This window comes from Paraburkholderia sp. D15 (genome assembly GCF_029910215.1).
Classification (GTDB): domain Bacteria; phylum Pseudomonadota; class Gammaproteobacteria; order Burkholderiales; family Burkholderiaceae; genus Paraburkholderia.
On sequence record NZ_CP110395.1, the window covers coordinates 2,468,775 to 2,584,117 of the forward strand.

General features: G+C 63.0%; 102 protein-coding genes, 1 tRNA gene and 1 other RNA gene (2 of these 104 cut by a window edge). 46 read left to right on the forward strand and 58 right to left on the reverse strand.

Translation table 11 applies throughout. The features are described from left to right. The 6 genes from rlmD to surE form a co-directional block, all read right to left on the reverse strand. Positions 1 to 563, reverse strand: partial view of a 23S rRNA (uracil(1939)-C(5))-methyltransferase RlmD gene (gene rlmD, locus LFL96_RS10555; RefSeq protein WP_280995201.1) — the 5' portion only. Its footprint begins 856 nt before the window's first position; only the first 563 of its 1,419 coding nucleotides appear in the window; the start codon lies at positions 561 to 563; the stop codon falls past the left edge of the window. A 124-nt stretch (positions 564 to 687) separates the two neighbouring features. After that, a complete protein-coding gene (locus LFL96_RS10560) occupies positions 688 to 1,464 on the reverse strand; it encodes a 3'-5' exonuclease (RefSeq protein WP_280995202.1) in 777 nt (258 codons plus the stop codon). Between the two features lie 5 nt (positions 1,465 to 1,469). Next, positions 1,470 to 2,549, reverse strand: coding sequence for an RNA polymerase sigma factor RpoS (rpoS, locus tag LFL96_RS10565; protein WP_280995203.1), 1,080 nt, complete (start codon positions 2,547 to 2,549; stop codon positions 1,470 to 1,472). Between the two features lie 11 nt (positions 2,550 to 2,560). After that, positions 2,561 to 3,487, reverse strand: coding sequence for a peptidoglycan DD-metalloendopeptidase family protein (locus LFL96_RS10570; protein ID WP_280995204.1), 927 nt, complete (start codon positions 3,485 to 3,487; stop codon positions 2,561 to 2,563). A 5-nt stretch (positions 3,488 to 3,492) separates the two neighbouring features. Beyond that, positions 3,493 to 4,569, reverse strand: a complete 1,077-nt coding sequence (locus LFL96_RS10575; RefSeq protein ID WP_280995205.1) for a protein-L-isoaspartate(D-aspartate) O-methyltransferase — start codon at positions 4,567 to 4,569, stop codon at positions 3,493 to 3,495. Further along, positions 4,566 to 5,324: a 5'/3'-nucleotidase SurE gene (surE, locus tag LFL96_RS10580; protein ID WP_280995206.1), complete on the reverse strand. Its 759-nt coding sequence runs from the start codon at positions 5,322 to 5,324 to the stop codon at positions 4,566 to 4,568. Before surE ends, LFL96_RS10575 begins: the two co-directional genes overlap by 4 nt. 301 nt (positions 5,325 to 5,625) lie before the next feature. Here surE and LFL96_RS10585 point away from each other — a divergent pair, with 301 nt between their 5' ends. Then, the gene (locus tag LFL96_RS10585; protein WP_280995207.1) at positions 5,626 to 6,600 is read left to right on the forward strand and encodes an NADPH:quinone oxidoreductase family protein; all 975 of its coding nucleotides are present in this window, start codon (positions 5,626 to 5,628) and stop codon (positions 6,598 to 6,600) included. Positions 6,601 to 6,813: 213 nt separating this feature from the next. Here the strand turns inward: LFL96_RS10585 and LFL96_RS10590 are convergent, their stop codons facing one another. From LFL96_RS10590 to LFL96_RS10630, 9 genes are all read right to left on the reverse strand, one after another. After that, positions 6,814 to 7,638, reverse strand: coding sequence for an ABC transporter permease (locus LFL96_RS10590; RefSeq protein ID WP_280995208.1), 825 nt, complete (start codon positions 7,636 to 7,638; stop codon positions 6,814 to 6,816). Positions 7,639 to 7,661: 23 nt separating this feature from the next. Beyond that, complete coding sequence (locus LFL96_RS10595) at positions 7,662 to 8,474, reverse strand: ABC transporter ATP-binding protein (RefSeq protein ID WP_280995209.1); 813 nt, start codon at positions 8,472 to 8,474, stop codon at positions 7,662 to 7,664. Positions 8,475 to 8,596: 122 nt separating this feature from the next. Continuing rightward, positions 8,597 to 9,637 (reverse strand): ABC transporter substrate-binding protein, encoded by a 1,041-nt coding sequence (locus LFL96_RS10600; protein ID WP_280995210.1) that lies wholly within the window; start codon positions 9,635 to 9,637, stop codon positions 8,597 to 8,599. 60 nt (positions 9,638 to 9,697) lie between these two features. After that, entirely contained in the window at positions 9,698 to 10,993 is a 1,296-nt protein-coding gene (locus LFL96_RS10605) for a CaiB/BaiF CoA-transferase family protein (RefSeq protein WP_280995211.1), read from the reverse strand. A gap of 108 nt (positions 10,994 to 11,101) precedes the next feature. Beyond that, positions 11,102 to 11,698, reverse strand: coding sequence for a recombination mediator RecR (recR, locus tag LFL96_RS10610; RefSeq protein ID WP_280995212.1), 597 nt, complete (start codon positions 11,696 to 11,698; stop codon positions 11,102 to 11,104). Positions 11,699 to 12,050: 352 nt separating this feature from the next. Then, the gene (locus LFL96_RS10615; protein ID WP_006048866.1) at positions 12,051 to 12,377 is read right to left on the reverse strand and encodes a YbaB/EbfC family nucleoid-associated protein; all 327 of its coding nucleotides are present in this window, start codon (positions 12,375 to 12,377) and stop codon (positions 12,051 to 12,053) included. A gap of 122 nt (positions 12,378 to 12,499) precedes the next feature. Next, on the reverse strand, positions 12,500 to 15,328 hold the full coding sequence (gene dnaX, locus LFL96_RS10620; protein ID WP_280995213.1) for a DNA polymerase III subunit gamma/tau: 2,829 nt from the start codon (positions 15,326 to 15,328) through the stop codon (positions 12,500 to 12,502). Between the two features lie 247 nt (positions 15,329 to 15,575). Next, positions 15,576 to 15,674, reverse strand: an RNA gene (gene ffs, locus LFL96_RS10625) — signal recognition particle sRNA small type. A gap of 48 nt (positions 15,675 to 15,722) precedes the next feature. Continuing rightward, positions 15,723 to 15,911 carry a hypothetical protein gene (locus LFL96_RS10630; protein ID WP_280995214.1) on the reverse strand — a complete coding sequence of 63 codons (189 nt, stop codon included), beginning with the start codon at positions 15,909 to 15,911 and terminating at the stop codon, positions 15,723 to 15,725. Between the two features lie 253 nt (positions 15,912 to 16,164). Between LFL96_RS10630 and trxA the strand changes: the two genes are divergently transcribed. Together trxA and rho are read left to right on the forward strand one after the other, a co-directional pair. Beyond that, positions 16,165 to 16,491: a thioredoxin TrxA gene (gene trxA / locus LFL96_RS10635; RefSeq protein WP_280995215.1), complete on the forward strand. Its 327-nt coding sequence runs from the start codon at positions 16,165 to 16,167 to the stop codon at positions 16,489 to 16,491. Between the two features lie 239 nt (positions 16,492 to 16,730). Continuing rightward, positions 16,731 to 17,999 carry a transcription termination factor Rho gene (rho, locus tag LFL96_RS10640; protein WP_144113737.1) on the forward strand — a complete coding sequence of 423 codons (1,269 nt, stop codon included), beginning with the start codon at positions 16,731 to 16,733 and terminating at the stop codon, positions 17,997 to 17,999. 483 nt (positions 18,000 to 18,482) lie between these two features. Here the strand turns inward: rho and LFL96_RS10645 are convergent, their stop codons facing one another. Together LFL96_RS10645 and LFL96_RS10650 are read right to left on the reverse strand one after the other, a co-directional pair. After that, positions 18,483 to 21,404: an RHS repeat-associated core domain-containing protein gene (locus LFL96_RS10645; protein ID WP_280995216.1), complete on the reverse strand. Its 2,922-nt coding sequence runs from the start codon at positions 21,402 to 21,404 to the stop codon at positions 18,483 to 18,485. Positions 21,405 to 21,443: 39 nt separating this feature from the next. Continuing rightward, on the reverse strand, positions 21,444 to 25,808 hold the full coding sequence (locus LFL96_RS10650; protein WP_280995217.1) for a SpvB/TcaC N-terminal domain-containing protein: 4,365 nt from the start codon (positions 25,806 to 25,808) through the stop codon (positions 21,444 to 21,446). Between the two features lie 842 nt (positions 25,809 to 26,650). Between LFL96_RS10650 and LFL96_RS10655 the strand changes: the two genes are divergently transcribed. From LFL96_RS10655 to LFL96_RS10695, 9 genes are all read left to right on the forward strand, one after another. Further along, positions 26,651 to 30,385, forward strand: a complete 3,735-nt coding sequence (locus LFL96_RS10655) for a Tc toxin subunit A (RefSeq protein WP_280995218.1) — start codon at positions 26,651 to 26,653, stop codon at positions 30,383 to 30,385. A 63-nt stretch (positions 30,386 to 30,448) separates the two neighbouring features. Next, positions 30,449 to 34,990, forward strand: a complete 4,542-nt coding sequence (locus LFL96_RS10660; protein WP_280995219.1) for a neuraminidase-like domain-containing protein — start codon at positions 30,449 to 30,451, stop codon at positions 34,988 to 34,990. Positions 34,991 to 35,341: 351 nt separating this feature from the next. Next, entirely contained in the window at positions 35,342 to 36,310 is a 969-nt protein-coding gene (locus LFL96_RS10665; protein ID WP_280995220.1) for a LysR family transcriptional regulator, read from the forward strand. A gap of 149 nt (positions 36,311 to 36,459) precedes the next feature. Then, complete coding sequence (locus LFL96_RS10670) at positions 36,460 to 37,011, forward strand: MerR family transcriptional regulator (protein ID WP_280995221.1); 552 nt, start codon at positions 36,460 to 36,462, stop codon at positions 37,009 to 37,011. Then, positions 37,008 to 38,564, forward strand: coding sequence for an MFS transporter (locus tag LFL96_RS10675; RefSeq protein WP_280995222.1), 1,557 nt, complete (start codon positions 37,008 to 37,010; stop codon positions 38,562 to 38,564). The genes LFL96_RS10670 and LFL96_RS10675 overlap by 4 nt, the downstream gene beginning before the upstream one ends. Positions 38,565 to 38,579: 15 nt before the next feature. Further along, a complete protein-coding gene (locus LFL96_RS10680; protein WP_280995223.1) occupies positions 38,580 to 39,413 on the forward strand; it encodes a M90 family metallopeptidase in 834 nt (277 codons plus the stop codon). Positions 39,414 to 39,589: 176 nt separating this feature from the next. Continuing rightward, positions 39,590 to 39,856 (forward strand): type B 50S ribosomal protein L31, encoded by a 267-nt coding sequence (locus LFL96_RS10685; protein ID WP_042323790.1) that lies wholly within the window; start codon positions 39,590 to 39,592, stop codon positions 39,854 to 39,856. Between the two features lie 417 nt (positions 39,857 to 40,273). After that, positions 40,274 to 42,031: a glycosyltransferase family 39 protein gene (locus LFL96_RS10690; protein ID WP_280995224.1), complete on the forward strand. Its 1,758-nt coding sequence runs from the start codon at positions 40,274 to 40,276 to the stop codon at positions 42,029 to 42,031. A gap of 2 nt (positions 42,032 to 42,033) precedes the next feature. Further along, entirely contained in the window at positions 42,034 to 43,413 is a 1,380-nt protein-coding gene (locus LFL96_RS10695; protein WP_280995225.1) for an MATE family efflux transporter, read from the forward strand. A gap of 203 nt (positions 43,414 to 43,616) precedes the next feature. On the opposite strand, the gene LFL96_RS10700 is transcribed toward LFL96_RS10695, so the two are convergent. The 3 genes from LFL96_RS10700 to LFL96_RS10710 are packed head-to-tail and all read right to left on the reverse strand — an operon-like array spanning position 43,617 to position 44,896. Beyond that, positions 43,617 to 44,042, reverse strand: a complete 426-nt coding sequence (locus LFL96_RS10700) for a carboxymuconolactone decarboxylase family protein (RefSeq protein WP_280995226.1) — start codon at positions 44,040 to 44,042, stop codon at positions 43,617 to 43,619. Beyond that, the gene (locus LFL96_RS10705; protein WP_280995227.1) at positions 43,994 to 44,494 is read right to left on the reverse strand and encodes a MerR family transcriptional regulator; all 501 of its coding nucleotides are present in this window, start codon (positions 44,492 to 44,494) and stop codon (positions 43,994 to 43,996) included. The genes LFL96_RS10700 and LFL96_RS10705 overlap by 49 nt, the downstream gene beginning before the upstream one ends. A 54-nt stretch (positions 44,495 to 44,548) precedes the next feature. Next, entirely contained in the window at positions 44,549 to 44,896 is a 348-nt protein-coding gene (locus LFL96_RS10710) for a hypothetical protein (RefSeq protein WP_280995228.1), read from the reverse strand. On the opposite strand from LFL96_RS10710, the gene LFL96_RS10715 reads away from it, so the two are divergent. Both LFL96_RS10715 and LFL96_RS10720 read left to right on the forward strand, forming a co-directional pair. Beyond that, complete coding sequence (locus LFL96_RS10715) at positions 44,895 to 45,380, forward strand: helix-hairpin-helix domain-containing protein (RefSeq protein ID WP_280995229.1); 486 nt, start codon at positions 44,895 to 44,897, stop codon at positions 45,378 to 45,380. The two genes, LFL96_RS10710 and LFL96_RS10715, sit on opposite strands and share 2 nt — an antisense overlap. A 223-nt stretch (positions 45,381 to 45,603) precedes the next feature. Next, positions 45,604 to 46,032, forward strand: a complete 429-nt coding sequence (locus LFL96_RS10720; RefSeq protein ID WP_280995230.1) for a YidB family protein — start codon at positions 45,604 to 45,606, stop codon at positions 46,030 to 46,032. A 206-nt stretch (positions 46,033 to 46,238) separates the two neighbouring features. On the opposite strand, the gene clpB is transcribed toward LFL96_RS10720, so the two are convergent. Both clpB and LFL96_RS10730 read right to left on the reverse strand, forming a co-directional pair. Beyond that, the gene (gene clpB, locus LFL96_RS10725) at positions 46,239 to 48,836 is read right to left on the reverse strand and encodes an ATP-dependent chaperone ClpB (RefSeq protein ID WP_280995231.1); all 2,598 of its coding nucleotides are present in this window, start codon (positions 48,834 to 48,836) and stop codon (positions 46,239 to 46,241) included. A 119-nt stretch (positions 48,837 to 48,955) separates the two neighbouring features. Continuing rightward, positions 48,956 to 49,453, reverse strand: coding sequence for an Rrf2 family transcriptional regulator (locus LFL96_RS10730; protein WP_280995232.1), 498 nt, complete (start codon positions 49,451 to 49,453; stop codon positions 48,956 to 48,958). Positions 49,454 to 49,797: 344 nt separating this feature from the next. On the opposite strand from LFL96_RS10730, the gene LFL96_RS10735 reads away from it, so the two are divergent. Beyond that, positions 49,798 to 50,346 (forward strand): group III truncated hemoglobin, encoded by a 549-nt coding sequence (locus tag LFL96_RS10735; protein WP_280995233.1) that lies wholly within the window; start codon positions 49,798 to 49,800, stop codon positions 50,344 to 50,346. A gap of 70 nt (positions 50,347 to 50,416) precedes the next feature. Here LFL96_RS10735 and LFL96_RS10740 read toward each other — a convergent pair whose 3' ends face one another. From LFL96_RS10740 to LFL96_RS10765, 6 genes are all read right to left on the reverse strand, one after another. Next, on the reverse strand, positions 50,417 to 50,893 hold the full coding sequence (locus LFL96_RS10740; protein ID WP_280995234.1) for a molybdenum cofactor biosynthesis protein MoaE: 477 nt from the start codon (positions 50,891 to 50,893) through the stop codon (positions 50,417 to 50,419). 19 nt (positions 50,894 to 50,912) lie between these two features. Next, positions 50,913 to 51,170, reverse strand: a complete 258-nt coding sequence (gene moaD / locus LFL96_RS10745) for a molybdopterin converting factor subunit 1 (RefSeq protein WP_280995235.1) — start codon at positions 51,168 to 51,170, stop codon at positions 50,913 to 50,915. 25 nt (positions 51,171 to 51,195) lie between these two features. Next, complete coding sequence (locus LFL96_RS10750) at positions 51,196 to 52,626, reverse strand: molybdopterin molybdotransferase MoeA (protein WP_280995236.1); 1,431 nt, start codon at positions 52,624 to 52,626, stop codon at positions 51,196 to 51,198. 246 nt (positions 52,627 to 52,872) lie between these two features. Next, a complete protein-coding gene (gene thrC / locus LFL96_RS10755) occupies positions 52,873 to 54,324 on the reverse strand; it encodes a threonine synthase (RefSeq protein WP_280995237.1) in 1,452 nt (483 codons plus the stop codon). Between the two features lie 8 nt (positions 54,325 to 54,332). Continuing rightward, positions 54,333 to 55,664, reverse strand: coding sequence for a homoserine dehydrogenase (locus LFL96_RS10760; RefSeq protein WP_280995238.1), 1,332 nt, complete (start codon positions 55,662 to 55,664; stop codon positions 54,333 to 54,335). Between the two features lie 74 nt (positions 55,665 to 55,738). After that, on the reverse strand, positions 55,739 to 56,989 hold the full coding sequence (locus tag LFL96_RS10765) for a pyridoxal phosphate-dependent aminotransferase (protein ID WP_280995239.1): 1,251 nt from the start codon (positions 56,987 to 56,989) through the stop codon (positions 55,739 to 55,741). Between the two features lie 532 nt (positions 56,990 to 57,521). On the opposite strand from LFL96_RS10765, the gene LFL96_RS10770 reads away from it, so the two are divergent. The 12 genes from LFL96_RS10770 (at position 57,522) to LFL96_RS10825 (ending at position 70,901) form a co-directional block, all read left to right on the forward strand. Further along, positions 57,522 to 57,896 (forward strand): Mth938-like domain-containing protein, encoded by a 375-nt coding sequence (locus LFL96_RS10770; RefSeq protein ID WP_281000686.1) that lies wholly within the window; start codon positions 57,522 to 57,524, stop codon positions 57,894 to 57,896. A 266-nt stretch (positions 57,897 to 58,162) separates the two neighbouring features. Further along, positions 58,163 to 59,866 carry a glycosyltransferase family 39 protein gene (locus LFL96_RS10775; protein ID WP_280995240.1) on the forward strand — a complete coding sequence of 568 codons (1,704 nt, stop codon included), beginning with the start codon at positions 58,163 to 58,165 and terminating at the stop codon, positions 59,864 to 59,866. 25 nt (positions 59,867 to 59,891) lie between these two features. After that, entirely contained in the window at positions 59,892 to 60,263 is a 372-nt protein-coding gene (locus LFL96_RS10780) for an SMR family transporter (RefSeq protein ID WP_280995241.1), read from the forward strand. A gap of 215 nt (positions 60,264 to 60,478) precedes the next feature. Continuing rightward, positions 60,479 to 61,630, forward strand: a complete 1,152-nt coding sequence (locus LFL96_RS10785; protein WP_280995242.1) for a DegT/DnrJ/EryC1/StrS aminotransferase family protein — start codon at positions 60,479 to 60,481, stop codon at positions 61,628 to 61,630. A gap of 6 nt (positions 61,631 to 61,636) precedes the next feature. Further along, positions 61,637 to 62,680, forward strand: coding sequence for a glycosyltransferase (locus LFL96_RS10790; protein WP_280995243.1), 1,044 nt, complete (start codon positions 61,637 to 61,639; stop codon positions 62,678 to 62,680). Continuing rightward, positions 62,677 to 63,612 carry a formyltransferase gene (locus tag LFL96_RS10795; RefSeq protein WP_280995244.1) on the forward strand — a complete coding sequence of 312 codons (936 nt, stop codon included), beginning with the start codon at positions 62,677 to 62,679 and terminating at the stop codon, positions 63,610 to 63,612. The genes LFL96_RS10790 and LFL96_RS10795 overlap by 4 nt, the downstream gene beginning before the upstream one ends. Then, positions 63,609 to 64,655 carry a bifunctional UDP-4-keto-pentose/UDP-xylose synthase gene (locus tag LFL96_RS10800; protein ID WP_280995245.1) on the forward strand — a complete coding sequence of 349 codons (1,047 nt, stop codon included), beginning with the start codon at positions 63,609 to 63,611 and terminating at the stop codon, positions 64,653 to 64,655. The genes LFL96_RS10795 and LFL96_RS10800 overlap by 4 nt, the downstream gene beginning before the upstream one ends. Before the next feature lie 9 nt (positions 64,656 to 64,664). After that, complete coding sequence (locus tag LFL96_RS10805; RefSeq protein WP_280995246.1) at positions 64,665 to 65,558, forward strand: polysaccharide deacetylase family protein; 894 nt, start codon at positions 64,665 to 64,667, stop codon at positions 65,556 to 65,558. Between the two features lie 179 nt (positions 65,559 to 65,737). Then, a complete protein-coding gene (locus LFL96_RS10810; protein WP_280995247.1) occupies positions 65,738 to 66,199 on the forward strand; it encodes a peroxiredoxin in 462 nt (153 codons plus the stop codon). A 371-nt stretch (positions 66,200 to 66,570) separates the two neighbouring features. Next, positions 66,571 to 68,460 carry a PhoH family protein gene (locus LFL96_RS10815; protein ID WP_280995248.1) on the forward strand — a complete coding sequence of 630 codons (1,890 nt, stop codon included), beginning with the start codon at positions 66,571 to 66,573 and terminating at the stop codon, positions 68,458 to 68,460. Positions 68,461 to 68,662: 202 nt separating this feature from the next. Further along, positions 68,663 to 69,919: a C40 family peptidase gene (locus tag LFL96_RS10820; RefSeq protein ID WP_280995249.1), complete on the forward strand. Its 1,257-nt coding sequence runs from the start codon at positions 68,663 to 68,665 to the stop codon at positions 69,917 to 69,919. Positions 69,920 to 70,094: 175 nt separating this feature from the next. Next, a complete protein-coding gene (locus LFL96_RS10825) occupies positions 70,095 to 70,901 on the forward strand; it encodes an SDR family oxidoreductase (protein ID WP_280995250.1) in 807 nt (268 codons plus the stop codon). A 144-nt stretch (positions 70,902 to 71,045) separates the two neighbouring features. Here LFL96_RS10825 and LFL96_RS10830 read toward each other — a convergent pair whose 3' ends face one another. The 10 genes from LFL96_RS10830 to LFL96_RS10875 form a co-directional block, all read right to left on the reverse strand. After that, complete coding sequence (locus LFL96_RS10830) at positions 71,046 to 72,056, reverse strand: inorganic phosphate transporter (RefSeq protein ID WP_280995251.1); 1,011 nt, start codon at positions 72,054 to 72,056, stop codon at positions 71,046 to 71,048. Continuing rightward, positions 72,056 to 72,682, reverse strand: a complete 627-nt coding sequence (locus LFL96_RS10835) for a DUF47 domain-containing protein (protein WP_280995252.1) — start codon at positions 72,680 to 72,682, stop codon at positions 72,056 to 72,058. Before LFL96_RS10835 ends, LFL96_RS10830 begins: the two co-directional genes overlap by 1 nt. Positions 72,683 to 72,880: 198 nt before the next feature. Next, entirely contained in the window at positions 72,881 to 74,266 is a 1,386-nt protein-coding gene (locus tag LFL96_RS10840; RefSeq protein ID WP_280995253.1) for a replicative DNA helicase, read from the reverse strand. 191 nt (positions 74,267 to 74,457) lie between these two features. Then, positions 74,458 to 74,910 (reverse strand): 50S ribosomal protein L9, encoded by a 453-nt coding sequence (gene rplI, locus LFL96_RS10845; RefSeq protein WP_280995254.1) that lies wholly within the window; start codon positions 74,908 to 74,910, stop codon positions 74,458 to 74,460. Positions 74,911 to 74,937: 27 nt separating this feature from the next. Then, on the reverse strand, positions 74,938 to 75,213 hold the full coding sequence (gene rpsR, locus LFL96_RS10850; protein ID WP_280995255.1) for a 30S ribosomal protein S18: 276 nt from the start codon (positions 75,211 to 75,213) through the stop codon (positions 74,938 to 74,940). 2 nt (positions 75,214 to 75,215) lie between these two features. Further along, positions 75,216 to 75,515, reverse strand: a complete 300-nt coding sequence (gene priB, locus LFL96_RS10855) for a primosomal replication protein N (RefSeq protein ID WP_280995256.1) — start codon at positions 75,513 to 75,515, stop codon at positions 75,216 to 75,218. A 38-nt stretch (positions 75,516 to 75,553) separates the two neighbouring features. After that, positions 75,554 to 75,928 (reverse strand): 30S ribosomal protein S6, encoded by a 375-nt coding sequence (gene rpsF, locus LFL96_RS10860; protein WP_006048823.1) that lies wholly within the window; start codon positions 75,926 to 75,928, stop codon positions 75,554 to 75,556. 192 nt (positions 75,929 to 76,120) lie between these two features. Further along, a complete protein-coding gene (locus LFL96_RS10865) occupies positions 76,121 to 77,431 on the reverse strand; it encodes a zf-HC2 domain-containing protein (RefSeq protein ID WP_280995257.1) in 1,311 nt (436 codons plus the stop codon). Further along, positions 77,421 to 78,221, reverse strand: a complete 801-nt coding sequence (locus LFL96_RS10870) for an RNA polymerase sigma factor (protein WP_280995258.1) — start codon at positions 78,219 to 78,221, stop codon at positions 77,421 to 77,423. The genes LFL96_RS10865 and LFL96_RS10870 overlap by 11 nt, the downstream gene beginning before the upstream one ends. 325 nt (positions 78,222 to 78,546) lie before the next feature. Then, on the reverse strand, positions 78,547 to 79,461 hold the full coding sequence (locus LFL96_RS10875) for a LysR family transcriptional regulator (protein ID WP_280995259.1): 915 nt from the start codon (positions 79,459 to 79,461) through the stop codon (positions 78,547 to 78,549). Between the two features lie 171 nt (positions 79,462 to 79,632). Here LFL96_RS10875 and gcl point away from each other — a divergent pair, with 171 nt between their 5' ends. From gcl to LFL96_RS10895, 4 genes are all read left to right on the forward strand, one after another. Continuing rightward, the gene (gcl, locus tag LFL96_RS10880; protein ID WP_280995260.1) at positions 79,633 to 81,408 is read left to right on the forward strand and encodes a glyoxylate carboligase; all 1,776 of its coding nucleotides are present in this window, start codon (positions 79,633 to 79,635) and stop codon (positions 81,406 to 81,408) included. Between the two features lie 189 nt (positions 81,409 to 81,597). Beyond that, positions 81,598 to 82,407, forward strand: coding sequence for a hydroxypyruvate isomerase (gene hyi / locus LFL96_RS10885; RefSeq protein WP_280995261.1), 810 nt, complete (start codon positions 81,598 to 81,600; stop codon positions 82,405 to 82,407). Positions 82,408 to 82,489: 82 nt separating this feature from the next. After that, on the forward strand, positions 82,490 to 83,398 hold the full coding sequence (locus LFL96_RS10890) for a 2-hydroxy-3-oxopropionate reductase (RefSeq protein WP_280995262.1): 909 nt from the start codon (positions 82,490 to 82,492) through the stop codon (positions 83,396 to 83,398). Between the two features lie 562 nt (positions 83,399 to 83,960). Further along, the gene (locus LFL96_RS10895) at positions 83,961 to 84,365 is read left to right on the forward strand and encodes a DUF3597 domain-containing protein (protein ID WP_280995263.1); all 405 of its coding nucleotides are present in this window, start codon (positions 83,961 to 83,963) and stop codon (positions 84,363 to 84,365) included. 183 nt (positions 84,366 to 84,548) lie between these two features. On the opposite strand, the gene LFL96_RS10900 is transcribed toward LFL96_RS10895, so the two are convergent. The 6 genes from LFL96_RS10900 to LFL96_RS10925 all read right to left on the reverse strand — a co-directional run bounded on the left by LFL96_RS10900 (position 84,549) and on the right by LFL96_RS10925 (position 90,992). Continuing rightward, the gene (locus LFL96_RS10900; RefSeq protein ID WP_280995264.1) at positions 84,549 to 85,601 is read right to left on the reverse strand and encodes an asparaginase; all 1,053 of its coding nucleotides are present in this window, start codon (positions 85,599 to 85,601) and stop codon (positions 84,549 to 84,551) included. 131 nt (positions 85,602 to 85,732) lie between these two features. Continuing rightward, entirely contained in the window at positions 85,733 to 86,659 is a 927-nt protein-coding gene (locus tag LFL96_RS10905; protein WP_280995265.1) for a CysB family HTH-type transcriptional regulator, read from the reverse strand. 143 nt (positions 86,660 to 86,802) lie between these two features. Then, entirely contained in the window at positions 86,803 to 87,861 is a 1,059-nt protein-coding gene (locus LFL96_RS10910) for a sulfate ABC transporter ATP-binding protein (RefSeq protein WP_280995266.1), read from the reverse strand. Further along, a complete protein-coding gene (gene cysW / locus LFL96_RS10915; RefSeq protein WP_280995267.1) occupies positions 87,861 to 88,862 on the reverse strand; it encodes a sulfate ABC transporter permease subunit CysW in 1,002 nt (333 codons plus the stop codon). The genes LFL96_RS10910 and cysW overlap by 1 nt, the downstream gene beginning before the upstream one ends. After that, complete coding sequence (gene cysT / locus LFL96_RS10920) at positions 88,859 to 89,752, reverse strand: sulfate ABC transporter permease subunit CysT (protein WP_280995268.1); 894 nt, start codon at positions 89,750 to 89,752, stop codon at positions 88,859 to 88,861. Before cysT ends, cysW begins: the two co-directional genes overlap by 4 nt. Before the next feature lie 199 nt (positions 89,753 to 89,951). Further along, positions 89,952 to 90,992 carry a sulfate ABC transporter substrate-binding protein gene (locus LFL96_RS10925; protein WP_280995269.1) on the reverse strand — a complete coding sequence of 347 codons (1,041 nt, stop codon included), beginning with the start codon at positions 90,990 to 90,992 and terminating at the stop codon, positions 89,952 to 89,954. Positions 90,993 to 91,316: 324 nt separating this feature from the next. On the opposite strand from LFL96_RS10925, the gene lexA reads away from it, so the two are divergent. The 3 genes from lexA to LFL96_RS10940 all read left to right on the forward strand — a co-directional run bounded on the left by lexA (position 91,317) and on the right by LFL96_RS10940 (position 93,441). Next, on the forward strand, positions 91,317 to 91,967 hold the full coding sequence (gene lexA / locus LFL96_RS10930) for a transcriptional repressor LexA (RefSeq protein WP_280995270.1): 651 nt from the start codon (positions 91,317 to 91,319) through the stop codon (positions 91,965 to 91,967). Between the two features lie 267 nt (positions 91,968 to 92,234). Then, positions 92,235 to 92,579 carry a hypothetical protein gene (locus tag LFL96_RS10935; RefSeq protein WP_280995271.1) on the forward strand — a complete coding sequence of 115 codons (345 nt, stop codon included), beginning with the start codon at positions 92,235 to 92,237 and terminating at the stop codon, positions 92,577 to 92,579. Between the two features lie 196 nt (positions 92,580 to 92,775). After that, entirely contained in the window at positions 92,776 to 93,441 is a 666-nt protein-coding gene (locus tag LFL96_RS10940; RefSeq protein ID WP_280995272.1) for a DUF2939 domain-containing protein, read from the forward strand. Positions 93,442 to 93,464: 23 nt separating this feature from the next. Here LFL96_RS10940 and LFL96_RS10945 read toward each other — a convergent pair whose 3' ends face one another. Beyond that, positions 93,465 to 93,929 (reverse strand): universal stress protein, encoded by a 465-nt coding sequence (locus LFL96_RS10945; RefSeq protein ID WP_280995273.1) that lies wholly within the window; start codon positions 93,927 to 93,929, stop codon positions 93,465 to 93,467. 441 nt (positions 93,930 to 94,370) lie between these two features. Here LFL96_RS10945 and nodI point away from each other — a divergent pair, with 441 nt between their 5' ends. Continuing rightward, positions 94,371 to 95,285 (forward strand): nodulation factor ABC transporter ATP-binding protein NodI, encoded by a 915-nt coding sequence (gene nodI, locus LFL96_RS10950; protein WP_280995274.1) that lies wholly within the window; start codon positions 94,371 to 94,373, stop codon positions 95,283 to 95,285. Between the two features lie 84 nt (positions 95,286 to 95,369). After that, positions 95,370 to 96,209 (forward strand): ABC transporter permease, encoded by an 840-nt coding sequence (locus tag LFL96_RS10955; protein WP_281000688.1) that lies wholly within the window; start codon positions 95,370 to 95,372, stop codon positions 96,207 to 96,209. Between the two features lie 54 nt (positions 96,210 to 96,263). Here LFL96_RS10955 and LFL96_RS10960 read toward each other — a convergent pair whose 3' ends face one another. Together LFL96_RS10960 and LFL96_RS10965 are read right to left on the reverse strand one after the other, a co-directional pair. Continuing rightward, positions 96,264 to 96,686: a hypothetical protein gene (locus LFL96_RS10960; RefSeq protein WP_280995275.1), complete on the reverse strand. Its 423-nt coding sequence runs from the start codon at positions 96,684 to 96,686 to the stop codon at positions 96,264 to 96,266. Between the two features lie 290 nt (positions 96,687 to 96,976). After that, positions 96,977 to 97,942, reverse strand: coding sequence for a LysR family transcriptional regulator (locus LFL96_RS10965; protein ID WP_280995276.1), 966 nt, complete (start codon positions 97,940 to 97,942; stop codon positions 96,977 to 96,979). Positions 97,943 to 98,112: 170 nt separating this feature from the next. On the opposite strand from LFL96_RS10965, the gene LFL96_RS10970 reads away from it, so the two are divergent. Both LFL96_RS10970 and LFL96_RS10975 read left to right on the forward strand, forming a co-directional pair. After that, the gene (locus LFL96_RS10970) at positions 98,113 to 99,525 is read left to right on the forward strand and encodes a M20 family metallopeptidase (RefSeq protein ID WP_280995277.1); all 1,413 of its coding nucleotides are present in this window, start codon (positions 98,113 to 98,115) and stop codon (positions 99,523 to 99,525) included. Further along, a complete protein-coding gene (locus tag LFL96_RS10975) occupies positions 99,522 to 100,805 on the forward strand; it encodes an MFS transporter (RefSeq protein ID WP_280995278.1) in 1,284 nt (427 codons plus the stop codon). The genes LFL96_RS10970 and LFL96_RS10975 overlap by 4 nt, the downstream gene beginning before the upstream one ends. Before the next feature lie 155 nt (positions 100,806 to 100,960). Here LFL96_RS10975 and LFL96_RS10980 read toward each other — a convergent pair whose 3' ends face one another. Further along, positions 100,961 to 102,013, reverse strand: coding sequence for an NADP(H)-dependent aldo-keto reductase (locus LFL96_RS10980; RefSeq protein ID WP_280995279.1), 1,053 nt, complete (start codon positions 102,011 to 102,013; stop codon positions 100,961 to 100,963). Between the two features lie 138 nt (positions 102,014 to 102,151). Between LFL96_RS10980 and LFL96_RS10985 the strand changes: the two genes are divergently transcribed. Together LFL96_RS10985 and LFL96_RS10990 are read left to right on the forward strand one after the other, a co-directional pair. Next, positions 102,152 to 102,364, forward strand: coding sequence for a DUF3820 family protein (locus LFL96_RS10985; protein ID WP_280995280.1), 213 nt, complete (start codon positions 102,152 to 102,154; stop codon positions 102,362 to 102,364). A gap of 344 nt (positions 102,365 to 102,708) precedes the next feature. Continuing rightward, complete coding sequence (locus LFL96_RS10990; protein WP_280995281.1) at positions 102,709 to 102,951, forward strand: hypothetical protein; 243 nt, start codon at positions 102,709 to 102,711, stop codon at positions 102,949 to 102,951. Positions 102,952 to 103,010: 59 nt separating this feature from the next. Here LFL96_RS10990 and cysC read toward each other — a convergent pair whose 3' ends face one another. Then, a complete protein-coding gene (gene cysC / locus LFL96_RS10995) occupies positions 103,011 to 103,550 on the reverse strand; it encodes an adenylyl-sulfate kinase (protein WP_280995282.1) in 540 nt (179 codons plus the stop codon). After that, positions 103,547 to 105,292 (reverse strand): sulfotransferase, encoded by a 1,746-nt coding sequence (locus LFL96_RS11000; protein WP_280995283.1) that lies wholly within the window; start codon positions 105,290 to 105,292, stop codon positions 103,547 to 103,549. Before LFL96_RS11000 ends, cysC begins: the two co-directional genes overlap by 4 nt. Positions 105,293 to 105,640: 348 nt before the next feature. On the opposite strand from LFL96_RS11000, the gene LFL96_RS11005 reads away from it, so the two are divergent. The 3 genes from LFL96_RS11005 to LFL96_RS11015 all read left to right on the forward strand — a co-directional run bounded on the left by LFL96_RS11005 (position 105,641) and on the right by LFL96_RS11015 (position 107,341). Next, on the forward strand, positions 105,641 to 105,991 hold the full coding sequence (locus LFL96_RS11005; protein ID WP_280995284.1) for a hypothetical protein: 351 nt from the start codon (positions 105,641 to 105,643) through the stop codon (positions 105,989 to 105,991). Positions 105,992 to 106,211: 220 nt separating this feature from the next. After that, on the forward strand, positions 106,212 to 107,162 hold the full coding sequence (gene dusA, locus LFL96_RS11010; protein ID WP_281000690.1) for a tRNA dihydrouridine(20/20a) synthase DusA: 951 nt from the start codon (positions 106,212 to 106,214) through the stop codon (positions 107,160 to 107,162). A 103-nt stretch (positions 107,163 to 107,265) separates the two neighbouring features. Next, a tRNA-His gene (locus LFL96_RS11015) sits at positions 107,266 to 107,341 on the forward strand. Between the two features lie 214 nt (positions 107,342 to 107,555). On the opposite strand, the gene LFL96_RS11020 is transcribed toward LFL96_RS11015, so the two are convergent. Further along, positions 107,556 to 107,909, reverse strand: a complete 354-nt coding sequence (locus LFL96_RS11020; RefSeq protein WP_280995285.1) for a hypothetical protein — start codon at positions 107,907 to 107,909, stop codon at positions 107,556 to 107,558. A 331-nt stretch (positions 107,910 to 108,240) separates the two neighbouring features. On the opposite strand from LFL96_RS11020, the gene LFL96_RS11025 reads away from it, so the two are divergent. Beyond that, entirely contained in the window at positions 108,241 to 108,507 is a 267-nt protein-coding gene (locus tag LFL96_RS11025) for a hypothetical protein (protein ID WP_280995286.1), read from the forward strand. Positions 108,508 to 108,742: 235 nt separating this feature from the next. Here the strand turns inward: LFL96_RS11025 and LFL96_RS11030 are convergent, their stop codons facing one another. Together LFL96_RS11030 and LFL96_RS11035 are read right to left on the reverse strand one after the other, a co-directional pair. Next, complete coding sequence (locus LFL96_RS11030; RefSeq protein ID WP_280995287.1) at positions 108,743 to 108,985, reverse strand: hypothetical protein; 243 nt, start codon at positions 108,983 to 108,985, stop codon at positions 108,743 to 108,745. Positions 108,986 to 109,116: 131 nt separating this feature from the next. Beyond that, complete coding sequence (locus LFL96_RS11035) at positions 109,117 to 109,314, reverse strand: hypothetical protein (RefSeq protein WP_280995288.1); 198 nt, start codon at positions 109,312 to 109,314, stop codon at positions 109,117 to 109,119. Positions 109,315 to 109,489: 175 nt separating this feature from the next. Here LFL96_RS11035 and LFL96_RS11040 point away from each other — a divergent pair, with 175 nt between their 5' ends. Further along, entirely contained in the window at positions 109,490 to 109,768 is a 279-nt protein-coding gene (locus tag LFL96_RS11040; RefSeq protein ID WP_281000692.1) for a hypothetical protein, read from the forward strand. 163 nt (positions 109,769 to 109,931) lie between these two features. Here LFL96_RS11040 and LFL96_RS11045 read toward each other — a convergent pair whose 3' ends face one another. The 4 genes from LFL96_RS11045 to ssuD form a co-directional block, all read right to left on the reverse strand. Continuing rightward, entirely contained in the window at positions 109,932 to 110,147 is a 216-nt protein-coding gene (locus LFL96_RS11045; RefSeq protein WP_280995289.1) for a molybdopterin-binding protein, read from the reverse strand. Positions 110,148 to 110,261: 114 nt separating this feature from the next. After that, a complete protein-coding gene (locus LFL96_RS11050) occupies positions 110,262 to 111,311 on the reverse strand; it encodes an ATP-binding cassette domain-containing protein (RefSeq protein ID WP_280995290.1) in 1,050 nt (349 codons plus the stop codon). Then, positions 111,311 to 112,132, reverse strand: a complete 822-nt coding sequence (ssuC, locus tag LFL96_RS11055) for an aliphatic sulfonate ABC transporter permease SsuC (RefSeq protein WP_280995291.1) — start codon at positions 112,130 to 112,132, stop codon at positions 111,311 to 111,313. The genes LFL96_RS11050 and ssuC overlap by 1 nt, the downstream gene beginning before the upstream one ends. A gap of 89 nt (positions 112,133 to 112,221) precedes the next feature. After that, positions 112,222 to 113,382, reverse strand: coding sequence for an FMNH2-dependent alkanesulfonate monooxygenase (gene ssuD / locus LFL96_RS11060; protein ID WP_280995292.1), 1,161 nt, complete (start codon positions 113,380 to 113,382; stop codon positions 112,222 to 112,224). A gap of 566 nt (positions 113,383 to 113,948) precedes the next feature. On the opposite strand from ssuD, the gene LFL96_RS11065 reads away from it, so the two are divergent. Then, positions 113,949 to 114,374: a hypothetical protein gene (locus LFL96_RS11065; RefSeq protein WP_280995293.1), complete on the forward strand. Its 426-nt coding sequence runs from the start codon at positions 113,949 to 113,951 to the stop codon at positions 114,372 to 114,374. A gap of 10 nt (positions 114,375 to 114,384) precedes the next feature. On the opposite strand, the gene LFL96_RS11070 is transcribed toward LFL96_RS11065, so the two are convergent. Then, positions 114,385 to 115,343, reverse strand: the 3' portion of a protein-coding gene (locus LFL96_RS11070; protein ID WP_280995294.1) for an enoyl-CoA hydratase/isomerase family protein. It continues 172 nt past the right edge of the window; the window shows 959 of its 1,131 coding nt (coding positions 173-1,131); its start codon lies off the right edge, out of view; it ends in the stop codon at positions 114,385 to 114,387.

The window sequence follows — 115,343 nt, forward strand, 5'->3', positions numbered from 1 at the left end:
CAGGTTTTCATATCCGCGATGTAGCTGCTCTTCTTCTCATGGAAGCCGATGCGCATGCCGCCCTTTTCCGGCAGATACCGCACGGCCAGACGGGCGCGATAACGGTAGCCCCACGACGGTCCGTGGATCGGCCGGAACACCGTCTCCGGACGCAGCTTCGCGAGATGCTGCAGATTGTCCTCGAGCACGCGCTGTTTCACCGCGACCTGGGCGCGCACGTCCAGATGCTGCATCGAACAACCGCCGCAGATATCGAAATGCGCGCATTTCGGCTTGGTGCGGATCACGCTTTCGCGGAACACCTGGACCACTTCGGCCTGCTCGTATTTCGGTTTGCTGCGATGCGTCGAATAGCTGACGCGCTCGCCGGGCAATGCACCTTCGACGAAGATCACCTTGCCCGGCGTGCCGTCCTCACTCTCGGTACGGCCGACGCCGCGCGCTTCCATGTCGAGCGACACGATTTCGATAATCGGCTCATGGCCGGTGACGACGAGTGCGGGCGCCGGCGGCGGCGTCTTCTGGCGCTTCGGCGAGCGACGATGGGGGGCAGTTCGGGACACCTGCGACTTCCTGACAAACTTGGGGGAAAGGCGAGATTGTAGACGAAGCGCGGGCCGCGCCAGCGATTCCGGGACGTGGGTCGATGCGGGAAACGCGCGGCCAGCCGCGGAACGAACGAAACCGCTACTGCTCGAACGCCGCCAGATACTCGGCCCACTGGGGCGCGGTTTCCTGCGCGAGCGCGTTCTTCACCAGGTTGATCTCATCGGCGTATTCCTGCGCCGAAAACGCGCCGCGAATCAGCTGGAAGCGGCAATACAGCAGGTACGTGTTGACGACGTCGGTCTCGCAGTAATTACGGATTTCCTCGATCCGCCCTTCCTGATACGCATGCCATACCTGGCTGCCGTCCATGCCCATCTTGCCGGGAAAGCCGCACATCTTCGCGAGCGCGTCGAGCGGCGCATTGGCGCGCGCCTGATACATCGCGAGCACGTCCATCAGATCGGTATGGCGCGCGTGATAGCGGCTGATGTAGTTGTTCCACTTGAACTCGCGGTCGTCTTCGCCGAGATCCCAGAATCGATACGCCGGAATGCCGTTGACGAGCGCCCGGTAGTTCAGCACCGGCAGGTCGAAGCCGCCGCCGTTCCACGACACGAGTTGCGGCGTGTACTTCTCGATCACGCGATAGAAGGACTGCACCAGCGCGGCCTCGCCGTCTTCCGGCGTGCCGAGCGAGCGCACCCGGAAGCCGTTGTTGTCGCGAAACACGCAGGAAATGGCCGCGACACGTTGCAGATGGTGCGGCAGGAAATCGCCGCCGGTCTTCTCGCGGCGCGCGGCGAACGCGTGCTCGGCGACTTCGGCGTCGGTCAGCGTGGCGGGTAGATCTTCGAGGCGGCGAATGCCGGCGACATCGGGAATCGTCTCGATGTCGAAAACAAGAATCGGTGTCATCGGTGTTATAGAACGGCGTCCTTGCGAACACCGTTGGAGGCGAAGAAGCGCTTCAGCCGCACCAGCGCTTCCTGTTGGATCTGGCGCACACGCTCGCGCGTGAGGCCCATTTCGTCAGCCAGCTCTTCGAGCGTGGCGGGTTCGATGTGATTGAGGCCGAAGCGACGCTCGATCACATGCCGATGCTTGTCCGACAGCCGCGCGAGCCAGGCGCGCGTCAACGTTTCGAGTTCGCGATGCTGCACTTCGGCGTCCGGCGACTGACTCTGGTCGTCCGACAGCAGATCGAGCAGACTGCTCGCCGGATCGAGATCGAGCGGCGCATCCAGCGAGGCGGTGTGCTCGTTCAGCGCGAGGATATCGGTGACTTCGTCGGTCGTCTTGCCGGTCAGATAGGCGATGTCGTCGATGCTGGCATCGCGGCGTTCAGCCGCTTCGCCGGAGTTCATCGAATTCTTTTCCAGATGGCGTTTCGCGCGCAGCACCTGATTGAGTTCACGAATCACGTGAACCGGCAGACGCACCGTGCGCGCCTGGTTCATGATCGCGCGCTCGATGCTTTGACGGATCCACCACGTGGCATATGTCGAGAAACGGAAGCCGCGCGTGGGATCGAATTTCTCGATCGCGTGCATCAGGCCGAGATTGCCTTCCTCGATCAGATCGAGCAACGGCACGCCGCGATTCAGATAGCCCTTGGCGATGCTGACCACGAGCCGCAAATTGCGCTCGATCATCACCTGCCGCGCTTCGAACTCGCCGGCCTTCGCAAGACGCGAGTATTTCTGCTCTTCCTCGACGGTGAGCAGCGGCTTGACGCTAATGCGGTTCAGGTAATGCTGAATGGTGTCGGCCGTCAGCTCGGCTTGCAGCAGTGCGCGGAAATCGTCGGCGTCCGGCGCGGCTTCGCTCGCGCCTTCGCGAGCATCGCCCTCTTCCGCGCCACCCTGGCGATCGTCGAGTTCGCGTTCCTCGACGACTTCCTCTTCGACTTCCGAAGCGCCGCTATCGTCCACCGAAGCGGATCCAGCTTGGCTGATCTTCTCAGACTCGGCTTGCGACGGGCGGCGCTTCGATTTCGGCATGGTCGTATCGCTTATTGCGGCGGCAAATACTTCAGTGGGTCGACAGGTTTGCCCTGCCGGCGAACTTCGAAATGCAACATCACACGGTCGGAATCGCTATTGCCCATCTCAGCGATTTTCTGCCCCTTGGTCACCGCGTCACCCTCTTTTACCATCAAAGCACGGTTGTGTGCATACGCCGTGAGATAAGTTGCATCATGCTTGATGATAATGAGATTGCCGTAACCACGCAGCCCATTTCCGGCATAAACCACCCGGCCGTCCGCCGACGCCTTCACCGGGTCGCCCGACGCGCCGCCAATATTGACGCCCTTGTTGGTCGAGTCGTTGAAGGTGCCGAGCAGCGGGCCGCGCACCGGCCACGCGAAGCTCACGTTGCTGGCCGCCGCGCCCGAATCGCTGCCGGCGACCGGCGGCGCGACCGCCGCATTGTTCGCACCCGCGCCGTAGACCGGCGGCGTCGCCACGCCCGCCGCCGCACCCGCGACCGGCGGCGTGCTGCCGAGCGGCGCGCTTTGCACCGCACCACCGTTGCCGATCGGCGCGGTCGATACGCCCGGCGTCAGCGCCGCAGTGTTCGCACCCGGCGGCACCACGCGCAGCAGTTGATCGACTTCGATCTGGTTCGGGTTGGTCAGATTGTTCCACGCCGAAATATCGCGATAGTTCTGGCCGTTTTCGAGCGCGATGCGATACAGCGTGTCGCCCGGCTTCACACGGTAATAACCGGGCGGCGGCGGACCGAGCGGCACCGGCTGCGCGGCGGTTGCCGGCGTGCCGAGCACGCCGCCGCCGGAACGATCGACGACAGGCGCCTGATCGAGCCGCGTCGCGCAGGCCGTCATCAACAGGGACAGGGCGAGCACGCACACGCTACGCTGGGTGACGGTCATCGGGACATTCAGGCTGGTTCTTTGCATGGCGCGCAACATACTCATCGGTGTCAAATCACTCCGGATTTTAAGGGTACAAAGAAAACGCGATCAAGCCGCGACTCGCGCCATTGCGCGGGTCCGAGCCGCTCGACCAGAGTCAGCACCTGGTTCTGACCTTCCTGCGAGCCGACCGGCGCGACCAGGCGGCCGCCAATCGCGAGTTGTTCAAGCAGAGCCTGCGGTACGTCGAGGCCGGCCGCCGCGATCACGATCGCGTCGAACGGCGCCGCCGCCGGCAAGCCGAGCCGCCCATCGCCGTAATGCAGACGGATGTTCGGAATGCGCAGCGGACGCAAGTTTGTCTTCGCGCGTTCGGACAGCGGCTTGATGCGTTCGATCGAATACACCTCGCGCGCGACCTGGCTCAGCACCGCGGCCTGGTAGCCGCAGCCCGTGCCGATTTCGAGCACCGTGTTCAACGCGCGGCCGGCCGCCGCCAGTTCGATCATCCGCGCGACGACCGAAGGCTTCGAGATCGTCTGGTGATGACCGATGGGAAGCGCGGCATCTTCATAGGCCTGGGCGGCGAGGCCCGGGTCGACGAACATGTGGCGCGGCACCACCGACATCGCGTTCAACACGCGCTGATCGGTCACGCCGTTCGCACGCAGGCGTTCGACCATCCGTTCGCGAACCCGTTCCGAGGTCAATGCGAGGGCGCCGTTCAATGCGACGTTCGGCGCGACGTTCAGCGTCCCGGCACGCTCGCTCGCGCGCGCCGCCGGTTTTGCGGACGGCGACGGTTGCAGCGCAACACGGGTAGCCGTCGCCGACGCGACCGGTTTCGCCGACGGCGCGGCAACAGGTTTGGGCGGCGTGATGGCCTGGGGCTTGGCGTGAGCGCGGACCTGCGGCTTCGCCGGCGCTTTACCGGGCGCGCCGGGCGCACTGCCGGCGCCGGCCGTCGACGGCTTGACGGATGGTTTGCCGCCCGGCTTGGCCGACGACGGCTGACGCGCATTCAACGCCGCGCTCGCGGCCAGCGCCGCCGCGCGGACTTCGCCCGGACGCCCCTCGGGACGGCGCGGTTCGCGCACCAGGTCCTCGAGGCCGAGCGGAAAGCGCTTGGCGCGCTCGCTGGTCATGAATGACCGCTGCCGGCGCGCAGCCAGTCGCGAGCCGCGGGCAGCATCTGCGTGTGAGTCAGGTCGAGCTGCAACGGTGTGATCGACACGTGGCCATTGGCGACGGCGTGGAAGTCCGTACCCTCGCTCGCGTCGCGCGCGCTGCCCGACGGGCCGATCCAGTAGATCGGCTCGCCGCGCGGGTTGGTCTGGCGGATCACCGGCTGCGACGGATGCCGCTTGCCGAGACGCGTGATCTGCCAGCTCTTGAGTTGCCCGTACGGCAGATTCGGAATGTTGACGTTCAGGAGCGGATGGCCGGGCAACGGCTGCTCGAGATAATGCGCGACGATCTCGGCGGCGACGCGCACCGCGTCGTCGAGATGCACCCAGTCCTTGTCGACCAGCGAAAAGGCGATGGCCGGCACGCCGAACATGATGCCCTCGGTGGCGGCGGCGACCGTGCCCGAATACAGCGTGTCCTCGCCCATGTTCTGACCGTTGTTGATGCCCGAGACCACGAGATCGGGCGTATGGTCGAGCATGCCGGTCAGCGCGATGTGCACCGAGTCGGTGGGCGTGCCGTTCAGGTAGTAGAAACCGTTCGCCGAGCGCAGGACCGACAGCGGCCGCGACAGCGTCAGGGAGTTCGACGCGCCGCTGCAGTTCTGTTCGGGCGCCATCACGGTGACATCCGCGATCGGCTTGAGCGCTTCGTAAAGCGCGGCAAGGCCCGGCGCCAGGTAACCGTCGTCGTTGCTGAGTAGGATTCGCATGCGGCGATTGTAACCGAGGAAAGATGGCGCGCGAACGACAGCACCAGCCGCTTTCGCATGGCATGCGCGCACGTCGCGGCACGTGGACGGGCCTCACGCGCGGCGCCGGTTTCGAACGCCGCCGACGCATGCGCGCGACGATGAAAACGCACGGTCGTACGGATTGTTTTACACTCGATCCGCTTGCCTGAGCGCGATGGATACAGCCCCGGCGGATCGCCTGAAAAGCGATTCGACAGATCACGCACGGCAACAGCAGGAAAGCTCAACGCCACAAGCCCCTCATCGATACGGAGACACGATGCGCGCGATTCGCTGCAATCAATACGGCCCGCCGGAGAGCCTGGTCGTCGACAACCTCGCGGACCTCGAGGCGCCGCCCGGCCACGTGGTGATCGACGTCAAGGCCGCCGCCGTCAATTTTCCCGACGTGCTGATCATCGAGAACAAGTACCAGTTCAAACCGCCGTTGCCGTTCACGCCCGGCTCGGAAGTCGCCGGCGTGGTGCGCGCGGCCGGCGAAGGCGTCAGCCAGTTTCAGCCCGGCGCGCGCGTGGTCGCGTTCACGGGCCAGGGCGGCTTCGCCGAGCAGGCGCTGGCGCCGGCCGCCGCGTGCGTGCCGCTCGCCGACGGCGTGCCGTTCGACGTGGCCGCGGCCTTCACGCTCGCGTACGGCACCTCGCATCACGCGGTGGTGGATCGCGGCGCGCTGCAGGCCGGCGAAACGATGCTCGTGCTCGGCGCGGCCGGCGGCGTCGGTCTCGCCGCGGTCGAGATCGGCAAGGCACTGGGCGCGCGGGTGATCGCGGCGGCATCGAGCGACGAAAAGCTCGCGGTCTGCGTGAAGCATGGCGCGGACGCGACGATCAACTACGCGACCGAAGATCTGCGCGAGCGCATCAAGGCGCTGACCGACGGCAAGGGGCCGGACGTGATCTACGACCCGGTCGGCGGCGTGTATGCGGAGCCGGCGTTTCGCAGCATCGGCTGGCGCGGGCGCTATCTGGTGGTCGGCTTTGCCAACGGCGAGATTCCGAAGCTGCCGCTGAATCTGACGCTGCTCAAGGGCGCGAGCCTGGTCGGCGTGTTCTGGGGCGACTTTGCGAAGCGCGAGCCGCAGCGCAATCACGCCGCGTTCCAGCAGATGACGCAGTGGATCGGCGAAGGCAAGCTCAAGCCCTACGTGTCGGCGCGTTATGCGCTGGAGGACACCGGCCGCGCGCTGCGCGACATGGCCGAGCGGCGCGTGATCGGGAAGGTGGTGGTGACGCCGTAGCTTGGTGGTGCAGTGGGATCGGCCTGTTGCGATTGGCTCGTCGCACTCGACTCGCGCGGCAAACGCATGCTGACTACGCGACAAGCACACGGCAACCGCGCGACAACCACGCGACAGAACACGACGCAACCGCAATACATATCGAGCGACAAAAAACGGCGCGCGGTCTTCACACCGCGCGCCGTTTTTCGTCGCACATCGCTTTCGTCGCGCCTACAGTTTTTCCGTATCGCCGGACTTCGGTTGCCATTTCATCAGATGCCGTTCGCCGATGCCGACGATCGCATCCAGAATCAGCGCGAACGCAGTCAGCACCAGAATGCCGGCGAACACCGTATTGATATCGAAAGTGCCTTCGGCTTGCAGAATCAGATACCCGACGCCGCGCGCCGAGCCCAGATACTCGCCCACCACCGACCCGACGAACGCCAGTCCCACCGACGTATGCAGGCTGGAAAACACCCAGCTCATCGCGCTCGGCAGATACACGGCGCGCAGTAACTGCTTGCGGTTCGCGCCGAGCATGCGCGCGTTGGCGAGCACCACCGGGCTGACTTCCTTCACGCCCTGATACACGTTGAAGAACACGATAAAAAACACCAGCGTGACGCCGAGCGCCACCTTCGACCAGATGCCCAGTCCGAACCACACGCCGAAGATCGGCGCGAGGATCACGCGCGGCATCGAGTTGGCGGCCTTGATGTAAGGGTCGAACAGCGCGCTCGCGAGCGGCGACAGCGCCAGCCAGAGTCCGATGCCCAGACCGAGCGCGGTGCCGACCGCGAAGGCGAGCACCGTCTCGACCAGCGTGATCCACAGATGCAGATAGATCTCGCCGCCGGTGAACCACTCCCAGATCCGTTGCAGCACCTTCTGCGGCTCGCCGAAGAAAAACGCCGCCTTGTTCGGGTCGTCGAAATAGAACGGCGGCAGCAGCGTCGGGCTGGTCAGCACGTACCAGAGCACGAAGCACAGCACCAGCAGCAGCCATTGCCAGATCACCAGATTCGCCCGGTTCGGGCGCAACGTCTTCCACATGACTTGGTTCGCCTTGTTTGCCTTTAAACGGCGCTCAATTGCTGCTGGTACCCCTTCAGTACTTCATCGCGCAGCACGCTCCAGATCTGCGCATGCAATTCGACGAAGCGTGGATGCGCACGGATTTCAGCGACGTCGCGCGGCCGCGGCAGATCGATCGCGAACTCGCCGATCGGATGCGTGCCCGGCCCCGCCGACAGCACCACCACGCGATCCGACATCGCGATCGCTTCGTCGAGATCGTGCGTGATGAAGAGCACCGCCTTGCGTTTGGCGGCCCACAGGTCGAGCAATTCGTTTTCCATCAGCTGACGCGTCTGGATATCCAGCGCGGAAAACGGCTCGTCCATCAGGATGATGTCGGGATCGAGAATCAGCGTCTGCGCCATCGCGACGCGCTTGCGCATGCCGCCCGACAACTGGTGCGGATAGCGGTCGCCGAATCCGCCGAGGCCGACGCGCTTCAGCCATGCGTCCGCCTTGACGCGGGCTTCGGCCGCCGGCACGCCGTGAAACGCGAGGCCGGCCATCACGTTGTCGATGGCCGAACGCCACGGCATCAGCGCGTCCGCCTGGAACATGTAGCCGGCGCGCCGGTTGATGCCCTTGAGCGGTTCGCCGAACACGCTGACCGTGCCCGCCGACGGTGCCAGCAAGCCCGCGCCGACGTTCAGCAAGGTGGATTTGCCGCAGCCGGTCGGCCCGACCACCGAGACGAATTCGCCCGGCGCGATGCGCAACGTGGTGTCCTTGACGGCGGTGTAGCGCTGCGCGCGGTTCTCGCGCGCAGCGAACGTGCAGGTGATGTTCTCGAGCGCCAGGGCGGCAACGGTCATCGTTCGGCTCGTTGGATGGGAATCGGATGCTCGGATCTGGTGGGCGGCGCGAGCGGGGCGAGCGGCATGAGAGGCGTAGGAGGCGTAAGTGGCGTGCGCGGCCGCAGCCGCGCCGGGGCGTTTTACGCCTTGACCGTCGCCAGCGCCTTCTTCACGAAGTCGTTGGTCCACGTCTTCGACAGATCGATCGGTTTGCCCTGCACCGCCGGGTCGAACGCCTGCAAGGTTTTCAGCGACGTCGCCGGACCGTCGGCAGGCATCAGCCCATCGGGCGACAGCGCCTGCTTCACGTGCTGCCACGCATCCAGATAGACCGCGCGGTCGCCAAGCAGATACCCTTCCGGCACCGTGTTGATCAGTTCGCTGCCGGTCGCCGTCTGCAGCCATTTGAGCGCGCGCACCATCGCGTTGGTCAGCGCCTGCGTGGTGTTCGGATTCTTCGTGATGAAGCTTTGCGACGCGTACAGGCAGCCCGCCGGCATGTCGCCGCCGAACACGCTGCGCGTATCGGCCAGCGTGCGCGTATCCGACACGATGACAATGTCGCCGCTGCGTTCGAGCCGCGTCATCACCGGGTCGAGATTGGCGATCGCGTCGATCTGCCCCGACTGCAACGCGGCGATCGCACCCGCGCCCGCTCCCACGCCGATGAACGCGACGTCCTTCGCGGTCAAGCCGGCCTTGGCCAGCACGAAGCTCGCCATGATCGAGGTCGACGAACCCGGCGCGGTCACGCCGATTTTCTTGCCCTTCAGATCGGCGATCGACCGGTAGTTCGGTATCGCCTTCTTCGACACGGCCAGCACGATCTGCGGCGCGCGGCCCTGCAGCACGAACTCGCGGAACATCTGCTTCTGCGCCTGCAACAGCAACGTGTGCTCGAACGCGCCGGACACCACGTCCGCGCTGCCGCCCACGGCCGCCTTCAGCGCCTGCGAGCCGCCCGCGAAGTCGGAGATTTCGACGTCGAGCCCTTCGTCCTTGAAATAGTTGCGGCGCTCGGCAATGGTGAGCGGCAAGTAATAGAACAGGTTCTTGCCGCCGACCGCGATCGCCACTTTCGAGGTCTCAGGCTTGCCCTGCGCGAACGCCGACGGCGTCACGCCGAGCGAGGCGCCCGCGAGCGCGGCGGCGGTACCGGCGAGGAAGGATCTGCGCTGCATGGTCTTCGTCTCCAAACTTTTTGTTGTCCGGTCTTTTTCTTCTATTCGCGATGCGCGTGTTCAGACGATCTGTTGCGCATGCAACCGTGCGATTTCGTCTGCATCATAACCTAGCGTTTGCAGGACTTCATCGGTATGTTCACCCAGTTCGGGGCCAAGCCAGCGCGTTTCGCCGGGCGTGTCGGAGAGCTTCGGCGTGACCGCCGGCAGCGTGATTTCCTGGCCGTCCTGCCACTTGAAACGCTGGATCATCTGGCGCGCCATGAACTGCGGATCGGTGAACATATCCGCGACGCTATAGATGCGCCCGACCGGCACGTCGGCCGCGTTCAGCACGGCGAGCGCTTCGTCGATGGTGCGGCTGGCGAGCCACGCGGCGATCGCGCCGTCGATTTCCTGGGTGCGCGGCACGCGTCCGTCGTTGTGCGCGAGACCCGGATCGTCGGCGAGATCCTCGCGTTCGATCGCCACCATCAGGCGCTTGAAGATCGGATCGCTATTGCCGCCGATCACGATGCTGCCGTCGCGGCACGGATACGTGTTCGACGGCACGATGCCCGGCAGCGATGCGCCGGTGCGCTCGCGCACCATCCCATACACGCCGTACTCGGGCACCACGCTTTCCATCATGTTGAAGACGGCTTCGTACAGCGCGACGTCGACCACCTGCCCTTTGCCGCCGTTCACCTGCTTGTGATGCAGCGCCATCAATGCGCCGATCACACCGTGCAGCGCGGCGATCGAATCGCCGATCGAAATGCCGATGCGCGGCGGCGGCAAATCGGGATACCCGGTGATGTGGCGCAGACCGCCCATCGACTCGGCGATCGCGCCGAAACCGGGCCGGTCGCGATACGGGCCGGTCTGGCCGTAGCCGGACAGACGCACCATCACGAGTCCGGGGTTCTCGGCGGACAGCACGTCGTAACCGAGCCCAAGCTTCTCCAGCAAACCCGGCCGGAAATTCTCGACGACGATATCCGCCTCTTTCGCGAGACGCCGCACGATTTCCTTGCCCTCTTCGGCCTTCAGATTGATCGTGATGGACTTTTTATTGCGCGCCTGCACGGCCCACCACAGCGAGGTGCCGCCGACTTCCGGATACAGCTTGCGCCATTTGCGCAGCGGGTCGCCGCCCTTGGGGTCTTCGATCTTGATGACTTCGGCGCCGAACTCGCCGAGAAAGCGCGCGGCGAACGGGCCAGCGATCAGCGTGCCGAGTTCCAGTACCTTGACGCCGGCGAGCGGGCCGGCTGGCGCCTGGGGGGCGGTTGGGTCTTGCGCGGCGTGCGGGTTGTGCTGATCTTGCGGGTTCCCGGACGCGGCGCGCGCGCCTGAATCGGAAGTAGCGCTCATGTGTCTCCTGAATTCTGTATCTGACGACGCAGGCCGATGCGCACGGGGGATGCGATCGATACGCGATGAATCCAACGCCTACGCTACCCGCGCAACGCGGCCACCGCGTTACATCGTTCGACGATCCAGCATCGCGCGGGCGATCGTACCGGCGTCGACATATTCGAGTTCGCCGCCCACCGGCACGCCGCGCGCGAGCCGCGTGACCGACAGACCGCGCGCCTTGAGCGTCTGCCCAAGGTAATGCGCGGTGGCTTCGCCTTCGTTGGTGAAATTGGTGGCGAGCACGACTTCCTTGACGATGCCGTCCGACGCGCGCTTCACCAGCCGGTCGAAATGAATTTCCTTCGGGCCCACGCCGTCGAGCGGACTGAGCCGCCCCATCAGCACGAAATACAGGCCACGGTACGTGAGGGTCTGTTCGAGCATGATCTGGTCGGCCGGCGTCTCGACGACGCACAGCAGCGTGGGATCACGCTCTTCATCGAGGCAGACCTCGCAGATCTGCGCCTCGGTGAACGTGTTGCACTTTTCGCAATGCTGCAGATGCTCGGTCGCGAACAGCAGCGAGCGGCCGAGCTTTTCGGCGCCGTCGCGGTCGTGCTGCATCAGGTGATAGGCCATGCGTTGCGCGGACTTCGGCCCGACGCCGGGCAGCGCGCGCAGCGCTTCGACGAGCGCCGACAAGGCGGAGGGTTGTTTCATGCGGATCGGCGTCGAAGTGGATGGCCCGGCTGGGCGGATCGCGATGCGGTTTCTACCATGGCGGTGTGGGTTCGCCGCGCGAGACGCGCGCTACGTCTTGACGACGCGCCTCGAACGACGAACTCAGGCCCGTTCTGTTGTTGCGGGAACGCGCCGGGCGGGCACCGAGCCGCGCCCTGGCGCATCGGCTTCGGGCGCTTACGCGCTGTCGAGCACTTCAAACGTTTGATCGCTCGATTGATCGCTCGATTGATCGCTCAGCGCGCTCGCACGTCCCGCGCGTTGCCTGCTTCATGCCGCGACAGCATACGCCGCAGCAACGGGTTTATCCGCCCGATGGCGGCGCACTTCCTCAGAACGGCAGCTTGAAGCCCGGCGGCAACGGCAGGCCCGACGTCATGCCGCCCATCTTTTCCTGAGCGGTGGCTTCGGCTTTGCGCACGGCGTCGTTGAATGCAGCGGCGACGAGATCCTCGAGCATGTCCTTGTCGTCGGCGAGCAGGCTCGGGTCGATCGACACGCGGCGCACGTCGTTCTTGCAGGTCATCGTCACCTTCACGAGACCGGCGCCCGACTGGCCCTCGACTTCGATCTGAGCGAGCTGCTCCTGCATCTTCTTCATGTTTTCCTGCATCTGCTGGGCTTGTTTCATCAGCCCGGCGAGTTGACCTTTCATCATGGACATGCTCCTTCTTGACAGCGTGAAATTTGGAAATGGGCCGCGTTGCAGCGAATCAGGCGGCCGGTGGCGTGGGGTACGGCGAATCAGTGATCTGGCGACTCGATGCCTCGCGCGCAATCTCAATGGACCGGCGGCGCGGCGGCCGGGCCGGCGTCCGGCGTGAGCGGCCGGATCGAGCCGGGCACGATGCTCGCGCCGAATTCGCGGATCAGCGATTGCACGAACGGATCGGCGCCGATCTCGCGCTCCGCTTCCTGCTGACGTTGCGCGCGCGTCGCGGCGTCCTGCGCGGCGGCGGTGCGGCGCGCGGCGCCGACTTCGACCAGCACATCGACGGTGCGGCCGAGTCGTTCGGCGAGCGCGGCTTTCAGCTTGGCGACCTGCGAGGCTTCCGCGTATTGCGGCACCGGCACGTTCAGTTTAAGTGTGTTGCCTTCGAGCGCCATCAACTCGCTGTTGAACGCGAGCTGATAGGAAATGCCCTTGAGCGGCAGATCGACCGCCAGCGCCGGCCAGTCGCCGGTGAAGCCGATCGGGTCGAGCGGCACGGCGGGCGGCAGCGGACGCTTGTCGATCACCGGCGCCGGGGACGGTGCGGGCGCGGCGTTCATGCGCACGTCGTCCGGACCGCTGTCGAACACGGGCATGTAGCTGTCGTCTGGCGGACCGTAGTAGCCGTCGTCCGATGCCGGGAGAGGCATGTAGTCGTCGGGCGGCATGTCGTCCCACGGCGGGATCGACGAGCCGTTCTGCGGTTCGGCGCTGTTGCGCTGCGCCGGCGATGCGGTTCGGGCAGCGGGCGCGGCGGACGCTGCGTCCGGCTGCGGCGCGCGGCGTGGCGCGCCGGGTGTCGGCACAGGCACGACGACGCGCGGCGCGGCGGGTTTGGGCGCCGGTGCGGCGGCAGCCGCAGCGGACCGGCCGCGATCCGAGGACACTTTCAGGCCCGCGCTGCGTAGCACGTCGAGCGCGGCGCTGGCGCCGCCGGCGCGACGTGGCGCGGCTTCTGCCGGTACTGGCGAGGTCTGCCGTGCTGGCGGCTCCTGCTGCGCAACCGACGACGCCGCCTCTTCCGCGCGCGCGAATGCGGCGGCTGCCGGCGCGGTAGGCGGCGATGCGGGTTGCTCGTTGCTGACTTCGTCGATGCCGGCGATGGCGGCGATGTGCGCCGTAGTCGATGCGCTTTCGTTCGATGTCGCTGACGCTTCGCCGGCAACCGATTCCGATCCGGCAGGCGCGTCTTCCCACGGGGCTAACGGTGCGGGCGCGGTCCCGCCGGCTGCAGTGGATGCAGTTTCCGCGGGGACGACACTGGCCGTTTGTGCGGGAACGTCGGGGACTGATTCAGTTGCCGTTTCTGTTTCGGCGGTAGCGGTGGACGTGGTTTGCATCGCGGAAGCTGTATCCGCCACGGCGCCGTTCTCGATCACCGCCTGCATCACGGCCGATTTCGTTTCACTCGCACCGCTTCCAGGCTCGCCGGCGGCGCTTGCCGTTTCCACCACGACTTCCACGCGAGCGGAAACCGGAGTCGAATCGATAGCATGCGGTTGAGCATCCGTAGCGGCAGATGGTGCCTGACGAGGCGTGGGCTGCGCGTTTGCAACCACCGCTGCACGTTCATCATCGCGAGCGGACGCATCGGCGACGCCAGCGGAAACCACGCGCTGGTTTTCTCCGGCATCGCCGCGAACCTGCGGCGTCTCACGGACCACCGGACTCGCGACCGGCGCGGCCAGCGCCGAAGCCCCCGCCGCTCCTCGCTGTGCGGCAGCGACCGGCGCGCCGGCACGCTTCGCTCCACCCGCACCCGCGGCCCCCGGCGCGCGCGCCGAACCCACCGTGCCGCCCCCGCCGCCCGTCGGCGCCGGCTCGAACGCCAGCATGCGCAACAACGTCATCGTGAAGCCGGCGTATTCGTCGGGCGCGAGCCCCAGTTCGCTCCGGCCGATCGTCGCGATCTGATAGAACAACTGCACCTGCTCGGCGCTCAGCGTCTCCGCGAAACGGCGCAGGTCGCCCGCCTCCGGCCACTCGTCCAGCACCGACGAGGGCGCGAACTGCGCCCACGCGACCCGGTGCAGCAAGCTCGCCAGATCCTGCAGCGCCGTCGAGAACGACAGACTGCGCAGCGCCATCTCGTCGGCGACCGCGAGCACCGCCGCGCCGTCGCCATCCGCGAGCGCGTCGAGCAGACGGATCAGATAGCTTTGATCGAGCGCGCCGAGCATGCCGCGCACCGCTTCTTCATTGACCTGATTAGCCGAGTACGCGATGGCCTGGTCGGTCAGCGACAGCGCGTCGCGCATCGAACCGTCCGCCGCGCGCGCGAGCAGCCGCAGCGCCTGCGCTTCGTACGGCACCTTCTCTTCGCCGAGGATATGTTCGAGATGCGACACGATATGACCGGCCGGCATCTGCTTCAGATTGAACTGCAGGCAGCGCGACAGCACCGTGACCGGAATCTTCTGCGGGTCGGTGGTGGCGAGAATGAACTTGACGTGCGCGGGCGGTTCTTCCAACGTCTTCAGCATCGCATTGAAGGCGTGGTTGGTCAGCATGTGCACTTCGTCGATCATGTAGACCTTGAAGCGTGCGTCGACCGGCGCATAGACCGCGCGCTCCAGCAGCGCCGCCATTTCGTCGACGCCGCGGTTGCTCGCCGCATCCATCTCGACATAATCGACGAAACGTCCCTCGTCGATTTCACGGCACGCGCGACACACGCCGCACGGCGTGGAGGTCACACCGGTTTCGCAATTCAGCGCCTTGGCGAAGATGCGCGACAGCGTGGTTTTGCCGACACCGCGCGTACCGGTAAACAGATAGGCATGGTGCAGACGGCCGCCGTCGAGCGCGTGCGTGAGCGCGCGCACCACGTGCTCCTGTCCGACGAGCGAAGCGAAATCCTTCGGCCGCCATTTGCGTGCGAGAACTTGATAGGTCATCCGGAAATTGTATCAGTAACAATGCCGCGCAAAACCGATTCGAAGCGGCACGCAAACGCGCACCACCGCCCCATTGGAACGGACTAACGAACCGATAGAAAAAAATAGCCGGAGCAAGCGACTTCACACGACAGCGAGGCTGTGCGGCGAGGCGCGCAAACACGACGACATGCGTGCGCGATTCAAGGCGAACTCAGGGTAAAACAGGAGATGGGATTTGAAGCTGAGGTAAGGCAGAAAAAAGGAAGGTGACGAGCCCGACCCTCGGCACTGGTGGAAAACGGCTGTGGCTGCTTCGTTCCCGACCTGACCAGGTTGACCATCCCTCCATGCGAGGAGGCCCGTCACGAAATATTCTATCACTGCTTGGCCCGTCGTGCGACTGTTATTACGATCAAAGCGATATCGACGCGCCGAACTGCCTCGTCGCTTCGCGCACGACTTCGCTCGCCGCGCCACGTTGCTCCATATAGTCGACCACGAAAGTACGCCGCATCGACACGGCTTGAGTTCGCCGCGCGCGCCACCAGATAGGTGGTGTATCAGGCTGCGTGAAGGTCCGCGCAACAGGGTGGAAAGTCATCGGCAGTCATTGACCCCACTGCCGTTGATGACGACTATCGCCCCCGGCAACGCATAGCGAATTAAGCTAAACTGCCGTACGGATGACCCGCAAACGGGCGCTTTCCGCACACGCCAGCTTAAGCGGGTGATTTTTCAGGCGTGTGTCGGCATGGGTCCGGCGGCGGCAAAGAGAACGGAAGTTTCCCCTAGGTTTTGACGTATCGTGGCGAGCAATTTCAGGCGGGCCTCGAACCGATAGAGGTATTCATACAATGAGCGAAAACATCAAGCATATTAGCGACGCATCGTTTGAACAGGACGTCGTGAGATCCGATAAACCCGTGCTGCTCGATTTCTGGGCCGAATGGTGCGGTCCGTGCAAGATGATCGCGCCGATCCTCGACGAAGTCGCGAAGGATTATGCCGATCGCCTGCAAATCGCCAAGATCAACGTCGACGAACACCAATCGACGCCGGTCAAGTTCGGCGTGCGCGGTATCCCAACGCTGATCCTGTTCAAGAACGGTGTCGTTGCTGCGCAGAAAGTCGGCGCACTGTCGAAGTCGCAACTCACCGCGTTCCTCGACGGCAATCTGTAAAAGTTTGCGCATCGGCGCGCCGCGCGTCCCTCGCGACCCGCGCGCACGTTGAGTCGGGCGTGTTGTCAGTCGGCAACATGCCCGTCAAGAAAGATGCCATGGCCACGCACTGGCGGAAATTGGCGTGTGCTATGCTAGAATCCGCAAAACGTCGAAAAGACGTGTAAGTCCTTGAGCGGTTCCGCTCACTCTCCTCCCAGATTTCATTTCGTCGCACCTTCTTCCTGCGGGTTCTCCGTATGCATTTATCCGAGCTTAAGACTCTGCACGTGTCCGAATTGATCGAGATGGCCAATGGCCTCGAGATCGAAAGTGCGAACCGCCTGCGCAAGCAGGAATTGATGTTCGCCATTCTAAAAAAACGAGCCAAAACGGGCGACACGATCTTCGGCGACGGCACGCTCGAAGTGCTGCCGGACGGCTTCGGCTTCCTGCGCTCCCCGGAAACGTCGTACCTGGCGAGCACGGACGACATCTATATCAGCCCGTCGCAAATCCGCCGCTTCAACCTGCATACGGGCGACACGATCGAAGGTGAAGTGCGTACGCCGAAAGACGGCGAGCGCTATTTCGCGCTGGTGAAGGTGGACAAGGTCAACGGCCAGCCGCCGGAAGCCTCGAAGCACAAGATCATGTTCGAAAACCTGACGCCGCTGCACCCGAACAAGGTGCTGCTGCTCGAACGCGAAATGCGTGGCGAGGAAAACGTCACGGGCCGCATCATCGACATGATCGCGCCGATCGGCAAGGGCCAGCGCGGCCTGCTGGTGGCATCGCCGAAATCCGGCAAGACGGTGATGCTTCAGCACATCGCGCATGCGATCAAGCAGAACCATCCCGACGTCGTGCTGTTCGTGCTGCTGATCGACGAACGCCCGGAAGAAGTGACGGAAATGCAGCGTTCGGTGGCCGGCGAAGTGATCGCCTCCACGTTCGACGAACCGGCCGCGCGTCACGTGCAGGTCGCCGAAATGGTGATCGAAAAAGCCAAGCGCCTCGTCGAAATGAAGAACGACGTGGTCATTCTGCTCGACTCGATCACGCGTCTCGCGCGCGCCTACAACACCGTCGTGCCGGCTTCCGGCAAGGTGCTGACCGGCGGTGTGGACGCCAACGCGCTGCAACGCCCGAAGCGCTTCTTCGGCGCCGCGCGCAACATCGAGGAAGGCGGTTCGCTGACCATCATCGGCACCGCGCTGATCGAAACCGGCAGCCGCATGGACGACGTGATCTACGAAGAGTTCAAGGGCACCGGCAATATGGAAGTGCACTTGGAACGCCGCCTCGCCGAGAAACGCGTCTATCCGTCGATCAACCTGAACAAGTCCGGCACGCGCCGCGAAGAACTGCTGATCAAGCCCGAAGTGCTGCAAAAGATCTGGGTGTTGCGCAAGTTCATTCACGACATGGACGAAGTCGAGTCGATGGAATTCCTGCTCGACAAGATCCGCCAGACGAAGAGCAACTCCGAGTTCTTCGACATGATGCGTCGCGGCGGCAACAGCTAAGGTACGCCCCGCGTCCGCGTGCAGGCGCAATCCAGAGCACGCGCAGCCTACTGAAAAACTGCCCGCTATGATGCGGGCAGTTGAAATCATTTCGGAATACCGGCGCTCAAATCTGCGCCGGGCAGTTCCAGCCTGAAAGCCCCCATCTGCATCACGAGACAGGCGGTCACACAGACGGTCCGAATAAAGCGCTCGCGCATCGCGCCAGTTATTCGCCGTTGATCGAGTCAAACAGGTACATCAACCGGCACTTCGAGTCGATCTGCTCTCGCGCCAGTGACCAGAAAAAATCTGCCTCCGTCAAAGGGGATGTCGGCCACATCCGTCACCATTCATAGATGCAAGGTTTGCGCGTTAAGCGCAAGACAGCTGCAACTCTGGCGAAAGATTCAGAATCCAAAACTTCTCGCACGTGGCGTTTATAGCAAGGCTGCGCGCTGAAAATTCCGTGCATCCGAAACCACGATATTTTGTCGCCTGCTGTTACGGCATTGGTTTAGCCCGCTTAGCTTTCGACAATTCCAACCGAGTCCTCACTGCGACTATGTCGGCGTGCAGCTTACCCCGAAGACGAAACACTGTTGCCTCGTTAACCGTATCCCTACCGAGCCCCGGAATATGATGCGACCCCTTAACAAGTCCCAACGTATATTCGCCGATTGTTCCTGGCAGATGAATCGATGGATTTTCTTGCTTACTACTTGTTTCAAGTTGATCAAGAAAATCGTAGATTTTGCCCTCATAGTCGTCGGCAAAGCCTTCGATCTCGTCAACAAACTCCGACAATTTCGCAATTTTTTCGGAGTCCATAGTCCAGCCCGCTTGTGCATCAGCAACCAGCACACCTATGTCTACCGGATTAACCGGTAAAGCGTTATCAAGGAACGTTTTTTCGACAGCGTTAACCGCGTACTTGGCGGTGTTTTTCCCTAGACCTCCCCCCTCGAACGCTCCTAACCTGAGCGCATGATAAGCGTTGCTTTTGGCCGCCTCTAAATTTCTGCGCCCCTCGTCCACGCTGTAGTGAGGCTTAGATCGCCGAACTTTCGTATCGAGCTTTTTTGCGACCTCTTTCCCCACCAATCCACCTACTGCCCCCCCTATCGCCGTGCCGACTCCGGGGAAAATCAATGTGCCGAGTGCGCTACCCGCGGCAGCGCCCAACGTGCCGCCCCCAGCGGTAGCGGCCAGCGACGCCGCGTTCGCACCTACTGCTTTTCCCATTTTGGTTTTGGAGTTCGCTGCATCAAGAGCATTTTTCATTTTTTTCAACTCCAACCTGGCTTCGGACATATATTTATAATAACTACACGCTTCCTCCTTGGTTATCGGTGCATCGCCGGCTGGATCAAGATATTTAACTGGATTATTCGCAGCCATTCTGTATAAATTCGACCCATCTCTCATGCCGGCGGGGTCGGGATTGAGCCATCGGCACGTCCACGCCGAATAATATCTAAGTCCATAATAATAAAGACCCGTACCATCCATTTCCTTACCCGAATACCTAATCACTTTATATTTAACTTCGTTTTTGCTTGATGCGGACAATACTGCAGTCCCGCCGTATGGATAATATTCCTCCTGCGTAATAATATTAGCCTCCGCATCCAGCTCCAACATCACCGAACCGATCTGATTGTCAAAGCTATACCTTATCTGATCATTCGGAATATCCGACGGCTGCCCGGCTTCCCAATGCAGTACACGAACCTGGGGACGGCCAACTATCTGCGTCGTCACGACCTGCAACGACTCGCTCGTGCTGACGCTGCCGTTCTCATCAATACTCGTCGTGTGGAGTTCCAGCCCAGGTAAATAGATCACCTCGTCAACTTGCCAGATATTGCCGCTGACGTTGGTTGCGGTGCGCGTCTGCTTTCTGACGCGCGCGCTTCCACGGTATTGATAGACGTCACGGTCGTTAGCGTCCGCCGTACCGCCGCGATCCATGAGCACCACGGACTGCAACTGGTTGCGCCCGTTCCAGTTGAGCGGCTTGCCTGGCTGCATCTGTCTAACGTTGCCTCTGGCATCGAAATACGTACCAATGTTGCTTTGCGTGATGCTGCCGTTTTCGTCCTGCGCGAGCGCACGGTTCGATCCTGCATCGACGAACAAGGTGTTCGTATAGGCGTTGTTATCTGCCGAGTGCACGATTTGGTACAGGTTGCCGCCCCTGTCGTACGTGTAGTTGCGCGTGTAATTGCGTACGTTCGCGGTATCGATAGCAGGTTCCGGAAGTGCAGGCCCTTGTCGAACAGCCGAGATATTCTCGCGTCCCGTCGCGCTCAGAAGCTGGTACAAGGCGTCGTAACTGTAGGTGTTTTCTGCGGCTACCGCCTGATTGCGGAAATACCTTATCTCCTGAGCACTATTGCTGATGGAGAGAATATTGCCGACGGGATCGTATTGGTAGGACAGATTTTGCAGCTGGGTTTCCCGGGCGTCACTCGCGGGCCGCGTTGTCGTCACGCCCACAAGACGTTGGGTTTGTGACTCGTAAACATATTGGGTCATCACGCCGTTGCCGGCCGTCTCCTGAAGCATCTGTCCCGCAGCGCTATAGCTGACACTGGACAGCAACATGTGCTCAACATCACTGTCCGCAAGCTTGACATAGCATTGGCAAACTGCCCCAGCTACGTCATGTTCGAATCGCTTTTGATTGCCTCGCGCATCTGTTTCGACGAGCGGCGCGCCGAGCGCGTCATATTGCGTGGCACTCGTATAAATCTCTGTCGCCAGCGACGCCTGCCATGCGCCTTCGTCGTCACCCTGCCAATCGCTCTGCCCTTCGGCATCCGGCAGAAGTTGTTGAGCGCTACCCGTTGGCGCACCCAATAGCGTGAATCGCGGCCAAGCGATCATCCCCGCCGTGTCATAGTGCCGGACGAGTTCGCCGCGCAGGTTGTCATCCTCTGGCCCCGCGGACACCGAAGTGTCGCTATCGCCGTAGATGAGGCGTTCCGCAACGCGCTCGTCTGCCGCCTCAAGCTGTTCGTACACCGCGACGGGTCGGCCAAGCACGTCGAACTCCGTGCGAGTGACGGTTCCCCTACTGTCCTGCGACCAGAAAACGCGACCTTCAACGTCATGGAGTTCCATGCTCCAGCCCGCGTCCACGCCATCGCTGCGCAGAGACATTCCCGATAGGGACAACTGCGTCGATGCGTTCGGAGGCTGCGCCGTATCGCCCTGCCACAGCGTGAACAGACGAGCATCCCAAAGGCTGCTATGTCGAAGGTCGTCGCTCAGAGATGAAAGCGTGATCAGCTCGTCCAACGGATCGCCACTCACCGTCCGGTTATATTGCATCAAGCGAACTCGACGACCGCGGTTATCCAGTACGTGAAGTGATGGCGTACCGCTGCAAAGAGCCGAAGTACTATCGGACACGCGCATGATGAACCTCGATATAAAAGCCGGGCAGCAGTTTGACGATCAGGACGCCGACACTTCGGCAAGCGTGTCGTTCTCATCTTCCATGACGGAAAACCAGGGATAGAAGCTCTGTCTACGCAAATAGTTGAGCGCAGTCACAACCTGGATTTCACGACCAACAGGATCGTAATAGTGTGTGTCGGCAAAGCCGCACACCTGCATAGAACTGTCGACTACGTACTGCCAGTCGTCGATGAAGTACGGCTGATAGGTTCTGACCACCTGCCCTTTATTGTCGTATTCGACACGTCCGGACACAGTCCAGCGTGGGTCGGCAGTCGCCTCCACAGGCTCGCCGTTATCGTCGCACGCTATTTCGCCACTATCGGTGCGCTGCCATGCTGGACCGGCCGGCGCCTTGGAGACCGTTTGCAGGGGACGTCCAAAGCCATCGCTGTACGACACGGTCACGCGAACCTGCTGGCCGGGATCGTCCGGATAACGATCGGCCAGCAGAATGGCACTGTTGACAGGCGTGCGTGGCGCGCTGGCCAATACTTGCCGTGCCGCGAGCGTCAGTTCCGGTTTGGAAGCTTTCGACGAGATCCACCGTCGACCCGAGGCGCGAATATGGCCCTGCGCGGTGATGAAGCGCAAGCTCAGCAACCGCGCCCATTCACGCACGGAAAGCTCGCCGCTGCCGCCGTACCCGGCCTGCGACACCTGGCCCATCCAGCTAAACGGATCGTAAGCGCAAATGCTCGCAAGATGCTGCGCCGAAGTGCCAGCATTCGCAACGGCGGTTGCGACTGATTGGCCGTACGATACCGGGAAGTCTGCAACAGATCCGAAGCCGGTGGCTTCCGCGTTTTCCGTGCCATAAAAGCTCGTCGCAATCGCGCGCCCTAGCGCATCGAGCTGGACCTCGTGGAAATTGCCGTTAATGTCAGTCATCCTGACCGGTTGCAGGAAACGATAATCGTATTCGAACGCCTTGTTGTTACCCACGGCGTCCTGCACCCGTTCGACGACGCAATAATGGCTGTCATATGTCGATGTGCTCTGCCCGGTCAGCATGGTTCTCCGATGGCTGACAGGAAAATAGAAGGCGGCGCCATCGCCATACGTGACGAAATTCTGCTGGACGATCCAGACAGGGGCTTCGTCGGCTTCACCCACTGCCAATACGGTTGGGCTCGATACGTAGCCAGCAGTCAGTAATCTGGAAACCAGGGTATCGGCGTCCAATATCCCGTCGTACGCCGCCAGGCAAGACTCATCCAGCTCGGCGGTTTCAGTATGGTCAATGAGCGCGAGAAAATCGGGTGTTCCCTCGTTCGTGCCGTACACGACGACGCTCTGCCCAGCATATATTCGTGGCCGCGAGCTCGCCATCAGGCCGCTACTGGACGTCAGACTCTCGAAGGACAATCCCTCGACCGGCACATCCGCATCTGCGTAGGTCAGAACGTTCGCCCGCTGTTGACTGGGCAGTCTCAATCGCCACTGCTGAGGCTGCGTCAGGTGCCACACGCTGCTACGTGTTTCATTCAGGCGCAATACAAGTTGTTGCGAATCGTACGAGCTACTCCAGCTCGTGGACGGTAACGTATCCGGATACGGCGATGCCGCGGGTCGAGCACGCCGCGGATAATTGACGCTTACCTCCCATAACGCCACACCGTATTCGTCGAGACCTAGAACGACTTGCTGTGCCACTTGAGGGTCAGTCGCGATCCTTTCGTAGCCATAACTCAATTGCTCCAGTTGCACAGGCATCGAGATCGCCGCGCAGCCGGATGCGGTTGCCTGAACCTGTCGGACCTGATACCGAAACGTCGCTACGCTATACGGAAAAGACTGATGGTCGCCACCGTCAAGACCATAAACCTCACTACGCAGAGTCGAACCCTTTAGCGCCCTATACAGCCAGAATCGCGTCGTATCGTCCGGGCTATCCAGAACGACATCCTGTTTGGCGGTCGCATCGTATTGAGTCAACCGGGTCGAATTGACGGGAAAGGCCGCATCGTCGTGATACGGCATCCCATACAGATGGGTCTCGTCCTGTTCTCTTCCAGTGTGGTACCAGAACCTGCTCTGAAGTGGCGGCGCAAAGGGGATGGCGTCATCGGTCGAGGAAGCATTCTTGTTGGTATCCTGAGCCTCGATGTAGCCAAATCCCCGGAATTCCTGTTCGCGGCCGTCGTACACGCCGCGACGGTAAAGGTAGCTTTGGCTAAGTACGTTACCCGTGATTTCATCGGTGCTAGTGACAGCCGATACTAATTGCATCGGAAACGGTAGCGCGCTGAGCGCGGATCCATCTTCCTGTTTTTTCTCATCGAGCCATTCCTGCGCCGAACTACGGTACATCACCTCCGTGTTCGCGCCCATATTGCTATTGATACCATTCAGCAAGTAAGGCTTGAGATCGGCGAAGTGGTAGCACCAGTGCCGTGCGTCGAGATAGGGTTGCGTCAGCACGAGACTCGCCAATCCCAGTCCCTGTACATCAGCTACGCTAAGTTGGCATAAACGGTCGAAGCGAACGCCAGCGGGCCACGGCAAATCGAACGGGCCGTCCAGGCTGTTACCCGCCTGGTTAAACCAGATGTGCATCGCGTCGCTGTCGGCATAAATCAGATCGGCCGCGCCCGAACCGTCGAGGTCCGCCAGATACACCTGCTCAGGGTTGAACGTGGTCTCATCCAGAGTCAACCCGGCAAGCTGGAAAGGCGTGCCGAAGTGCCCACGACCGAGGTTCGGCCAGACCGTCACGCCATCGTGCCGGATACGAACGAGATGCTGCTGCCCGGACCCCAGCATGTCGCTGAATCCGACCAGTTCCCGTGCGTCTCTTCCGGCGATCGGCAAGTCATCGGTCTGATCGACGTCGGCCCCTGCATCGAAACCGCTTCGCTGGTTAGCGTAAAGGCGCACGCTTCTCGGGCCGATCATGGCGATATCGGGCATGCCGCCGCCGCTCAGGTCCACCAGTTTTGCCTGCGGCTGAAAAAACTCTACCGGCAGTGCGTTGAACGGCGTAAAACCGGACCACGTGCCGTCGGGGTTGATCGTGAAGAAGCCCGCCAGGCCCGGCTGTGCAACGATCCAGTCAAGCTTGCCATCGCCGTCGATATCCATGAGCCCCATGCGCTCCGGCTGCATGGCGGGAATAGACGGTAACGGCTGCCAGTCGTCATAGGTCACCGTGTCACCCCCGGTATCGGCACGCATGGGCGCCCGGTAGTACCAAAGTTCACCGGCACGATAAAGCACGCCGGCGATGCCCTCTCCATGCAGGTCCACCAACTGATAGGGGTGACCATCGTTCAGCCCCGGAAAGGCGTCGAATATTTGCCATTGCGCCGGGTCTGGTGAAAATTCGAATGGACTGTAATTCAAGTCCATTGGAGGCAATTGCTGGACTGTTCCATCGGCTTCGTAGGCAAGCCTCTGTGCGCCGGTCAGACGGGTGAGTACTGGATTTTCGTCATATTCCAGCAAAAGTCGGGCAACCAGCGTATTCGCCTCGCCCTGCCCGTCGAGACCCAACTCGTCTGCAAAGTGATGGAACATCAGGACCTGACGGCATAGACGGTGGGTACGTACTTCAAAGCCAAAGTGATAGCTGGAAAACGCGTCCTGACGGACCGGCCATGTGTTGCCGGCACCGGGTCCGTAGCCAGGAGGGACGCCGGGTTCAACACCTCGGGCACCATAGTCGAATACCAGGGAGAACAACCACGCCTGATCCTTGGGTGCCGTTGTGCCAAACAAAAAAAGATCGGCAGACGGCGTCACATTCCCGTAACTAACCTCAGTAAGGTAGCGGTTCGCCTGACGGTCACGTAGCCCCTCGTTGCTCTCTGTGTCGATTCCGGAATCATCTTCTGGCCGGTAAGCGAAATAGATGTGTTCGCCATTAGGCGACACCGATTCTTCGGACAACCACACTGCGATATGCGTCGGAATCGACGGATCGGCGATCCGCGCCGCGGTTGTCTTACCGAGGCAATGTAGTTGACCGTCTGAACCGTGAATCAACCAGAAGTCGTTGCCCTCCGCCTGACCTGTCCAACGTTCGATACGATCAAAGCTACCCTCGATCCGGGGGTAATACCGTGTCACCTCATACGTATCGCCAAGGTTGAGCGAGCCGTATGTCGATGTCGATGTCGTCGTGACCTTGCCGTCGCTACCCCGCTCTGGCTCCAGCACTTCTCCATCGGGACCGACGAACTGATCGTCGTCGATGTACTGAGGCACGCCACTACTCGTACGACGCGCAATGGCCCGCTGACTGACACCCCAGCCCACTCCAAACGTGCCGTTGCCGGCGCCGCTGCTGTAACTCAACTCCATTGAGGGAGCGTAGCCTCGCCCGCTGGAAATCGGCAACGGCAGCTTCATCGAGGCCATACCGGTTGGTCCGACTTGGCCCAGGGTCGCGCTACCCCCTTGAATCGCTCCGCCTCCCTTGGGTAAGGAAGGCTCTGTGATCCGTACGGACGACTGAGCAGAAGCTTTCATGAGCGGTTCCTCCACGCGACAAAAGTAGCGGTGGCTGTCCTGTTTAACCGATGCAGCGGATCATGCCGCTGGCAAAAACCGCGAGCAGGGCCTGTTCAAATGACGCCCGAAACGCGCGTCGCTGCGGCGGATATCAACAGTAATAATTTCGAACACTGCGAAAAGTTACGAAAATATTTCGATTCGTTTGCAATGAAATTCAATTTGAAGGGTTTGAATTCATATGGAACCCGGTTGAGCGGATCTACCCCTCTACGGGACAGAATATACTTTTAAGACGATCCGCCAGTACTTCATTGCAGATAACATTAAAAAATCCGATCTACATGCAATAACCCACATCATCATTCCATTTGACGGAATTATCTATTTGTCATGCACTTTAAATTTTTGTCATTATCAAATTCTCCCTTGAAGTCACCAAGGTAACGGCCTATTGTTCGCTTTAAATTTCCACACCACCTTATCGTGATCCGGCCGCATCATGATGAAACCTGTTGCGGAAACCCCACTCCATACTGAATGCACAAAAAATGCCGCCATCTGCGCACGCGGGGTAATTTTCAGGTTGTTTAAAAAATTCGAATAACGAACTGTGTCGTTTCAATGCCATCCCCGGATGTTGCATTAAATATGGGTAGATTGCCTGGGGCAACCGGCAGGCGTATTCACGCGTTCGCGGGAAAGCCGCTGCGCGCAAGAGAAATCTGTTTACCGAATGAGGCGATCGAATGAATTCAACCAGCAAAACTGCATCGAGCCTGAGCCTGCGCGCCAGCCCCTACATCCGGAGTATCGAAGCCAAATTAAATTTACCCGGTGCCTTGAGTCGAGCTGGCTACCTTTCAGTCTTTGACATTGCCCGTCAGCCCAAAAGCCAGTTCGTCCGTCGAAACGGAGGGCTGCTCAAAAAACAAAGCGAGTCGGCCTACGATCTCGCGCTTGGATTAGCTAATCAGCTACGGCGCGCATTTCGTCAAAAGCAGCTCGCCGCCGGCGTGCAGAGCTTACGTCCCCGGACACTTAGTGGGCAACTCGCATTGCCGACGCCGCAGAACTCGCTTAAACAAGGGCTGATGACCGGCGGTCCAAGCTGGCAAACGCAGTTTAACGACGACTGGAGCGCGTATTGCCAGAATGGCGCCCCCGAGGCTAACGATTCTCCGGTCGCTTACCTAAGCTGGCTATACAGCCAGGCGCTCAGTTTTGAGCGGAGCGCCGGGGATGCGAAACTAGACGTCATCACGCTGGCCGATCGCCGTCCCGATCTATCGTCATTGCTCATTGACGACGCAGCCATCAACCAGGTGGTGCCCTCACTACAATTGGTCAATCAAATTCTGGAAGGTGTCATTGCGCACACTATCAGCGACTCTACCGTCGATGAAACACTGGCAACGACTCGTTATCCATCGCCGCTGCCTTATCACTACCCACATGATCAGGTTCATCTCTCGCTAAACACGGCAGGCGTACCTCTATTGGAAGTAATCGGCCAGACCGATATCAGTTGGCCATATTTCATTTCAAGCTCAATGACTGGAGAGAGCAGCGAGCAAGCCTTGGCGCTAGCCAGTTTGCTGGCACCTGAGCAGCAGACGATTGTTACGGAACCGACCCATGCCGCGTCATCGGATTTTTACAAAGCCAATTTCGGCTATGACACCGCTGATTACATACCATTTGCCACTCCGAATTTACTAGCCCGTCAGACTGGCATTACAGTGCCTCAGTTGGAAGCGTTACTGGCCGGCACCAGCGAGGGAACCAGCGTGCTGGCATCCCCCAACGTAAATGATACGGATGCCAATGCAAGCCTTTACGGCGCCGCATTCATTAATATGGGAAGCACTCCCCCCGTGGAGATTTCCCCATACCACGCTATCGACACGAAAACTCTGACGGACGAAAAAAGTTCCGCAACCCCCGCCATTGCCAACAACGCCGTCTTCAGTACACCAGGTCAGTTTAACGGCGGAATTATTTTGGACGGCAGATCGAAGCCAGAGTTTTATTTGAATTACGACCTGAGTTTTGCCGGATCAAAGCTCATGCCTTATTCACTGGTTTTTTGGTGCAAGGTGGCGAACGGAGAAGGAAAAAATTTGTGCATCATCACAACAAACAAGGCAACGAGCGATCCTGAAGGTGAGCAGGGAATAGCGGTATTACTTAAGGTCGATGAATCGGGAATTTATTCTCTATTATTGAATATCGCCGATAGCAATAAGCAATGTTTTGAAAATACTCTGGCTTTTCCGCCTGATCAATGGGTTTTGGTGGCCATCACTCTCGATCCGGATGTAAGTCCTGGCACGCTTACTCTGTACGTTGGCACGTCTGGTAGCACTTCTTGTGAATCAGTCAGCGTCAGTCTCAGTAATCTGGGCCCCGTAACTTCGTCCCAAGGCGTCTGGGGCTTTAACGGCAACAAAGGAAACACTTACTATAATTCGTTCCCCGACCGATGGGGAACTGTTAGTTATGACGATATTACCGTCTGGGGAAGATGTCTCCGCGAAGACGAAGTCAACGGTTTCATCACAGCAAATAGCTCGGGTGGACACTATTCTACTATGAGCCATTACTATTTACTGGATACAGACGGGCCGCTTTCACTTCCATATTCTTTGCTCAATCTCTCAGATAACCGTATGGATCGGATCAATCGCATGGTGCGCCTGCAACGCTGGCTGGACCTCCCCTATGAGCAGGTCGATTTACTACTCAGCGCCTGCATCCATGCGCAAGGTAAAAACAATACCGATTTTTCATCCAACACACACACTTCGCGCATGCTCGGCGCATTCCGCCATTTCCAGAAAAAATATAAAATCACGGCCTTTCAATTCGCCGCCCTCATCGACAAAATAACGCCGTATGCCATCTCACCAAACGTGCCGTTTTTTGACCGGATATTCAATTCTCCATCTCTATTCGAAACTTCATTTTCAATAACAGGAGATAACTTCAACTACCCACCAACCAGCGAAAGCGATGAGAGGATCGTGAAACAGCTGTGCGCTGGGCTCGATATTTCGGAGGCGCAGTTTGCCGTGCTCGCCGAACAGGTCATGACGCAGTTCGGCGGATCTCCGGGCGTCCTGCCATGTTCGCTGCAAATGGTCTCAGCCCTCTACCGCCTAACAATGCTGCCGCGCTGGATGGGACTTTCGTTTGCGGAAGGCGCGGCACTATTTAGCCTGTTGGGTGACGATCAAGCAGCGTGGAAAACGCTGGCCGGCGTACCGCAACTGGCAGCGTTGGGTGATGACTCGGATCTGCCGACAGACAGCGATATTCTGGACGTGTTGATGGCGCTCGATAGCGCGGCCGACTGGTCAAAAACTCATTCACAGTCCTGGATAAGAAACTATCTGGTCTTGCAGGACTCGCTCGCGCATCCGGTACCAACAACCAACATCCTGAATGTCATCACCAGCATCAATCAGCAACTGCCGGCGGCGCTGCTCACGGAAGCTGATTTTGATGCGACGGGAGTGCCTGCGCCGGCCGGTCCCGAGGCTCTCACCTCGGGTGTGACTTTCAACCTTCCCAAGGCAGTCGCGGGGTCTCCTGCGCAGAGCACGGGCTCCGGCTGGATGGGCGCGTTGAGCAGTCTCGTGGATCCGGGAGGTCTAGTGCTTCCTGTATCACCGGACGCCGACGCCACTGTCTATGAAACCCTGCACGCTGCCGTAACCGCCGTCGTCGAAGCCATGACCTTCGACGCGAGCGTTACCCTGACGCCCGAGCAAATCGCCGACGCCTTGACGACAGTGATTTTCCAGGCGCTATTAACCCAAAACGGTATTGCCGACAGCGCGCTCGCCCAGTTGTTGAACACCACTCAATCCCTATCCACCTTCCTGTTGCGGTGGGCGAGCGACAGCGAGTATCGACTGTTGTCCGACACGCTCGAACTCAATGGTATCTCCACGCCGACAACGATCCCCGACCCTTATCTGCAGGCACTCTACCAGTTGGGCCGGCGCGCTTCCCTGGTGGCTCAGTATCACTTGACGCCAGCGACGCTCCACGCGTTTCTTGCCAACCCGAACTGGTTCGGAGTGTCCAATACTGCCTTGACCCTGACGCTTCTGTATCGCCTCAGTCGCTATGCCGACTGGCTGTCAATCGCAGGCAAGGAGGACGCCGTACTCGCTTACCTTGGCTGGGTGAACGGAAGTACTCCTCCGGATGTGGGCGCCGCCGCGACCGCACTGGCCGATCTGCTCGGCTGGGACAGCAGCGAAGTGCGGGATGCCGCCGCCCGGTTCGGCACCAGCGGTCTGGCGCTTACGGTCACCGATGTCGATGGAGTGATGCGCCTGCAGACGCTGTCGGAAGAGACGGGTTTGTCGGTTGCCCCGCTGGTCAGTACCGGCGCGCTGACATTGAGCTCCGCCTATTCAGAATGGCAGGCAGCTGGAGAATCGCTGATCGCCGCACAGGGCGCGCAATGACGACAGCGCCGCCGCGTGGGAATGCCCGCGCGCCGCATCAGACCCGTTTTCGTGAGGTTCCCCATGAGCACCGACATCGCTGCATCCCTGAACGAGCATCAACGCGACGCCCTCCTTGCCTTTTATCTGGGCCAGTATGTGCCGAATAGTACCAGTCCCGATCTGGCTACCCTGGTACAGACGCCGGAAGATGTTTACGAATATCTGTTGATCGATCCACTGGTAAGTAATGCGGTGCCAACCTCACAAGTTGCGCAGGCGATATCCAGTATTCAGCAATACATCAACGGTATTGCCCTGAATATGGAACCCGGTTATGACACCCAGTATCTCGATCCCGATCAACTGAATCAGTGGACTGAAGGAGCTAGTCAATATAACGTTTGGGGCGGAGAGGTTGAACTTGACACCTATCCGGAAGATTATATAGACCCAACGCTCCGTCAGAGTAAAACCGAATATTTTATCGAACTGGAATCTTCGCTTGATCAGCATGCGATCAATAAAGATAATGCGCAGCAGGCGGTGCTGGGATATCTCAACGAATTTGAGAAGGTGGCCAATCTCGACGTGGTCAGCGGCTATCTCGCTGGATATGACCAGGCCAGAAGCACATACTATATGCTGGGGCGAACGCGTGAAACGTCACCCCAATACTACTGGCGTTCGCTTGATATGGGCTTAAATAATGAAAATGTCATGTCGACCGGCGCGTGGACCCAGTGGTACACGATGAATACCGCAATCAATGCTGATGCGCTCATGGGCTTGCCGCGACTGACTTATTTTAATAATCGACTATATCTGTTCTGGTTTGAGAAAACAGCATCTGGAAAAGATATAAATATCGCTTCTGACTCCGGGGGGACAGTTAGCACAACAAGCGCGGCGTATCAAACCATCAGCGCGCATTCTTCCTATTGTGATTTTAGCAATACCTGGAGCACGCCAAATTTGCTAGCCGCGATCGACAGCGCCGCAACGGCAGACGAAGAAGTTGTTTATTGCGCCAGTCTGTTCAGTGCCACGCCGGACGCCCTCTATACCGTGGCAGTCTATTACGAGAACGAAGATAAATTACTACTTTCGCTATATTCAGATGCAACACCAGAATGCCCCACAGGGATTGCTGGCTACTCAGATTTTACGTTGCAGATTGACTATTGGTTCAACACATCGGTGATTAGATCCGAATCCTCCGGAGAAGATTTAACTGACGTAGCGATGCTACTGGAACATTTTTCCTCAAAAGAGCAGCAACGCGTGCAATTGATGTACGCCATGCGGATGTTCACCGTAGACAAGGTGGGCCCCGTCTCCGATTCCCAAGATGATTTTTCTGAAGAAGCACAGAAACACCTTCCACCGCTTGACGTTGAAAACTTCTTGGTAACGAACAATGATGACGGGTCGCTACAGCTCTTGATTACCATACCCGCTACTTTCGACACATCTTTATTTCGCACATCAGACATAACAAATATCGCAATTTCTTCGACCGAAAGCTTCCCTGCTGGCGGAGGAACTGTAAATGGCGAGATTCACATCGATGATGACGTTGTAGTTTTCTTTAAAATGATCATCAGCAATACGGATTACACCGGAGAATACTCGATATTTACCTACAAGATTGGTTGCGAAGATTTCACCATTTCAACGACCAATAATGGAAATCGCACAATCACAGTTAATAGCAACCCAATTTACGACATAGCAAGCTCGGAATTTGAAATTGACGACAACACAATTACCACCGGCCTGCTTTTTTACAATGACGGAGGGCAACTAGCTGACAATCCGTCAGCCAGATTTTCTTTCAAAGTCACTTCCTGGACATTTACCATCAAAAACGGAACATGGCTTGACGGCTCTACAATTCAAACCATCGGCCCCACTCCAGAATTCCTGCCGGATGATGCGCCATTTACAACGACAATCCCCATCGAAAAGCCAGAAAGCACATCTTTAACCATCACAGTGTCTTTCGGCTACGCAACGGACGATAATCGCGTCGTTTACCAAACCTACCCAATTACGCTCATAAATAGTGCCGAAATTAAAACCACCCCCTACATCTCAACTCGTTCTGACGATAAACTAGGCACTGCGCAGTATCTGGATTTTCAATCCGCAACGTTTGAATCCGGCACGCCGATTGACGATATCCGCCTTAACACGTTGTTTGCCAAAAATCTCATCAATCAGGCCAACCTCAGTCTTGACGCGCTGCTCAGCTGGGATACCCAGTGGACAATGGAGCCGGGAATGAAAGATGCCACGCCGATCCCGATGGATTTTCACGGTGCCAATGGCATTTATTTCTGGGAGCTATTTTTCTATATGCCACACCTGGTGGCCTGGCGCCTTAATCAGGAACAAAAGTACAGCGACGCCAAGAGTTGGTATCACTACATCTTTGACCCCGCCGCGCGCGGCCGGCAGAACAGAAATCAGGAATATCCCGAGCCAGATTACTGGAGCGTGCGCCCATTGGTTGAGCCCCCGGCCGCCGGCGCTCAGGGCACAGTCGGTCAACTCACAACTGACCCGGATGCGATCGCCAGCGCCAACCCGGTACATTATCAAAAGGCCGTTTTTATGGCATACGTCGGCAACCTGATCGCCAGCGCGGATGCCAGTTATCGTCTTCTCACCAACGATGGGCTTAGTCTGGCCAAGCTGCAGTATGCCCAGGCTCGGGATCTGCTCGGACAACGCCCAGACGTGAGCATCTATAGCGACTGGACACCCCGGCCTCTCTCAGCGCTGTCCGGCAGCACCTGGCAAAGCACAGCACTCCGCGACTTCGAACAGAACTTGTCCGCTGGTAACCTGCCGCTATTCCCGGGCCGTTACGCCTTCACCCAGACCGTCGGCACCAACGACGCTTTCATCGCTCCACTCAATAAGCAATTGCTGCAGTACTGGAATCTGGTCGATTCCCGGATGTATAACCTGCGACACAATTTAAGCATCGACGGCTTGCCGATTAATGTGCCGCTGTACGCCGCCCCCGTCGATCCGTGGACGCTAACCTCGCAAAGCGTGCAAGGCGGCGCCCTGGCCAGCGCGGCCAATGGCGTGATCGCTACCATTCCACCATTCCGGTTCCGCGGCATGTGGCAAAACGCCAGCACGGCGGCAAGCTTCCTGAGTCAGTTGGGACAGACGCTATTGAGCTATTGCGAACGTGGCGATACCGCCGCCCTGCAGGAACTCGATCAGCAGCAGTTGCTCACGATTTCGGCTTTCACCATCTCGCTGCAGCAAAACGCAATCGATGCGCTGGCTAAGGACCGCGACGCACTGACCGCTAGCGAGACCTTGACTCAGCATCGTCTCGACTATTACCAAGGGTTGTATGACGAGGGCGTCAGTACACAGGAGCAGCAAGCCCTTAGCAAGATGCAGGAATCCGAAAACGAAACCACCGCTGCCATGAGTTTGAAGATTTCCGGTTGCGCGCTGAATATGGCACCGAACATCTTCGGTTTTTCCGACGGCGGCAGCGTATGGGGCGCCGCGCTGGAGGGCTCGTCGGGCGCGACAGGAATGCAGGCTCAAGTGGCCGCCACCGAGGCGCAGAAAATGCAAACCTCGGCTGAGTACGCTCGCCGTCAGGACGAATGGAACTTCCAGATCAGTCAGGCACAGGACGACCTGAACGCCATCAGCAAGCAACTCGACGCATTGAGTGTGCGTCAGCAAGGCGCGCGAACTTCGCTGGCGATGGCTCAGGCCCAGCAGACCAACCTGCAATCGACGCTCACCTTCCTGACCAGCCGCTTCACCCAGTCGTCCCTCTACAACTGGCTCACCGGCCAGTTATCGTCGCTGTACTACCAGGCCTACGACGCCGTCTTGTCGTTATGCCTGAGCACCGAGGCATGCTGGCAGTACGAAATGGGCGACGTGATGACCCGGTTCATTCAAACCAACGCCTGGAACGACAGCTACCGCGGCTTCCTGGTCGGCGAAACCCTGCAGTTGAACCTGCAGCAGATGCAATCGGCCTGGCTCGCGCGCAATGTGCGCCGCCTTGAGCTAACCAAAACCATCTCGCTCAAACAGTTGATCGACGATGACGATATCTGGAACGACTTCATCAGCACCGGCAAGGTGGACTTCACCCTCACCGAAGCCTTGTTCGATGCGGATTATCCGGGTCACTATCTGCGCCAGCTAAACCTGGTGACGGTGACGCTGCCGGCGCTACTGGGCCCATATCAGGACGTGCGCCTGACGCTCACGCAGACCAGCAGCAGCGTTCTGCTTAAGGCCGACATTGATGGAGTGAAGTATCTCAACGACAGCAAAACCGGCAGTGCAGCTAACATCATGATCAACCCCCGCGCCAACCAGCAGGTGGCCATCTCCTCAGGGCTCAACGACAGCGGTCTGTTCGCGCTCAACTTTGGTGACGAGCGCTATCTGCCGTTTGAAGGAACAGGCGCGGTATCCAGATGGCACGTGAGCTTTCCAAACCCGACTTCGAACGAGCAAACTGCTTTACTGGCGTCGCTTAACGACGTCATTGTGCAAGTGCATTACACCGCGCTGTATGGCGGCACCGCCTTTGAGAGTGCCGTTAGCGATCTGGCCTGACCCGGTTTTACGCGCCTGTGACCGTTCAGTGCCGGAGCGGTCACAGGCGCCTTACGCAATAGCGCATCCTCAATAAATTTCAGTCAAACCAAAAGTCCTGTCGGATCCACGGCTCACACCAACAAATACCCTCGCCCGCACACGTTTAAAAATACAGCACACTTCATCTTCAAGCACAATAAAATGACATTTTTAACAACCTTGTTTACATAAACCTCCTGTTGAAATATCCCGCAAATGCAATATCATTTTACTTGCGCCATCCAAGTTCCTCACCGTCCGCAGCGCGAACATTCATAAATAACAAGAACAATTATTTGCAGGGCCGTACCGTGCATACGAGGGCAACACATGGATCAAATTCAGGCAATGCGTGTGTTCGTCAAAATCGCCGACACACAAAGTTTTCGTCGTGCTGCCCAACTGCTCGATATGTCCAACGCAAATGTGACGAGGTCGATCGCGCTGCTCGAAGCTCACCTGCAAACGCGGCTGATCAATCGCACGACGCGAAATGTCTCGCTCACACCGGGAGGTTTGCGCTACCTGCAGGGGTGCCGGTGCGTGCTCGAAGAATTCGACCTTCTGGATAGACTGGTGGTGTCCGACGTGCAAGAGCCGAGCGGCACGCTCAACATATTGGCGGCCGAGGCGCTATCACAGCTTTCGTTGACGCCGCTTCTCGATGGATACCGGCGTCGACATCCGAAAGTCCATGTGCGGCTGACGCTAGCCGAATTCGATATGGATTCGTTGACGGAACACTACAGCGGCCTGTACGACGTCGGCATCATCACAACGGCCGCGGCGCTTGATGAGGAACTGGTTCAGCGACCGCTTGGCGCAAACCAGCTGGTCATGTGCGCGGCTCCCGGCTATATAACAAAACACGGGGAACCCGTAACGCTGGACGAACTCGCCAACCACTCGTTTGTCGGCCGGCAGGAAGGACATCTCGAGATGTTAAATTTAACCGATACGTCCGGAAAGTCGCAGTCCGTTTCGATTCAAACCGTTTATACCGTCAATAGCGTGCTTATGGTGCGATTGGCAGCTATCGCGGCAATGGGCATTGCAATTTTGCCATCGCAATTGATAGCCGGCGACCTGAACGCCGGATCCCTGACACGCATCTTGCCAAACTATAAATTCGATGATTCAGACGAGACATCGATCGTCTATCCGAGGCGTCAGTATTTACCAGCCAAAACCACTTCATTCATTGACTACACGCTGGAATACTTTACCGGCAAAAAACTAACGAAGCCCGCAATCAATAACTATATTCCGCCGTACCGCTACGATCTTCCGGAAGACTGATTCCCGCCCAGGGATGGCAGCGGCATGCAACGGTAGTTGCCATGAACCCGGCGACCGAGTCGCACGTGTGCTTCCCCTGCGACGCAACCTGAACGTGAACGTACACGTTGTACTATAATGCAGCCAGTCCGTTTTACCATCCAGACCGCATGCCCAAAGACTCGCCCGCCCTGCTCACCGTGCGCGACGCCGCCGAACGTCTCGGCGTCACGCCGCGCACGCTGAAGTACTACGAGGAACGCGGTCTCGCGTCGCCCACGCGCAGCGAAGGCCGTTACCGGCTTTACGACGAGGACGACCTGAAACGCTTCGGGCGCATCCTGCGCCTGCGCTCGCTCGGTTTTTCGCTGCAAGGCATTACCGAAATGCTCAAGCAGCCGCTCGAACCTGTCGACGGCGGGCATCGTTATTCGCTCGACTCGTTGCGGCAGATTCACGACGCGATCGCGCAGCAGGCCGACGCGCTCGACGCCCGCATCGAATCGATGCGCCGCGAACTGAAGGAGGCGCAGAAGCTGCGCGCCGATCTGAGCCCCGACCTCGACTATCTGAAGCGGCGCCTCGCCGGTGAAAACGCGGACACGCTGCTCGAGCAGCGGCGCAATGCGCGCAAGGAAGCACGGTCCGGCGCCGCCAATCCACCCGCTTCCACAAACGGCAAGCCGACGCCGCGCAAACCCCGCGCGGCCAAACCGGCATGAATGCCGCCCCGTCCCGCGCACCGTTGTTCAGCATCGACAAACTGCGCGGCGATTTCTTCCCGTGGGTGCTGGCTGTCGTCACCGGCCTCGACTACTTCGACAACTCGATCTTTTCCTTTTTCGCCAGCTATATCGCGGGCGGCATCAACGCATCGTCGGATGAACTCGTGTGGGCGTCGAGCGCGTATGCGGTAGCCGCCGTGCTCGGCATCCTTCAGCAGGAATGGTGGGTCGAACGGTTCGGCTACCGGCGTTATGTCGCCGGCTGCATGCTGCTTTACGCCGGCGGCGCGGTGGCCGCGGCGCTCAGCGAATCGTCGATCGAACTTGCGTTCGCGCGCGGCTTTCAGGGCTACTTCATCGGCCCGATGATGGGCACCTGCCGCATCCTGATCCAGATGAGCTTCACGCCGCAACAACGACCGGCGGCCACCCGCGCGTTTCTGTTGCTGATCGTGCTGAGCAGCGCGCTCGCGCCGCTGATCGGCGGACAACTGGTGGCGTACTTCGACTGGCGCGCGCTGTTCCTCTGCACCGCGCCGGTCGGCCTGCTGTTCGCCGTGCTGGCCCTGCTCGCGCTGCCCAACGCCGGCAACCGCGTGCCCGAACAGCGCGGCGCCGCGCATTTCTGGCCCTACCTGATCTTCGCGTTCGCGCAAGGCGCGCTGCAGATCGTGATGCAGCAGGTCCGCTTCCAGTTGTTCAGCGCGTCGCCGGGTCTGATTCTGCTGACGGTCGCCGGGATCGCCGCGCTCGGCTGGTTCGCCTGGCAGCAGTGGCATCACCCTTCGCCGCTCGTGCGTCTGCACGCGTTGCGCGAAAAGGTTTTCCAGGTCGGGCTCGTGCTGTACATGTTCTATTACTACGTGTCGACCGTGTTCAGCTATCTGATCTCGCGTTTTCTGGAGAGCGGCCTCGGTTATCCGGTCGACAACACCGGCCGCCTGGTCGGCACCACTTCGCTGATTTCCGCGAGCGCGCTGTTCATCTACCTGCGTTACGCGAAGCTGCTGCCGCGCAAGAAGTGGATCATCGTGCCGGGCTTCGCGGTCGCCGCGTTCGCCGCGGCGTGGATGACGCGCATGTCGCCCGGTGTCGGCGAAGCGGCATTGATCGTGCCGCTGCTGTTGCGCGGGCTGCTGTTGCTGTTCATCGTGCTGCCAGTCGCCAATCTGACTTTTCGCATCTTCGCGATCGAGGAATTCACGCACGGCTATCGCCTGAAAAACATCGTGCGGCAACTGACGATCTCGTTCGCCACGGCCTCGGTGATCATCGTCGAGCAGCATCGGCAGGCGCTGCATCAAACCCGCCTCGCGGAGTTCGTGAATCCGTACAATCCGGTATTCCAGAACACGCTCGCCGCGTTGACGCGAAGCTTCGCCGCGACCGGGCGCTCGCCGTCCGAGTCGCATGCGCTGGCCATCGTGGAAATCAGCCGCACGGTCGCGCAGCAGGCCAGTTTTCTGGCCTCGCTGGACGGCTTCTATTTCCTGATCGGCATCGCGATTGGCGGCGGCCTGTTCGCCGCGTGGCAAAAACAGATCGACTAAAGGTTGCGTCAGCTCATGCTTTCGAAACTCACCCAATGGCTCGGCACGCGCCGCCGCGAACGCGCGCTGCGCGACTACGCGATCGACGACGCGCTCTGGCAACGCACGCTCGACGGCCTGCCGTTCCTCGCGCATCTCGACGCGCCCGGCCTCGCGCGCTTGCGTGAACTGACAAGCCTGTTCCTCGCGCAAAAAGAGTTTTCGACCGCGCACGAACTCGAACTCACCGACGCGATGACGGTGGCGATCGCCGCGCAGGCCTGTTTGCCGGTGCTGAACCTGAGCCTCGATCTGTATCGCGGCTGGGTCGGCGTGATCGTGTATCCGGGCGAGTTCGTCATCCGCAAAACCGTGGAGGACGAGGACGGCGTCGTGCATGAAATCGAACACGACGCGAGCGGCGAAGCATGGGAAGGCGGCCCGGTGGTGCTGTCGTGGGAAGACGCGCAGATGACGGACGGCGCCGATGCATACAACGTCGTGATTCACGAATTCGCGCACAAGATCGACATGCTGAACGGCGAGGCGGACGGCCACCCGCCGCTGCTGCGCCGCTGGCACGCGCCGCTCGACGCGCAGGCGTGGGCCGACGTGTTCGATGCCGCCTACGACCACTTCTGCGCACAGGTCGACGCGGTGCCGGAGCGCCGCTGGGCGCGCTTCGAGCGCGAATCGCTGATCGATCCGTATGCGGCGGATCATCCGTCGGAATTTTTTGCCGTGTGCAGCGAGGCGCTATTCGTGCAGCCGCAGGCGTTCGAAGCCGCGTATCCGGAGCTGTACCGGCTGCTGGCGCGCTTTTACCGGCAGGATCCGGCGCGGGTCGGGCTGACTTTCGCCGCGGACTGAGGTTTCGCAGCACGTCTTAGACACTCTTAAAAAGCTTGCACAAAAGTCGTCAAGCGACTGATTTTCTGGCATAATCGCCGTTTTTCGACCATAGGCAAGTGGCTCGCGCCTAGATGCTGTCCGCGTCATCATGCGGCTGCTCGCGGGTTGGCTACCGCCAGATTAAAGGAAAGACCATGAAAGAAGGCATTCACCCGGATTACCGCGAAGTCCTGTTCATCGACATGTCGAACGACTTCAAGTTTGTGACGCGCTCGACCATCCAGACGCGTGAAACCGCCGAATTCAACGGCAAGACCTACCCGCTCGCCAAGATCGAAGTGTCGTCGGAATCGCATCCGTTCTACACCGGCCAGCAAAAGATCATGGACACGGCAGGCCGCGTCGAGAAGTTCAACAAGAAGTTCGGCTCGCGCGCTACCGGCAAGGCAGCAGCGAAGTAATACCTGCATCGTCACCGGCTTGGGCCGGCAACGGAAGCAGCAAAAAAAGGGCAGCGCGAGCTGCCCTTTTTTGTCGCTGGGCCAGGCTGCGAGGCACGTGTTCATGGCTGCACCGGGCTGAGATCGTTCGGCATCGCCTCGTAGGCCCGCTCGCCGACGCCCTGCCCGACCACCGGCTGCGCGGCAACTCGCGGTGCTTCGCGTGGCGAGCGCTCCATTCGCGTTACGTGGACGCCATTCGCATTACAGGCCCGCCCCGCGCGTTGCACGCCGTTACCTGCCGTGACGCGTACCGTACGGCACGACTACAATGCCGGATGCTCCAGAAGACGAGCCATTCCAGCGACTGCGCAGCCTGACCGCGCGTCCGGTCCCGGCCGCATCGCTTATCACGCTTATCCAAGATCCACACACCGCATGAGACCTGTCGTTCGCCTCACTGCCTCCGCGACGAGTGCGTTGCCGCGCTGGCTGCTGCTGACCATCTGTATCGTCTACGCGTCGTTCGGCCTGTTCGGCCGCGATCCGTGGAAGAACGAGGACGCAGCCGGTTTCGGCGTCATGTGGACCATGGCCAACGGCCATCTGCACGACTGGCTGCTGCCGAACCTGGTCGGTAAATACATCACCGAAGACGGCCCGCTCGGCTACTGGCTCGGCGCCAGCGCGATCCGCACGCTCGCGCCGTGGGTCGACGCGAGCAACGCGTCGCGCGTGTTCACCGGCCTGCTGTTCTGCGCGGCCTGCGCGTTCGTCTGGTACACCGCGTATCTGCTCGGCCGGCGCGCCGAGGTCCAGCCGTTCAAATATGCGTTCGGCGGCGAGCCGGAGCCGCGTGACTACGGCCGCACGCTCGCTGACGGCGCGCTGCTGATCCTGCTCGCCTGCTTCGGTCTGGCCGAGCGCGGTCACGAAACCACGCCGCAACTCGCGCAGTTCGTCGGCATCGCGATGCTCGTGTACGGCCTCGTGCGCACCATCGACAAGCCGATTCAAGGCTCGCTGATCTGGGGTCTCGCGCTCGGTCTCGTCACGCTGGCGAGCAGCCCGGTGCTGGTCGGCGCGCTGCTACTCGGTACGCTGGCCATGCCGCTGCTGGTGCGCGAGGCGCGCTCGCGCTGGCTGCTGTTGGCCGGCTTGCCGGTCGCGCTGGTGATCGGACTGTCGTGGCCGGTGTTCGCGCTCAGCGCCTTTCCCGACGACGCGGTCTGGTATCTGAATCAATGGCTGCACGTGAGCCTGACGTCGTTCGCCGGGCCGCCGGGTCCGGTCACCGCGTACGCGCTGAAGAACCTGCCGCTCTTCACGTGGCCGGCATGGCCGCTCGCGTTGTGGGCGTGGTTCAGCTGGGCGGGTCTGCGGCGTGCGCCGCACGTGGCGATCCCGCTGTCGGTGATCGGTCCGCTGCTGGTGCTGGTGGTGCTGCAAAGCCATCAGTCGAACCGGCTCTACATGCTGCTGTTGCCGCCGCTCGCGGTACTCGCCGCGTTCGCGCTGCCCACGCTCAAGCGCGGCGCGATCAATGCGATCGACTGGTTCGCGCTCCTGAGCTTCACGATCCTCGGCAGCTTCGTGTGGCTGGTGTACGTGGCCGGGCTGACCGGCTTCCCGCATCCGCTCGCCCGCAACCTCGCGCGTCTCGCGCCGGGCTTCGCGCCGCAGTTCAAGATTCTGTCGTTCGTCTGCGCGGTCGCCGTGACGATCTGCTGGTTCGTGCTGGTGCGCTGGCGGCTCGCGCGTCATCCGAAGGTGCTGTGGCGCAGCGTCGTGCTGTCGAGCGCGGGCACCACGCTGATGTGGGTGCTGCTGATGACGCTGGCGCTGCCGGTCGTCAACTACAGCCGGACGTATAAGGATGTGGCCGAGCAGATCGCCAGCCATCTGCCGGAAGACTACACCTGCATTTCACCGGTGCGGCTGGGCAATGCGCAGATCGCGACCTTCGCGTATTTCGGCGACATGCACTTCGCGTTCGACCAGGATTGCGACGTGATCCTGCGTCAGGACACGCAGGAATACGGCGACCCGAGTTCGATGCCCGACTACATCTGGAAGCTGGTCTGGGAAGGCCGCCGCGTGGCCGATCGCGACGAACGCTTCCGCCTGTACGTGCGGATCGACCGTCCCAAGCCGCCGGTCGTCAAGCGCCGCAGTTGGCACAAGAAGCCCGGCTGAGCATGTTCGCCGACGTCCGGAAAATCGCCGCGCTCGCGTGGCCGGTGCTGATCGGCCAACTGGCGATCATCGCGTTCGGCGTGATCGACACGGCGATGGTCGGCCGTTACTCGGCCGTCGATCTTGCCGCGCTCGGGCTCGGCTCGTCGATCTACATTTCCGTCTATATCGGCCTGACCGGCATTCTGACCGCGTTGCAGCCGATCACCGCGCAACTCTACGGCGCGCGCCGCCATGCGGAGATCGGCGAGGAAGCGCGCCAGGCGTTGTGGCTCGCGCTCGCGCTGACCGTGATCGGCTTTCTGATCCTGTATTTTCCCGGGCGCCTGCTGCAGATGGCGCGTGTGCCTGAAGCGCTGCACGAGCGCACGCTCGCGTATCTGCGCATTCTCGCGTTCGGGCTGCCGGCCGGGCTCATCTTCCGCGTCTACAGTTCGATCACCAATGCGGTGGGCAAGCCGCGGCTCGTGATGATCCTGCAAGTCGGCGCGCTGCTGCTCAAGGTGCCGCTCAATACGTGGTTCATCTTCGGCGGATTGGGCGTGCCGGCGCTCGGCGGCCCGGGTTGCGCACTGGCGAGCACGATCCTCAACTGGGGACTCGCGATACTCGGCATGCTGCTGCTCACGCGCGTCGACGTGTTCAGGCCGTTCGGGATTTTCGCGCACTTCTGCTGGCCGGTCTGGCGACGCCAGGCCGCGCAGTTGCGGCTGGGCATTCCGATGGGACTGTCGTATCTGATCGAGGTCACGTCGTACACGTTCATGGCGCTGTTCATCGCGCGCTTCGGCACGACGACGCTTGCCGGGCATCAGATCGCCGGCAACATCGGCGCGGTGCTGTACATGACGCCGCTGTCGATCGGCATTGCGTCGTCGACGCTGGTCGCGCAGGCGCTCGGCGCGCATCGTCCGGAGGCGGCACGCACGTTGTCGCGCCACGGCATCGTGATGGCGATCGCGATCGCCTGCTGTTACGGCGCGATCATGCTGGTGCTGCGGCCTTACGTGATCGAGGGCTATACGACCAATGCGCAGGTGGCGGCGGCGGCCATGCCGCTGGTGCTGATCGTCCTGTGCTACCACCTGTTCGACGCATTGCAGATCACCACCGCGTTCGTGCTGCGCGCGTACAAGGTCGCGGTTGTGCCGACCGTCATCTATGCGATTGCGCTGTGGGGCGTGGGCCTGGGTGGCGGGTATGTGCTCGGCTTCAACGTGTTGGGTGTCACGCCGGACTGGTTGACCGGCGCGCGGGGTTTCTGGGTCGCGAATACCGCGAGCCTCGCGATCGCGGGCGGCGGGTTGCTGGTGTACTGGCGGGTGGTGAGCAAGCGGTATCTGCGGGGCGAAGCGGGGCTTCAGGGCGAATCGGTGAACTGAGGCGGTGCGGCGCCCCACGCGTTGCCGGGCAGGTTGCAGAGCGTGCGCGGCCACAGACCTGTCGTTTGTCGAAGCGGCGATTTATCGCTGACAGTTAGTTGCATTCGATTTTTGAAAAAACGGCCGCAAAATCGCAGCCGTTTGCCTTCCTGTCGCTCCTCTCTCCTCCTTATTCCGCCCTACTCCGCCACGCGCGGCAAAGCTCAGGCCGGGCACGCCGTTGCGGACGGCATCGCCTCCGCTTCCCGGTCGCGTCGCTCGAAAATCTCCCGCGCGGCGAACAGCGCATTCAGCGCCGCCGGAAACCCCGCGTACAGCGCCATCTGCATGAACACCTCGACGATCTCGTCGCGCGTACAACCGACGTTCAACGCCGCCTCGATATGCACTTTCAACTGCGGTTGCGCGCAGCCGAGCGTCGCCAGCGACGCGATCGTCGCAATCTCCCTCGCGCGCAGATCGAGCTGCGGCCGGCTGTAAATATCGCCGAAACCGAATTCGATCAGCAGGCGCCCGAAATCCGGCGCGATCGGCGCGAGCGCGGCGATCACCTGCTCGCCGGTCGAACCGTCGATTTCCTTCAGTTTGTCCCAGCCTCGGGTGTAGCGGTCGTGGTGTGCGTGGTCCATGGTGAGTCCTTTTGCGAATGTGAAAGCGTCTGCGGTTCGTCGGAATGTCGTGTCGAATGCGCCGCGGACGAGGCGTGCGCCGCCACCTCGCCTTCGTAGTACGCGATCTTGTCGACGATCGCGCCAAGATTGCTCTGCAACTCGGCGATCCGCGCCAAAACCGCGTCCCGATGCGCCACCAGCAGATCGCGCCGTTCGCCGACGGTCGGCGCACCGTCGGCGCGCAACGCCGCGAACGCCTGCATGCCGGCGATCGGCATACCGGTCGCCTTCAGGCGCATCACGAAACGCAACCAGTCGAGATCGGCCGGCGAATACAGCCGATGCCCCGCCTGCGTGCGCCCGACGGCCCGGATCAAGCCGGCCTGTTCGTAGTAACGCAGCGTGTGCGCGGAGACGCCGAGCGTTTGCGCGACCTGCCCGATGGTGAGTGCGGTTGGGATATTCGACATGACGGAACTCAGGTTAGGACTTCGAGTGCACTCTAAGTCAAGCACGCGATGCTGTCATTTGTCTGCGGTGTTTTCACGGTGCCTGTCTTTAATGGCGCGCGACAAGCGGCGAATAAACCCGTTCGTAGCGGATATGCCCGATCGCGCGGCAAAAGTTTTAAATATTGTCCACACTGATTTACTTGTCACAAATCGATCGGTATAAATCGTCCGCGTTCGCAAAATGGGGCGCGCGATTTGTTCTATGCTTAAGCGCAACGCCCAATGCCAGCCCAATGCCAGCGCCAGGCCGCGCGGGCGTTTCGGGGTTGCCTCATGGTTGCTACGCAGTCTCGTTTCATCGACTCGCTTCGCTGTCTCATTTCGGCTAACTTTTTTTGCCACCCAGGGAGTGCTTGCCATGCTGAAGAAGCTGTTAATGCTTTGCGTTGCGCTGGCTTTGTCGTTGTCCGCCGGATTCGCGGCGGCGGTCGAAGTGAATTCCGCCGATCAGGCCGCGCTCCAATCGGTCAAGGGTATCGGCCCGGTGCATGCGAAAGCGATCATCGACGAACGCACGAAAAATGGTCCGTTCAAGGATGCCGACGATCTCGCCTCGCGCGTCAAGGGTCTGGGCACGAAGTCGGTAACGAATCTCGAAACGGCCGGTTTGACGATCAACGGCTCGTCCACGCCGCCGACGGGCGCGAAGGCATCGACGAAGCCGGGCAGCACCGCGAGTACGAAGGCAGCGCCGGCGGCAACGCCAGCGGCAACCACCGCGGCAACCACCGCGGCGAGCGCACCCGCCGGCGCATCCGGCGGCGCATCCGGCGGCAAGGCTTCGAAGAAGAAGGCAAAGAAGAGCAAGGCAGCATCGGCCGCGGCCGCATCCGGCGGTGCATGACCGGGGGAACAGCCGCAGGCGGCAAGGGGCAACGAGGTCCGTGTAGTTCGAGCGGTTCGGCCATCCAGCGACATACCGGCGAGGTGAATTTCTCCGGCATGCGCCAGGTCCAAACGTCTCGCCTCGTCTTCTTGCCGTCCTGCTTAACATGGCGCCGCGCAACCGCGCGGCGTTTTTACCCGCCGACACGTCGACCGCGCGTCGGCATTCAAGAGAGACCGTCATGAGCCTACTCGACACACTCGGTTCCCTGGTTGGCAAGTCGCCTGAAGGCGGCGGCCAGCAAGCGCTGGTTGCAGCCGCACTCGAATTCGTCAACAACCAGCCCGGCGGCCTGAACGGCCTGATCGACCGCTTCAAGGAAAAGGGCCTCGGCGACGTCGTGTCGTCGTGGGTCAGCAACGGCGACAACCAGCCGATTTCCGCCGACGCGCTGCACGGCGTGCTCGGTTCGGACACGGTCACGAATCTGGCCGCGAAAGCCGGCGTGCAACCCGACCAGGTCACCGGTCTGCTGTCGCAGATCCTGCCGCACGTCGTCAATGCGGCAACGCCGGAAGGCGAAGTGCCAGCCGAGGGCAAGCTGAACGCCACGACCGTGCTCGGCGCGCTTGGCGGTTTGTCGGCATTGTTCGGCAAGGGCAACGCGTAAGTCGGCCGCGCAGCGAGCGACGCCCGTGACGCGGGCGCGAAGCTGAATGCGACCAGCCCGTTGCCCGCGCAACGGACGACAACGCCGGGCAAAAAACCGGGCGAAAAAAATGCGGTAACGAAGGCGACTTCGTTGCCGCATTTCCGTTTCTGGTCCGGCGCTGGAGCGGCACGCTCGCCGCCGCCCTCGACGCCCGCCAGGATGCCTTAGTGCACGACGCGCTCGAACACCAGCTTGCCGTCGTCCACTTCGACCGGGATCACGTCCTTCGGGCCGAACTTGCCGGCCAGAATCAGCTTCGCGACCGGGTTCTCGATTTCCTGCTGGATCGCGCGCTTCAACGGCCGCGCGCCGAACAGCGGATCGTAGCCAACCTTGCCGACGTGCTCCAACGCCTCGTCCGACACCACCAGCTGCATGTCGAGCTTCGCCAGCCGCTCGTGCAGACGCTCCAGCTGGATCCGCGCGATCGATTGAATGTTCGAGCGGTCGAGCGCATGGAACACGACGACGTCGTCGATCCGGTTCAGAAACTCGGGCCGGAAGTGTAGCTTCACTTCTTCCCACACCGCGTCCTTCACCGCTTCCTGCGGCTCGCCGACCATCGCCTGGATCACCTGCGAACCGAGGTTCGAGGTCATCACGATCACCGTGTTCTTGAAGTCCACGGTGCGGCCCTGCCCGTCGGTCATGCGGCCGTCGTCGAGCACCTGCAGCAGCACGTTGAACACATCCGGATGCGCCTTCTCGATTTCGTCGAGCAGGATCACGCTGTACGGCTTGCGGCGCACGGCTTCCGTCAGATACCCGCCTTCCTCGTAACCGACGTAACCCGGCGGCGCGCCGATCAAACGCGCGACGCTATGCTTCTCCATGAACTCGCTCATGTCGATGCGGATCAGATGGTCTTCCGAATCGAACAGGAACGACGCCAGCGCCTTGCACAGCTCGGTCTTGCCCACGCCGGTCGGGCCGAGGAACAGGAACGAGCCGTACGGCCGGTTCGGGTCCGACAGACCCGCGCGCGAGCGGCGGATCGCGTCGGCGACCGCGCTGATCGCTTCGTCCTGCCCGACCACGCGCTGGTGCAGCTTCTCTTCGATCTGCAACAGCTTCTCGCGCTCGCCCTGCATCATGCGCGACACCGGAATGCCGGTGGAACGCGACACGACTTCCGCGATTTCCTCGGCGCCGACCTGGGTGCGCAGCAGGCGCGGACGCGTCGGATTGTTCTGCTCGTTCGCTTCGGCCTGGGTCACTTCCTTCAACTGCGCCTCGAGCCCCGGCAGCTTGCCGTACTGCAACTCGGCGACCTTCTCCAGCTTGCCTTCACGCTGCAGACGGGTGATTTCCGCGCGGGTCTTCTCGATTTCTTCCTTCAACTGCGCGCTGCCCTGCACCGCGGCCTTTTCCGCCGTCCAGATTTCTTCGAGATCCGAATAGTCGCGATTCAGGCGCTCGATTTCTTCCTCGATCAGTTGCAGACGTTTCTGCGACGCTTCGTCTTTTTCCTTCTTGACGGCTTCGCGTTCGATCTTCAACTGGATCAGACGACGGTCGAGCCGATCCATTTCTTCCGGCTTCGAATCGATTTCCATCTTGATCTTGGACGCGGCTTCGTCGATCAGATCGATCGCCTTATCTGGCAGGAAACGATCCGTGATGTAGCGATGCGACAGTTCCGCCGCCGCGACGATGGCCGGGTCGGTGATGTCGACGCCATGATGCAGCTCGTACTTCTCCTGCAAGCCGCGCAGGATCGCGATGGTCGCTTCCACCGACGGCTCGTCGACCAGCACCTTCTGGAACCGCCGTTCGAGCGCGGCGTCTTTCTCGATGTACTTGCGGTATTCGTCGAGCGTGGTCGCGCCGACGCAATGCAGCTCGCCGCGCGAGAGCGCCGGCTTGAGCATGTTGCCCGCGTCCATCGCGCCCTCGGCCTTGCCCGCGCCGACCATGGTGTGAATTTCGTCGATGAAGACGATGGTCTGCCCTTCGTCTTTCGCGATGTCGTTCAGCACGGCCTTCAGCCGCTCCTCGAACTCGCCGCGATACTTCGCGCCGGCCAGCAGCGCCGCCATGTCGAGCGACAGCACGCGCTTGCCCTTGAGCGTTTCCGGCACCTCTCCGTTGACGATGCGCTGCGCGAGCCCTTCGACGATCGCGGTCTTGCCCACGCCCGGCTCGCCGATCAGCACCGGATTGTTCTTGGTGCGGCGTTGCAGGATCTGGATGGAACGGCGGATTTCGTCGTCGCGGCCGATCACCGGATCGAGCTTGCCGGCGCGGGCGCGCTCGGTCAGGTCGACGGTGTATTTCTTGAGCGCCTCGCGCTGGCTTTCGGCGTCCTGACTATGCACCTGCGAGCCGCCGCGCACCGCCGCGATCGCGCTTTCGAGCGACTTGCGCGACAGCCCGTGCTGACGCGCGAGACGGCCGGCTTCGCCTTTGTCGTCCGCCACCGCGAGCAGGAACATCTCGCTCGCGATGAAGGTGTCGTTGAGCTTCTGCGCTTCCTTGTCCGCCTGATTCAGCAGACCCGTGAGCTCGCGGCCGATCTGCACGTTGCCGTCGGTGCCCTGCACCTGCGGCAGGCGCGTCATGGCCTCGCCCAGCGCCGTTTGCAGCGCCTGCACATGCACGCCCGCACGCGACAGCAGCGAGCGCGCCGAACCGTCCTGCTGTGCGATCAGCGCGGACAGGACATGAACCGGTTCGATGTATTGATTGTCGTGGCCGACCGCGAGACTCTGCGCGTCGGCCAGTGCTTCCTGGAATTTAGTGGTGAGTTTGTCGATTCTCATCAAGAGACCTCCAATTTCGATTACCACCAAAATGAGGCGTTTCTTCCAGGTTTCAAGCGTTTTTTCGCACCCGGCGGCAACTATTTAACATTTGCCGCGAACGAACTGCCTGGCCGTCCTCAGGACACCGAAGCCGGCTTGCTGGCCGCCGCGACCGGCACGATCGGAATGTAGCTGCTCAAGCCGAGCAGCGCCGCGAGCGGCCCGTGCGGCTGCGAGACTTCACCGATGGTATGCCGGTCGAGTTCGGCAAGGAAGGCATTGCGCGCCGACTCGATCACGCCGCGCAGACCGCACTGCGCGGTGATCACGCAATTGCGCCGCTCGCCCTGCTGGTCGGGAAAGCAGCCGACCAGCGCGAAGTCGCTCTCGGTGGCGCGCACGATCTCGCCGATCGTCAACGCGCTGCTCCGGTCGGCAAGACGCAGACCGCCGTTGCGGCCGCGCACGGTCTCGACCCAGCCGAGTTCACCGAGTTGCTGAACCACCTTCATCAGATGGTTCTTGGAGATTCCGTAAGCGTCCGAAATGTCCTGGATCGTCGATAAGCCCTCGCCGCGCACGGCGAGATACAACAGAACGCGCAGCGAATAATCGGTGTAGTCGGTCAGTCTCATAAGTGCAGGTTCACGATGAGCGCAAGCCGCGATCCGGAAGCTAACCGCGTCGACGCAAGGGTTGCCGGGCACCGCCTGTTCCCCCTAAGATGCGGGCGCAACGCATATTTTATGGTTTTGCGTCGACAGGCGGACGAGTCTTTCGGCAGTAATGGTAACGTTTCCCGCGTCGTCCATTCATACGAATAGCACCGGTTTCGCCGCTTACTTCGGATTGTCTGGACTCCGTTCGAGGTCATTCCTGACGGTCTGTGGCGGTGTGTGGCAATTCGCGTCATCGGCTACTCGGTTTGCATGAACCTGCCCCATGCCTCCCGGCATCGCCGCTTTTTTCTGGATTCAGCATGAACCCGACTTTTCCCGCCGCGCCGGCCGTCGAGCGCGCCGCCGAACCCACCGAGGCGAATGTCCGTGAACTGGTCTACGGCTTTTACGATCGTGTGCGCGCGGATGCACTGCTCGGCCCGGTTTTCGATGCGAGCCTCGCCGGCCGCTGGGACGAGCATCTACCCAAAATGTGTCAGTTCTGGGGCTCGCTCGTGCTCGGCGCAAAGCAATACCGCGGCAATGTGCAGCAGGCTCACCAGCCGCTCGAGGGCATCGAGCCGCAGCACTTCAGCCGCTGGCTCTATCTGTTTCTGGATACGGTGGAATCGCGCTATCAGCCGGCGGCGGCGATCCGCTTCATGGAGCCGGCGCTGCGCATCGCGCAGAGCTTGCAGTTGAGCCGTTTCGGGTGGGATTACAAGATTCCGGCGGAACAGCAGGCGCTGCTCGACCGGGTGACGCCGCGGCGCGCGCGCGACGAAGGCGAGGACACGGCGCATCGCGCCGTGCGCCGTTCGGGCGAACCGTTTCCCGCGAAGATCATCGGGCGCACTCAGGGCGAGTGAGGTTGTGCTGATTCCCAGCCGGGTTGAGCCTCGTCCAGCGGCTCTCCCTCCACTACTCGCTCGATCCGAACTAGCTTCCGGCCCGATTGCCCGATTCGATGCCCCAGCGCGCGAGCGCCGCGTCGTCGGTCACGCGGGCGTCGACCCAGCGCTCGCCGGCCTCGGTCTTTTCCTTTTTCCAGAACGGCGCTTCGCTCTTCAGATAATCCATCACGAATTCGCACGACGCGAACGCCTCCCCGCGATGCGCGGCCGTCGTCGCCACCAGCACGATCTGGTCGAGCGGATACAGCTTGCCGACCCGATGCACGATCAGCACCTCGATGCCCGGCCAGCGCTCGCGCGCGCTGACGATGATCGCCTCCAGCGACTTCTCGGTCATGCCGGGGTAATGCTCGAGTTCCATCGTCTCGACCGCGCTGCCTTCGTTCAGATCGCGCACGGTGCCGACGAAGCACGCCACCGCGCCGATCTTCGGGTTGCGCGCGCGTAACGCGGCTACCTCGGCGGTAAGGTCGAAGTCTTCAGTCTGGACGCGAACGGGCATGGGCAACACTCCTGCAGGATCAGCCGCCCGTCACGGGCGGAAAGAATGCGACTTCGCAGCCTTCGGTGACGCGGGTGCCGGCGTCGGTCATCACGTGATTGCAGGCCATGCGCAACGCGCGGCCCTCGGCCAGCGTGTCGGCCCAGACGCCGCCGCGCACGCGCAGCCAGCCGCGCACGTCGCCGACCGTGGCGATGCCGTCCGGCAGATCGACCGTTTCGTCGGCCAGGTCGAGCGCTTCGCGTACGCTCGCGAAATATCGCAGTTGAATCTTCATCGGATGCCGCCGGCTTACGCCAGCCTCAATTCAGCAAGTCGGAAAAGGGAATGAAGCGCACGGTTTCGCCAGCGCTGATCGCGTGATTCGGCGGATTGTCGATCAGGCCGTCGCCCCACACCGTCGAGGTCAACACCGCCGAACTCTGGTTCGGGAACAGATCGAGACCGCCGGTTGCGTTGACGCGGGCGCGCAGGAACTCGTTGCGGCGATCGGCCTTGCCTTGCGTGAAGTCGGCGCGCAACGACAGGACGCGCGGCGCGACCGTCTGCGCGCCGGCCAGGCGCAGGATGAACGGCCGCACGAACAGCACGAAGGTGGCGAAGCTGGAGACGGGATTCCCCGGTAGGCCGATGAAGAAGGTTTCCGGCGCGGCGGTGGCGTTGATGGCGGTGTTGGTGGCGGCGTTCGCCGCCGCGGAACCCGCTGCGCCAGCGGGCGACGTGGAGCCCGTCGCTGGCGAATCGACCACCGGCTCGGAATCCGCGCCCCGAGCCGAGTCCGCACCCGCACCCGCACCCACACCCGCTGCCGCGCGCCGCACCGCGCCGAACGCCAGCGGCTTGCCCGGCTTCATCGCGATCTGCCACATCGACAGACGCCCTTCCGCTTCGACCGCCGGCTTCACGTGATCTTCCTCGCCGACCGACACGCCGCCGCACGTCAGGATCAGATCGTGCGCGACGGCGGCTTCGCGCAAGGTCGCGCGCGTCGCGTCGAGCTTATCGGCGACGTTGCCAAAATCGGTGACGTCGCAGCCGAGCTTGTCGAGCAGACCGCGCAGCGTGAAACGGTTCGAGTTGTAGATCGCGCCGGGCTTGAGCGGCTCGCCAGGCATCGTGAGCTCGTCGCCGGTGAAAAACACCGCGACCTTCACGCGCCGCCGCACCTGAAGCTCGGCGCAGCCCACCGACGCCGCCAGCCCCAACGCCTGCGGCGTGAGCCGCGTGCCGGCCGGCAGGATCACCGAACCCTGTTTGATATCCGCGCCCTGCGCGGTGATCCACTCGCCTGCCTGCGGGCGGTGGAGGATCGTGACTTCGTCGCCCGTGGCTTCGGTCTGCTCCTGCATCACGATGGCGTCCGCGCCCGGCGGCACCGTCGCGCCCGTGAAGATCCGCGCCGCCGTGCCCGGCTTCAGCGGTTCGGGCGCGTGGCCGGCGGGAATGCGCTGCGATACCGGCAGGCGCCGTTTGGGGGCGTCTGCGTCACTGTCTGCGTCTGCGTCTGTGCCCGTGCCGGCGAGGTCGGCCGTGCGGACCGCATAGCCGTCCATCGCGCTGGTGTGCATCGGCGGGACGTCGAGCGGTGACACGACGTCGGCTGCGAGCACCCGGTTAAGCGCATCCAGCGTGGAAATCGTTTCGGTGCCGGCGACCGGCGCGGCGGCGCCGAGCAGGGTCGCGAGAGCGTCGGCGGTGGCGAGCATCGGCGCGCGGGGCGTGGGAGTGGACATCTCTGGTTTCGAAGCCGCGGATTAAAGGAATATTGTAGCGGCCGACGCCGGCGCCATGGGGCGGCGGGCGTTATGGGGGGATTTAGGTGTTTTGCGGCGGTGTTTTGCGGCGGTGTTTCGTGGCCGTGTTTCGTGGCAATGCTTCATACCGACGGCAGCAGCAGCGGCTTCACCCGCCACCGCTGCCCGGAACAACCACGCCGGAAACGTGAGCCGCCGGCCCACGCCCCAGCCGCCAGCGCCAGATCAGGCGCCGGTATTCGCAACGATAAAGTCCTTCACCCGCTGCGCATCCGCCGGCAGCACCTCGAAGCGCTGCGGCAGCGATTCCAGCCCGGAAAACGCGGCCGGCCGCTCCGGTTCGCGCAGCAACGCCTCGCGAATCGTCTCGCCGAACTTGATCGGCTGCGCGGTTTCCAGAACGATCATCGGAATGCCCGGCTGCAGATGTTCGCGCGCGACCTTCAGACCGTCCGCCGTATGCGTGTCGATCATCGTGTCGTAGCGTTCGAACACATCGCGGATCGTGTCCAGGCGGCTGTCGTGGCTGCTGCGGCCCGACACGAATCCGAACTCCTTCACGCGCGCGAAATCGCCGCTCGCCGCGAGGTCGAAACCGCCCTTCTCCTCGACGTCGCGGAACAGTTGCAGCACGCGCGCCGGATCGCGGCCGAGCAGATCGAACACGAAACGCTCGAAGTTCGACGCCTTCGAAATATCCATGCTCGGGCTGCTGGTGTGATACGTCTCGGCCGCCTTGCGCACGCGGTAGATACCGGTACGGAAGAACTCGTCGAGCACGTCGTTTTCGTTGGTGGCGACCACCAGTTTCTCGATCGGCAGCCCCATCATGCGCGCGATGTGACCCGCGCACACGTTGCCGAAATTGCCCGACGGCACCGTGAACGACACCCGTTCGTCGTTCGACTTCGTCGCGGCGAAGTAGCCCTTGAAGTAGTACACGACCTGCGCGACCACGCGCGCCCAGTTGATCGAATTGACCGTGCCGATCTTGTAGCGCGCCTTGAACGCGTGATCGTTCGAGACTGCCTTGACGATGTCCTGCGCGTCGTCGAACACGCCTTCCACCGCGATGTTGAAGATGTTCGGGTCCTGCAGGCTGTACATCTGCGCGGTCTGGAACGCGCTCATCTTTTTGTGCGGCGACAGCATGAACACGCTGATGCCCTGCTTGCCGCGCATCGCGTATTCGGCGGCGCTGCCGGTATCGCCCGAGGTCGCGCCGAGAATGTTCAGCGTCTGGCCGTGTTTGGCGAGCGCGTACTCGAACAGGTTGCCGATCAACTGCATCGCCATGTCCTTGAACGCGAGCGTCGGACCGTTCGACAGTTCGAGCAGCGCGAGCGGTGCGCCGTTCTCGACGCCGAGCGTCTTCAGCGGCGTGATCTGCGCGGCGCTTTCGTCGTCGCGCACGTTGCAGTAGGTGGCGGCCGTGTAGGTCTTGCGGGTCAGCGCGCGCAGGTCGTCGGCGGGAATGTCGTCGCAGAATTTCGAGAGGATCTCGAACGCGAGGTCGGCGTACGGCAGCGCGCGCCAGCGCGTCAGTTCGTCGGCGGTGACGCGCGGATAGGCCGCCGGCAGGTACAGCCCGCCGTCTTTCGCGAGACCGCCAAGCAGGATGTCGGAGAAGGTATGGCGCTCGCCGGCACCGGCGCCGCGCGTGGAAAGATAGTTCATAGTTCGGCCTAGTTCAGCGCTTCCATGCGCAGCTTCGTGACTTGCGAGACGACGGTCTGCAGCGCTTCGATCTCCTCGATCGCCGCGTTCACCTGCTTTTCGACCGTCTCGTGGGTGATCAGGATGATGTCGGTCTCGCCCTTGCCGTTCGCGTCGACCTGCTCGGATTCCTTCTGCAGCAGCGCGTCGATCGAGATGCCGGTGTTCGCCAGGATGCGCGTGATGTCGGCCAGCACGCCGGTCACGTCGGCCACTCGCAGACGCAGGTAGTAGCCGCTCGTCACTTCCTCGATCGGCAGGATCGGGGTGCTCGACAGGCGGTCCGGCTGGAACGCCAGATGCGGCACGCGATGCTCCGGGTCCGCCGTATGCAGGCGCGTGACGTCGACCAGGTCCGCCACCACCGCCGACGCCGTCGGCTCCGCGCCCGCGCCCTTGCCGTAGTACAGCGTGGTGCCGACCGCGTCGCCGTGCACGACGACCGCGTTCATCGCGCCCTCGACGTTCGCCAGCAGACGCTTCTCCGGGATCAGCGTCGGATGCACGCGCAACTCGATGCCCTTCTCCGAGCGCCGCGCGATACCGAGCAGCTTGATCCGGTAGCCGAGTTCCTCGGCGTACTTGATGTCGATCGCCGCGAGCTTGCTGATGCCTTCCACGTACGCACGGTCGAACTGCACCGGCACGCCGAACGCGATCGCGCTCATGATGGTCGCCTTGTGCGCGGCGTCCACGCCTTCGATGTCGAAGGTCGGATCGGCTTCGGCATAACCCAGTTCCTGCGCGGCCTTCAGCGCGGTCGCGAAGTCGAGCCCGCGGTCGCGCATTTCCGAAAGAATGTAGTTCGTGGTGCCGTTGATGATGCCCGCGATGTACTGGATGCGATTGGCCGTCAGCCCTTCGCGCAGCGCCTTGATGATCGGAATGCCGCCCGCCACCGCCGCCTCGAACGACACCATCACGCCGTTGGCGCGCGCCGCCTCGAAGATCTCCGTGCCGTGCACGGCGAGCAGCGCCTTGTTGGCGGTGACCACGTGCTTGCGGTTCCTGATCGCGCGCAGCACCAGATCGCGCGCCACGCCCGTGCCGCCGATCATTTCCGCGACGATGTCGATGGACGGATCGTCGACCACCGCGTTGAAGTCATCGGTGAGCGCGACCGTGCCGGCTTCGCTGCCGAGCGCCGCTGTCGCTTTCGCGGGATTGCGCACGGCAATGCGCGCGATCTCGATGCCGCGGCCCGCGCGGCGTTTGATTTCTTCCTGATTGCGGCGCAGTACCGTGAAGGTGCCGCTGCCTACCGTGCCGAAGCCCAGCAGTCCAACTTTGATCGGTTCCATGCAGCGTGTGTTGTCGAGTAGAGGTTGAAAAAGAAACGGGGGTCGGCGCGCCGCGCCCTGCGCGACATTGTGCGCTAGGCTGTGTGACGCTTGCGGTAACCGTCGAGAAAGCGGGCGATCCGGTTGATCGAATCCGCGAGATCGTCCACGTTCGGCAGGAACACCACGCGGAAGTGATCCGGCGTTTTCCAGTTGAAGCCGGAGCCCTGCACGAGCAGCACGCGCTCTTCGAGCAGCAGATCGAGGATGAACTGCTGGTCGTTCTGGATCGGATAGATCTTCGGGTCGAGCCGCGGAAACATGTACAGCGCCGCTTCGGGCTTCACGCAGCTCACGCCGGGAATCGCCGTCAGCATGTCGTACGCGAGTTCGCGCTGCTTGTGGAGGCGCCCGCTCGGCACGATCAGGTCGTTGATGCTCTGGTAGCCGCCGAGCGCGGTCTGGATCGCATACTGGCCCGGCACGTTCGGGCACAGCCGCATGGAGGCCAGAATCCCCAGCCCCTCGAAGTAATCTTTCGCGTGACGGCGGTTCTCGCCGACGCTCAGGCCGGAGATGAACATCCAGCCGGCGCGGTAGCCGCACGAGCGGTAGCTCTTCGACAGACTGTTGAAGGTGACCGTCAGCACGTCTTGCGAGAGCGCCGCCATCGACGTGTGCTGCTTGCCGTCGTAGACGATCTTGTCGTACACCTCGTCGGCGAAGATCACGAGCCCGTGCTGGCGGGCGATCTCGATCAGGCCGAGCAGCAGTTCGTCCGAATACAGCGCGCCGGTCGGGTTGTTCGGGTTGATCACGACGAGCGCGCGCGTGTTCGGGGTGATTTTCGCGCGGATGTCGTCGAGATCGGGCATCCAGCGGTTCGATTCGTCGCAGATGTAGTGCACCGGCGTGCCGCCCGACAGGCTCACGCCGGCAGTCCACAGCGGGTAGTCGGGCGCGGGCAGCAGCACTTCGTCGCCGTCGTTCAGCAGGCCCTGGAGCGCCATCACGATCAGCTCGGACGCGCCGTTGCCGATGTAGATGTCGTCCAGTTCGACGCCGTGCACGCCCTTTTGCTGCGTGTAATGCATGATCGCCTTGCGCGCGGCGAACACGCCCTTCGAGTCGGAATAGCCTGACGAGCCCGGCAGGTTGCGGATCATGTCCTGAATGATCTCGTCCGGCGCGTCGAAGCCGAACGGCGCGAGATTGCCGATGTTCAGCTTGATGATCCGGTGACCTTCCTCTTCGAGCCGCTTCGCATGTTCGAGGACGGGCCCGCGAATGTCGTAGCAGACATTCAGCAACTTGTTGGATTTAAGTATCGGTTTCACAGCGGGCACGAGATCCTGGTTGATGGCTTGGGCGAAACGGTACCGGCTTCATAAAGCCGGGCGGGTTCGCCGATACGGAGAATACGGTCGCGGCGCAGGCGGCGGATGATCACACGCCGTCGTTCGCCGGACAAAAGCGGCAAAGGGCCGAGTATAAGCAAGCAGTCACAAGCCGGTCGATAAACCGCCGGACGGCGCACGAAAGCGGCAAAACCAGGGCAGGTAGCCGGTGGGCCACGCCCCGCGTCGTCAACGCGGCTCGTGGCGGCGGATCAGCGAGGGGCGCCGCAGCAAGGCGGCTAAAAAGTTATAATTTAGCGGATTTTGGCCGACTTCCGCAATGCACCAACCGCAAGCGCAAGCCTTTTCGGCCTTTTTTGTTCTTTCGGTCCTGCCGGTTCGCCGGGCGATTTCGCGCACTATCCCGCACGCGCCGCGGCCACCTCATCCAGCTTCAGGCCGTGCCTTCCAGCCCCGCCGGGCAGGGTTGCCGGCCTTGGGCAACATGCAGGACGTCTCACGACGACTTCGGAAAACGAATTTGAAATTACATCAGGATTCCAGCGGCGCCTTGAACACCGTCACCGGTTACGGCGCCGACTACGTCGAAATCAATCTGGTGCGCCACGCGGGCAGCCTGCTGGTGCTGCCTGACGCGCCGGTCATTCCCTGGCCCGTCTCGTCCTTCGACCAGCTGAGCGCCGAGCATTTCGCGATGCTGGTGGACGCCGCGCCCGAAGTGGTGGTGTTCGGCAGCGGCGAACGGCTGCGTTTCCCGCATCCGCGCCTGACCGCCGCGCTGACGGCCAAGCGTATCGGCGTCGAAACCATGGACTTCAAGGCCGCCTGCCGTACCTACAACATTCTGATGGCCGAGGGCCGCAAGGTCGCGGCCGCGCTGCTGATCGAAGCGTAACGGGGCCGACTCACGCGGCGCGCATCGGCACCGCGTGTGGCTGGGCGATAGGCGCGCAGGGCGGCCTCGGGCTGGCAGTGCGAAGGCGTTTCGCCAAGGCTTCGCGAAGATTCAGCGCCTGCCGCCGGGCCGGTCCATCCAACCTCGCCCACCCTGGCCGCGTCGCGGCCGATAACGTACACTGCGCGCCATCGAAACGGGCGCCGTTTCCACACAACCCCGCCGCGCCGCAGCCGCGCGGCGTCGCCAAACAGGTCAAGACACCCATGAACGATACGCCGTCGAGGCTACCGCTCAACCGCACCACGATCCTGCTGCTCGTGCTGGCCCTCGCCGTGATCTGGTTCGTGCCGCTCGGCTGGCGCCACCTGCTGCCGAGCGACGAAGGCCGCTACGCCGAAATGGCGCGTGAAATGTTCGTCACCGGCGACTGGATCACGCCGCGCTACAACGGCTACAAGTATTTCGAGAAGCCGCCGCTGCAAACCTGGGCGAACGCATTGACGTTCGCGTGGTTCGGCATCGGCGAATGGCAGGCGCGTCTGTACACGGCGCTGACGGGCTTCGCCGGGGTGCTGCTGGTCGGCTTCACCGGCGCGCGCGTGTTCAACGCGGCGACCGGCGTGTTCGCCGCGATCGTGCTGGCCACGTCGCCGTACTGGAACCTGATGGGCCACTTCAACACGCTCGACATGGGCCTGTCGTTCTGGATGGAGTTGACGCTGTGCGCGCTGCTGCTCGCGCAGCGCCCCAACCTGCCGGCCTCGTCGGTGCGCGCGTGGATGTGGGTGTGCTGGGGTTCGATGGCGCTCGCGGTGCTGTCCAAGGGCCTCGTCGGCGTGATCCTGCCGGGCGCCGTGCTGGTGCTCTACACGCTGATCGCGCGCGACTGGGCGCTGTGGAAGCGCCTGCATCTGATCGGCGGCCTGATCCTGTTCTTCGTGATCGTCACGCCGTGGTTCGTGCTGGTGCAGCAACGCAACCCCGAATTCCTGAACTTTTTCTTCATCGTCCAGCAGTTCAAGCGCTATCTGACGCCCGAGCAGAACCGGCCCGGCCCGTTCTATTACTTCGTGCCGGTGCTGCTGGTGGGTTTCCTGCCGTGGCTCTCGGTCTGCGTGCAAAGCCTGCGCCACGCGCTGCGCCTGCCGCGCCAGCCGAACGGCTTCGCGCCGGTCACGCTGATGCTGGTCTGGACCGGCTTCATCTTCCTGTTCTTCAGCGCGTCGCACTCGAAGCTGCTGTCGTACACGCTGCCGATCGCCCCGTCGATCGCGCTCGTGATCGGCATGTACCTGCCGCTCGTCACGCGCGACCAGTTGCGCCGTCATCTGGCCGGTTACGCGCTGTTTCTCGTGGTGGCCGCGTTCGCCGCGCTGTTCATGACGCGCTTCGGCAGCGCGCGCAACCCGGCCGAGCTGTATGCGCAATACCGCACGTGGGTGCTGGCGGCGCTCGGCGTCGCGTTCGTGCTGACGCTCGCCGCGCTGTGGCTGAACCGCCGCAGCCGGAGCGGCAGCCTCGGCGCGGTCGCGACCTTCGGCGCGGCGTGGCTGCTGCTCGGCACGATCGCCGGCACCGGCCACGAGGTGTTCGGCCGGCTGAGCTCCGGCGCGCCGCTCGCGCCCGCCATCAAGGCGGAGCTGGCGAAACTGCCGCCGGATACGCCGTTCTACTCGGTCGGCGTGCTCGACCATACGCTGCCGTTCTACGTCGACCATACGATGATCATGGTCGAGCATGCGGACGAGCTGGCCTTCGGCGTGTCCGTCGAGCCGCAGAAGTGGCTGCCGAGCGTCGACGCCTGGGTGCAGCGCTGGAAGTCCGACCGCTATGCGCTCGCGCTGATCCCGCCGTCGACCTACGACCAGTTGCTGAAAACCGGTCTGCCGATGCAGGTGGTCGCCCGCGACCCGCGCCGCGTGATCGTCATGAAGCCGCTGACCGCGCCGGCCCAACCGCAACAATGACCCTCTCTCAGGACCTGTCCGTTCGATGAACCCGATTTCCCTCTTCTGTATCCTCGCGGGCGTGACGTTGAACGCCTGCGCGCAGTTGCTGCTCAAAGCCGGAACGAATGCCGTTGGACACTTCGAATTCACCCGTGCGAACATCCTGCCCATCGGTTTCCGGATCGCGACGCAGCCGCCGATCATCGCCGGGCTGGCCTGCTATGTGATCAGCCTGGTCGTGTGGATCATCGGGCTGTCGCGGGTGGATGTGTCGATCGCCTATCCGATGCTGTCGCTCGGCTACGTCGTCAATGCGTTCGCGGCGTGGTATCTGTTCGGCGAAGTGCTGTCGGTGCAGAAGCTGATCGGCATCGGCGTGATCTTGATCGGCGTGCTGATCCTCGCGCGCAGCTAGGTTCTGGCGCCCGGCAGCCGTGCTGCCGGGCCCGGTTTATTACCGTTTATTGCGCGCGCCGCGAGAGCGATTCAGCGCGGCTCAGCACGGCTTAAGCTGCGGCGCGTATGCTGTGCGGTTGCGCCCTTTTTTGCAGTGGCCTTGGGTTTGTGCATACTTTGTGGTTTACTGCGCGCCCTTCGGCTCACCGCCTTTTCAATCGAGCAAAAGCATTCATGACTCAGCCAACAGTGCCGTTCTTGCCGTTCGTCAAACCCGAGATCGATGAAGAAACGATCCAGGGCGTCGCCGACGTGCTGCGCTCCGGGTGGATCACCACCGGCCCGCAAAACCAGAAGTTCGAGGCGGCGCTCTCCGGGTTCTGCGGCGGCCGCCCGGTGCGCACGTTCAACTCCGGCACGGCGACGCTCGAGATCGGCTTGCGCATCGCCGGTGTCGGCGCGGGCGACGAGGTGATCACGACACCCGCGTCGTGGGTCTCGACCAGCAACGTGATCTACGAAGTCGGCGCGACGCCGGTGTTCGCCGACATCGATCCGGTCACCCGCAACATCGACCTCGATCTGCTCGAAAAAGCGATCACGCCGCGTACCAAGGCGCTGATTCCGGTCTACCTGTCCGGCCTGCCCGTCGACATGGACCGTCTGTACGCGATCGCCCGCGCCCACAAGCTGCGCGTGATCGAGGACGCCGCCCAGGCGTTCGGCTCGACGTGGAACGGCGAGCGCATCGGCAAGCTGGGCGACATCGTGTCGTTCAGCTTCCACGCGAACAAGAATCTGACGTCGATCGAAGGCGGCGCGCTGGTGCTCAACAACGAGGAAGAAGCGGTCCTCGCGCAGAAATACCGCCTGCAAGGCATCACCCGCACCGGCTTCGACGGCATGGACTGCGACCTGCTGGGCGGCAAGTACAACCTGACCGACGTCGCGGCGCGCGTCGGCCTCGGCCAGCTGGCGCACATCGAGCGTTTCACCGCGCAGCGCCGCCAACTGGCACGCGCCTACTTCGACGGCTTCGCGCGCGGCGCCGCGCGCGAGCTGGGTTTGGGCCTGCCGCTTGCGGACTTCGAGAACAGCAACTGGCACATGTATCTGGTCACGCTGCCGCTCGAACGCCTGTCGATCGACCGCGCGACCTTCATGGGCGAACTGAAGGAGCGCGGCATCGGCTCGGGTGTGCACTATCCGGCGATCCATCTGTTTTCGCTGTACAAGGCGCGCGGTTTCCGGGAAGGCATGTTCCCGCACGCCGAGCGCTACGGCGCGAGCACCGTCACGCTGCCGCTCTTCACGCAGATGAACGAAGGCGACGTGGCGCGGGTCTGCCGCGCGGTCAATGAAATTTGCGAACAATACGGAAAATAAGCGGAAATGATTTATTCGGAACATCGCGCTGTCGCACCGGAAGTATCGATCATCATCCCGGTGTACAACGAGGAAGCCGGGCTGGCCGCGCTGTTCGCGCGCCTGTATCCGGCGCTCGACGCGCTCGGCACCGGTTATGAAGTGATCTTCATCAACGACGGCAGCCGCGACAAATCCGCCGCGCTGCTCGCCGAGCAGTTCCGCGCGCGGCCCGACACGACCCGCGTGATCCTGCTGAACGGCAACTACGGCCAGCATATGGCGATCCTCGCGGGCTTCGAGCAATCGCGCGGCGAGATCGTCATCACGCTCGACGCCGACCTGCAGAATCCGCCGGAAGAAATCGGCAAGCTGGTCGCGAAGATGCGCGAAGGCTACGACTACGTCGGCACGATCCGCCTGCAACGCCAGGACAGCCTGTTCCGGCGCAAGGCGTCGCGCGCGATGAACCGTCTGCGCGAGCGCATCACCCGCATCAAGATGACCGACCAGGGCTGCATGCTGCGCGCGTACAGCCGGCACATCATCGACACCATCAACCGGTGCGGCGAAATCAACACGTTCATTCCGGCGCTCGCGTACACGTTCGCGCAGAACCCGGTCGAAATCGAAGTCGCGCACGAGGAGCGTTTCGCCGGCGAATCGAAGTACTCGCTGTATTCGCTGATCCGTCTGAACTTCGACCTCGTCACCGGCTTCTCGGTGGTGCCGCTGCAGTGGCTGTCGTTCATCGGCGTGATCCTGTCGCTCGGCTCCGCGGCGCTGTTCGTGCTGCTGCTGATTCGCCGCTTCATCATCGGCGCGGAAGTGCAAGGCGTGTTCACGCTGTTCGCCGTGATCTTCTTCCTGCTCGGCGTGATCATCTTCGCGCTCGGGCTGCTCGGCGAGTACATCGGCCGGATCTATCAGCAGGTGCGCGCACGGCCGCGCTATCTGGTGCAGACCATCCTCGAACAGCGCGACGGCGCCGCCGTGAGCGAAGCGCCGCGTCAGGCGGTCGTGCAGGCGGTGCAGGCCGCGCCGCTGGTCGATCAGGGGCCGACGCCATGAAGCCGCGCGCCGTCGTATTCGCGTATCACAACGTCGGCGTGCGCTGCCTGCAGGTGCTGCTCGCGCGCGGCGTCGAGGTGGCGCTGGTCGTCACGCACGAAGACAATCCGAGCGAGAACATCTGGTTCGGCAGCGTCGCCTCGGTCGCGGCCGAGCACGGCATTCCGGTGGTCACGCCGGCCGATCCGAAGAGCGCCGAACTACGCGCCGCCGTGAGCGCCGCACGGCCCGACTTCATCTTCTCGTTCTACTACCGCCACATGCTGCCGGTCGACCTGCTGGCGCTCGCCGCGCGGGGCGCGTACAACATGCACGGCTCGCTGCTGCCGAAGTACCGCGGCCGGGTGCCCACCAACTGGGCGGTCATCCACGGCGAAACCGAAACCGGCGCGACGCTGCACGAAATGGCCGCCAGGCCCGACGCGGGCGCGATCATCGCGCAGACGCCGGTGCCGATCCTGCCCGACGACACCGCCGCACAGGTATTCGACAAGGTCACGGTCGCCGCCGAGCAGACGCTGTGGCGCGTATTGCCGGCCCTGCTGGCGGGCGAGGCGCCGCATCTGCCGAACGACCTCGCGCACGGCAGCTATTACGGTGGCCGCAAACCGGAAGACGGGCGCATCGACTGGACGCAACCCGCGCAGCAGGTTTACAACCTGATCCGCGCGGTTGCGCCGCCCTATCCCGGCGCCTTCACCGATCTCGACGGACGCCGTTTCATCGTCGCGCGCGCGCGTCTGGCCGCGCCTGGCGCGCTCCGCTCGGATTTGCCCCCGGGCCTGCACGTAAGCGATAATGGCGTTTTCGCGATTTGCGGCGACGGTCGCGCGATCACCATCCACGAATTGCGGCACCAGCACGACGGCAGCGAGACTGCCATCGCCCCGGCCGAATTCGCCCAGCTCATCCAAACTTCCCGTCATCAATGAAAAAAGTCCTGATTCTGGGTGTGAACGGCTTCATCGGCCATCACCTGTCCAAACGCATTCTCGAAACGACCGACTGGGAAGTCTTCGGGATGGACATGCAGACCGAACGTCTGGGCGACCTCGTCAATCACGAGCGGATGCACTTCTTCGAAGGCGACATCACGATCAACAAGGAGTGGGTCGAATATCACATCAAGAAGTGCGATGTGATCCTCCCGCTGGTCGCGATCGCCACGCCCGCCACGTACGTGAAGCAGCCGCTGCGCGTGTTCGAACTCGACTTCGAGGCGAACCTGCCGATCGTCCGCTCGGCCGTCAAGTACGGCAAGCATCTGGTGTTTCCGTCGACCTCCGAGGTCTACGGCATGTGCACCGACGAGCAGTTCGATCCGGAAGAATCGCAACTGTCGTACGGCCCGATCAACAAGCCGCGCTGGATCTACGCGTGCTCGAAGCAGTTGATGGACCGCGTGATCTGGGGTTACGGCATGGAAGGCCTGAACTTCACGCTGTTCCGTCCGTTCAACTGGATCGGCCCGGGCCTCGATTCGATCTACACGCCGAAGGAAGGCAGCTCGCGCGTGGTCACGCAGTTCCTCGGCCACATCGTGCGCGGCGAGAACATCAGCCTCGTGGACGGCGGCGCGCAGAAGCGCGCGTTCACCGACATCGACGACGGCATCGGCGCGCTGATGAAGATCATCGAGAACAAGGACGGCGTCGCCACCGGCAAGATCTACAACATCGGCAACCCGACCAACAACTTCTCGGTGCGCGAGCTCGCGCACAAGATGCTGGCGCTGGCCGCCGAATTCCCGGAATACGCGGAAACGGCCAAGCAGGTGCAACTGGTCGAAACCTCGTCGGGCGCTTACTACGGCAACGGCTACCAGGACGTGCAGAACCGCGTGCCGAAGATCGACAACACGATGCAGGAACTCGGCTGGGCACCGAAGTCGACGTTCGACGAAGCCCTGCGCAAGATTTTCGAAGCGTATCGCGGCCATGTCGGCGAAGCGCGCGCGCTGGTCGAACAGCAATAAGGGCGGATCTTGGCCCGTATCGTCCTGAAGATCGATGTCGACACGCTGCGCGGTACCCGCGAAGGCGTGCCGAACCTCGCGCGTATCTTCGACCGCTTCAAGGCGCGCGCCACCTTCCTGTTCAGCCTCGGTCCCGACCACACCGGTTGGGCGATGCGCCGCGTGTTGCGGCCGGGGTTTTTGCAGAAGGTGTCGCGCACGTCGGTGGTCGAGCACTACGGCGTCAAGCAGTTGATGTACGGCGTGCTGCTGCCCGGCCCGGACATCGGCGCGAAGGCCGCGGCGGAAATGCGCGCGATCCACGAAGCCGGTTTCGAGTGCGGTATCCATACGTGGGACCACGTGTACTGGCAGGACAACGTGCGCACGAAAGACCGCGCCTGGACCGCCGCGCAGATGGGTCGTAGTCACGCCCGTTTCGTCGAGATCTTCGGCGCGCCGCCGGTCACGCACGGCGCGGCCGGCTGGCAGATGAACGGGCATGCGTTCGAGCAGATCGACGCTTGGGGCATGCACTACGCGTCCGACGGACGGGGGCATTCGCCGTATCTGCCGGTGGTCGACGGCAAGACCCTGGCGCACGTGCAGATGCCCACCACGCTGCCCACGCTCGACGAAGTGCTCGGCGTGGACGGCGTCGATCTGCACAACGTCGCCGCGTGGATGCTCAAGCGCACCGAAAACAATCCGCACGACCAGGTCTTCACGCTGCACGCGGAACTCGAAGGGCAAAAGCTCGCGCCGATCTTCGAACAACTGCTGGACGGCTGGCGCGCGCAGGGGCACAGCTTCGCGACCATGGGCGATTACTACGCCACGCTGGACCGCGACACGCTGCCATCGTACCCTGTTACGTGGGGCGAAATTTCTGGCCGCTCCGGCGAGTTGATCGTCCAGCCCTGAGCTGGGCCGCGAGCCGCGGCGGCCAGCGGCCGGTAATCGACGGCCGGCGGCAAGCCGAACCGTCTCGCCCTTCCGGCCGTCAGCGCGAGAACCCGCCGCGCCGGCCTCCTCCCCACGCATCGATGCCAGGCCGCGCCGCGACAGCCACGCGAGCGCGGCCATAACAACCGGAGAACCTCGTGCCCATCGCAGTCGATCAACCCATCCCCGACTTCACCGCCTCCGCTACCGGCGGCGAGATCACGCTCTCCAAGCTGCGGGGCAAGAAGGTGGTGGTGTATTTCTATCCGAAGGACAACACGCCCGGCTGCACGACCGAAGGTCTGCAGTTCCGCGACCTGTATCCGAAGTTCAAAAAGGCCGGCGCGGAGATCGTCGGCGTGTCGCGCGACAGCCTGCGTTCGCATGACAATTTCAAGGCCAAACTCGAATTGCCGTTCCCGCTGATCTCCGATCCGGAGGAAACGCTGTGCGCGCTGTTCGGTGTCATGAAATTGAAGAAAATGTATGGCAAGGAAGTACGTGGAATCGAACGCTCCACGTTCCTCATCGACGCCGAAGGTGTGCTTCGCCAGGAGTGGCGCGGCGTGAAAGTACCGGGTCACGTCGACGACATTCTGGAGGCTGTACAAGCGCTTTGAGGCGCGCTATATTGGGCCGCAATGAGTGCCTGTCCACCCCAAATTTTTCGCCGCTGCGCCAGACTTGACGGCCGTCTACCGGTATCGGTACCCACCGGTTTGACCGGTGCCGTCGGAGTCGCGAGGTGCAACGCGAGCGCTGAAAGCGAGCCGCTTGCCCCGTACGCCGGGGCGGCGGCTTTTTTAATTGCGCGCGGCCGTCCGTTCACCCGGCCGGGCGCTTCCGTTAAGGAGCCGATCGAAGACAAGGCGAAACGGCATCTCTAGACCGAATGCGCGCCTCCGGGCGCAAACTGCGTGCGCACTCACTGGCACCGGCAGAATGCGACAGGCGGCGCACGAAATGCGACCCGAATAATTCGAGGGAAACCATGCCTTTGCCTACCCCCCCCAGCAAGCTCGGCAATCTCCTGCCGCCTGACGAATACAAGGCCAAAGCCGCTACGCCGGCGCGCTCCGCCTCGAAGAAACAGGCCGCCGAAGGAGAGTCCGCCGAGTCGGCCGACTACGGCCGCGCGAATGTCGCCACGCCGATGGCGCATGCCGCCAACGCCGCGACCACGCTGCGCCCGGTGCCGGCTTCGGCCGCGCCCGCGGCCAACGCGACAAACGCAACGCACGCCGCCGGACAACCCGCGCCGGCGCGCGCACGTAAAACGAAGCAAACCGCTGCACTGCTGCAGCCGGTTCCCACTGCCCGTCCGGCTGCCGAACCCGCTGCGCCGGCAACGCACACGCAACCCACGGCGCAACCCGTGGTTGCCCGCGCGCCGAGCGCGAAACAGGCCGATGCCGGCAAGGCCGCGGCCGTCGCGCCCGCCACGCGCGGCGCCGGCAAGAAACGCGGCGCGAGCGTCGACTCCGCCGAAACGCAGAAGCTCTTCGTGCTCGACACGAACGTGCTGATGCACGATCCGAGCTGCCTGTTCCGTTTCGAGGAACACGACGTCTATCTGCCGATGATGACGTTGGAAGAACTCGACAATCACAAGAAGGGCATGTCGGAAGTCGCGCGTAACGCCCGCCAGGTGAGCCGCACGCTCGACGCGCTGGTGGCCAACGCCGGCAATATGTCGGACGGCATCTCGCTGGCCCGCCTCGGTAGCCGCGAGGCGTCCGGACGCCTGTTCTTCCAGACCAAGCTGACCGCCATCGAGCCGGTGGAAGGTCTGCCGGAAGGCAAGGCGGACAACCAGATTCTCGGCGTCGTGCGCGCGCTGCAACGCGACCGCACGGACCGCCAGGTCGTGCTGGTGTCGAAAGACATCAATATGCGCATCAAGGCGCATGCGCTCGGTCTGCCCGCCGAAGACTACTTCAACGACCAGGTGCTCGAAGACAGCGATCTGCTGTACTCGGGCATCCGCGCGCTGCCGCAGGATTTCTGGACGAAGCACGCGAAGGGCATGGAGAGCTGGCAGGACACCAAAACCGGCACCACGTATTACCGGGTGACGGGTCCGCTGTGCGCATCGATGCTGGTCAACGAGTTCGTCTATCTGGAGCCGCAGAACGGCGAGCCGGCGTTTCACGCGCTGGTGCGCGAGCTGAACGGCAAGACGGCGCTGCTGCAAACCTTGCGCGACTACGGTCATCACAAGAACAACGTGTGGGGCATCACCGCGCGCAATCGCGAGCAGAACTTCGCGCTGAACCTGCTGATGAATCCGGAGATCGACTTCGTCACCCTGCTCGGCCAGGCCGGCACCGGCAAGACGCTGGTCGCGCTCGCCGCCGGCCTCGCGCAGGTGCTCGACGACAAGCGCTACAACGAGATCATCGTGACGCGCGCGACGGTGCCGGTCGGCGAGGACATCGGTTTCCTGCCGGGTACGGAAGAGGAAAAGATGCAGCCGTGGATGGGCGCATTCGACGACAACCTCGAAGTCCTGCAGAAGACCGACGACGCAGCCGGCGAATGGGGCCGCGCCGCGACGCAGGAACTGATCCGTTCGCGTCTGAAGGTCAAGAGCATGAACTTCATGCGCGGCCGCACGTTCGTGGACAAGTATCTGATCATCGACGAGGCGCAGAACCTGACGCCAAAGCAGATGAAGACGCTGGTCACGCGCGCCGGTCCGGGCACGAAGATCATCTGCCTGGGCAACATCGCGCAGATCGATACGCCGTATCTGACGGAAGGCAGCTCGGGGTTGACGTACGTGGTCGATCGCTTCAAGGGCTGGGCGCACAGCGGGCACGTGACGCTGGCGCGCGGCGAACGTTCGCGACTCGCTGACTACGCGTCGGAAATTCTTTAATTTTCAAACGGTTAGCATTTGATCGAAGCCGCCTGCGGGATGTCCCGCAGGCGGCTTTTTCATGGGCGTCGCATACGTTGATTGCCACACTTAGCGCACGAACTTCAAGTAATTTGTCAAGAATTCTTGCCGGAGCGCGGTTTCACCAGCTACCATCCCGAAATCATCCGCCGTTAAATGGGCGTTTACCGCCCTTGTCGTCATGCGCCGACTCGCCCTATCCCTGTTGACCGTCCTGCTGCTCGCCGCCTGTGCCGGCGCGCAGCAAAAGACGTCGTCGCGTGGCGTGCCGGGGAGTTCGGTGGTCGTCGCGAACGGCGCCTATCGGCCGCCGCCGCCGGGATTCCCGAATTTCGTCGATCACAGCGTCGGTCGCGAGGAGATTTCCATTCAGGCGATGAGTCTGGTCGGGATTCCATACAAATGGGGCGGCAATACGCCAGATAGCGGCTTCGATTGCAGCGGTCTGGTTCGTTATGTGGTGGCGCGTGCGGCATCGGTGAACCTGCCCCGCACCACCGCCGATATGAGCGGGCGCGGCGAGTCGATCGAGCCGGACGAGATCGCGCCTGGCGATCTGATTTTCTTCAACACCACTGGCCGGCCGCATTCGCACGTCGGCATTTATGTCGGCAAGCTGCGTTTCGTCAATGCGCCATCGACGGGCGGGACGGTGCGGCTCGACTATTTGACCAATTCGTACTGGGCCAAGCGCTTCGACGGGATCCGGCGTGTTGCCGCGCCGGCCGCGACGCCGGTGCCGACTCCTTTCGATACGCCGAGCTATCAGGCGGCGGCGCCTCAGCAGACTGAGCGTGGGGCGGCGGTGTCGCAGCCGGCGGCGTATGCGGGTGGCGCGGGTCAGGGACAGGCAGCGGCATCGGCGCCGGTATCGACAGCGCAGTGGGAAGGCCAAACTCCGGCGCGTGTCGCCGTTGCGCCTCGTGCGCCTTTGACTATCGAAGCGCAACCGGTGACAGCCACCGCTTCAGCCGCCCCCGCACAGGCCGATCCGTTCGAACCGCCGCCGCCGGGCCTGAGCGCGGCGCAGATGCAGGCTCGGGCGGCCGGCGCGGTTTCGCCGGCAGCGGTTCCGGCGGCTGCACAGGCTAGCGCTTATAACGCGCCATCCTCCTCATTCTCCTCATCCGCTCAAACGATCCCGACCAGTCGCATGACGCCGCAGACCGCGGCCAGCAACGCCCCCGATCCGATCGATGCCGCCGCCGATGCGTTCGAGCCGCCGCCACCCGCCGCGGTCGCGGCACGCCAGGCACAGCAGGCGCAGCAGATTCAGCGCGCGGATAACAACGTCAACGCCAACGTCAATGCCAACGCCAATGCCAATGCCGACGGCGGCGTGCGGATCATGCGGGCATCGACGGCATCACGCGGGATCCCGGCGCCCACGCAAACCAACGACGACCCGATCGCCCGCTTCGCCAACGGGAATTTCTGACGCATCGCGGGTCGGCCGGGCGCGCCGCGCAACATGCGCTTCGCCGGCCGGCTCAACCCGAAACCCGCCGCAACCCGCCGCACGCGTCGCGCTGGCCCCGCAACCCCGCCCCCGCCACACCCGTTCCGCCGATCTGCTATCGTCATCGATATTCTTCCGACAGCAGGTGGCGACGATGGATCTCGGGCTGAAAAACAAAGTGGTCTTGATCACGGGCGGCAGCAAGGGAATCGGCCTCGCCTGCGCCCGCGCCTTCGCGCTGGAAGGCGCCAAGGTCGCGATCGTGTCGCGCGACCCCGCCAACCTCGCCCGCGCATACGAGCAGTTGAAACAGGAAGGGCTGCACGTGCACCGGACCCGCGCCGATCTGCACGAACCCCACAGCGCCGCCGATATCGTCGAGGAAGTCAGCACCGCCGTCGGCCCGATCGACGTGCTGATCAACAGCGCCGGCGCGGCGCGCCGCTATGACCCGGAAACGCTGGACGCCGACGCCTTTCGCGCGACGATGGAAGCGAAGTACTTCCCCTACATCTACCCGCAGCAGGAAGTGCTGCGTCGCATGGCCGAGCGCGCGAAAGCCAACAGCGGCGCGGAGCCGGGCACGATCGTCAATATCATCGGCATGGGCGGCAAGGTCGCGAGCGACATCCATATCGCCGGTGGCGCCGCGAACGCCGCGCTGATGCTGGCCACGGTCGGCCTCGCGCACTACTACGCGCGCTATGGCATCCGCATCAACGCGATCAATCCGGGTTCGACGCTGACCGAGCGCGTCGAGGAAGCGGTCAAGCTGGAGGCTACGCAACAAGGGATCGACAGCGCGGAAGCGCTTGCGCGGGGTCAGGCGAAGGTGCCGCTCGGACGCTATGCGAAGCCGGAGGAAATTGCCGATGTCGCGCTTTTCCTGGCGAGCCGTCGCGCGAGCTATGTGACGGGCGCGATCGTCCCGATGGATGGGGGCAGTGTGCCGCTGATCTGATCGCTGGGTCATACGATGGCGAAGCCTGCGAGACCCGCTGGCAACGCAACGAGAGCTCAAAAAAAATGGCGCGGGCTGCAAAGCCCGCGCCGTTTTTTCATAGACAGTACACGACGGAAGACGCGCGTCGCGTCGGAACCTCCGTTACAGCAACCGGTGGCCCAGCCACCACGCCGCCGCGGCGAGCGCCGCCGAAGCCGGAATCGTCAGAATCCACGCCCAGACGATGTTGCCGGCCACGCCCCAGCGCACCGCGCTCAGTTTCTGCGTCGCGCCGACACCGACGATCGCGCCGGTAATCGTGTGTGTGGTCGACACCGGAATGCCCAGCCACGACGCCGTGAACAGCGTGATTGCCCCGCCCGACTCCGCGCAAAAACCGCCGACCGGCTTCAGTTTGGTGATCTTCTGCCCCATCGTGCGGACGATCCGCCAGCCGCCGAACAGCGTGCCGATACCCATCGACAGATAGCAACCGCCGATCACCCACAGCGGCGGCGCATCCGCGATCGAGGACGCATACCCGGTCGCGATCAGCAGCATCCAGATGATGCCGATGGTCTTCTGCGCGTCGTTACCGCCGTGCCCAAGGCTGTACAGCCCCGCCGACAGCAGTTGCAGGCGGCGGAAGCGCCGGTCGACCTTGCTCGGCGGCGTGCGGAAATAGATCCACGACACCGCGAGCATGAAAAACGAGCCGAGGATAAAACCGAGCAGCGGCGAAATGAAGATGAAGGCGACCGTCTTCATCAGCCCGTCGAAATTCAGCGAACCCCAGCCGGACTTGGCCAGCGCCGCGCCCACCAGACCGCCGATCAGCGCGTGCGACGAGCTCGACGGAATCCCGTAGTGCCACGTGATGATGTTCCAGCCGATCGCGCCGACCAGCGCGCCGAAAATCACGTAATGGTCGACGATGCCGGGGTCGATCGTGCCCTTGCCGACGGTCGCGGCCACCTTCAGGTGGAACACGAAATACGCGATCACGTTGAACGCCGCCGCGAAGGCCACCGCCTGCTGCGGCTTCAGCACGCCGGTCGAGACGACCGTGGCGATCGAATTCGCGGCGTCGTGAAAGCCGTTCATGAAGTCGAAAATCAGCGCGACGGCCACCAGGCCGGCAACGACCCAGATTGCGAGTTGTATCGATTGCATCAGGCGTTTTCCAGCACGATGCCTTCGATGATGTTCGCCACGTCTTCACACTTGTCGGTGATCGTTTCGAGCAATTCGTAGATCGCCTTCAGCTTGATCAGCGTCTTGACGTTGTCTTCTTCGCGGAAAAGCTTCGACATGGCCGAGCGCAGCACGCGGTCGGCCTCGGATTCCAGCCGGTCGATGTCCTCGCAGGCCTTCAGGATCTGGCTCGCCTGCTTCATGTCCGACAGCAGGCTGACCGCGAATTGCACGCGCTCGGAAGCCGCCGTGCAGATGTGCGCGAGCTGGCTGGCCTCGGACGTCACGGCCTGCACGTCGTACAGGGAAATGGCGGTGGCGACGTCCTCCATCAGGTCGAGGATGTCGTCCATCGTGGTGATCAGCTTGTGGATCTCATCGCGGTCGAGCGGCGTGATGAAGGTCTTGTGCAGCAGATCGATGGTTTCGTGCGTGAGCTTGTCGGCGGCCTTTTCGGCTTTCTGCACGTTTTGCTTGTGGGTCTCGGCGTCCTGCAGATTGTCGATCAGCAGCTCGAGTTCTCGGCTGGCCGAGATGATGCATGTTGCATGCGCATTGAAAATTTCAAAGAACTTGCCCTCGGTGGGCATGAATCGACCGAACATTGGGATCCCGAAAATTGGTCACAGTATGGCTGACATAAAACCGCCACATTGTACCGTTGCGAGCCCCTTGCCGCACTTTCGAAAGCACCATCGAAAGCGCGGTTACAACAGACGATTCAGTTAGCGCTTCCCTTTCTGCGTGGATTGCCTGTGGGCTCACGCCGGGCCTTGCGCCTGGCTTCGCCACAGCGCGAGGGTTTAGTCGCTGTAGAAATTCTGCGCACCGGCAAAATTATCGAACTTCGTGAATTGACCATGGAACGTGAGCCGAACCGGTCCGATCGGACCGTTACGCTGCTTGCCGATGATGATTTCCGCCGTGCCTTTATCCGGACTATCCGGGTTGTAGACCTCGTCGCGGTAAATGAACAGGATGACGTCCGCATCCTGTTCGATAGCGCCGGATTCGCGCAGATCGGACATGATCGGGCGTTTGTTCGGGCGCTGTTCGAGCCCCCGGTTCAACTGTGACAACGCGATCACCGGCACGTCGAGTTCTTTCGCCAGACTCTTCAGCGAGCGCGAGATTTCCGAGATTTCGGTCGCGCGGTTTTCGCCCGACGACGACCCGCTCATCAGCTGCAAATAGTCGATGATGATCAGCCCGAGCTTGCCGCACTGCCGCGACAACCGGCGCGCGCGCGAGCGCAATTCCATCGGATTCAACCCGCCGGTTTCGTCGATGAAAATCTGCGCTTCGCTCATTTTCTGCACCGCGTGCGTGAGCTTCGGCCAATCCTCGTCGGTCAGACGGCCGGTACGCATACGGTGCTGGTCGAGCCGCCCGACCGAGCCGAGCATACGCATGGTGAGTTGCGAACCCGGCATTTCCATCGAGAACACCGCGACCGGCAAGCCGTACTCGACCGCGACATATTCGCCGATGTTCATCGAAAACGCGGTTTTACCCATCGACGGACGGCCCGCGACGATGATCAGCTCGCCGCCGTGCATGCCCGAGGTCATGCGATCCAGGTCGACGAAACCGGTCGGCGTGCCGGTCACATCGCTCGGATTGGCGGTGTGATACAGCGTGTCGATCCGCTCGACCACTTCAGTCAGCAACGGCCCGATTTCGAGAAAGCCTTGCGTGCCGCGCGCACCGTCTTCCGCGATCGAGAAGACCTTCGATTCCGCCTCGTCCAGCAATTGCCGGACTTCCTTGCCCTGCGGGTTGAAGGCATCGGCGGAAATCTCGTCGGCGACGGACACGAGGCGGCGCAGCACGGCGCGATCGCGCACGATCTCCGCATAACGGCGGATATTGGCCGCGCTCGGCGTGTTCTGCGCGAGCGCGTTCAGATAAGCGAGACCACCCACCTCCTCCGCCTTACCCGAGGTGCCGAGCGCTTCGTACACCGTGATCACGTCGGCCGGACGCGTGGCCGCGATCAGCTTGCCGATGTGTTCGAAGATGATGCGGTGGTCATAGCGATAAAAATCGCTTTGCGCGAGAAAGTCGGCGATGCGGTCCCACGCCGCGTTGTCGAGCAGCAGGCCGCCCAGCACCGATTGCTCGGCCTCGATCGAATGCGGCGGGACTTTCAGCGACTCGAGCTGGGGGTCTTTGGACGGTGCGTTCATGGAGAGGAATTATCGGGTAATCGGACGAAGACGGCGAGCGGAAAAGCCGGAAACCGCGCACAAAAGTAGGCGTAAAAAAGGCAGGGGCCGGTTGCCCGGCCCCTGCCTTTCGCCAGAAACGTCCTGGCAAATACTACTCGATGACTACTCGATGACTACGCGATGCTTATCCAGCTAACCAGGCGGTCAGCTTAGACGTGCTCGCCGATCACCGCCACCGTCACATCGACGAGAACGTCGGTGTGCAGCGAAACTTGAACCGGGTGCTCGCCAACCGTCTTCAGCGGGCCTTCCGGCAGACGCACTTGCGCCTTTTCCACGGCGAAGCCTTGCTTGCCCAGTGCTTCGGCGATGTCGGCATTCGTCACCGAGCCGAACAGACGGCCGTCGACGCCAGCCTTCTGACCGATCTGAACCGTCGAGCCACCCAGCTTTTCGCCTTGAGCTTGAGCAGCAGCCAGCTTTTCAGCGGCGATCTTTTCGAGTTCAGCGCGGCGAACTTCGAATTCAGCCAGCGCTTCCTTCGTTGCACGGCGAGCTTGCTTGTTCGGGATCAGGAAGTTACGTGCGTAACCGTCCTTGACCTTCACGATATCGCCCAGGTTACCCAGATTGACGACTTTTTCCAGAAGAATGATTTGCATTCGGATGCTCCTTATCGCGTCGTCGGGTTAGGCCTTGTGCTGGTCGGTGTACGGCACCAGCGCGAGGAAACGTGCGCGCTTGATTGCCGTGTCCAGCTGGCGTTGATAGTGCGACTTCGTACCCGTGAGACGCGCCGGCGTGATCTTGCCGTTTTCGCCGATGAAGTCCTTCAGCGTGTCGAGGTCCTTGTAGTCGATGTAATCGACGCCAGCGGCCGTGAAACGGCAGAACTTCTTGCGCTTGAAGAGCGGATTTTGTTGCTGACGACGCTTGTCGAATTTCTTACCAGTCGGGCGGGGCATGTTCAGTCCTTTCCAATGTCCTGCAATGCTGTGATGTGAAATACCAGAGTTCTTGCGTTGCGGTGTTTTTTCGCCAGGAAGCCGGTGAAGAGCGTTTCCACGCCCATCGGGCAGCTTTCCAGCCTACCGCTCGCCTCGCCTGCCGCGACCGCCTGCATGGTCAGTTCGACTTGCCGGGCAATGCCGGCTTCGACGACTTCCGTGCGGTGGTGCAACGTGCAGCCTGCAATCGGAACGCCGGCGGGGGTATACCGCACCGGTTCGCGTTCGACGACGCTGGCCGTGAGTTGCAACCGGTTCACGAGTGCGACGCTTGATCTGGTAGCTTAAATAGTGTGTCTTAAGCCTGCGCTTCGGACGGTTGCGTAGCAGCCGACTTCTTGGCTTCTTCGCGCTGCACTTCCTTCATCATCGGCGACGGGCCGGTTTCGGCCTTCTTCATCTTGACGATCAGGTGACGCAGAACGGCGTCGTTGAACTTGAATGCGTGTTCCAGCTCGTCGAGCGTGGTCTGGTCGCATTCGATGTTCATGCAGACGTAGTGAGCCTTAGCGAGTTTCTCGATCATGTAGGCCAGTTGGCGACGGCCCCAGTCTTCGATACGGTGGATCTGGCCACCGTGCGAGGTGATCGTGGACTTGTAACGCTCGATCATTGCGGGCACTTGCTCGCTTTGATCCGGGTGCACGATAAATACGATTTCGTAATGACGCATATTCACTCCTATGCTGACTTATGGATTAAAGCCACCCGGGCGTCGGAACCGGTGTGGCAAGTGAGAAGCCCACGACTATAACCCGAATGGGGCCGGGTTGCAAGATACACAGCCGGCCAGCAACCCGAATCGGGAATGTTTTCAAAGGTTTAGAGGCGAGCGCAGGCATCGCGGCGAACGCGGCGACGCCTTTCAGCTCCCCTCCGTGCGCTCGGCGCCCGCCGCGAGACGCGCCTTGAGCGCCGTTTCGAGGCCGGTGAGCGCATCCGGCGCGGCGTCCGTGATCGCCCACCAGGTCATGCCCGCCGCGTTCCACTGCGCGATCGAATAGCCTTCGCGCTCGAAAGTCGTCCGCGCCGTGCTCGATAGCGCACCCTGGAGCGCGCCCGGCAACCCGCCCTCGCCCGACTGGCCGCCCGTCGTGTCGCGGGCCGTGCCGGCGGCGGCCTGCGGGAACACGTACACGTCGATCACGTGCTTGCGGTAGTGGTACACCAGCACGGCGACCCGCTGATGCGCCAGATAGTCGAGCCGGCCGCCTTCCAGCGGAAAACCGTTCGCCGCGAGATCCTCGACCGGCGGCGAATAATCGAGCCGGCCGTTGAACCAGGGCTTGACGGTGTGCTTGTCGGTGGAAATCACGTCGATGTCGCGGCCCGACACCTGCGCGCGGACGTGGCTTTCCACCAGTTCGTCGGTGAACGGCGAGACATCGGCCGTGCGGTGCAGATTCAGTGTGACCACCGCCGCGGCCGCGCAGAGCGCGATGACGAGCGTCGCTAGCCAGCCCGGTGCGATCAGCCGGGCCGGCGCGCCCATGCCGGTGGGGCCGCCGAAGCCGCCGGATGGGGAACGTTGACCGCTAAAACCGCCGTTTCGTCCGCCGTTTCGTCCGCTGCTTCGTCCGCTGCTTCGTCCGCCGCCGAGACCGCCCACGCCACTCAAACCACCCCGGCCGCCACCACCAGAGCCGCCCGACGCGGCGCGCCCCCCGCCTTCCCGCCAGCCATTCAGCCAACCGCCGAACCAGCCGGGGCTCCGCTTCGGCCGCTGCGCCGTAACCTCCGACCCTGCGGCACCGGCCAGGTCAGGTTCGGGCGTGCCACGTCGCGGTTCGGCGTCCGCCGACGGTCTATCGGCCGCGTCCTCGCCCGAGGCTCCCAAGCCACCACCAACGCCACCGGACACACCCGCGGCAATCCGCCCTCCATCCACCACGGCACGCGGCACATCGCTCGCGACACCTTCTGCCGCACGCGACATCAACGGCGCGTCAGCCACCTCCAGCGCCGGCAATCCCGCCAGAATCCGCGCCCGCAGCGCTTGCGGCGCGCGATGATACGGCGCCGCCCGCAAAGCGCCACGCAGCACAGCAAGACTTTCGCTTTCGATCCGGCAGGCTTCGCAGCTCTCGATATGCTGCTGGACGCGCCGGGCATCCGGCGCGGGCAATTCGTGGTCGGCGTTCGCGTCGAGGAGCGGCCGCGCTTCTTTACAGTCCATCTGGCGTCTCCTGGGCGTGACCGGCCTGGCCGGGATTGTGATTGGGTCGTCCATTCGCGGCGGCCCGCAGCGGCGTAACGGTCGCCGAGCCAGCCTTGCCGAGGTCGGCGCCGCCGGCACCAGCATCAGTACAAGCGCCGACACCGACACCAGCACCAGCCCCAGCGCCTGACTTCGCCGTCAGCAGCGCGGCGAGCTTGCGCCGGCCGCGCGCGAGTCGTGACATCACCGTGCCGATCGGCACATCGGCCACCAGCGCGATTTCGCGATAACCCATTTCTTCCAGTTCGCGCAGGATCAGCACCTCCCGATATTCGACCGGCAACAGCGCCAGCGCCTCGTGCACGAGTTTCGTATCCTCGTCGCGGATCAGCAGCGTCTGGGGATCGGCGCCGCCGACGCTCCAGCCATCGAACGCGCTGTCGTCCATCGTGTCGTCGAACTCCACCGTTTCGTGCGACGCCGCGCGCCGTCGCCACTCCGTGTACCAGGTGCGGCGCACGATCGCGAGCAGCCACGGCCGCGCGGTGTCGCCGCGAAAGGTGTCGAAGAAGCGGAAGGCCCGCATGAAGGCTTCCTGGACGATGTCGTCGGCGTCGCTGGCATTGCCGCACAGCCAGCGCGCGAGGTTGTACGCCGCGTCCAGATGCGGCAGCGCGAGTTGCTGGAAACGGCGGCTGCGGGCGGCGTCGGCGGCAGTGCCGGCAGCGGCGTCGGCGGCATCACCGGCATTGGCGGCGCGGCCGGCGCCGTCTTGCGCGCGCGGAGCATCTGAATCGGTTTGGACCACCTCGGCCCTCCAGGGCATTGCGGCTGTGCGGCAGGAAGCGTGTCGTGAAGCGTTCATACCCACATAACCGGCGATGGGGCGAGTTTATTCCCGTGCCGGGATCGATACCGCTAATTCAGTATGGTTTTCGTATCGATCGGTTGGCGGCGGCGGCCCCAAATGCCCTCGAGTCCTCGCGCACAGTCCCGGCGCGCCGCGCGCCGAACCGGCCGGATCTGACGTCGGCCGCACAAGCCAGCCCGCCGCGCAAAGCCCCCACGCGTTAACGTACTAACGCCACCCTCGCCCGCTAATCCCGCCATTCTCGCCAATCCCGCCCTTCCCACTAATACGCCGCCCGATTCCAGTAATCCTCGCTCGCGTACACCTCTTTCAGATAATCGATGAAGTACCGCACCTTGGCCGGCACATAGCGCTGCTGCGGATAGACCGCCAGGATGTCGTAATCCGGCAGCGCGAATTCGTCGAGGACGGTTTCCAGCTCGCCGCGCGCGAGTTGCTGCTGGATCTCCCAGGTGGACCGCCAGCCGAGCCCGAGCCCTTCGGACACCCAGCGATGCAGCAGTTCGCCGTCGTTGCAGTCGAGCGTGCCGCCCACCCGCACCGTCGCCAGCTTGCCGTTGCGGCGGAAATACCAGCCCCGGTTCTGGCCGCCTTGCAGATTGAACGCGAGACAGTTGTGCTGCGGCAGATCCTCGAGCGTCTTCGGTTTGCCGTGGCGGCGGAAGTACTCGGGCGTGCCGCACACGACGCGCCGGTTCGACGCCAGCTTCACGGCGACGAAGTTCGGATCGACCGCCCCGCCGATGCGGATCGACAGGTCGTAACCCTCGCGCACCAGATCGACCACGCGATCGGTCAGATTGAACGACACCTGCAATTCCGGTTTGTCGGCGAGAAACGCCGGCGCGAGCGGCGCGACGTGCTTGCGGCCGAATGCCGCGGGCGCCGATACGATCAGGTGGCCGTTCACCGCGCGCCGTCCGGCGCTCAGTTCGTTTTCCGCCTGGTCCCATTCCGTCAGCAGGCCGCGGCAGCGTTCGAGAAACGCCGCGCCGTCCTCGCTCACCACCAGCCGGCGCGTGGAGCGGTACATCAGCTTGACGCCGAGGCGCTTCTCCAGCGCATCGATGCGCCGCCCAAGGATCACCGGCGACACGCCCTCCTCCAGCGCGGCGGCCGCGAGGCTGCCCGCATCCGCGACGCGCACGAAGGTTTCGATCTGTTTGAAGCGATCCATTGCTGTCCCCTGCCTGGGAAGTCCGGCGTCCGGCAACCGCCGCCCGCCCTCATCCCATACTTTTTGTTTCGAAATAAGCGACCCGGACTGATCTTATCAAACCTTTAAGGTGCGCCTAAAGTGCAACCAACACCCTTAGTTCGCCATTTTCCAGACATTCAGGAGACATTCATGGCCAAGATGAGAGCCGTCGACGCAGCCGTGCTGGTGCTCGAAAAAGAAGGTATCGACACCGCGTTCGGCGTTCCGGGCGCAGCGATCAACCCGTTCTACTCGGCCATGCGCAAGGCAGGCAACATCAGCCACGTGCTGGCGCGTCACGTCGAAGGCGCATCGCACATGGCCGAAGGCTATACGCGTGCGCAGCCGGGCAACATCGGCGTGTGTATCGGCACGTCGGGCCCCGCCGGCACCGACATGATCACCGGTTTGTACTCCGCTCAGGCCGACTCGATTCCTATTCTGGCTATCACGGGTCAGGCGCCGCGCGCCCGTCTCTACAAGGAAGACTTCCAGGCCGTCGATATCGAATCGATCGCCAAGCCGGTCACCAAGTGGGCCGTGACCGTGCGTGAGCCGGCTCTGGTGCCGCGCGTGTTCCAGCAGGCTTTCCACCTGATGCGCTCGGGCCGTCCGGGTCCGGTGCTGGTCGACCTGCCGATCGACGTGCAGCTCGCCGAAATCGAATTCGACATCGACACGTACGAACCGCTGCCGGTCTACAAGCCGAAAGCGACGCGCAAGCAGATCGAAGCAGCGCTGACGTTCCTGAACGACGCTGAAAAGCCGTTGATCGTCTCGGGTGGCGGCGTGCTGAACGCAGCCGCGGAAGACCTGCTGGTCGAGTTCGCCGAAACCGTCGGCGTGCCGGTGATCCCGACGCTGATGTCGTGGGGCGCGATTCCCGACGACCATCCGCTGATGGCCGGCATGGTCGGTCTGCAAACCTCGCACCGCTACGGCAACGCGACGATGCTCGCCTCGGACTTCGTGCTCGGCATCGGCAATCGCTGGGCGAACCGTCACACGGGTAGCGTCGAGGTGTACACGAAGGGCCGCAAGTTCGTGCACGTGGACATCGAGCCGACGCAGATCGGCCGCGTGTTCGGTCCGGATCTGGGCATCGTGTCGGACGCCAAGGCTGCACTCGAACTGTTCGTCGAAGTGGCGCGCGAATGGAAGGCCGCCGGCAAGCTGAAGGACCGCAGCGCATGGGTCGCCGACTGCCAGGAACGCAAGCGCACGCTGCAACGCAAGACGCACTTCGACAACGTGCCGATGAAGCCGCAGCGCGTGTACGAAGAAATGAACCAGGTGTTCGGCCGCGATACGTGCTACGTCAGCACGATCGGTCTGTCGCAGATCGCCGGCGCGCAATTCCTGCACGTCTACAAGGCGCGCAACTGGATCAACTGCGGCCAGGCAGGCCCGCTCGGCTGGACGATTCCGGCAGCGCTGGGCGTGCGTGCGGCTGACCCGCAACGTCCGATCGTGGCGCTCTCGGGCGACTACGACTTCCAGTTCATGATCGAGGAACTGGCCGCGGGCGCGCAATTCAAGCTGCCGTACGTGCACGTGGTGGTGAACAACTCGTACCTCGGTCTGATCCGTCAGGCACAGCGCGCGTTCGACATGGACTTCTGCGTGCAGCTCGGTTTCGAGAACATCAACTCGCCGGAAACGAACGGCTACGGCGTGGACCACGTCGCGGTCGCCGAAGGCCTGGGTTGCAAGGCGATCCGCGTGTTCAAGCCGGAAGAACTGAAGCCGGCGCTGGAAAAAGCGCAGGCGATGCTCTCCGAGTTCAGCGTGCCGGTGATCGTCGAAGTGATCCTCGAACGTGTGACCAACATTTCGATGGGCACCGAAATCGACGCGATCAACGAGTTCGAAGATCTGGCGGCCAATCGCCAGGACGCGCCGACCGCGATCAGCATGCTGGACTGAAGTCGCTTTGCTGGACTGAAGTCGCTTAGACGTAGCTGAACCGCAAATGCAGTACCGACGTTCTGACCGGACGACGCCGCGCGAGGAAGAGCGGGCGACGCGGCAATTGACCGCGACGCGCCGCCCGCCTCTCCTCGCGGCGAGCGAGACCGGGTTATTCCACTGACCGACCAGAGAGAAACACGCACCATGCCGAAATTTGCAGCGAATCTCACGATGCTGTTCAACGAAGTCCCGTTCCTCGACCGCTTCGCGGCCGCGGCGGACGCGGGCTTTCATGCCGTCGAATTTCTGTTTCCGTATCCGTTCCAGATCGCCGAACTGAGCGAACGTCTGCAGCAGAACCGCCTGAAGCTGGTGCTGCATAACCTGCCCGCGGGCAACTGGGAAGCGGGCGAACGCGGTATCGCGTGCCTGCCGGATCGCGTCGGCGAATTCCAGGAAGGCGTGGGCCGCGCGATCGAATACGCGAGCGCATTGAAGGTGCCGCAACTGAACTGTCTCGTCGGTATTCCGACGGCAGGCGTCGATGCGGACAAGGCGCGCACGACCATCGTCGAAAACCTGCGCTTTGCGGCCGGCGAACTGAAGAAGGCCGGCATCAAGCTGCTGGTCGAGCCGTGCAACTCGTACGACATTCCGGGCTTCGCGCTGAACCGTTCGAAGGAAGGCCTCGACGTGATCGACGCGGTCGGCTCCGACAACCTGTTCCTGCAATACGACATCTATCACATGCAACGGATGGAAGGCGAACTCGCGGCGACCATCAAGAAGAACCTGCCGCGCATCGCGCACATCCAGCTGGCCGACAACCCGGGCCGTAACGAACCGGGCACCGGCGAGATCAACTACCCGTTCCTGTTCGACCTGCTCGATTCGCTCGGTTACGACGGTTACGTCGGTTGCGAATACAAGCCGCGCACCACCACCACGGCCGGTCTCGGCTGGGTGCAGAGCGTGGCCGGGCAAACCCGCGGCGCAGCCCACGCCGCAGCCTGAGCGTCGCCGCAAGCGGTCCGTCGTGCGGGCCGCGCGCGGCGCATCGGATTCACACCCCAAACAACACTGGAGATTCAGACACATGGCAAAGATCGGTTTTATCGGCCTCGGCATCATGGGCGCGCACATGGCGCGCAACCTCATCAAGGGCGGCCACTCGCTGTTCGTGAACGGTGCGTATCCGGTGCCGGAAGATCTGTCCAAAACGACGACCGTGGTGGCCAATTCGACGGCCGTCGCGCAAGCCGCCGACATCGTCATCATCATGGTGCCGGACACGCCTGACGTCGCCAACGTGCTGTTCGCCGACGACGGCGTCGCCGCCGGCCTGTCGCAAGGCAAGCTGGTGATCGACATGAGCTCGATCTCGCCGCTCGACACGCAGGAATTCGCGAAGAAGATCAACGCGCTGGGCGCGGACTACCTGGACGCACCGGTCTCCGGCGGCGAAGTCGGCGCGCGCGAAGCATCGCTGACGATCATGGTCGGCGGCCCGGAAAAGTCGTTCAACCTGGCCAAGCCGCTGTTCGAACTGATGGGCAAGAACATCTCGCTGATCGGCGACAACGGTGCGGGTCAGACCTGCAAGGTCGCGAACCAGATCATCGTCGCGCTAAATATCGAAGCGGTCGCCGAAGCGCTGCTGTTCGCATCGCGCTCGGGCGCCGATCCGGAACGCGTGCGCAAGGCGCTGATGGGCGGTTTCGCTTCGTCGCGGATTCTCGAAGTGCACGGCGAACGCATGACCAAGCGCACGTTCAACCCGGGCTTCCGCATCGAACTGCATCAGAAGGACCTGAACCTCGCGCTCGACGGCGCGCGCAAGCTGGGTATCGCCCTGCCCCACACCGCCAGCGCACAGCAACTGTTCAGCGTGTGTGCGGCGAACGGCGGCAAGGCATGGGATCACTCGGCGATGGTCCGCGCGCTGGAAATCATGGCGAACTACGAAGTCGCGCAAGCGCCGGGTAGCGAAGCCAAGGCCGCGTAAGACGGCTCATCCGGAAGCGACAACGCAATCAGGGAGCGTGCGGCGCGCGTCATGCGCCGCACGGCAGTACGGCATCACAGGTTTTATCGATCGTCATGATGGTTGCAGGCGCAACGTCATGACGGTTGCAGGTGGGGCGCTCGTTGCGTCGTGCAGCAATGCAAGGCGTAACGGGCAAATCGTGCCGCTCTGGGCTGAGAGCGGCAAGTGGGGTCCGCAGCGGCACCCGGCGGCGCCGGGGAAGCCTTGGTCGGTCAGACGTCGTCGTCGGGTGTCCGGCTGTCGGATTTCATGCTTCAACGAAGCCTATGCTTTTTCAGCCAATCTCTCGCAGCGGGTGCATCGCGCACGCCGCTCGCTTTCCCCGCTTTTTCTCTCCGCTCACCTCCGCCGTTCCCAACATCCCCGATCCGCTTGCGCAAGCGCGCTTGCAATTGCTTGCATCTGGCCGCGTCCGCATGCCGGAAGCGCGACCTTATTTGACACATCGGTCCGCCCTTTTCTCCTACACTCGATGGAGCTGGTTTCCGCACCCACCCACCCATCAGCAGAGGATTCGGACATGAGCATCTTCGGTGACATCGTCAACAAGCTCTTCGGTAAAGCCAAGCCCGATCAGCCGGCCCCCGCGGTCGAGCCGACGCCGGACCCGGCCGCGGCGCAAGCCGCCGCGCCGGCCGATGCGGCGCCCGCACCCGCGCCGCTCGCGGACGTCGACGTCGCGGCGGTGATGGATCAGTTCGTCAGCGAAAGCGGTCAGACGCTCAACTGGCGCACGTCGATCGTCGATACGCTGAAGGCGCTCGGCGTCGACAGCAGTCTCGAGCATCGCAAGCAACTCGCGCAGGAATTGAAGTACAGCGGCGACACCAACGACTCGGCCAGCATGAACATCTGGCTGCACAAGCAGGTGATGCAGGCGCTCGCGGCGAACGGCGGGAAGCTGCCGCCGGATCTGGCGGGCTAAGGGCTAAGGGCTAAGGCGCGTATCAGGCGCTGCGCGCGTCCGGCCGTTGCAGGCGGGTACGCGCGACTCGGGCTCGTTGCCGTTAAGGCACGGTAGAAACGACGACGCGGCGTGTGGATCGATGATCCGCACGCCGCGTTTTTCATTGGAACGTCCACGCCGACGCGCGGGAAGCGGAATCGCTCAGTACGTGTCGAAGGTCTTCTGCAGCGCCGCTGGTCCCGTGACACCCGCGGCCAACGCCAGCATCAACAGCACGCGCGCCTTGTACGGATTCAGCGAACCGGCGCTGACGAAACCGAGTGCATCGTCGGCGGCCGCGCCGTTACGCATCACATGTCCCGAGCCCACGCGCGACGAACGCACCACCGCGATGCCTTGCGAAGCCGCATCGGCGAGCGCCTGCTGCATCGACGCGTGGATCGAGCCATTGCCCGTGCCGGCCACGACGATGCCGCGCACGCCCGCGGCAACCAGCGCATCCACGGCGATGCGCGACACGCCCGCGTAACTCGCGACCACTTCGACGTGCTGCCACGCCGCGCCGATCGTGAATCCGGTGCCCAGGGTATGCGGACGCACGACCGCGCGCTGGTATTCGACGCGGCCGTCCTGCACCCAACCCAGCGCGCCGATCTCCGGCGAATGGAACGCGTCCACCGCGTAGGTGCTCGTCTTGACCACGTCGCGCGCGCTATGAATCCTGTTGTTGAATGCCACCAGCACGCCCTGCCCGCGCGACGCCGCATGGCCGGCCACGGTCACCGCGTTCAGCAGATTCAGCGGACCATCGGCCGACAGCGCCGAGGCCGGGCGCATTGCCGCGGTCAGCACCACGGGCTTGTCCGACTTGACCGTCAGATGCAGCAGATAGGCGGTTTCCTCGAGCGTGTCGGTGCCGTGCGTGATCACCACGCCGTCGATCTCGTCGGCGGCCAGCAACGCGTTGACGCGTTGCGCGAGCGTGGTCCACAGCGACATCGCCATGTCCTTGCTGTCGACGCTGGCGACCTGCTCGGGTGCGATGCGCGCGACCGTCGACAAGGCCGGCACGACGGACAGCAGTTGCTCGACGCCGACCACGCCCGCCTGATAGCCGGAGGTGTTGGTGGCGTCCGGCGCGGCGCCGGCGATCGTGCCGCCGGTGGCCAGCACCGCAATGCGGGGCAACGGGGAGGACGTGGAGGCGGCGCCCTGATCCGGAGGCGCGGCTGGAGAGGAGGTCGGAGTATTCATGGCGGCGATTGTAAGCGATGCGCCGCGCGCCGCCATGCGTGAAAAAACGGATGCCCGTTCGCTTAGGACGGGCCGCGGAACGGGCCGCACGGGTTAAGCCGCACGACGGCGGCCCCCGCGCTGCGCTTGCCTTAAACCGCTTCGCGCAACTGCGCGGCGATTTCCGCTTCGTTCAGCTGCGGCGCGAACATTTCGATCAGCCGGTACGCGTACGCGCGCAGGAACGCGCCCTTGCGCAGACCGACCCGCGTGGTGCTCGCCTCGAACAGATGCTGCGTGTCGAGTGCGACGAGTTCGCTGTCGCGCTTCGGGTCGTAGGCCATCGCCGCCACCACGCCGATGCCCATGCCCAGTTCGACGTAGGTCTTGATCACGTCGGCGTCGATCGCGGTCAGCACCACGTCGGGCAGCGCGCCCGCTTTCGCGAATGCCTGGTCGATGTGCGAGCGGCCCGTGAAGTCCTGGTCGTAGGTGACGATCGGAAATTCGGCGATCTCGTCGAGCGTCAGGTTCGGACGGCCCACCAGCGGATGATCCTTCGGCACCACCACCACGTGATGCCACGAATAGCACGGGAACGTGACGATGTCGGGGAAACGGTCGAGCGCCTCGGTCGAGATGCCGATATCCGCCTCGCCGTTGATGATCATCTGCGCGATCTGTTGCGGGCTGCCCTGGCGCAACGCCAGATGCACCTTCGGGAACACCTCGGTGAATTGACGGATCACCTTCGGCAGCGCGTAGCGCGCCTGCGTGTGAGTGGTCGCGACGACGAGGTGGCCGCTGTCCTGATCGGCGAACTGACGCGCGACGCGGCGCAGATTTTCCGCGTCGAGCAGCATGCGCTCGATCAGCTGATGCACCGCCTTGCCCGGCTCGGTGAGCCCCGTCAGACGCTTGCCGCGCCGGATGAAAATATCGACGCCGAGTTCGTCCTCCAGATCCTTGATCTGTTTCGACACGCCCGATTGCGACGTGTACAGCACGTTCGCGACCTCGGTCAGGTTCATGTTCTGGCGCACGGCCTCGCGCACGAAGCGCAATTGCTGGAAGTTCATCTGTATGTCTCCGGTTCAGCCAGAGTGGAGTTATTCGAGTTTATTGAAACACCGAGTTTTGCTGCCTTGGGTGCCGGGCGCGGCGCCGGCCGATGCTCCGCTTCAGATACCGCTCACCGCCCCTCGCCACACCGCCGCACCGCTCACTGCGCGGGGAAAACCCGCAACGCGCGCGGCACCGCGGTCACGCCGTCGCCCACCGTCAGTTGCAGATCGCGCCATGTCTCGCGATCCAGTTCGGCTTCGAGCAGGTTGCCCTCGCGGCCCGCGAGTTCGACCCGCACCGAGCCGCCGAGCGTCACCACCCGGCGCACGTCGACCACGATCCCCTCGCGATGCCCGGACGCCTGCGGATACAACTGCAGATCGTGCGGCCGCACATAGGCGAACGCCGGCCCCTTGAAATCGGCCTTGATCGACACCGGCAACGCGGCGCCGTCCACCACGAAACCGCTCGCGTCGACATTGCCGTGCAGCCGGTTGGCGGCGCCGAGAAACTCGTAGACGAACGAAGTCTGCGGATGGTCGTACACGTCCTGCGGACTGCCGACCTGCTCCACATGCCCGCGATTGAGCACGACGATACGGTCGGCCACTTCGAGCGCTTCTTCCTGATCGTGCGTGACGAAGATCGTCGAGATATGCAGGTCGTCGTGCAGACGCCGCAGCCAGCTGCGCAGCTCCTTGCGGACCTTGGCGTCGAGCGCGCCGAACGGTTCGTCGAGCAGCAGCACTTTCGGCTCGACGGCCAACGCGCGCGCGAGCGCGATACGTTGCCGCTGGCCGCCCGACAGTTCGGACGGGTAGCGCTGCGCGAGCCAGTCGAGCTGCACCAGCTTCAGCAGCTCGTGCACCTTCTCGCGAATCACCGCTTCCGACGGCCGTTCCTTGCGCGGCTTCACGCGCAACCCGAAGGCGACGTTCTCGAACACCGTCATGTGCCGGAACAGTGCGTAATGCTGGAACACGAAGCCCACTTCGCGTTCGCGCGCGCCGACCGTCGCGACGTCCTGACCTTGCAGCACGACCTGACCGCCGTCCGCGTATTCGAGCCCGGCGATCACGCGCAGCAAGGTGGTCTTGCCACAGCCCGACGGCCCGAGCAGCGCAACCAGTTCGCCCGGCGGAAAATCGAGCGAAACGTTATCGAGCGCGACGAAATCGCCGAAGCGCTTCTGCAGGTTACGAACGGTGATACCCATTACAGCTCTCCTTGCTTGAGCGTGTGTTGCGGCGAGACAGGCGTGGCCTTGAACGAGTGCGACGAAGCCGCGGGCGGCGTGACCGGACCCGCATGCGCGGGCACGTCGCGCGCCGTCAGTTCGGCCGACATGTGGCGCTCGGCGAGCAGCTTCAGACCGAGCGTGACGAGTGCCAGCAAGGCCAGCACCGACGCCACGGCGAACGCCGCCGAGAAGTTGTATTCGTTGTAGAGAATTTCGACGTGCAGCGGCATCGTGTCGGTCTGGCCGCGAATGTGGCCGGAGACCACCGACACCGCGCCGAACTCGCCCATCGCCCGCGCATTGCACAGAATCACGCCGTACAGCAGGCCCCATTTGACGTTCGGCAGCGTGACGCGGCGGAAGATCTGCCAGCCGGACGCGCCGAGCACGTGCGCGGCTTCTTCCTCGTCGTTGCCTTGCGCCTGCATCAGCGGAATCAGTTCGCGCGCGACGAACGGGAACGTGACGAAGATCGTCGCCAGCACGATGCCCGGCACCGCGAAGATGATCTGCACGTTATGGTCCTGCAACCATGGACCGAACCAGCCTTGCGCGCCGAACATCAGCACGTAGATCAGGCCGGAGATCACCGGCGACACCGAGAACGGCAGATCGATCAACGTGGTCAGCAACGCCTTGCCGCGAAACTCGAACTTCGCGATGCACCACGACGCCGCGAGACCGAACGCGAGATTCAGCGGCACCGCGATCGCGGCGGTGATCACGGTCAGTTTGATGGCCGACAACGCATCGGGATCGGCAAGCGATTCCAGATAGAAACCGAGGCCCTTGTTGAGCGCCTGATAGAACACCGCGACCAGCGGCACGACCAGGAACAGCGCGAGAAACAGCAGCGCGATGCCGGTCAGCAGCCAGCGCACCACCGGCGGTTCGGTGACCGGATCGGGACGGCGCGCGACGTTCGGCGCGTTTTCCGTTCGAGTTTGCGTCTGGGGTTGACTCTGCGTCCGGCTCATTGCGCACCTCCGCCGAGCGCCGCGACGCTTGCGACCGGCGCCGGACCCGCGCCGCCGCGGCTGGTGCGGCGCTGCAGATACCACTGCAACGTATTGATGAACAGCAGCATCAGGAACGACACGACCAGCATCACCACGGCCAGCGCGGTGGCGCCCGCATAGTCATATTGTTCGAGCTTGGTGATGATCAGCAGCGAGGTGATTTCGGACTTCATCGGCACGTTGCCGGCGATGAAGATCACCGAACCGTACTCGCCGAGCGCCCGCGCGAAGGCCAGCGCGAACCCGGTCAGCAAGGCGGGAAACACCGCCGGCAGCACCACGCGGCGAAAGGTCAGCCAGCGCGACGCGCCGAGGCAGGCGGCGGCCTCTTCCTGCTCGCGTTCGAACTCCTCCAGCACCGGCTGCACCGTGCGCACCACGAATGGCAAGCCGATGAAGGTCAGCGCGACCAGCACGCCGGCCGGCGTGAATGCGATCTTCAGGCCGAGCGGTTCGAGATACTGTCCGATCCAGCCGTTGCCCGCGTAGACGGCAGCGAGCGAAATGCCGGCCACCGAGGTCGGCAGCGCGAACGGCAGATCGACCACCGCATCGACGATACGTTTGAACGGGAACGTGTAGCGCACCAGCACCCACGCGACCAGAAAGCCGAATACCGCGTTGATCAACGCGCCGCCCAGCGCGGAGAAAAACGTCAGGCGATACGACGCGAGCACACGCGGCGAGGTGACCGCGCGCACGAACTGCGCCCAGTCGAGCGTGGCGGTCTTCAGGAAAGTCGCCGCCAGCGGGATCAGCACCACGAGGCTCAGATACGCCACGGTGATGCCGAGTGTCAGGCCAAAACCGGGCAACGCGCTCGGTTTTCGGAAGGTCAACGTCGTCATGCTGGTTACTCGTTCGGGTTGAGGCTTGCGTTGCGGTTGGCCGGCGCGGCGCGGTTTTCACCGCGTCGCGCCGGTCGGCGGCCGCCGGGCCCTGGCGGCCAAAAAGCGCGCCCATGGGCGCGCTCGAGGGTCCTGCACGATCTTCTGCGCTACCGCACCGGCGTGTTACCCACCGCCCGCGGCGGCGGACAATGCTCGCTTACTGCGGTTGATAAATCGAATCGAACACGCCGCCGTCGGCAAAGTGCGTCTTCTGTGCGTTGGTCCAGCCGCCGAACGAATCGTCGACGGTGTACAGCTTCAGCTTCGGAAACTTCGCGGTCAGTTCGGCCGGCACCTTGTTCGAACGCGGACGATAGAAGTTGCGCGCGGCGATCTCCTGACCTTCCTCGCTGTACAGGAAGTTCAGATACGCTTCGGCGACCTTGCGGGTGCCATGCTTGTCGACCACCTTGTCCACCACGGCCACCGGCGGCTCGGCCAGGATACTGACCGACGGCACGACGATTTCGAACTTGTCCGGACCGAATTCCTTCAGCGACAGGAAGGCTTCGTTTTCCCACGCGATCAGCACGTCGCCGATACCGCGCTGCACGAAGCTGGTGGTCGCGCCACGCGCGCCCGAATCCAGCACGCCGGCATTCTTGTAGAGCTTGCCGACGAATTCCTTCGCCTTCTGGTCGTTGCCGCCCGGCTGATGCTCGGCATACGCCCAGGCCGCGAGGTAGTTCCAGCGCGCGCCGCCCGAGGTCTTCGGATTCGGCGTCACGATCGACACGCCCGGCCGGGTCAGATCGTCCCAATCCTTGATGTGCTTCGGGTTGCCCTTGCGCACCAGGAACACGATCGTCGACGTGTACGGCGACGCGTTGTCCGGCAGACGCTTCTGCCAGCCCTTGTCGAGCAGGCCCTTGCTGGCCAGCGCGTCGATGTCGTACGCCAGCGCCAGCGTCACGACGTCCGCCTGCAGGCCGTCGAGCACCGAGCGCGCCTGCGCGCCGGAGCCGCCGTGCGACTGCTTGAAGGTGATCGTCTCGCCGGTCTTCGCCTTCCATTCCTTGCCGAATGCCTGATTGACGTCCTGGTACAGCTCGCGGGTCGGGTCGTAGGACACGTTCAACAGCGTCGTGTCGGCCGCCTGTGCCTGCGCCATCGCGCCGAGTGCGCCGGCCGCGCCGAGCGCGAGTGCCGCGATGAGTTTCTTCGTCTTGCCTGCCAGCCCCGTATTCCGGTGATTCATGTCAACTTTCTCCGCGTGGTGGTCCGCTGAAACAGCGTGTGGTGTTGTTCTACGTCGCGGTCACGTGCACATGAGCGCCAACTCGAAGGGCAGTCTATCGAAGAGCTTTCATCATTAAAAATAATGTTTCCTCATTCTTTAATACGCAAAAGTGGTAATGACAGCCAGACAAGGCGTTGCGACGCGAAATCGGATGTTCAAGCGCCGTTTACCGGCGTTATCGCGACCTCGCGGCGGTGTCCGGGAGGACGAACTTAAAGTAAAGCTTGAATTGCGCGGAATACTGTATAAAAATACAGTCACCTGTTCATACATACAGTGACCATGACCAAACTCACCGCACGCCAGCAGCAGGTGTTCGATCTGATCCGCCGGGCGATCGAACGCACCGGTTTTCCGCCCACCCGTGCGGAGATCGCCGCCGAACTCGGCTTCAGTTCCGCGAACTCCGCCGAGGAGCATCTGCGCGCACTGGCACGCAAGGGTGTGATCGAACTCGCGGCCGGCGCCTCGCGTGGCATCCGGCTGCTGAGCGGGCAGGAAGATTCGCCGCATCAGTTCACGCTGCCGCACGCCAGCATCATGCAGTTGTCGTTGCCGCTGATCGGGCGGGTCGCGGCGGGTAGCCCGATCCTCGCGCAGGAACATATCTCGCAGCATTACGCGTGCGACCCGGCGCTGTTCTCGAGCAAGCCCGATTACCTGTTGAAGGTGCGCGGGCTGTCCATGCGCGACGCGGGCATCTTCGACGGCGACCTGCTCGCGGTGCAGAAGAAAAGCGAGGCGAAAGACGGCCAGATCATCATCGCGCGGCTGGGTGACGATGTGACCGTCAAGCGTCTGAAGCGTCGGCCGAACGGTATCGAGCTGATTGCGGAGAACCCCGACTACGACAACATCTTCGTCGAGACCGGCAGTGCGGAATTCGCGCTGGAAGGGATCGCCGTCGGACTGATACGGCCGAGCGAGTTTTAAGCGGTCGTCGAGGGTTCGTCAGTGTTTCGGCGGCGGGTCCTCAGCGGTTGAATCCCCGCGTCATCGAAGCTAGCTCTCGCGGCTGGCTCGTGAATCGTCCGGGATTGAGCCGCAGGCATTCACGTTGGTTTCTTTTCTGCGTGACGGCGTGTTTCCACGCCGTCTGTCGAAACACGCCCGTACGTTGGGCGACGCTCGAAGCCAGCGTTAAAGCGGCGTTACCGCCGCACTCACGTTGCATCATCGTTGCATCGCCTGGAGAGAATCATGGAACGCCTTGCCCGTCTGCTGCCCTTCCGTCAGTTCGGCCGTCTGCGTCATCTGCGCAAGCTGGTGCCCTGCTCGTTGATCGAGGCATCGGCGGCGAGCACGCCATCGCTGTTCGATTCCGCCGACGGCGCATCGAGCCTGCCCTCCGCGCTGCCGGCGTTTGCACGCGTGTCGCTGAACTCGGGCCTGAATACCGCCGAGCCGGCGCGCCGTGCGCCGGTGCGCGTCTATCACGGTCCATCGCGGCTGATCATGGTCGGCACCGTGGACGCGGTGTGCCGCATGATCGACCGGTGTATCGCCGAAGAAGCGAATGTGCAGGGCGCAGCCGTCGAAGCCTGAAGGTTCGGATTGTCGCTTTGATATGACGCTGGGTATCACATCGGGTATAACGCCGGATGTCGCGCAGGGATCGTTTTGGCGTGGCCGTGGTCCACGTTAGATCACATTCGATGGAGAATTCCGCGCGATGCCCGCTTCAATCCGATTCACCCCGCGATTGCCCCCGCGAACCAGGACCCCGCGAACCAGGACCCGAATGAACCGACGCTCGAACGCACCGATGAAAGGCAGCGCCACCCGCCCGCTGATCGTGACGTTGATCGTGGTCGTGGTGATTGCCGCGCTCGGGTTCGCTTATGCGTCGCCGTATATCGCGTTGAACAATCTCAAACGCGCGGCGGATGCGCGCGACGCGCAGACCGTCAATCAATACGTCGACTTTCCCGCATTGCGCGACAGCCTGAAACAACAGGTGACCGGCCTGTTGACGCGCCGCCTGGACCAGCACGGCAGCGGCAATCCGTTTGCCGCCATCGGCGCGATGATCGGCGTTGCGCTGATCGGTCCGCTCGTGGATGCGTATGCGACGCCGGACGGCGTCGCCGCGTTGCTCAACGGCATGCCGCCACGCGGCAATCCTGGCGAGCGGCCGCCCGCGCCTGCCGTGCCGCCCGCATCGGATGCGGCGCCGGGCGCAACCGCGCCCGCCCCGGCAACGCCATCAACACCGTCAACGCAACCATCCGGCACACCGGCAACCCCCACGCCGCCGCAACCGCCCCAGACCACGGCGGGCTATCGCGGCCTCAACGAGTTCGTCGTCACGTACCAGCATGGCGCGGGCGACGCGCGTTATTCGGCGATCTTCGCGCGCGAAGGCCTGTTCACGTGGAAGCTGGCCGCGGTGGACCTGAACGAGTAATGGCCGCTCGCGGGCCGGCCGGATCAGGCCGCCGCCTGCTCCTGCTCCGCCGACGACGAACACGCCACCAGAATGCTGCACGAAATCCGGTCGAGCAGCGGCGTGTTGCCGGCGCCCATCCACCATCGCGACAAGCCGGTGCGGCAGCGATGGCCGACCACCACGAGGTCGACGTGCAACTCGTTGGCCAGGTTCGCGATCTCGTCGATCGGATGGCCGAACGCAAAGTGCCCCTGCGCGCTCACGCCGCGCTCGGTGAGCCAGTCCACGCCTTCCTGCAAGATATCGCGAGCGGATTTCTCGAAGCTCCCGCACGCCACATCGGTCAGCAGGCCCGCGCTTTGCGCGATGCTAGAACGCATATCCACCACGGACAGCAAATGCGTTTCGGCTTTCAGATCCAACGCCAGATCGGCGCCGCAACGCAATGCCTTGCGGCCTTCGCGCGAGCCGTCGTAGCACAGCAGGATTTTCTGGTAGCTCGCCATGATTTTCTCCCTCCGCGCGGAGCGCACGGTCTGAATCAATCATGGTGCGCCGCAATTCAGCTTGCAAGGGATGGAAAACGCTAACCGTGCGACGCGCACCCGCCCATCGCGCCCTAAACCGGTGCGTAGGGGGATTGGCGGTGATAGGTAGCAAAGCGAACCGGCCGTGCAACCCCATGCCGCACTGCACGAAAGCCCTGCTGCACATCGGGACGACGCCCTTTGCCAGCCTGGCGATGCCCTAGAATAGGCGGCCTTCGCGGCGACGCGCGGCGAGCGTGCCAACCGGCCACTCGTGGCATGCGTTGCGCTCGTGCCACGCGAGCCGTCCATGCCAATCGCGCGAGCCGGAACGCTGGACCGCCGGACCGCCGGATCGCCTCACGCCGGCGGCATCCGTCACACGCAAGCCGCACCTCTTACCGGAGCTTTCCTCGATCCATGTCCGACGCTGCCATCGAGTTTCATCAGGTTGAAAAACGCTACGGCGAGAAGACGGTCGTCGACGGTCTGTCGTTTCATGTCGATGCCGGCGAATGCTTCGGCCTGCTCGGCCCGAACGGCGCGGGCAAGACCACCACGTTGCGCATGCTGCTCGGCATCGCGGCGCCGGACGCCGGTGCCATCCGTCTGTGCGGCGAACCGATTCCGGGCCGCGCGCGCGTCGCCCGGGCGCGCGTGGGCGTGGTGCCGCAGTTCGACAACCTCGATCCCGATTTCACGGTGCGCGAGAACCTGCTGGTGTTCGGCCGCTACTTCGGATTGAGCGCCGCGCAATGCCGCGCGATGGTGCCGTCGCTGCTCGAATTCGCGCGCCTCGAAAGCAAGGCGGATGCGCGCGTGAGCGAACTGTCGGGCGGCATGAAGCGGCGTCTGACGCTGGCGCGCGCGCTCGTCAACGATCCCGACGTGCTGATCATGGACGAACCGACCACCGGTCTCGATCCGCAGGCCCGGCATCTGATCTGGGAGCGGCTGCGCTCGCTGCTCGCGCGCGGCAAGACGATTCTGCTGACCACGCATTTCATGGAGGAAGCCGAACGGCTGTGCGACCGCCTGTGCGTGATCGAGGAAGGCCGCAAGATCGCCGAGGGCGCGCCGGATGCGCTGATCGCGTCGGAGATCGGCTGCGACGTGATCGAGATTTTCGGCCCCGATCCGGTGGCGTTGCGCGACGAGCTTGCGCCGCTCGTCGAACGTACCGAGATCAGCGGCGAGACGCTGTTCTGCTATGTGAACGACGCGCAGCCCGTGCACGCGCGTCTGAAGCAGCGCGCCGACCTGCGCTATCTGCATCGCCCGGCGAATCTGGAGGACGTGTTCCTGCGGCTCACGGGCCGCGAGATGCAGGACTGAGCCCGGACCGACGCGCCGGCACCTTCGAGAAACGCCCTTCAGGCCGATTCGGCCCACGCCGCACGAACGAGACACGCCATGGACATGGACGCACGCAGCTACGACACCCCGGGCCACGCCCCCAGCGACAAACCGTCGGCCCAGCAGCCGTTCGGCGCCTTCCCCGCCAACGCGGTCAACTGGATCGCGGTGTGGCGGCGCAATTATCTGGTGTGGAAGAAACTCGCGATCGCCTCGATGTTCGGCAACCTGGCCGATCCGATGATCTATCTGTTCGGTCTCGGTTTCGGCCTCGGGCTGATGGTCGGCCATGTGGACGGCGTGTCGTACATCGCCTTCCTCGCGGCCGGCACGGTGGCGTCGAGCGTGATGATGTCGGCGAGTTTCGAGTCGATGTATTCGGGCTTCTCGCGCATGCACGTGCAGCGCACGTGGGAAGCGATCATGCATACGCCGCTCACGCTCGGCGATATCGTGCTGGGCGAAATCATCTGGGCGGGCAGCAAGTCGATGCTGTCGGGCGCGGCGATCATGCTGGTGGCCGGCGCGCTCGGCTACGCCAGTTTTCCGTCGATGCTGCTAGCGTTGCCGGTCATCGTGCTCACCGGTCTCGCGTTCGCGAGCATCGCGATGATCGTGACGGCGCTCGCGCCCTCGTACGACTTCTTCATGTTCTATCAGACGCTGGTGCTCACGCCGATGCTGCTGCTCTCCGGCGTGTTCTTTCCGGCTTCGCAGTTGCCGGCCGCGGCGCGCGCGGTGACCGGCGCGTTGCCGCTCGCGCATGCGGTCGATCTGATCCGGCCGGCCATGCTCGACCGTCCGGTCGAGCACGCGGCCTGGCATCTGGCCGTGCTGGCCGCGTATGCGGTGGGAGGATTCGTGATTGCGGCGGTGCTGTTCCGCCGCAGGATGATGAAATAACGTCGAGCGCGTGAGCTTCGCTCAGCGCCCGTACGGCATTCGTACAACGCTCGTTCAGTCTTCGTCGTCGGTCCAGGGAATGTCGACGTCGGAGATGAAGGCGACCGTCGCGAACGGGCCGCCGTCCTGACGGCCGATCTTGCCATCCGCGCGCTGCCATTCGACGCGGAACATCGTCGCCGGATCGTCGGCGATCAGACGCACCGTGCGAACTTCATCCGGATCGGCTTCCTCGACGGGACCGTCGAGCGACACCTGCAATTCCTGCGGCCACAGACCGTCGGCGGGATCGTAGATCTTGTCGCCGTCGGGAATCAGCGTGAAAGCCTCCACGCCGATCGTCGCCGAGGCTTCGACGATCATCTTGCCGAGTGCGCGCAACAGCGCCGTGGCGCGCGCCGAATTGGCCTGGCGGATCGCCAGATCCCCGCGCGTCAGCGCCTGTTCGAGTTTTGGGTTGGTTTTTTGCTGCGCCATTCGATGTCCTGAGTCGTATCGTTATGTGATGGACAGCGCGCGATGGGGTTCGCGCGCCGCTCTCGCTCCGTTTTTTTCGGGCTGAATCCTACCACTGCGCTTGCTGGCATGACGCCTGGGCGGCCGTCTCTCCGAACCCGGCCGCGCTCCGGTCGTGCGCCGCAACATCGCACGCCGCGCGGCGCGGCGCGATCCGCTGCGACCCCGGTGCACCCCGGTGCGCCCCATCAGCCCGCCCCGTCCAAGACAGTGTAGGTCGTGATTCGTTTTCCGACACGGAGATTTGCCGGTCAGGCCGCGGGGCGCCGCCGCCGATGCCCCGCCGCTTTCGGCGCGCCATCGCCGCCCGGCTTCGGCCGCGCGATCTCCGCGATCAGATGATCGCGAAACGCGCGTACCGCCGACGGCAGTTCGCGCCCCGCCATCGTCTGCACCTGGATGCTGCGCTGACGCATCTGCGGATGGGTGAGCGGCATCATGACGAAGCCGTCGCCGGCATAGCGGTCGCGCACCGACAGCAAACCCGTGAACATGACCGCGCCGGACTTCTGCGCATAGCGATACATCGCGCCGCTGTTGTTGCAGGTCAGATCGGGGTCGAGCAGGATGCCCTCCAGCGCGCAGGTGATGTCGATCAACTGACGTATCGTCGTGCCCGGCGCGGGCAGCACCAGCGGATACGCGCGCAGATCGGCGAGCGACACCCTGGCGCGCGTGGCGAGCGGATGCCCGGCGCGCAGCAGCGCATACACCGGCGCGCGTTCGGTGTGCTCGACCTTGACGCCCTTCTCCGGCGCGAGACTGAAGGTCAGCGCGAGGTCGGCATCGCCGTCGCGCACGCAACGGGTCGCGGCGCCCGGCGACATCACCGAGAGCGTGAAGTCGATGCCCGGGTATTGATCGCGGAAGCTCGCCATCGCGGTGGGCAGGAAGTCCGCGGCGAAGCCCTCCGAACTGGCGAGCTTGATCATGCTGCCGTGCAGACTTTCGAGGCCGCCGATTTCCTTCATCACATGCGCGGCTTCGAGCAGGCTGCGCTGCGCGTACGCGAGCAGCCGCTCGCCCGCTTCGGACAGCGCCATGCCGCGCGGACGCCGCTCGAACAGCGCGACGCCCAGTTCGCTCTCGAGCCGCGCGATCTGCCGGCTGATGGCCGAGACAGCCACATGCAGCCGCGCGGATGCGTCGCTGATCGAGCCGGTGCGCGCGACTTCGACGAAGTAACGCAGCGCGATGCCGTGCAGGGAAAGGGTCATGGATTCACTCCCGGAAGTCGGTTCGAGGCTGGCCTGAGCTTTGCCTTTCCGGCAACGCAAGCTTCGAAATACGATCATTGTGACAAAAAAAACGGCTACCTAGAATCGGTCACGAGCTGCGGAACAGCGCTTTCGCACTGCACGTTGCACTGAAGAACAGGGAGACATTCATGAGCCGTACCGAGGCTATCGACCACGCGACACGCCACTTCGAATCCGGCGCGTTCCTCGACAACCTGAACCGCCGCGTCGGCTTTCGCACCGAGAGCCAGGAGAGCGACCGCGCGGCGACGCTGCTCGCGTATCTGACCGACGAGATCACGCCGGAAGCCGAAGCGCTCGGCTTCACGACCCGCATCGTCGCGAATCCGGTGGACGGCCTCGGGCCGTTCCTGCTCGCCGAGCGCCACGAAGCCGCGCATCTGCCGACGGTGCTGATCTACGGTCACGGCGACGTGGTGCGCGGCTACGACAGCCAGTGGCGCGCGCCGCTCACGCCGTGGGCCGTGACGGTCGAAGGCGAACGCTGGTTCGGCCGCGGCACCGCCGACAACAAGGGCCAGCACAGCATCAATCTCGCCGCGCTGGCGAGCGTGCAGGCCGCGCGCGGCGGCAATCTCGGCTTCAACGCGAAGCTGCTGATCGAGATGGGCGAGGAAACCGGCTCGCCGGGGCTCGATGCGATCTGCCGCGCACACGCGCACGAACTCGCCGCCGACGTGTTGATCGCGTCCGACGGTCCGCGCCTCGCGGCGCGCCGTCCGACCGTGTTCCTCGGCTCGCGCGGCTCGGTGAACTTCAAACTGTCGCTGAATCTGCGCGACAGCGCGCATCACTCGGGTAACTGGGGCGGCCTGCTGCGCAATCCGGCGACCGTGCTGGCCAACGCCCTGGCGAGCCTCGTCGATGCGCGCGGCGTGATCACCGTCGACGGCTTGCGGCCGCCGCCGATTCCAGAGGCCGTGCGGCGCGCGCTGGCCGACATCGCGGTCGGCGGCGGTCCGGGCGACCCCACCGTCGACGTTCACTGGGGCGAGCCGGGTCTGAGCGCGCCCGAACGCGTGTTCGGCTGGAACAGCTTCGAAGTGCTCGCCTTCAAGGCCGGCAATCCGGAGAACCCGGTCAATGCGATTCCGGCCACGGCGTTCGCGCATTGCCAGTTGCGCTTCGTGGTCGGCACCGATTGGGAAAACCTCGAACGTTATCTGCGCACGCATCTGGATACGCACGGTTTCGAGCAGGTGCGGATCGACGTCGAACGCGGCGCGCCGGCCACGCGTCTGGACCCCGACGACCCGTGGGTGACGTGGGCCGTCGCGTCGCTCGAACAGACCACCGGCAAGAAGACTGCGGTGCTGCCGAACCTGGGCGGCACGCTGCCCAACGAAGTGTTCGCCGACACGCTCGGCCTGCCGACCATCTGGGTGCCGCATTCGTATCCGGCCTGCTCGCAGCACGCACCGAACGAGCATCTGCTCGGGCCGGTGGTGCGCGAAGGCCTGCAGATCATGGCGGGTTTGTTCTGGGATCTGGGTGAGAACTCGCCGCCTTTCCACCTTCGTCACGAGACCCCATCACGATGATCACGTCCACCCTGCAAGCCAGCACCGCGCGCCCGTCGGCCGCGAAAGCCCATCGCATCATTCTCGCGGCGTCGATCGGCAACGCGCTCGAATGGTTCGATCTCGTCGTGTATGGATTTTTCGCGGTGACGATCGCGAAGCTGTTTTTCCCGGCGCGCACCGAGGCCATTTCGCTGATGCTCACGCTCGGCACCTTCGGCATCTCGTATCTGATCCGTCCGCTCGGCGGACTCGTGCTCGGCTCGCTCGCGGATCGCGCGGGCCGCAAGGCGTCGCTGCTGCTGTCGATCGCGCTGATGATGCTCGGCACGCTGACCATCGCGCTGATGCCGTCGTATGCGGTGATCGGTCTATGGGCGCCTGCGGGCATCATGCTGTCGCGTCTGGTGCAGGGTTTTTCGGCGGGCGGGGAATTCGGCGCATCGACCGCGTTTCTGGTCGAACATGCGCCCGAGCGGCGCGGCTTCATGGGGAGCTGGCAGTTCGCGAGCCAGGGACTGGCCACGCTGCTCGCGTCCGGTTTCGGCGCGCTGCTGACGAGTCAGTTGAGCAACGCGCAACTCGAGTCATGGGGCTGGCGTGTGCCGTTCCTGTTCGGTCTCGCGATCGGACCGGTGGGCTTCTATATTCGCCGCTACGTGGACGAAGGTGCCGAGTTCGCCGCCGAGCCGAAAGCCCGCACGCCGCTGCGCGATCTGTTCGGCACGCAGAAGGCGCGCATGCTGATCGCGGTCGGTTCGCTGATCGTGTCGACCGCGGCCAACTACATGATCCTGTACATGCCGACGTATGCGATCAAGCAGTTGCATCTGCCCGCGTCGACGGGTTTCGCCGCGACGCTCGCGACCGGCGTGGTGCTGACCGTGCTGACGCCGTTCGCCGGGCACCTGTCCGACTCGCTGGGACGCGTGCGCATCATGGCGGTGGCGGCGGTGCTGATGCTCGTGAGCGTGTATCCGGCGTTCGCGTATATGAACGCGCATCCGTCGTTCACGACGATGCTGCTCGCGTTGATCTGGATCGGCGTGTTGAAGGCGACCTACTTCGGCGCACTGCCCGCGTTGATGTCGGAGATCTTTCCGACGCAAACGCGCGCGACGGGTCTATCGGTGAGCTATAACATCGGCGTCACGGTGTTCGGCGGCTTCGCGCCGTTCGTGATCACGTGGATGATCGAGGCGAGCGGCAACAAGCTCGCCCCCGGCATCTATCTGATGGTCTGCGCGGTGGCGAGTCTCGCGGCACTGTATGCGGTGCGCACGAAGCTGAGGATTCGCTGATCTCGCGCCTGGTTTTGCGGCCTGACTTTTAAGCTTGATTCAGCGCTTGATTGCTCGTGCGATCAAGCGCTTCGTCCCGGATCAATAGCCACGCCCCCCCACCTGCCTTCATGCCGGCGCATGCGCTGCGCACATTGGCACCGGCACATACCGCATCAAGGCGCCGGGTTCGGCTGCAACTCGTGCAGCGCGTCGATTTCCGCCAGCACCTCCGGCGAGAGCTTGACGTCCGCGCTGCCGATGTTTTCCTTCAGTTGATCGAGCGAGGTCGCGCCGATCAGATTGCTGGTCACGAACGGCCGGCTGTTCACGAAGGCCAGCGCGAGTTGCGCGGGCGACAGACCATGACGCTTCGCCAGTTCGACGTAACGCGTGGTGGCCTGCACGGCCTGCGGTCTGCTGTAGCGCTGGAAACGCTCGAATAGCGTGATACGCGCGCCGGCCGGACGCGCGCCGCCCTCGTACTTGCCCGACAGCCAGCCGAACGCGAGCGGCGAATACGCGAGCAGACCGATGTTGTCGCGATGCGCGTATTCGGAGAGCCCCGCCTCGTACGTGCGGTTGAGCAGGCTGTACGGATTCTGGATGCTGACGATGCGCGGCAACCCGAGTTTTTCCGCCGCGCGCAGAAATTGCGCGACGCCCCACGGCGTTTCGTTCGACACACCCACGTGGCGCACCTTGCCTGCCTTCACGAATTCCGCGAGCACCGACAGCGTTTCCTCGATCGGCACCGTGTATTCGTCCTCCACCCACGGATACGCCGAACGGCCGAACGTCATCGTGCTGCGGTCCGGCCAGTGCAGCTGATACAGATCCACGTAATCGGTCTGAAGACGCTTGAGGCTATCGTTCAGCGCCTCGGTCAGATTCTGGCGGTCGAACTGGTTGCCCGCGCCGCGGATATGGCGCGGGTTATGCGGTTGACGCGCGGGGCCGGCGATCTTGGTGGCGAGCACGATCTTTTCGCGCAGGCCGGCATGCTTCGCGAGCCACGTGCCGATGAAGCGTTCCGTCGCGCCCTGGGTTTCCGCGCGCGGCGGGACCGGATACATTTCGGCGGTATCGATCAGATTGATGCCGTGATCGAGCGCGTAGTCGATCTGCGCGTGCGCGTCCTGTTCGGTGTTCTGCTCGCCCCATGTCATGGTGCCCAGACCGATCAGGCTGACCTGCACATCGGAGTCGCCGAGTCTGCGGTATTCCATCGAACTTGTCCTGTTAAGTTAGCGTGTGTGAACTGCGTGTGTGAACGGAAAGCGGCGACGTTACCACGCTCACGCATAGCGTGCAGTGAGGCTAGAATGCGGCGGGCGCATACCGTCATTCTCAGGCCGATTCTCTCCATGAACCCCGAACTCCTCGAACTGCTGGTCACGCGCGTGATGCCCTACGGGAAATATAAAGGCCGCGTGATTGCCGACCTGCCTGGCCACTATCTAAACTGGTTTGCGAGCCAGGGCTTCCCGCCTGGAGAGATAGGCCGCTTGCTCGCGTTGATGCAGGAGATCGATCACAACGGTCTGAAGCCTTTGCTCGAACCGTTGCGTAAGCGCTGATCTTTTGTATCTTCTGCGAGGCACGTGACGTTATCCCGTGGCGATGTCTGTGCGCATACCGATAGTCGCCGCGCCGCTTTGAAAGCGTCCTGCGACACGCCGCAAAGCTGCATGAAAGTCGTTGCGCAGGCAACGTGCAAGCTATGTAGGCGTGTACAAATTCATACAGACTTTTTCTTGCATGACGTGCGCGCGTGGACTTAAATCAGGCTAGTTGATCCACGCTGTTCCGCGAGTTTCCCCACCGTTTTTTCCCGTTGTTTTTCTAGTGTCGCGCTCCGCCGTTTTGCTTATCCGTTCGACGCACCGCCCTTCGTCACTACCGCATCATTGCCTGCCCGTTCATGTCTGACCTGAATCTCTCCGCGCTACTGGAATTTATTGGCCACGACCTCTCGCCCGTGCGTGCGGTCCTTGTGTTCTTCACGATCGGGTATCTGGTGGTCGGACTGCCTGTCCATTTCCGCCAGGGCGCGGCGTCGCGCGATATCTGGGGCACGGCGGCAGGCGTGACGATGGCCGCGATCTACGCGGCGTTCCTCATCGGCGTGTACCCCGCCCTGCATCATCCGGCTTTGATGCATTGACGACGGGACCGGTTGCGCGAGCGCGCGACCGGTGAATGGTGAATGGCGGGTGGTTGCGCTTAACCGGCGGACGGCGTCGGCGCGGAAAGATAGGCGAGCAGTTGAGCCACCGCATGATCGACGGATGTGCGATCGGTTTCGATCAGTACGTCCGGCGCGAGCGGCGTTTCGAAGGGATCGGAAATGCCGGTGAAGTGCGCAATCTCGCCACGCCTTGCACGCACGTAGAGTCCCTTCGGATCGCGCGCCTCGCACACCGCCAGCGGCGCATTCACGAACACCTCGACAAAGCCTTCACCGACGATGTCGCGTGCCGCTTGCCGATGCCGCTCTTCGGGCGAAATCACCGCGGCGATCGCGACGAAACCTTGCTGCATGAACAGTGCCGCGACGTGTGCGACGCGCCGCAGGTTTTCGGTGCGATCCTCGTGCGTGAAACCGAGGTCGGCATTCAAACCGCGCCGCAGCACATCGCCGTCGAGCACGATGGACGGTCGGCCCGCTTCCTTCAGGCGCCGGTGCAACGCGTTGGCGAGCGTCGATTTGCCCGCGCCGGATAAGCCCGTCATCCAGATCACCGCCCCGCGCGATCCGCTCATGCCGGACGCTCCGTACGAAGGGTGGCGGATGTGGTGGGCGTGCCGGCCGTATCGGCGACGACGTTCGCACCGTTAGCGATGTCGGGCGACGCGTTCGTTGCATCGACCAACGACGAAACGAACGATTCATCGGCGGCAACGAGCTGCGGACCCAGGCCGTCGATCAACGGTTGCAGCAGCGCCGCGCGCGGCTGCCAGCGTTGCAGCGAAGTCTTGTAGAGCGGCCGGCGCACCTGCACCGCGCTGGCGGTGCTCACCTGACGCGTGGTCCGGTGAAACGCCAGACAGCGCTCGTCCCACTCGAGCCCGCAGTGCGCGAGAATGCGGCGTACCTCGCCTTCGAAATCGCCGACCAGCTCCTCGTATTTGACTTCGATCATCACGCCCTCGGGCAGCACGCTTTGCCAGTGTTTCATCAACGTGTCGTAGGCACGGTAGTAACGGCCCAGTTCGCCGAGATCGTAGCCGAACGGGACGTCGTGAAAAATCCGCGAAAAAATCGACAGGCAGGTTTGCAACGGCGAACGGCTGCTATGGATGAAGCGCGCGTTCGGCAACGCCAGGTGAATCAACCCGACGTTGATGAAATTGAACGGGTACTTGTCGGTGAAATGCGTGTAGCGCGATGTCGGGTTTGGCAGCGCGTCTTGCACTTCGTCTTGCGCTTCTTTCCGCACGCCACTTGATGCCGATGCCGTAGCTTGACCGCCTGCGTCGTCCGGCATCGTACTCTGGATTTCCGGCAAAGCGCCATGGATACGCCGCAGATAATCCGCGCCCAATGCGCGTAGCGGCGCCGCGCCCACGTCGCGCAGCGCGTCGATGTCGATCTTCAATGGATCGGCGGGATCGCGCCGGATGCCATTCACCAGCGCCTCGCCGAATTCCGTGCGCTCGCCGGTGCCGAACACCTGCGGATGGCTCGCGAGAATCTGCTCGATCAAGGTCGACCCCGAACGCGGCATGCCGACGATAAAAATCGGCGCCGCCGACGCATCGCCCAGGCCGCCCTTCGCCGCGATCACCTCCGCGTTCAGCAAGCCGGGCAGATTGGAAAACAGACCGAAGGCTTCGGCTTCGTTGTAACGCACGCCAGGGCGATGCAGCGCGTTGGCCTTCAGCAGTTGATCGAAGGACTCGTCGTTGCGGCCCATGTCCGATAACGCCTGACCGTACGCGAAGTGGATTTCGGCCTGATCGGCGGGCTTCAATGCGGCGGCGTTGTCGACCAGTTGCTTCATCGCGGCGAACACGGGGTCGTCGGGACTCAGGCGTTTGGACTGAACGAAGTTGCGGTAATAGAGCGGCACCATCGGCGCGGCTTCGATCGCGTGCCGATACGCGTCGTGCGCTTCGTCGAAGCGGCCGAGCGCGTGCAGACAGTTGCCGAGATTGTTGTGCGAGCCATCGGCCTTCGGATTGAGGCGCACCGCGTCGCGATACGCGCCGGCTGCCGCGTCGAGACGGCGCATCTGCTCGAAACACCAGCCGAGACCGTGATGCAGATCGGCGTTGCCCGGATCGAACATCAGCGCGGCGCCGTACGCGATTTCCGCATCGTTGAAACGGTTCAGGACGGCGAGCGTCGCGGCGCGGCGCTCATGAATGACGGGATTGGCGGGTTCGAACGCGCGCGCGGTGTCGAAACATTGCAGCGCGTTGTCGAGTTCGCCGCGCGCCGCGCAGGCTTCGCCTTCGGCGAGCCAGTCGGACGCGGTAGCCGGCTGTGGATCGTGCTTCATTGACGGCTGTTCTTTTGCAGGCTTCGCATCGAGCGGTCCTGGCAGTGGGAGGATGCATGCATGGCGTCCGGACTTGGGGCAATCCACCGGCCGGACGTCAAGGTATTGTCTGACGGGAAAGTAACAGCCGCGCCATACAGTTACGTTGCAAAATTTTAACTAACTGTTACAGGGCGATGACGCCGTGATACGTCGGAAGATCGCGGCGACGCGCGATGGCTAGGGTGCGCCTTTCGCCACGGTGGATTGCGCTGCCTTACCAACGATGTCGATCGGTAATCTGCGGACACAAATGGCGCTGAACTCGTGCACGTGCGACGCTTCTCACAGCTATATGAGGAGACGATCGTGAGCAGGCTCATTGTGTCGATGGCGCTGTTGGCGGCGGTGGCGGGTTTAGGCGGTTGCGTGGTCGCGCCGCCGTACGACTACGCGTACGCCCAGCCGTATTACCCCGACTATGGCTACGGATACGGACCGCCGTATGGACCGGCGTACGGGTCGGTCGGTATCTGGGGCGGCTGGGGCGGATGCTGTTATTACCATGGCGGCAACGGATACTGGCATGGCCGCGGCGGCTGGCATGGGGGCGGCTGGCACGGCGGTGGTGGCGGCTGGCATGGGGGCGCCGGCGGCGGCGGGTATCACGGCGGCGGCAGCGCGTGGAGTGGAGGTGGTTCTGGAGGACGGGGGCGGTGAGGCTTTTTGCGGTTTCGCGTTCCCACGCGTGATTGCCGATTAGTGCGCACAGCATTTTGCGCTGCTGTCCAATTTCACATCGGGGCACACCTGTCGGTCGCCGGCGCATCCCGGCGAACTCGCGTCATGCGGTAAAATCGGCGTTTTGAATCAAGCCGTTGGCCGTCTTATGTCTGCTCCTCGAACTCCCAGTCCGCGTCGCGTCAGCGTTGCACCGATGATGGACTGGACCGATCGTCACTGTCGCTCGCTGCATCGCGTGATTTCGCGCCATACGTGGCTGTATACGGAAATGGTGACGACCGGCGCGCTATTGCATGGCGACGTGCCGCGTCATCTCGCGTTTACACCCGACGAAGCCCCGGTTGCCTTGCAACTCGGCGGCAGCGAGCCCGACGATCTCGCGCGCTCGGCCAAACTCGGCGAGCAATGGGGCTACGACGAAATCAATCTGAACTGCGGCTGCCCGTCCGAGCGCGTGCAACGCGGCGCATTCGGCGCGTGCCTGATGAACGAGCCGCGACTGGTCGCCGATTGCGTGAAGGCAATGCGCGATGTCGTCTCGGTACCGGTGACGGTCAAGCATCGGATCGGCGTTGATGCAGTCGAGGAATACGGCTTCGTGCGCGATTTCGTCGGCACGATCGCGGAGGCGGGTTGCGAGGTGTTTATCGTGCATGCGCGCAACGCGATTCTCAAAGGCTTGAGCCCGAAGGAAAACCGTGAAATTCCGCCGCTGAAGTACGACTACGCCTATCAGCTGAAGCGCGATTTCCCGCATCTGGAAATCATCATCAACGGTGGCATCAAAACGCTGGACGAAGTGGAGACGCATCTCCAGCACGTCGACGGTGTGATGCTCGGGCGCGAGGCTTATCACAATCCGTACGTGCTCGCGGATGTCGATGCGCGCTTCTACGGTTCGACGCAAACGCCGCTGACGCGCGAGCAGGTCGAGGCGCAACTGATCGACTACTGCGCAGCCGAAATGGCGCGTGGCACGTATCTCGGCGCGATCACACGGCATGCGCTTGGTTTGTATCGCGGTGAGGCGGGGGCGCGTGGCTGGCGTCGCGTGTTGTCCGACAGCAAGCGCCTCGCCGCGCGAGATCTGAGCATCTTCGACGAGGCAAGACAGCATCTGCGCGAGCCTGTCGAAATTTTTGAATAAAGGACTAGGCAAACGGGAATCTTGTTCGTATAATCTCGTTTCTTCGCTGACGCGCCAGTGTTTTTAGACAAAGCGTCTTAGGCAAGTCAGGCAGATCTTAGTGGTGGCTGTAGCTCAGTTGGTAGAGTCCAGGATTGTGATTCCTGTCGTCGTGGGTTCGAGTCCCATCAGCCACCCCACAGAATTCAAGCAGTAAAGAGAGTTAAAAAAACGGCGTTGTGAGAAATCACAACGCCGTTTTTGTTTTGGCCGATCTAATTCGATGCGCCACATGAATCGCAACATCCCGCCCTTCTTCCAGCCCTAACGAACCGCGAAATTCCCGCCCAAGCGGGTCTTATCGCGACATCAAAGCGGATCACACAAGTCACACTTCCAGGCGACGTCCAAGCGCTAACCCTGACGCAGCATTTCATTCGCGAACAACACCTTGGACGTGACTAGCGCCGGCAAGGTCACGACACACTGGCCACGCGTCGCTCTGGACGACAAAGGAATCATCCGCATTTCCGCAAAGTAAATCTCGACCGCGGCTTCCAGCGCGTCGAGAGCCTGCACGATGGCATTGGCTTCGTTGTCGCCAACACTGGTCGCTTCCGGCACATCGGCAAACGTGACGAACAGGGTGCTGTTGGAATGGGGCGTCAGGTCAATGGGATACGACAACGTACAGTTCTCCCGAGGTCCGCGTCTCGCCTGCAGGTGGCTTTGTTTCCCTGGCCGCTTTTTGAACCTGGTGTACTTCATTCGCCCCTCGTAGGTAGAAAAAGGGCACACATCACATATGTCATACCAAAAACGCGCCGCGCACCTGTGCCATCGCCATACGTTTATCCCTCCTACTCTCACACCCTTTTTCCCCGAAACCCCCTTTGCCGCCGGGGTCGGACCACCGCTCTCCCTTGCCCCGCCTAGGTCTGACAGATTATTTCAGTATCGAGAACAGTAATTTCAGATTATCGGTACAAATTTTCAATAGTAGGGGTATACACTGCCTTCCATCGACGTTGCAGACACACCCCTCCGGATCCTGCGACGCCATCCTGAACTGAAGTCGAAACGTTATTGGAGTCACACCATGAAGACCAAACTCATCGCCGCTGTTCTCGTCGCCGTTTCCGCCTCGATCGCTGCTCCCGCGTTTGCCAGCGGCTACGGTCCGGCTCCGTTCTACCGTCCGGCTGCCGGCGCTCCGGCTTCGCAACAAGGCCAGAACGCACAGACCGTCGCGGTCGAACAGGCTAACGCGCAAGCCAATTCGTACGGCGGCGTGAAGAGCGTGTCGACCCAATCGGGTACGCGTGAGCCGGTGTCGGGCCCGCAATCGGTTTTCTTCGGCCACTAAGCCGAGCCAGAGCAGTCACGCAGTCAGCAAGAGCAGTGCGCAGTGCGCAGTACGTAGAAGGTAGTCAGTAGTCAGCGTTGAAACTGCTGCCGCCACGGGCAGCGGGTGAACCGGGCGCCGTGCATGAGCGATTCATGCCGGCGCCCGGTTCCGTTTACGTCCTGAATACGCCCTGAAAAATGTCATCCACGACGGCCGGGGATGCCGCGCGAGGTTCACCCGCCCGCCGCTTTGGCTACGTGGCAAGTTCGGCATCGATCGCCTCGCGCGCCGCGCGAAATCCGGCCTCGGCGGCCGCATGCTCGGTCGGCCACAAGCTGTCGATGTGCACGAGCCGCCAGTCGATCGACACCACGCCGTCGCGCAGCACCCGGAAATGCGCCTTGACGCCGGTCAGCACCTGCTCGACCGCGACCTCGATGTCGTAATTCCGGTAGCGCTCCTCGTAATCGCCCATGTCGAGGCCTTTCGGCTGCATGCTCGCCTCCGTGTGATGTCGTTCGGTTTCCGCACGGTCACCGCGCGCGGCGCAACGTCGCGCGCATCGCACGATGAGGGTATCGGACCCAGGATCGCCAGCTCGCCGATCCTCACGATCCGCGCCGACGATCAGTCGCAATCGCCTGACAGATACTGCCGGCCGTTGCAGGTAATCTCGACTTCGCCGCCGCTCGCTTCGGCAACCAGACCGCTCGCCAGCAACTCCGCCGCCACGGCCTGCGCGCAGGCCGGCGCGGGTTGACCGACGCCGACTTCGTTCAGGCGCCGCAGCGCTTCGATCGCTTCGGGACTCAATGACTTCGACATGGCTGTCTCCGTCGGGATGATCCATTCATCCTGGCAACTTTCGAGGGGAGATGCAAATGCCCGGCGAGGCATGGAGATTGCGCACGACATGACGAGCCGAAGCGAGCGACGCATATCGAACGGCGGCAACGCGTGGATGCCAACACGCTCGCTCGTCTCGCCGACGGAGGATGTCATGAAGCGAAGCAGACTGACAGCGCGGACTGCACTGACAACGGGCGTCGCGGCGCTTTATCTATTCGGGGCGGGTGCCGGGTTGGCGTTCGCGCAAAACATGCAACCGAACCCCGCGCCACCCGCGAATGGCGCCGCCACGATGGTCAAGCCACCCGAAGCCGCCTCAGGCGCCCACGGCTCCAGCGACCCGGACAACATGCCGATCAAGCGTCCGCAGAAGCCGACCAACGACCACATGTCGCACCCTCCGCCCGCGAGCGGCGCGAACGCAAAATAGCGCCGGTGGTGGCTCATCCGCGTGATCCACGACCGGCGCGACAGAACGCTGAAGCGCACTAAAAATAAAAAGCGCTCATGACGCAACTGCACGACGCAACTGCACGACGCAACTGCACGACGCAACGGCGCGACGCATCCGCGCGTCGCGACGCCAACGCGTCCTACAAGCGCGCGATCGACACCTCGGTCGACTTCACCAGCGCGACCACTTCCGAGCCGACCTTGAGATCGAGTTCGTCGACCGAACGCGTGGTGATCACCGACGTGACGATGCCGAAAGGCGTTTCCACGTCGACCTCGGACACCACCGACCCGCGGATGATTTCCTTGATTTTGCCTTTGAACTGATTGCGTACGTTGATGGCGGAGATGGTCATCAGGGTGACTCCAGAGTCGAGAAAAGCGATGGGAAAAATGGGCTTAACGTGCGGTGCGCAGCGCGACGCACGTGATTCGGATGTGGGTCATTCGAACAGACCTGCCGGCCAGAACTAAACCGCCCAGCGCACATCCGTCGGACGCATCACGCGTCCTTCGTCGCGCGCGTCGTACGCACGATGCGACAACGCGTCGTCGTTAGGCGCGGTCTTCAGCACGCGTTGCAGCACGTGATCCTCGAGCGCCGCGAAACCTGCCGACGCGCGCGCCCGCGGACGGGCAAGCGGCACCGGCTGATCGAGCGCGATGCGGCCTTCCTCGATCAGCAGAATCCGGTCGCCGAGCGCGACGGCTTCGTGCACGTCGTGCGTGACGAGCAGCGCGGTGAAGCGATGCTCGCGCCACAGCCGTTCGATCAGCGTGTGCATTTCGATCCGCGTCAACGCGTCGAGCGCGCCGAGCGGTTCGTCGAGCAGCAGCAATTGCGGCCGATGCACCAGCGCCCGCGCCAGCGCGACCCGCTGACGCTGGCCGCCGGACAGTTGCGCGGGCCAGTCGTTCGCGCGTTCGAGCAGGCCGACTTCGGCGAGCACCGCACGCGCATCGTCGCGCGCGCCACGGCCGAGTCCGAGCATCACGTTCTGCAGCACGCTCTTCCACGGCAGCAGCCGCGCGTCCTGAAACATGATGCGGGTGTCGAGCGGACCACCATCTTCGGCGCGCTTGTCGAGTACGCCCGAGGTGGTTTTTTCAAGGCCGGCGACGAGCCGCAGCAACGTCGATTTACCGCAGCCGCTGCGACCGACGATCGCGACGAAACTGCCCCGCTCGATCGACAGATCGAAATCGGCCAGTACTTTGCGCTCGCCGTATTGCTTGCCGACGCCGCGCAGCTGCACGGCGTAGTGAGCGGCCTCGCCGGACTGGCGCGGCGCTGCGTCGGGGGACGTGGAACGGCGTGCGTCGGGCGCTTGATGGTTCACATCGTCACCCACCGCCGTTTCCGTCTGCGTGACTTGATACGACACATCGCCATGCGCACTGCCCGCGTCGTCGCGAGCGTCATGAATCTCGCGCGCGGCGACGCGCGCTTGCGCCAGTTCGGCCTCGAGATCGCTGCCCGCGATGCCGCCGAACGACGCCGACAAAGTCGTGGCATTCATCATTTCGCTCCTCGTTGATAAGCCGGATGCCAGCGCAGCGACACGCGCTCGAGGCTCTTCGCGAGCAGGTCGGCGAGTTTGCCGAGCGCCGCATACAGCAGGATGCCGACCACGACGACGTCGGTTTGCAGGAACTCGCGCGCATTCATCGTCATGTAGCCGATCCCCGATTGCGCGGAAATCGTTTCGGCGACGATCAGCGTGACCCACATCAGCCCGAACGCGAAACGCACGCCGACCAGAATCGACGGCAACGCGCCCGGCAGAACCACATGCCGGTACAGCGCGAAACCCTTCACGCCATAACTGCGCGCCATTTCGATCAGGTTCGCGTCGACCGAACGGATGCCGTGGAAGGTGTTCACGTAGATCGGAAAAAACACGCCCAGCGCGACGAGAAACACCTTCGCCTGCTCCTCGATGCCGAACCACAGAATCACGAGCGGAATCATCGCGAGCGCGGGAATGTTGCGGATCATCTGCACGGTCGAGTCGAGCGCGACTTCGACCGGCCTGAACAGCCCCGTGGCAAGGCCGAGCGCAAGACCGATCCCGCCGCCGATCGCGAAGCCCGACACCGCGCGCCATGTGCTGACCTTCACGTCGGCCCACATTTCGCCGGACTGGATCAGCGACCACGCCGCCTTCACGACCGCGAGCGGTTCGGGCAGCACGCGCGTGGACAGCACGCCGCTGCGCGCGGCGAATTCCCACGCCAGCAGGATCGCGAGCGGCGCGAGCCACGGCGCGAGATGCGCGCCGAAGCGGCGCAACGCACCCGGGACGCGATTGCCCGCGGAACTCACAGTGGATGAAGCCATGATCACCTTCCTCGTTGCGTGGCCGGCCAGAAAACGGTCCGGTTCAAGCGTTGCGCGATGCACCCTCAGTTGCAATCTCAGCTCGAACCTCAGCTCGAACTCGCGGCCTTCGGCAGATAGTTGTTGCCGACGATCTCGCCGAACGGACCCGACAGCGGTCCATTCGAGGTCTTGTTGCGCCGGTTCGGCAGCAGCGGAAACACCAGTTCGGCGAAGCGGTACGACTCTTCGAGATGCGGATAGCCGGACAGGATGAACGTATCGATCCCGAGTTCCGCGTACTCGTTCATCAGCGCCGCGACCTGCTGCGGATTGCCGACCAGCGCGGTGCCCGCGCCGCCGCGCACGAGACCCACGCCCGCCCACAGATTCGGATAGACCTCCAGTTCCGCGCGGCCGCCGCGCTTGCCGCCGTGCAGCGCGGCCATGCGGCGCTGTCCTTCGGAATCCATCTTCGAGAACGACGCCTGGGCACGCGCGATGGTTTCGTCGTCGAGCTTGCTGATCAGGGTGTCGGCGGCGGCCCACGCTTCTTCCTCGGTCTCGCGCACGATCACATGCAGACGGATGCCGAACTTGATCGTGCGGCCGTGCGCCGCCGCGCGGGCGCGGATGTCGGCGATCTTCTTCGCCACCGCCGCGGGCGGCTCGCCCCAGGTCAGATAGGTGTCGATGTGTTCGCCCGCCATGTCGTGCGCAGCCGGCGACGAGCCGCCGAACCACAGCGGCGGATGCGGGTTCTGCACCGGCGGATACAGCGCTTTGCCGCCCTTTGAGCTCAGATGCTTGCCTTCGAAGTCGATCGCGTCGTTGGTATGCGCCGCGGTCAGCAGCTTGCGCCAGATGTTCAGGAAATCGTCGGTGATTTCGTAGCGCGTGTCGTGATCGACGAACACGCCGTCGCCTTCCAGTTCGGCCGCGTCGCCGCCCGTCACGACGTTGATCAGCAGACGTCCGTTCGACAGGCGGTCGAAGGTCGCGGCCATGCGCGCCGCCAGTCCCGGCGACGAAATGCCCGGACGGATCGCGACCAGGAACTTCAAGCGTCGGGTCGCCGCGATCAGGCTCGATGCGACCACCCACGCGTCTTCGCAGGAGCGACCCGTGGGCAGCAGCACGCCTTCGTAGCCGAGCGTGTCGGCGGCCACGGCGATCTGCTGGAAGTAGTCGTAATCGGCTGCGCGTGCGCCTTGGGACGTACCGAGATAGCGGCTGTCGCCGTGAGTCGGAATGAACCAGAACACATTCATGTGCTGCTCCTGCTTGTTCGAGACGGGTTTGAATGAAGGCGGTGCAAATCGTGCGCACACACGCCGGCCGCGCGCATCCCACCGGCGGTCGACTGACCGGCCGGACGATGCGACGCAATAAAGAGAATGAGAAACGTCGGCGCCGCCTGGCGGCGCATCAATGACGCATTAACGACGCAGCAGCGGCATCAACAATGGCGGCGACCGCGGCCGGGATACGAGCCGCAACGCGGCGCATGCGCCATGCGGTGGATGAAGATCGGCATCAGGCAGGACATCGCGACGGCTTCCCTCGACCAAACGTGCGCGGGCTGCGCTCGATTAAACGGGCGACGGCGGCAAGGCCGTCTGCATGGAGAAACAGTCTATGGATCGGGCCGCGCGTTTTGAACGATTTTTTTGAGCTTAGGTTTTCCACTTTCGTGATTAGCCCGACGCTAAAGCATACGGACTCAATCTGCCGGGCATGTGGGAAAGCGCGGGTCGCTCGCTATAATGGCGCACGTTTCCCATAACCCGGTGCGGGCCGCGCAAACCGCGCCGCCTGAGCTCTCGCGGTGCACTGCATGCAAAAACTCATCCTGCCGTTCGTCGCCGGTTTTCTGGCTTCGCTGTTCTTTCATGAATCGACCCTGGCGCTGCTGCACGCAGCCGGTCTGATCGACCCGACAGGTTTTTCGACTGCACCGTTCTTACCGCTCGGCTTGCCCGAGTTCATCGCCAATGCGATCTGGAGCGCGTTCTGGGCGGTGCTGATGGCCTGGCTGCTGCGCGTCGCGCCGCAGCGGCGCGCGCCGTGGGTGCCGGCCTTCGTGTTCGGTGGCATCGCGTTGACGGCGGCGAGCGTGTTCGTGGTCGACCCGCTACGCGGCATCTGGCCGAGCGGCAACATGCTGCCGCGCCTGGCAGTCGGCTTCGCCGCGAATGCGATGTGGGGCTGGGGCGCGCTGGTGTTCATGCGCGCCTTCATGGCCAGCGAGGAAGAGGAGTAAGGCGGCCGGCCTAACCGCGCAGATCGCGCAACGGATGCTCGCCCGCGGCCCACGGGCTCTCGAACATCTTTTCGACATCGGCGGCGCTCACGTCTTCGATGCGCGCGAAACGCCAGCGCGGCGCGTTGTCCTTGTCGATGATGCGCGCGCGAATCCCCTCCACCGTGTCGCCGTGCGTAAAGCTCGAATGCGTCAGATCGAGATCGACGCGTAACACGTCGGCCATCGAACCCTCGGCGCGCGTCACCACTTCCAGCGACACCGCCATCGACAGCGGCGAGCGTTCGCGCAACACCGCGATCATCTGTTCGGCCCATTCGGCGGCTTCGCCGTGACGTTCCTGCTCCAGCGACGCGAGAATCCGCGCGACGTCCGGCAGCGCGAAATGCCGGTCGATCAACTCGCGCGTGGTTGCCAGCACCGACTCCTCCGGCTGCGGCACGACCTGATGCGCAAGCGCTTCGCGTTCGATGCAGGCCACCACGTCCGCACCGCGCTCGAACAGTTCGCCGCGCAAGGTATCGACCAGCGCGGGCAACGCGCTGTCGTCGAGGTACACATCGGCGAGACCGGCGTAGAGCGCGTCCGCCGCGCCGATGGTCTCGCCCGTCACCGCCAGATAGCGGCCGATCGCGCCCGGCGTGCGCGCGAGGAACCAGCCCGCGCCGACATCCGGAAAGAGGCCGATGCGGGTTTCGGGCATCGCCATCTTCGTCGAGTTCGTCACCACGCGCAGACCGCCGGTGCGATGCGCGCCCTGCGAAATCCCCATGCCGCCGCCCATCACGACGCCATTCATCAACGCGATATACGGCTTCGGGTACGTGAAGATCGCGTGATTGAGGCGGTATTCCTCGGTGAAGAACACGTCGCGCGCTTCGTGCTCGCCGCGCTGCGCCGATTCGTACAGGAAGCGGATGTCGCCGCCCGCGCAGAACGCCCGCGGATGCTGGCTGCGCACCACCACGG

Bases quoted from the DNA above. Each gene is read 5' to 3' on its own strand.
- LFL96_RS10735 (WP_280995233.1), top strand. From the start codon at position 49,798: ATGAACCCGACTTTTCCCGCCGCGCCGGCCGTCGAGCGCGCCGCCGAA.
- LFL96_RS10775 (WP_280995240.1), top strand. From the start codon at position 58,163: ATGAACGATACGCCGTCGAGGCTACCGCTCAACCGCACCACGATCCTG.
- LFL96_RS11025 (WP_280995286.1), top strand. From the start codon at position 108,241: ATGAAGACCAAACTCATCGCCGCTGTTCTCGTCGCCGTTTCCGCCTCG.
- LFL96_RS11065 (WP_280995293.1), top strand. From the start codon at position 113,949: ATGCAAAAACTCATCCTGCCGTTCGTCGCCGGTTTTCTGGCTTCGCTG.
- LFL96_RS10690 (WP_280995224.1), top strand. From the start codon at position 40,274: ATGAGACCTGTCGTTCGCCTCACTGCCTCCGCGACGAGTGCGTTGCCG.
- LFL96_RS10600 (WP_280995210.1), bottom strand. From the start codon at position 9,637: ATGCAGCGCAGATCCTTCCTCGCCGGTACCGCCGCCGCGCTCGCGGGC.
- trxA (WP_280995215.1), top strand. From the start codon at position 16,165: ATGAGCGAAAACATCAAGCATATTAGCGACGCATCGTTTGAACAGGAC.
- LFL96_RS10895 (WP_280995263.1), top strand. From the start codon at position 83,961: ATGAGCATCTTCGGTGACATCGTCAACAAGCTCTTCGGTAAAGCCAAG.
- LFL96_RS10835 (WP_280995252.1), bottom strand. From the start codon at position 72,682: ATGTTCGGTCGATTCATGCCCACCGAGGGCAAGTTCTTTGAAATTTTC.
- dnaX (WP_280995213.1), bottom strand. From the start codon at position 15,328: ATGACCTATCAAGTTCTCGCACGCAAATGGCGGCCGAAGGATTTCGCT.
- LFL96_RS10925 (WP_280995269.1), bottom strand. From the start codon at position 90,992: ATGAATCACCGGAATACGGGGCTGGCAGGCAAGACGAAGAAACTCATC.
- LFL96_RS10945 (WP_280995273.1), bottom strand. From the start codon at position 93,929: ATGGCGAGCTACCAGAAAATCCTGCTGTGCTACGACGGCTCGCGCGAA.
- LFL96_RS10680 (WP_280995223.1), top strand. From the start codon at position 38,580: ATGCTTTCGAAACTCACCCAATGGCTCGGCACGCGCCGCCGCGAACGC.
- LFL96_RS11030 (WP_280995287.1), bottom strand. From the start codon at position 108,985: ATGCAGCCGAAAGGCCTCGACATGGGCGATTACGAGGAGCGCTACCGG.
- LFL96_RS10700 (WP_280995226.1), bottom strand. From the start codon at position 44,042: ATGGACCACGCACACCACGACCGCTACACCCGAGGCTGGGACAAACTG.
- LFL96_RS10910 (WP_280995266.1), bottom strand. From the start codon at position 87,861: ATGGGTATCACCGTTCGTAACCTGCAGAAGCGCTTCGGCGATTTCGTC.
- rho (WP_144113737.1), top strand. From the start codon at position 16,731: ATGCATTTATCCGAGCTTAAGACTCTGCACGTGTCCGAATTGATCGAG.
- LFL96_RS10570 (WP_280995204.1), bottom strand. From the start codon at position 3,487: ATGAGTATGTTGCGCGCCATGCAAAGAACCAGCCTGAATGTCCCGATG.
- LFL96_RS10695 (WP_280995225.1), top strand. From the start codon at position 42,034: ATGTTCGCCGACGTCCGGAAAATCGCCGCGCTCGCGTGGCCGGTGCTG.
- LFL96_RS10890 (WP_280995262.1), top strand. From the start codon at position 82,490: ATGGCAAAGATCGGTTTTATCGGCCTCGGCATCATGGGCGCGCACATG.
- LFL96_RS10760 (WP_280995238.1), bottom strand. From the start codon at position 55,664: ATGGAACCGATCAAAGTTGGACTGCTGGGCTTCGGCACGGTAGGCAGC.
- LFL96_RS10900 (WP_280995264.1), bottom strand. From the start codon at position 85,601: ATGAATACTCCGACCTCCTCTCCAGCCGCGCCTCCGGATCAGGGCGCC.
- LFL96_RS10595 (WP_280995209.1), bottom strand. From the start codon at position 8,474: ATGACCGTTGCCGCCCTGGCGCTCGAGAACATCACCTGCACGTTCGCT.
- LFL96_RS10975 (WP_280995278.1), top strand. From the start codon at position 99,522: ATGATCACGTCCACCCTGCAAGCCAGCACCGCGCGCCCGTCGGCCGCG.
- LFL96_RS10955 (WP_281000688.1), top strand. From the start codon at position 95,370: ATGGACGCACGCAGCTACGACACCCCGGGCCACGCCCCCAGCGACAAA.
- rpsF (WP_006048823.1), bottom strand. From the start codon at position 75,928: ATGCGTCATTACGAAATCGTATTTATCGTGCACCCGGATCAAAGCGAG.
- LFL96_RS10590 (WP_280995208.1), bottom strand. From the start codon at position 7,638: ATGTGGAAGACGTTGCGCCCGAACCGGGCGAATCTGGTGATCTGGCAA.
- cysT (WP_280995268.1), bottom strand. From the start codon at position 89,752: ATGACGACGTTGACCTTCCGAAAACCGAGCGCGTTGCCCGGTTTTGGC.
- ssuC (WP_280995291.1), bottom strand. From the start codon at position 112,132: ATGGCTTCATCCACTGTGAGTTCCGCGGGCAATCGCGTCCCGGGTGCG.
- LFL96_RS10830 (WP_280995251.1), bottom strand. From the start codon at position 72,056: ATGCAATCGATACAACTCGCAATCTGGGTCGTTGCCGGCCTGGTGGCC.
- LFL96_RS10575 (WP_280995205.1), bottom strand. From the start codon at position 4,569: ATGACCAGCGAGCGCGCCAAGCGCTTTCCGCTCGGCCTCGAGGACCTG.
- hyi (WP_280995261.1), top strand. From the start codon at position 81,598: ATGCCGAAATTTGCAGCGAATCTCACGATGCTGTTCAACGAAGTCCCG.
- LFL96_RS10865 (WP_280995257.1), bottom strand. From the start codon at position 77,431: ATGGACTGTAAAGAAGCGCGGCCGCTCCTCGACGCGAACGCCGACCAC.
- LFL96_RS10605 (WP_280995211.1), bottom strand. From the start codon at position 10,993: ATGAGCGCTACTTCCGATTCAGGCGCGCGCGCCGCGTCCGGGAACCCG.
- LFL96_RS10715 (WP_280995229.1), top strand. From the start codon at position 44,895: ATGCTGAAGAAGCTGTTAATGCTTTGCGTTGCGCTGGCTTTGTCGTTG.
- LFL96_RS10710 (WP_280995228.1), bottom strand. From the start codon at position 44,896: ATGGCAAGCACTCCCTGGGTGGCAAAAAAAGTTAGCCGAAATGAGACA.
- thrC (WP_280995237.1), bottom strand. From the start codon at position 54,324: ATGAACTATCTTTCCACGCGCGGCGCCGGTGCCGGCGAGCGCCATACC.
- LFL96_RS10980 (WP_280995279.1), bottom strand. From the start codon at position 102,013: ATGGAATACCGCAGACTCGGCGACTCCGATGTGCAGGTCAGCCTGATC.
- LFL96_RS10785 (WP_280995242.1), top strand. From the start codon at position 60,479: ATGACTCAGCCAACAGTGCCGTTCTTGCCGTTCGTCAAACCCGAGATC.
- moaD (WP_280995235.1), bottom strand. From the start codon at position 51,170: ATGAAGATTCAACTGCGATATTTCGCGAGCGTACGCGAAGCGCTCGAC.
- LFL96_RS10935 (WP_280995271.1), top strand. From the start codon at position 92,235: ATGGAACGCCTTGCCCGTCTGCTGCCCTTCCGTCAGTTCGGCCGTCTG.
- lexA (WP_280995270.1), top strand. From the start codon at position 91,317: ATGACCAAACTCACCGCACGCCAGCAGCAGGTGTTCGATCTGATCCGC.
- LFL96_RS10795 (WP_280995244.1), top strand. From the start codon at position 62,677: ATGAAGCCGCGCGCCGTCGTATTCGCGTATCACAACGTCGGCGTGCGC.
- LFL96_RS10875 (WP_280995259.1), bottom strand. From the start codon at position 79,461: ATGGATCGCTTCAAACAGATCGAAACCTTCGTGCGCGTCGCGGATGCG.
- LFL96_RS10800 (WP_280995245.1), top strand. From the start codon at position 63,609: ATGAAAAAAGTCCTGATTCTGGGTGTGAACGGCTTCATCGGCCATCAC.
- LFL96_RS10985 (WP_280995280.1), top strand. From the start codon at position 102,152: ATGAACCCCGAACTCCTCGAACTGCTGGTCACGCGCGTGATGCCCTAC.
- gcl (WP_280995260.1), top strand. From the start codon at position 79,633: ATGGCCAAGATGAGAGCCGTCGACGCAGCCGTGCTGGTGCTCGAAAAA.
- LFL96_RS10815 (WP_280995248.1), top strand. From the start codon at position 66,571: ATGCCTTTGCCTACCCCCCCCAGCAAGCTCGGCAATCTCCTGCCGCCT.
- LFL96_RS10655 (WP_280995218.1), top strand. From the start codon at position 26,651: ATGAATTCAACCAGCAAAACTGCATCGAGCCTGAGCCTGCGCGCCAGC.
- rplI (WP_280995254.1), bottom strand. From the start codon at position 74,910: ATGCAAATCATTCTTCTGGAAAAAGTCGTCAATCTGGGTAACCTGGGC.
- LFL96_RS10645 (WP_280995216.1), bottom strand. From the start codon at position 21,404: ATGCGCGTGTCCGATAGTACTTCGGCTCTTTGCAGCGGTACGCCATCA.
- LFL96_RS11045 (WP_280995289.1), bottom strand. From the start codon at position 110,147: ATGACCATCTCCGCCATCAACGTACGCAATCAGTTCAAAGGCAAAATC.
- LFL96_RS10560 (WP_280995202.1), bottom strand. From the start codon at position 1,464: ATGACACCGATTCTTGTTTTCGACATCGAGACGATTCCCGATGTCGCC.
- LFL96_RS10730 (WP_280995232.1), bottom strand. From the start codon at position 49,453: ATGAGACTGACCGACTACACCGATTATTCGCTGCGCGTTCTGTTGTAT.
- LFL96_RS10705 (WP_280995227.1), bottom strand. From the start codon at position 44,494: ATGTCGAATATCCCAACCGCACTCACCATCGGGCAGGTCGCGCAAACG.
- LFL96_RS10780 (WP_280995241.1), top strand. From the start codon at position 59,892: ATGAACCCGATTTCCCTCTTCTGTATCCTCGCGGGCGTGACGTTGAAC.
- LFL96_RS10660 (WP_280995219.1), top strand. From the start codon at position 30,449: ATGAGCACCGACATCGCTGCATCCCTGAACGAGCATCAACGCGACGCC.
- LFL96_RS10685 (WP_042323790.1), top strand. From the start codon at position 39,590: ATGAAAGAAGGCATTCACCCGGATTACCGCGAAGTCCTGTTCATCGAC.
- cysW (WP_280995267.1), bottom strand. From the start codon at position 88,862: ATGAGCCGGACGCAGAGTCAACCCCAGACGCAAACTCGAACGGAAAAC.
- LFL96_RS10840 (WP_280995253.1), bottom strand. From the start codon at position 74,266: ATGAACGCACCGTCCAAAGACCCCCAGCTCGAGTCGCTGAAAGTCCCG.
- LFL96_RS10960 (WP_280995275.1), bottom strand. From the start codon at position 96,686: ATGGCGCAGCAAAAAACCAACCCAAAACTCGAACAGGCGCTGACGCGC.
- LFL96_RS10750 (WP_280995236.1), bottom strand. From the start codon at position 52,626: ATGTCCACTCCCACGCCCCGCGCGCCGATGCTCGCCACCGCCGACGCT.
- LFL96_RS10615 (WP_006048866.1), bottom strand. From the start codon at position 12,377: ATGATGAAAGGTCAACTCGCCGGGCTGATGAAACAAGCCCAGCAGATG.
- LFL96_RS11000 (WP_280995283.1), bottom strand. From the start codon at position 105,292: ATGAAGCACGATCCACAGCCGGCTACCGCGTCCGACTGGCTCGCCGAA.
- LFL96_RS10650 (WP_280995217.1), bottom strand. From the start codon at position 25,808: ATGGCCTCGATGAAGCTGCCGTTGCCGATTTCCAGCGGGCGAGGCTAC.
- LFL96_RS11050 (WP_280995290.1), bottom strand. From the start codon at position 111,311: ATGAATGCCACGACTTTGTCGGCGTCGTTCGGCGGCATCGCGGGCAGC.
- LFL96_RS10585 (WP_280995207.1), top strand. From the start codon at position 5,626: ATGCGCGCGATTCGCTGCAATCAATACGGCCCGCCGGAGAGCCTGGTC.
- LFL96_RS10675 (WP_280995222.1), top strand. From the start codon at position 37,008: ATGAATGCCGCCCCGTCCCGCGCACCGTTGTTCAGCATCGACAAACTG.
- nodI (WP_280995274.1), top strand. From the start codon at position 94,371: ATGTCCGACGCTGCCATCGAGTTTCATCAGGTTGAAAAACGCTACGGC.
- recR (WP_280995212.1), bottom strand. From the start codon at position 11,698: ATGAAACAACCCTCCGCCTTGTCGGCGCTCGTCGAAGCGCTGCGCGCG.
- rpoS (WP_280995203.1), bottom strand. From the start codon at position 2,549: ATGCCGAAATCGAAGCGCCGCCCGTCGCAAGCCGAGTCTGAGAAGATC.
- rpsR (WP_280995255.1), bottom strand. From the start codon at position 75,213: ATGCCCCGCCCGACTGGTAAGAAATTCGACAAGCGTCGTCAGCAACAA.
- ssuD (WP_280995292.1), bottom strand. From the start codon at position 113,382: ATGAATGTGTTCTGGTTCATTCCGACTCACGGCGACAGCCGCTATCTC.
- LFL96_RS10720 (WP_280995230.1), top strand. From the start codon at position 45,604: ATGAGCCTACTCGACACACTCGGTTCCCTGGTTGGCAAGTCGCCTGAA.
- LFL96_RS10790 (WP_280995243.1), top strand. From the start codon at position 61,637: ATGATTTATTCGGAACATCGCGCTGTCGCACCGGAAGTATCGATCATC.
- LFL96_RS10990 (WP_280995281.1), top strand. From the start codon at position 102,709: ATGTCTGACCTGAATCTCTCCGCGCTACTGGAATTTATTGGCCACGAC.
- LFL96_RS10820 (WP_280995249.1), top strand. From the start codon at position 68,663: ATGCGCCGACTCGCCCTATCCCTGTTGACCGTCCTGCTGCTCGCCGCC.
- cysC (WP_280995282.1), bottom strand. From the start codon at position 103,550: ATGAGCGGATCGCGCGGGGCGGTGATCTGGATGACGGGCTTATCCGGC.
- LFL96_RS10825 (WP_280995250.1), top strand. From the start codon at position 70,095: ATGGATCTCGGGCTGAAAAACAAAGTGGTCTTGATCACGGGCGGCAGC.
- LFL96_RS10630 (WP_280995214.1), bottom strand. From the start codon at position 15,911: ATGACTTTCCACCCTGTTGCGCGGACCTTCACGCAGCCTGATACACCA.
- LFL96_RS10970 (WP_280995277.1), top strand. From the start codon at position 98,113: ATGAGCCGTACCGAGGCTATCGACCACGCGACACGCCACTTCGAATCC.
- LFL96_RS11040 (WP_281000692.1), top strand. From the start codon at position 109,490: ATGAAGCGAAGCAGACTGACAGCGCGGACTGCACTGACAACGGGCGTC.
- LFL96_RS10665 (WP_280995220.1), top strand. From the start codon at position 35,342: ATGGATCAAATTCAGGCAATGCGTGTGTTCGTCAAAATCGCCGACACA.
- surE (WP_280995206.1), bottom strand. From the start codon at position 5,324: ATGCGAATCCTACTCAGCAACGACGACGGTTACCTGGCGCCGGGCCTT.
- LFL96_RS10965 (WP_280995276.1), bottom strand. From the start codon at position 97,942: ATGACCCTTTCCCTGCACGGCATCGCGCTGCGTTACTTCGTCGAAGTC.
- LFL96_RS11035 (WP_280995288.1), bottom strand. From the start codon at position 109,314: ATGTCGAAGTCATTGAGTCCCGAAGCGATCGAAGCGCTGCGGCGCCTG.
- clpB (WP_280995231.1), bottom strand. From the start codon at position 48,836: ATGAGAATCGACAAACTCACCACTAAATTCCAGGAAGCACTGGCCGAC.
- LFL96_RS10905 (WP_280995265.1), bottom strand. From the start codon at position 86,659: ATGAACTTCCAGCAATTGCGCTTCGTGCGCGAGGCCGTGCGCCAGAAC.
- LFL96_RS11020 (WP_280995285.1), bottom strand. From the start codon at position 107,909: ATGAAGTACACCAGGTTCAAAAAGCGGCCAGGGAAACAAAGCCACCTG.
- dusA (WP_281000690.1), top strand. From the start codon at position 106,212: ATGGACTGGACCGATCGTCACTGTCGCTCGCTGCATCGCGTGATTTCG.
- LFL96_RS10670 (WP_280995221.1), top strand. From the start codon at position 36,460: ATGCCCAAAGACTCGCCCGCCCTGCTCACCGTGCGCGACGCCGCCGAA.
- LFL96_RS10740 (WP_280995234.1), bottom strand. From the start codon at position 50,893: ATGCCCGTTCGCGTCCAGACTGAAGACTTCGACCTTACCGCCGAGGTA.
- LFL96_RS10940 (WP_280995272.1), top strand. From the start codon at position 92,776: ATGAACCGACGCTCGAACGCACCGATGAAAGGCAGCGCCACCCGCCCG.